General features: G+C 74.4%; 110 protein-coding genes and 1 riboswitch (1 of these 111 cut by a window edge). Of the genes, 54 read left to right on the top strand and 56 right to left on the bottom strand.

Features of this window, described 5'->3' with window-relative positions; translation table 11 throughout:
- Positions 1–338: the 5' end (the start) of an ATP-dependent zinc metalloprotease FtsH gene (gene ftsH, locus LWC33_RS14530; RefSeq protein ID WP_233304900.1), read on the bottom strand. 2,128 nt of this gene lie to the left of the window's left edge; only the first 338 of its 2,466 coding nucleotides appear in the window; it begins with the start codon at positions 336–338; its stop codon lies beyond the left edge, outside the window.
- A gap of 469 nt (positions 339–807) precedes the next feature.
- On the opposite strand from ftsH, the gene LWC33_RS14525 reads away from it, so the two are divergent.
- On the top strand, positions 808–1,764 hold the full coding sequence (locus tag LWC33_RS14525) for a serine protease (protein ID WP_233304899.1): 957 nt from the start codon (positions 808–810) through the stop codon (positions 1,762–1,764).
- Positions 1,765–1,787: 23 nt separating this feature from the next.
- Here LWC33_RS14525 and hpt read toward each other — a convergent pair whose 3' ends face one another.
- From hpt to dacB, 4 genes are all read right to left on the bottom strand, one after another.
- Positions 1,788–2,351, bottom strand: coding sequence for a hypoxanthine phosphoribosyltransferase (hpt, locus tag LWC33_RS14520; RefSeq protein WP_233304898.1), 564 nt, complete (start codon positions 2,349–2,351; stop codon positions 1,788–1,790).
- 49 nt (positions 2,352–2,400) lie between these two features.
- Positions 2,401–3,351, bottom strand: a complete 951-nt coding sequence (gene tilS, locus LWC33_RS14515) for a tRNA lysidine(34) synthetase TilS (protein WP_372476610.1) — start codon at positions 3,349–3,351, stop codon at positions 2,401–2,403.
- Between the two features lie 99 nt (positions 3,352–3,450).
- Entirely contained in the window at positions 3,451–4,512 is a 1,062-nt protein-coding gene (locus LWC33_RS14510) for an Rv3626c family coenzyme F420 biosynthesis-associated protein (protein WP_233304897.1), read from the bottom strand.
- 21 nt (positions 4,513–4,533) lie between these two features.
- Positions 4,534–5,973, bottom strand: coding sequence for a D-alanyl-D-alanine carboxypeptidase/D-alanyl-D-alanine endopeptidase (dacB, locus tag LWC33_RS14505; RefSeq protein ID WP_233304896.1), 1,440 nt, complete (start codon positions 5,971–5,973; stop codon positions 4,534–4,536).
- Between the two features lie 174 nt (positions 5,974–6,147).
- Between dacB and LWC33_RS14500 the strand changes: the two genes are divergently transcribed.
- On the top strand, positions 6,148–6,669 hold the full coding sequence (locus LWC33_RS14500; RefSeq protein ID WP_233304895.1) for an inorganic diphosphatase: 522 nt from the start codon (positions 6,148–6,150) through the stop codon (positions 6,667–6,669).
- A 41-nt stretch (positions 6,670–6,710) separates the two neighbouring features.
- Here LWC33_RS14500 and LWC33_RS14495 read toward each other — a convergent pair whose 3' ends face one another.
- From LWC33_RS14495 to LWC33_RS14480, 4 genes are all read right to left on the bottom strand, one after another.
- Complete coding sequence (locus LWC33_RS14495) at positions 6,711–7,190, bottom strand: MarR family winged helix-turn-helix transcriptional regulator (protein ID WP_233304894.1); 480 nt, start codon at positions 7,188–7,190, stop codon at positions 6,711–6,713.
- Between the two features lie 7 nt (positions 7,191–7,197).
- Positions 7,198–8,409, bottom strand: coding sequence for an acetyl-CoA C-acetyltransferase (locus LWC33_RS14490; protein WP_233304893.1), 1,212 nt, complete (start codon positions 8,407–8,409; stop codon positions 7,198–7,200).
- Between the two features lie 70 nt (positions 8,410–8,479).
- Positions 8,480–8,935, bottom strand: coding sequence for a MaoC family dehydratase (locus LWC33_RS14485; RefSeq protein ID WP_233304892.1), 456 nt, complete (start codon positions 8,933–8,935; stop codon positions 8,480–8,482).
- 162 nt (positions 8,936–9,097) lie between these two features.
- Complete coding sequence (locus LWC33_RS14480) at positions 9,098–9,646, bottom strand: hypothetical protein (RefSeq protein ID WP_233304891.1); 549 nt, start codon at positions 9,644–9,646, stop codon at positions 9,098–9,100.
- Positions 9,647–10,160: 514 nt separating this feature from the next.
- Between LWC33_RS14480 and LWC33_RS14475 the strand changes: the two genes are divergently transcribed.
- From LWC33_RS14475 to LWC33_RS14460, 4 genes are all read left to right on the top strand, one after another.
- Positions 10,161–11,120, top strand: a complete 960-nt coding sequence (locus LWC33_RS14475) for an ATP-binding protein (protein ID WP_233304890.1) — start codon at positions 10,161–10,163, stop codon at positions 11,118–11,120.
- 3 nt (positions 11,121–11,123) lie between these two features.
- Entirely contained in the window at positions 11,124–11,906 is a 783-nt protein-coding gene (locus LWC33_RS14470; protein WP_233304889.1) for a transglutaminase family protein, read from the top strand.
- A 104-nt stretch (positions 11,907–12,010) separates the two neighbouring features.
- Positions 12,011–12,778 carry a 5'/3'-nucleotidase SurE gene (gene surE / locus LWC33_RS14465; RefSeq protein ID WP_233304888.1) on the top strand — a complete coding sequence of 256 codons (768 nt, stop codon included), beginning with the start codon at positions 12,011–12,013 and terminating at the stop codon, positions 12,776–12,778.
- Positions 12,779–12,927: 149 nt separating this feature from the next.
- Positions 12,928–13,101, top strand: coding sequence for a hypothetical protein (locus LWC33_RS14460; RefSeq protein WP_233304887.1), 174 nt, complete (start codon positions 12,928–12,930; stop codon positions 13,099–13,101).
- A gap of 15 nt (positions 13,102–13,116) precedes the next feature.
- Here the strand turns inward: LWC33_RS14460 and LWC33_RS14455 are convergent, their stop codons facing one another.
- The 4 genes from LWC33_RS14455 to LWC33_RS14440 all read right to left on the bottom strand — a co-directional run bounded on the left by LWC33_RS14455 (position 13,117) and on the right by LWC33_RS14440 (position 18,395).
- Positions 13,117–13,506: a hypothetical protein gene (locus LWC33_RS14455; RefSeq protein WP_233304886.1), complete on the bottom strand. Its 390-nt coding sequence runs from the start codon at positions 13,504–13,506 to the stop codon at positions 13,117–13,119.
- 77 nt (positions 13,507–13,583) lie between these two features.
- The gene (locus LWC33_RS14450) at positions 13,584–14,729 is read right to left on the bottom strand and encodes an acyl-CoA dehydrogenase family protein (RefSeq protein WP_233304885.1); all 1,146 of its coding nucleotides are present in this window, start codon (positions 14,727–14,729) and stop codon (positions 13,584–13,586) included.
- Positions 14,719–16,749 carry an acetyl/propionyl/methylcrotonyl-CoA carboxylase subunit alpha gene (locus LWC33_RS14445; RefSeq protein WP_233304884.1) on the bottom strand — a complete coding sequence of 677 codons (2,031 nt, stop codon included), beginning with the start codon at positions 16,747–16,749 and terminating at the stop codon, positions 14,719–14,721. The genes LWC33_RS14450 and LWC33_RS14445 overlap by 11 nt, the downstream gene beginning before the upstream one ends.
- 5 nt (positions 16,750–16,754) lie before the next feature.
- Positions 16,755–18,395, bottom strand: coding sequence for a carboxyl transferase domain-containing protein (locus LWC33_RS14440; RefSeq protein WP_233304883.1), 1,641 nt, complete (start codon positions 18,393–18,395; stop codon positions 16,755–16,757).
- 138 nt (positions 18,396–18,533) lie between these two features.
- On the opposite strand from LWC33_RS14440, the gene LWC33_RS14435 reads away from it, so the two are divergent.
- Positions 18,534–19,208: a response regulator transcription factor gene (locus tag LWC33_RS14435; protein WP_233304882.1), complete on the top strand. Its 675-nt coding sequence runs from the start codon at positions 18,534–18,536 to the stop codon at positions 19,206–19,208.
- On the opposite strand, the gene LWC33_RS14430 is transcribed toward LWC33_RS14435, so the two are convergent.
- Positions 19,209–21,167: a sensor histidine kinase gene (locus tag LWC33_RS14430; protein WP_233304881.1), complete on the bottom strand. Its 1,959-nt coding sequence runs from the start codon at positions 21,165–21,167 to the stop codon at positions 19,209–19,211. It abuts the gene before it with no gap.
- A 115-nt stretch (positions 21,168–21,282) separates the two neighbouring features.
- On the opposite strand from LWC33_RS14430, the gene LWC33_RS14425 reads away from it, so the two are divergent.
- The gene (locus LWC33_RS14425) at positions 21,283–21,855 is read left to right on the top strand and encodes an SACE_7040 family transcriptional regulator (RefSeq protein ID WP_233304880.1); all 573 of its coding nucleotides are present in this window, start codon (positions 21,283–21,285) and stop codon (positions 21,853–21,855) included.
- On the opposite strand, the gene LWC33_RS14420 is transcribed toward LWC33_RS14425, so the two are convergent.
- The gene (locus LWC33_RS14420) at positions 21,784–23,961 is read right to left on the bottom strand and encodes an HAD-IC family P-type ATPase (RefSeq protein WP_233304879.1); all 2,178 of its coding nucleotides are present in this window, start codon (positions 23,959–23,961) and stop codon (positions 21,784–21,786) included. The genes LWC33_RS14425 and LWC33_RS14420 overlap by 72 nt on opposite strands.
- A gap of 98 nt (positions 23,962–24,059) precedes the next feature.
- On the opposite strand from LWC33_RS14420, the gene LWC33_RS14415 reads away from it, so the two are divergent.
- Positions 24,060–24,377 carry an ArsR/SmtB family transcription factor gene (locus LWC33_RS14415; protein ID WP_233304878.1) on the top strand — a complete coding sequence of 106 codons (318 nt, stop codon included), beginning with the start codon at positions 24,060–24,062 and terminating at the stop codon, positions 24,375–24,377.
- 724 nt (positions 24,378–25,101) lie between these two features.
- On the opposite strand, the gene LWC33_RS14410 is transcribed toward LWC33_RS14415, so the two are convergent.
- Positions 25,102–25,938, bottom strand: a complete 837-nt coding sequence (locus LWC33_RS14410; protein ID WP_233304877.1) for an SDR family NAD(P)-dependent oxidoreductase — start codon at positions 25,936–25,938, stop codon at positions 25,102–25,104.
- A gap of 780 nt (positions 25,939–26,718) precedes the next feature.
- Here LWC33_RS14410 and LWC33_RS14405 point away from each other — a divergent pair.
- Positions 26,719–27,024, top strand: coding sequence for a WhiB family transcriptional regulator (locus tag LWC33_RS14405; RefSeq protein WP_372476609.1), 306 nt, complete (start codon positions 26,719–26,721; stop codon positions 27,022–27,024).
- A 22-nt stretch (positions 27,025–27,046) separates the two neighbouring features.
- Here the strand turns inward: LWC33_RS14405 and ptsP are convergent, their stop codons facing one another.
- Positions 27,047–28,684 (bottom strand): phosphoenolpyruvate--protein phosphotransferase, encoded by a 1,638-nt coding sequence (ptsP, locus tag LWC33_RS14400; protein WP_233304876.1) that lies wholly within the window; start codon positions 28,682–28,684, stop codon positions 27,047–27,049.
- 119 nt (positions 28,685–28,803) lie between these two features.
- Between ptsP and LWC33_RS14395 the strand changes: the two genes are divergently transcribed.
- The 6 genes from LWC33_RS14395 to ppc all read left to right on the top strand — a co-directional run bounded on the left by LWC33_RS14395 (position 28,804) and on the right by ppc (position 35,734).
- The gene (locus tag LWC33_RS14395) at positions 28,804–29,565 is read left to right on the top strand and encodes a DeoR/GlpR family DNA-binding transcription regulator (protein WP_233304875.1); all 762 of its coding nucleotides are present in this window, start codon (positions 28,804–28,806) and stop codon (positions 29,563–29,565) included.
- Between the two features lie 37 nt (positions 29,566–29,602).
- On the top strand, positions 29,603–30,538 hold the full coding sequence (pfkB, locus tag LWC33_RS14390) for a 1-phosphofructokinase (RefSeq protein WP_233304874.1): 936 nt from the start codon (positions 29,603–29,605) through the stop codon (positions 30,536–30,538).
- Positions 30,535–30,996, top strand: a complete 462-nt coding sequence (locus LWC33_RS14385; RefSeq protein ID WP_233304873.1) for a PTS sugar transporter subunit IIA — start codon at positions 30,535–30,537, stop codon at positions 30,994–30,996. Before pfkB ends, LWC33_RS14385 begins: the two co-directional genes overlap by 4 nt.
- The gene (locus LWC33_RS14380) at positions 30,993–32,465 is read left to right on the top strand and encodes a PTS fructose transporter subunit IIC (protein ID WP_233304872.1); all 1,473 of its coding nucleotides are present in this window, start codon (positions 30,993–30,995) and stop codon (positions 32,463–32,465) included. Before LWC33_RS14385 ends, LWC33_RS14380 begins: the two co-directional genes overlap by 4 nt.
- An 18-nt stretch (positions 32,466–32,483) precedes the next feature.
- Positions 32,484–32,762, top strand: coding sequence for an HPr family phosphocarrier protein (locus tag LWC33_RS14375; protein ID WP_233304871.1), 279 nt, complete (start codon positions 32,484–32,486; stop codon positions 32,760–32,762).
- Between the two features lie 188 nt (positions 32,763–32,950).
- Positions 32,951–35,734: a phosphoenolpyruvate carboxylase gene (ppc, locus tag LWC33_RS14370; protein WP_233304870.1), complete on the top strand. Its 2,784-nt coding sequence runs from the start codon at positions 32,951–32,953 to the stop codon at positions 35,732–35,734.
- A 53-nt stretch (positions 35,735–35,787) separates the two neighbouring features.
- On the opposite strand, the gene LWC33_RS14365 is transcribed toward ppc, so the two are convergent.
- Genes LWC33_RS14365 through LWC33_RS14350 form a run of 4 tightly spaced genes read right to left on the bottom strand, consistent with a single transcriptional unit; the run spans position 35,788 to position 40,835 of the window.
- Complete coding sequence (locus tag LWC33_RS14365) at positions 35,788–37,317, bottom strand: adenylate/guanylate cyclase domain-containing protein (protein WP_233304869.1); 1,530 nt, start codon at positions 37,315–37,317, stop codon at positions 35,788–35,790.
- A 31-nt stretch (positions 37,318–37,348) separates the two neighbouring features.
- Positions 37,349–38,167: a MaoC/PaaZ C-terminal domain-containing protein gene (locus LWC33_RS14360; protein WP_233304913.1), complete on the bottom strand. Its 819-nt coding sequence runs from the start codon at positions 38,165–38,167 to the stop codon at positions 37,349–37,351.
- Entirely contained in the window at positions 38,167–39,531 is a 1,365-nt protein-coding gene (locus tag LWC33_RS14355; protein ID WP_233304868.1) for a 3-oxoacyl-ACP reductase, read from the bottom strand. The genes LWC33_RS14360 and LWC33_RS14355 overlap by 1 nt, the downstream gene beginning before the upstream one ends.
- Entirely contained in the window at positions 39,528–40,835 is a 1,308-nt protein-coding gene (locus tag LWC33_RS14350; protein ID WP_233304867.1) for an acetyl-CoA C-acetyltransferase, read from the bottom strand. Before LWC33_RS14350 ends, LWC33_RS14355 begins: the two co-directional genes overlap by 4 nt.
- Positions 40,836–40,925: 90 nt before the next feature.
- Between LWC33_RS14350 and LWC33_RS14345 the strand changes: the two genes are divergently transcribed.
- The 4 genes from LWC33_RS14345 to LWC33_RS14330 all read left to right on the top strand — a co-directional run bounded on the left by LWC33_RS14345 (position 40,926) and on the right by LWC33_RS14330 (position 45,829).
- Complete coding sequence (locus LWC33_RS14345) at positions 40,926–41,663, top strand: TetR/AcrR family transcriptional regulator (protein WP_233304866.1); 738 nt, start codon at positions 40,926–40,928, stop codon at positions 41,661–41,663.
- A complete protein-coding gene (locus tag LWC33_RS14340; protein ID WP_233304865.1) occupies positions 41,660–43,675 on the top strand; it encodes an acyl-CoA dehydrogenase family protein in 2,016 nt (671 codons plus the stop codon). The genes LWC33_RS14345 and LWC33_RS14340 overlap by 4 nt, the downstream gene beginning before the upstream one ends.
- 172 nt (positions 43,676–43,847) lie before the next feature.
- The gene (locus LWC33_RS14335; protein ID WP_233304864.1) at positions 43,848–44,822 is read left to right on the top strand and encodes a glycoside hydrolase family 18 protein; all 975 of its coding nucleotides are present in this window, start codon (positions 43,848–43,850) and stop codon (positions 44,820–44,822) included.
- Complete coding sequence (locus LWC33_RS14330; RefSeq protein WP_233304863.1) at positions 44,819–45,829, top strand: hypothetical protein; 1,011 nt, start codon at positions 44,819–44,821, stop codon at positions 45,827–45,829. The genes LWC33_RS14335 and LWC33_RS14330 overlap by 4 nt, the downstream gene beginning before the upstream one ends.
- A gap of 94 nt (positions 45,830–45,923) precedes the next feature.
- Here the strand turns inward: LWC33_RS14330 and LWC33_RS14325 are convergent, their stop codons facing one another.
- Complete coding sequence (locus LWC33_RS14325; protein ID WP_233304862.1) at positions 45,924–46,277, bottom strand: tetratricopeptide repeat protein; 354 nt, start codon at positions 46,275–46,277, stop codon at positions 45,924–45,926.
- A 788-nt stretch (positions 46,278–47,065) separates the two neighbouring features.
- Between LWC33_RS14325 and LWC33_RS14320 the strand changes: the two genes are divergently transcribed.
- On the top strand, positions 47,066–47,701 hold the full coding sequence (locus tag LWC33_RS14320) for an HAD-IA family hydrolase (protein ID WP_233304861.1): 636 nt from the start codon (positions 47,066–47,068) through the stop codon (positions 47,699–47,701).
- Between the two features lie 6 nt (positions 47,702–47,707).
- Here LWC33_RS14320 and LWC33_RS14315 read toward each other — a convergent pair whose 3' ends face one another.
- The 3 genes from LWC33_RS14315 to LWC33_RS14305 form a co-directional block, all read right to left on the bottom strand.
- Positions 47,708–49,246, bottom strand: a complete 1,539-nt coding sequence (locus LWC33_RS14315; protein WP_233304860.1) for an acyl-CoA synthetase — start codon at positions 49,244–49,246, stop codon at positions 47,708–47,710.
- Positions 49,247–49,307: 61 nt separating this feature from the next.
- The gene (locus tag LWC33_RS14310; protein ID WP_233304859.1) at positions 49,308–50,915 is read right to left on the bottom strand and encodes an acyl-CoA synthetase; all 1,608 of its coding nucleotides are present in this window, start codon (positions 50,913–50,915) and stop codon (positions 49,308–49,310) included.
- A gap of 208 nt (positions 50,916–51,123) precedes the next feature.
- Entirely contained in the window at positions 51,124–51,768 is a 645-nt protein-coding gene (locus tag LWC33_RS14305) for a TetR/AcrR family transcriptional regulator (RefSeq protein ID WP_233304858.1), read from the bottom strand.
- A gap of 58 nt (positions 51,769–51,826) precedes the next feature.
- Here LWC33_RS14305 and LWC33_RS14300 point away from each other — a divergent pair, with 58 nt between their 5' ends.
- A complete protein-coding gene (locus LWC33_RS14300; RefSeq protein ID WP_233304857.1) occupies positions 51,827–52,243 on the top strand; it encodes a hypothetical protein in 417 nt (138 codons plus the stop codon).
- A gap of 88 nt (positions 52,244–52,331) precedes the next feature.
- On the opposite strand, the gene map is transcribed toward LWC33_RS14300, so the two are convergent.
- On the bottom strand, positions 52,332–53,105 hold the full coding sequence (map, locus tag LWC33_RS14295; protein ID WP_233304856.1) for a type I methionyl aminopeptidase: 774 nt from the start codon (positions 53,103–53,105) through the stop codon (positions 52,332–52,334).
- Between the two features lie 33 nt (positions 53,106–53,138).
- On the opposite strand from map, the gene LWC33_RS14290 reads away from it, so the two are divergent.
- The 3 genes from LWC33_RS14290 to LWC33_RS14280 all read left to right on the top strand — a co-directional run bounded on the left by LWC33_RS14290 (position 53,139) and on the right by LWC33_RS14280 (position 56,285).
- Entirely contained in the window at positions 53,139–53,405 is a 267-nt protein-coding gene (locus tag LWC33_RS14290; RefSeq protein WP_233304855.1) for a helix-turn-helix domain-containing protein, read from the top strand.
- A gap of 16 nt (positions 53,406–53,421) precedes the next feature.
- Positions 53,422–53,886, top strand: coding sequence for a hypothetical protein (locus tag LWC33_RS14285; RefSeq protein ID WP_233304854.1), 465 nt, complete (start codon positions 53,422–53,424; stop codon positions 53,884–53,886).
- Between the two features lie 125 nt (positions 53,887–54,011).
- Positions 54,012–56,285, top strand: a complete 2,274-nt coding sequence (locus LWC33_RS14280) for an FdhF/YdeP family oxidoreductase (RefSeq protein WP_233304912.1) — start codon at positions 54,012–54,014, stop codon at positions 56,283–56,285.
- A 63-nt stretch (positions 56,286–56,348) separates the two neighbouring features.
- Here LWC33_RS14280 and LWC33_RS14275 read toward each other — a convergent pair whose 3' ends face one another.
- From LWC33_RS14275 to LWC33_RS14265, 3 genes are all read right to left on the bottom strand, one after another.
- Complete coding sequence (locus LWC33_RS14275) at positions 56,349–57,494, bottom strand: pyridoxal phosphate-dependent aminotransferase (protein ID WP_233304853.1); 1,146 nt, start codon at positions 57,492–57,494, stop codon at positions 56,349–56,351.
- 2 nt (positions 57,495–57,496) lie between these two features.
- On the bottom strand, positions 57,497–58,492 hold the full coding sequence (locus tag LWC33_RS14270; protein ID WP_233304852.1) for an alanine racemase: 996 nt from the start codon (positions 58,490–58,492) through the stop codon (positions 57,497–57,499).
- Between the two features lie 129 nt (positions 58,493–58,621).
- Positions 58,622–60,280, bottom strand: coding sequence for an SDR family oxidoreductase (locus LWC33_RS14265; protein ID WP_233304851.1), 1,659 nt, complete (start codon positions 60,278–60,280; stop codon positions 58,622–58,624).
- Positions 60,281–60,457: 177 nt separating this feature from the next.
- On the opposite strand from LWC33_RS14265, the gene LWC33_RS14260 reads away from it, so the two are divergent.
- Entirely contained in the window at positions 60,458–61,756 is a 1,299-nt protein-coding gene (locus LWC33_RS14260) for a multidrug effflux MFS transporter (protein WP_233304850.1), read from the top strand.
- Between the two features lie 62 nt (positions 61,757–61,818).
- Here the strand turns inward: LWC33_RS14260 and LWC33_RS14255 are convergent, their stop codons facing one another.
- Positions 61,819–62,352: a PadR family transcriptional regulator gene (locus LWC33_RS14255; protein ID WP_233304849.1), complete on the bottom strand. Its 534-nt coding sequence runs from the start codon at positions 62,350–62,352 to the stop codon at positions 61,819–61,821.
- A 73-nt stretch (positions 62,353–62,425) separates the two neighbouring features.
- Here LWC33_RS14255 and LWC33_RS14250 point away from each other — a divergent pair, with 73 nt between their 5' ends.
- Both LWC33_RS14250 and LWC33_RS14245 read left to right on the top strand, forming a co-directional pair.
- Entirely contained in the window at positions 62,426–63,787 is a 1,362-nt protein-coding gene (locus tag LWC33_RS14250) for a carotenoid oxygenase family protein (RefSeq protein WP_233304848.1), read from the top strand.
- Complete coding sequence (locus tag LWC33_RS14245) at positions 63,784–64,458, top strand: VC0807 family protein (protein ID WP_233304847.1); 675 nt, start codon at positions 63,784–63,786, stop codon at positions 64,456–64,458. Before LWC33_RS14250 ends, LWC33_RS14245 begins: the two co-directional genes overlap by 4 nt.
- Here the strand turns inward: LWC33_RS14245 and yczE are convergent.
- Positions 64,373–65,026 carry a membrane protein YczE gene (gene yczE / locus LWC33_RS14240; protein WP_233304846.1) on the bottom strand — a complete coding sequence of 218 codons (654 nt, stop codon included), beginning with the start codon at positions 65,024–65,026 and terminating at the stop codon, positions 64,373–64,375. The genes LWC33_RS14245 and yczE overlap by 86 nt on opposite strands.
- A 98-nt stretch (positions 65,027–65,124) precedes the next feature.
- Positions 65,125–65,211, top strand: a riboswitch (ZMP/ZTP riboswitch).
- A gap of 14 nt (positions 65,212–65,225) precedes the next feature.
- Here yczE and LWC33_RS14235 point away from each other — a divergent pair.
- On the top strand, positions 65,226–66,092 hold the full coding sequence (locus LWC33_RS14235; RefSeq protein WP_233304845.1) for a bifunctional 5,10-methylenetetrahydrofolate dehydrogenase/5,10-methenyltetrahydrofolate cyclohydrolase: 867 nt from the start codon (positions 65,226–65,228) through the stop codon (positions 66,090–66,092).
- Positions 66,093–66,225: 133 nt separating this feature from the next.
- Here LWC33_RS14235 and LWC33_RS14230 read toward each other — a convergent pair whose 3' ends face one another.
- Positions 66,226–67,122, bottom strand: coding sequence for an alpha/beta hydrolase (locus tag LWC33_RS14230; protein WP_233304844.1), 897 nt, complete (start codon positions 67,120–67,122; stop codon positions 66,226–66,228).
- A 95-nt stretch (positions 67,123–67,217) separates the two neighbouring features.
- On the opposite strand from LWC33_RS14230, the gene LWC33_RS14225 reads away from it, so the two are divergent.
- Positions 67,218–69,089 carry an ABC transporter ATP-binding protein gene (locus tag LWC33_RS14225; RefSeq protein ID WP_233304843.1) on the top strand — a complete coding sequence of 624 codons (1,872 nt, stop codon included), beginning with the start codon at positions 67,218–67,220 and terminating at the stop codon, positions 69,087–69,089.
- Positions 69,090–69,095: 6 nt separating this feature from the next.
- Here the strand turns inward: LWC33_RS14225 and LWC33_RS36000 are convergent, their stop codons facing one another.
- The 4 genes from LWC33_RS36000 to LWC33_RS14205 form a co-directional block, all read right to left on the bottom strand.
- Positions 69,096–71,078, bottom strand: a complete 1,983-nt coding sequence (locus tag LWC33_RS36000; RefSeq protein WP_233304842.1) for a glycosyl hydrolase — start codon at positions 71,076–71,078, stop codon at positions 69,096–69,098.
- Positions 71,075–71,845: an efflux RND transporter periplasmic adaptor subunit gene (locus LWC33_RS14215; protein ID WP_233304841.1), complete on the bottom strand. Its 771-nt coding sequence runs from the start codon at positions 71,843–71,845 to the stop codon at positions 71,075–71,077. The genes LWC33_RS36000 and LWC33_RS14215 overlap by 4 nt, the downstream gene beginning before the upstream one ends.
- Positions 71,842–73,602: a glycosyltransferase family 2 protein gene (locus LWC33_RS14210; protein WP_233304840.1), complete on the bottom strand. Its 1,761-nt coding sequence runs from the start codon at positions 73,600–73,602 to the stop codon at positions 71,842–71,844. Before LWC33_RS14210 ends, LWC33_RS14215 begins: the two co-directional genes overlap by 4 nt.
- A gap of 277 nt (positions 73,603–73,879) precedes the next feature.
- Entirely contained in the window at positions 73,880–74,767 is an 888-nt protein-coding gene (locus LWC33_RS14205) for a TetR/AcrR family transcriptional regulator C-terminal domain-containing protein (RefSeq protein WP_233304839.1), read from the bottom strand.
- A gap of 148 nt (positions 74,768–74,915) precedes the next feature.
- Between LWC33_RS14205 and LWC33_RS14200 the strand changes: the two genes are divergently transcribed.
- On the top strand, positions 74,916–76,190 hold the full coding sequence (locus tag LWC33_RS14200; protein ID WP_233304838.1) for an FAD-dependent monooxygenase: 1,275 nt from the start codon (positions 74,916–74,918) through the stop codon (positions 76,188–76,190).
- Here LWC33_RS14200 and LWC33_RS14195 read toward each other — a convergent pair.
- Positions 76,165–76,677: a bifunctional nuclease family protein gene (locus tag LWC33_RS14195; protein WP_233304837.1), complete on the bottom strand. Its 513-nt coding sequence runs from the start codon at positions 76,675–76,677 to the stop codon at positions 76,165–76,167. The genes LWC33_RS14200 and LWC33_RS14195 overlap by 26 nt on opposite strands.
- A gap of 98 nt (positions 76,678–76,775) precedes the next feature.
- On the opposite strand from LWC33_RS14195, the gene LWC33_RS14190 reads away from it, so the two are divergent.
- Positions 76,776–77,897, top strand: coding sequence for a DUF2332 domain-containing protein (locus LWC33_RS14190; RefSeq protein ID WP_233304836.1), 1,122 nt, complete (start codon positions 76,776–76,778; stop codon positions 77,895–77,897).
- A 64-nt stretch (positions 77,898–77,961) separates the two neighbouring features.
- Positions 77,962–79,236, top strand: a complete 1,275-nt coding sequence (locus LWC33_RS14185; RefSeq protein ID WP_233304835.1) for an MFS transporter — start codon at positions 77,962–77,964, stop codon at positions 79,234–79,236.
- Here the strand turns inward: LWC33_RS14185 and LWC33_RS14180 are convergent.
- Positions 79,148–80,122, bottom strand: coding sequence for an AraC family transcriptional regulator (locus tag LWC33_RS14180; RefSeq protein ID WP_233304834.1), 975 nt, complete (start codon positions 80,120–80,122; stop codon positions 79,148–79,150). The genes LWC33_RS14185 and LWC33_RS14180 overlap by 89 nt on opposite strands.
- On the opposite strand from LWC33_RS14180, the gene LWC33_RS14175 reads away from it, so the two are divergent.
- The 4 genes from LWC33_RS14175 to LWC33_RS14160 all read left to right on the top strand — a co-directional run bounded on the left by LWC33_RS14175 (position 80,121) and on the right by LWC33_RS14160 (position 81,924).
- The gene (locus tag LWC33_RS14175; RefSeq protein ID WP_308190945.1) at positions 80,121–80,564 is read left to right on the top strand and encodes an SDR family oxidoreductase; all 444 of its coding nucleotides are present in this window, start codon (positions 80,121–80,123) and stop codon (positions 80,562–80,564) included. The two genes, LWC33_RS14180 and LWC33_RS14175, sit on opposite strands and share 2 nt — an antisense overlap.
- Positions 80,504–81,112, top strand: coding sequence for a Rossmann-fold NAD(P)-binding domain-containing protein (locus tag LWC33_RS14170; protein ID WP_233304832.1), 609 nt, complete (start codon positions 80,504–80,506; stop codon positions 81,110–81,112). The genes LWC33_RS14175 and LWC33_RS14170 overlap by 61 nt, the downstream gene beginning before the upstream one ends.
- Complete coding sequence (locus tag LWC33_RS14165; RefSeq protein ID WP_233304831.1) at positions 81,109–81,546, top strand: anthrone oxygenase family protein; 438 nt, start codon at positions 81,109–81,111, stop codon at positions 81,544–81,546. Before LWC33_RS14170 ends, LWC33_RS14165 begins: the two co-directional genes overlap by 4 nt.
- 102 nt (positions 81,547–81,648) lie before the next feature.
- A complete protein-coding gene (locus tag LWC33_RS14160) occupies positions 81,649–81,924 on the top strand; it encodes a hypothetical protein (RefSeq protein WP_233304830.1) in 276 nt (91 codons plus the stop codon).
- An 80-nt stretch (positions 81,925–82,004) separates the two neighbouring features.
- On the opposite strand, the gene LWC33_RS35995 is transcribed toward LWC33_RS14160, so the two are convergent.
- The 3 genes from LWC33_RS35995 to LWC33_RS14145 are packed head-to-tail and all read right to left on the bottom strand — an operon-like array spanning position 82,005 to position 84,975.
- On the bottom strand, positions 82,005–83,000 hold the full coding sequence (locus tag LWC33_RS35995; protein ID WP_233304829.1) for a Gfo/Idh/MocA family protein: 996 nt from the start codon (positions 82,998–83,000) through the stop codon (positions 82,005–82,007).
- Entirely contained in the window at positions 82,997–84,463 is a 1,467-nt protein-coding gene (locus LWC33_RS14150; RefSeq protein WP_233304828.1) for a peptide MFS transporter, read from the bottom strand. Before LWC33_RS14150 ends, LWC33_RS35995 begins: the two co-directional genes overlap by 4 nt.
- Positions 84,464–84,513: 50 nt before the next feature.
- Entirely contained in the window at positions 84,514–84,975 is a 462-nt protein-coding gene (locus LWC33_RS14145) for a MarR family winged helix-turn-helix transcriptional regulator (protein ID WP_233304827.1), read from the bottom strand.
- Positions 84,976–85,050: 75 nt separating this feature from the next.
- On the opposite strand from LWC33_RS14145, the gene LWC33_RS14140 reads away from it, so the two are divergent.
- Complete coding sequence (locus LWC33_RS14140; RefSeq protein WP_233304826.1) at positions 85,051–85,797, top strand: DUF4386 domain-containing protein; 747 nt, start codon at positions 85,051–85,053, stop codon at positions 85,795–85,797.
- A complete protein-coding gene (locus LWC33_RS14135) occupies positions 85,794–86,624 on the top strand; it encodes an LLM class flavin-dependent oxidoreductase (protein WP_233304825.1) in 831 nt (276 codons plus the stop codon). Before LWC33_RS14140 ends, LWC33_RS14135 begins: the two co-directional genes overlap by 4 nt.
- On the opposite strand, the gene thpR is transcribed toward LWC33_RS14135, so the two are convergent.
- Entirely contained in the window at positions 86,611–87,159 is a 549-nt protein-coding gene (gene thpR, locus LWC33_RS14130; protein ID WP_233304824.1) for an RNA 2',3'-cyclic phosphodiesterase, read from the bottom strand. The two genes, LWC33_RS14135 and thpR, sit on opposite strands and share 14 nt — an antisense overlap.
- A gap of 97 nt (positions 87,160–87,256) precedes the next feature.
- On the opposite strand from thpR, the gene LWC33_RS14125 reads away from it, so the two are divergent.
- A complete protein-coding gene (locus LWC33_RS14125; protein WP_308190946.1) occupies positions 87,257–87,625 on the top strand; it encodes an MOSC N-terminal beta barrel domain-containing protein in 369 nt (122 codons plus the stop codon).
- An 88-nt stretch (positions 87,626–87,713) separates the two neighbouring features.
- Positions 87,714–89,381: an alkaline phosphatase family protein gene (locus LWC33_RS14120; RefSeq protein WP_233304823.1), complete on the top strand. Its 1,668-nt coding sequence runs from the start codon at positions 87,714–87,716 to the stop codon at positions 89,379–89,381.
- Here LWC33_RS14120 and LWC33_RS14115 read toward each other — a convergent pair.
- A complete protein-coding gene (locus LWC33_RS14115; RefSeq protein WP_233304822.1) occupies positions 89,374–90,171 on the bottom strand; it encodes a class I SAM-dependent methyltransferase in 798 nt (265 codons plus the stop codon). The genes LWC33_RS14120 and LWC33_RS14115 overlap by 8 nt on opposite strands.
- 46 nt (positions 90,172–90,217) lie before the next feature.
- Between LWC33_RS14115 and LWC33_RS14110 the strand changes: the two genes are divergently transcribed.
- The gene (locus tag LWC33_RS14110; protein WP_233304821.1) at positions 90,218–90,955 is read left to right on the top strand and encodes a CDP-alcohol phosphatidyltransferase family protein; all 738 of its coding nucleotides are present in this window, start codon (positions 90,218–90,220) and stop codon (positions 90,953–90,955) included.
- Here the strand turns inward: LWC33_RS14110 and LWC33_RS14105 are convergent.
- A complete protein-coding gene (locus LWC33_RS14105; RefSeq protein ID WP_233304820.1) occupies positions 90,952–91,962 on the bottom strand; it encodes a phosphotransferase family protein in 1,011 nt (336 codons plus the stop codon). The two genes, LWC33_RS14110 and LWC33_RS14105, sit on opposite strands and share 4 nt — an antisense overlap.
- Before the next feature lie 104 nt (positions 91,963–92,066).
- Between LWC33_RS14105 and LWC33_RS14100 the strand changes: the two genes are divergently transcribed.
- Positions 92,067–92,669 carry a TetR/AcrR family transcriptional regulator gene (locus LWC33_RS14100; protein ID WP_233304819.1) on the top strand — a complete coding sequence of 201 codons (603 nt, stop codon included), beginning with the start codon at positions 92,067–92,069 and terminating at the stop codon, positions 92,667–92,669.
- A 103-nt stretch (positions 92,670–92,772) separates the two neighbouring features.
- Positions 92,773–93,492, top strand: coding sequence for a type 1 glutamine amidotransferase (locus tag LWC33_RS14095; RefSeq protein ID WP_233304818.1), 720 nt, complete (start codon positions 92,773–92,775; stop codon positions 93,490–93,492).
- A 43-nt stretch (positions 93,493–93,535) separates the two neighbouring features.
- Here the strand turns inward: LWC33_RS14095 and LWC33_RS14090 are convergent, their stop codons facing one another.
- Positions 93,536–94,789, bottom strand: a complete 1,254-nt coding sequence (locus LWC33_RS14090) for a cytochrome P450 (protein ID WP_372476608.1) — start codon at positions 94,787–94,789, stop codon at positions 93,536–93,538.
- 234 nt (positions 94,790–95,023) lie between these two features.
- Here LWC33_RS14090 and LWC33_RS14085 point away from each other — a divergent pair, with 234 nt between their 5' ends.
- Entirely contained in the window at positions 95,024–95,680 is a 657-nt protein-coding gene (locus tag LWC33_RS14085) for a TetR/AcrR family transcriptional regulator (protein WP_233304817.1), read from the top strand.
- Here the strand turns inward: LWC33_RS14085 and LWC33_RS14080 are convergent.
- Both LWC33_RS14080 and LWC33_RS14075 read right to left on the bottom strand, forming a co-directional pair.
- Positions 95,590–96,471, bottom strand: coding sequence for a winged helix-turn-helix domain-containing protein (locus LWC33_RS14080; RefSeq protein WP_233304816.1), 882 nt, complete (start codon positions 96,469–96,471; stop codon positions 95,590–95,592). The genes LWC33_RS14085 and LWC33_RS14080 overlap by 91 nt on opposite strands.
- Positions 96,472–96,480: 9 nt before the next feature.
- Positions 96,481–97,170 carry a hypothetical protein gene (locus tag LWC33_RS14075; RefSeq protein WP_233304815.1) on the bottom strand — a complete coding sequence of 230 codons (690 nt, stop codon included), beginning with the start codon at positions 97,168–97,170 and terminating at the stop codon, positions 96,481–96,483.
- A gap of 104 nt (positions 97,171–97,274) precedes the next feature.
- Between LWC33_RS14075 and LWC33_RS14070 the strand changes: the two genes are divergently transcribed.
- Complete coding sequence (locus LWC33_RS14070; protein WP_233304814.1) at positions 97,275–97,736, top strand: MarR family winged helix-turn-helix transcriptional regulator; 462 nt, start codon at positions 97,275–97,277, stop codon at positions 97,734–97,736.
- A complete protein-coding gene (locus tag LWC33_RS14065) occupies positions 97,733–98,908 on the top strand; it encodes a PP2C family protein-serine/threonine phosphatase (protein ID WP_233304813.1) in 1,176 nt (391 codons plus the stop codon). Before LWC33_RS14070 ends, LWC33_RS14065 begins: the two co-directional genes overlap by 4 nt.
- Before the next feature lie 25 nt (positions 98,909–98,933).
- On the opposite strand, the gene LWC33_RS14060 is transcribed toward LWC33_RS14065, so the two are convergent.
- Genes LWC33_RS14060 through LWC33_RS14040 form a run of 5 tightly spaced genes read right to left on the bottom strand, consistent with a single transcriptional unit; the run spans position 98,934 to position 103,315 of the window.
- Positions 98,934–99,722 carry a putative hydro-lyase gene (locus LWC33_RS14060; protein WP_233304910.1) on the bottom strand — a complete coding sequence of 263 codons (789 nt, stop codon included), beginning with the start codon at positions 99,720–99,722 and terminating at the stop codon, positions 98,934–98,936.
- On the bottom strand, positions 99,719–100,588 hold the full coding sequence (locus LWC33_RS14055) for a 5-oxoprolinase subunit C family protein (protein WP_233304812.1): 870 nt from the start codon (positions 100,586–100,588) through the stop codon (positions 99,719–99,721). Before LWC33_RS14055 ends, LWC33_RS14060 begins: the two co-directional genes overlap by 4 nt.
- The gene (locus LWC33_RS14050) at positions 100,585–101,211 is read right to left on the bottom strand and encodes a 5-oxoprolinase subunit B family protein (RefSeq protein ID WP_233304811.1); all 627 of its coding nucleotides are present in this window, start codon (positions 101,209–101,211) and stop codon (positions 100,585–100,587) included. The genes LWC33_RS14055 and LWC33_RS14050 overlap by 4 nt, the downstream gene beginning before the upstream one ends.
- Positions 101,208–101,963, bottom strand: coding sequence for a LamB/YcsF family protein (locus LWC33_RS14045; RefSeq protein WP_233304810.1), 756 nt, complete (start codon positions 101,961–101,963; stop codon positions 101,208–101,210). Before LWC33_RS14045 ends, LWC33_RS14050 begins: the two co-directional genes overlap by 4 nt.
- Positions 101,960–103,315, bottom strand: a complete 1,356-nt coding sequence (locus LWC33_RS14040) for an NRAMP family divalent metal transporter (protein WP_233304809.1) — start codon at positions 103,313–103,315, stop codon at positions 101,960–101,962. The genes LWC33_RS14045 and LWC33_RS14040 overlap by 4 nt, the downstream gene beginning before the upstream one ends.
- Before the next feature lie 17 nt (positions 103,316–103,332).
- On the opposite strand from LWC33_RS14040, the gene LWC33_RS14035 reads away from it, so the two are divergent.
- From LWC33_RS14035 to LWC33_RS14020, 4 genes are all read left to right on the top strand, one after another.
- Positions 103,333–103,548: a GntR family transcriptional regulator gene (locus LWC33_RS14035; protein WP_233304808.1), complete on the top strand. Its 216-nt coding sequence runs from the start codon at positions 103,333–103,335 to the stop codon at positions 103,546–103,548.
- 164 nt (positions 103,549–103,712) lie between these two features.
- The gene (locus LWC33_RS14030; RefSeq protein ID WP_233304807.1) at positions 103,713–104,486 is read left to right on the top strand and encodes a sulfite exporter TauE/SafE family protein; all 774 of its coding nucleotides are present in this window, start codon (positions 103,713–103,715) and stop codon (positions 104,484–104,486) included.
- A gap of 37 nt (positions 104,487–104,523) precedes the next feature.
- The gene (locus LWC33_RS14025; protein WP_233304806.1) at positions 104,524–104,889 is read left to right on the top strand and encodes a VOC family protein; all 366 of its coding nucleotides are present in this window, start codon (positions 104,524–104,526) and stop codon (positions 104,887–104,889) included.
- A gap of 53 nt (positions 104,890–104,942) precedes the next feature.
- On the top strand, positions 104,943–105,362 hold the full coding sequence (locus LWC33_RS14020) for a hypothetical protein (protein ID WP_233304805.1): 420 nt from the start codon (positions 104,943–104,945) through the stop codon (positions 105,360–105,362).
- Between the two features lie 9 nt (positions 105,363–105,371).
- Here the strand turns inward: LWC33_RS14020 and LWC33_RS14015 are convergent, their stop codons facing one another.
- Both LWC33_RS14015 and LWC33_RS14010 read right to left on the bottom strand, forming a co-directional pair.
- Positions 105,372–106,241 (bottom strand): EamA family transporter, encoded by an 870-nt coding sequence (locus LWC33_RS14015; protein ID WP_233304804.1) that lies wholly within the window; start codon positions 106,239–106,241, stop codon positions 105,372–105,374.
- A 3-nt stretch (positions 106,242–106,244) separates the two neighbouring features.
- Complete coding sequence (locus LWC33_RS14010) at positions 106,245–106,763, bottom strand: MarR family winged helix-turn-helix transcriptional regulator (RefSeq protein WP_233304803.1); 519 nt, start codon at positions 106,761–106,763, stop codon at positions 106,245–106,247.
- Positions 106,764–106,843: 80 nt separating this feature from the next.
- Here LWC33_RS14010 and LWC33_RS14005 point away from each other — a divergent pair, with 80 nt between their 5' ends.
- On the top strand, positions 106,844–107,623 hold the full coding sequence (locus tag LWC33_RS14005; RefSeq protein WP_233304802.1) for an SDR family NAD(P)-dependent oxidoreductase: 780 nt from the start codon (positions 106,844–106,846) through the stop codon (positions 107,621–107,623).
- Here the strand turns inward: LWC33_RS14005 and LWC33_RS14000 are convergent.
- The gene (locus LWC33_RS14000) at positions 107,620–109,038 is read right to left on the bottom strand and encodes a pyridoxal phosphate-dependent decarboxylase family protein (RefSeq protein ID WP_233304801.1); all 1,419 of its coding nucleotides are present in this window, start codon (positions 109,036–109,038) and stop codon (positions 107,620–107,622) included. The two genes, LWC33_RS14005 and LWC33_RS14000, sit on opposite strands and share 4 nt — an antisense overlap.
- 215 nt (positions 109,039–109,253) lie before the next feature.
- On the opposite strand from LWC33_RS14000, the gene LWC33_RS13995 reads away from it, so the two are divergent.
- Positions 109,254–109,823, top strand: a complete 570-nt coding sequence (locus tag LWC33_RS13995; RefSeq protein ID WP_233304800.1) for a hypothetical protein — start codon at positions 109,254–109,256, stop codon at positions 109,821–109,823.
- 1 nt (position 109,824) lies between these two features.
- Here the strand turns inward: LWC33_RS13995 and LWC33_RS13990 are convergent, their stop codons facing one another.
- Positions 109,825–110,886: a PIN domain-containing protein gene (locus tag LWC33_RS13990; RefSeq protein ID WP_233304799.1), complete on the bottom strand. Its 1,062-nt coding sequence runs from the start codon at positions 110,884–110,886 to the stop codon at positions 109,825–109,827.
- A gap of 276 nt (positions 110,887–111,162) precedes the next feature.
- Between LWC33_RS13990 and LWC33_RS13985 the strand changes: the two genes are divergently transcribed.
- Positions 111,163–111,349: hypothetical protein (locus LWC33_RS13985; protein ID WP_233304798.1), on the top strand; the 187-nt coding region annotated here is incomplete at its 3' end.

The following is a 111,349-nucleotide window of genomic DNA, read 5'->3' as shown; positions in this document are numbered from 1 at the left end:
GTGGTCAGGAACGAGTCCTGCCGCACGATCGTGTTGTAGTTCGCGACCCCGGCGTCCTGGAGCTTCGTGAACACCGAGTTCGACGACGCCGCGGGGTACTGCGTGATGATCTTCGTGCTGCCGTCGACCGGGTTGTTCAGGTCGAGGCGGAGCCGCTGCTCCTTGTCCTCGATCGTGGCGTCCGCCACGTTCTTGGCGTCGATCTGCTGCAGGGCCGTGGAGGTCGGGACCTGCGTGTAGCCGCGGGTGTCGTCGAAGAGCACGGAGAACGCGAAATAGACCAGGACCACGACGAGGATCCAGATCAAGGGATTGCGGAGCAGGCGCTTGCGGTCCATGCAGCTTCGGCCCTGGTGGCCTTCACCTTCCCGAGTGTGCTTTCCGGTCCCGCGCTGGCGGCGACGCGCCGACCGGCCTGATCCGCCAGGATAGCTTCCGCCGGCCGAGGACGCGCCACCGCTCCGGGCGCGGGCCGGCGGGGTGATCGTGCCAGGTCAACGATCGACGCCCGGGTGGTGTTCCCGCCCGTCGGCGCAGGACCCGGGCCCTCGGCGGCCGGTACGTCCGAGCCCCGGGCCCCGCGGCGTCCTCCGTGCCGGTCCCGGGATCGGTCTCGGAGCCGTATCGGGAGCGCACCGAACCGGCCACCCGCCTCGCGACGGACCTTCACGTGATGGTGGGGTATCCGTGCGCCCGAGGTGTCGTTGGACCCTGGCGGCGGGTACTCGCGGGGCCGAATCGTGGCGGGCGGTCGTCACGGCGTCGGGGAACAAGGGGTGGCGGATGCGTTTGCGGTCGGGTCGTGCGGTGCGGGGACCGGGCTCGTGGGCCCGGCGGGCGGCGATCGCCGGGGCGGCGGCCGGGGTGGCCGCCGCGGCCGTGCTCCTGCCCTCGACCGCGAGCGCGCGCCCGGCGCTGGCGGCCCCCACGGCCCTTACGGCCGCGCCGGCGCCGGCCTGGGCGTCCCGGGACGGCGCGGCGCTGCACCCCGGCGTGAGCACCACCACGCAGGGCGGCGGCACCTGCACCAGCAACTTCCTCTTCCGCGGCGGCGACGGCTCGGTCTACATCGGACAGGCCGCGCACTGCGCCGGCACCGGCGAGTCCACCGAGACGGACGGGTGCACCTCGGCCACGATGCCCGTCGGCACGTCGGTGACCGTCCGCGGCGACCGCGGCTTCACCGCGACCGGCACGATGGTCTACAGCTCCTGGGCCACCATGCAGCGCCAGGGCGAGACCGACCCGAACACCTGCGCGTACAACGACTTCGCGCTGGTCAAGCTGCCGCAGGAGGCCGTCGCCGTCGCGAACCCGACCGTGCCGTGGTTCGGCGGCCCCACCGGCGTCTCGACCGGTGGGCTGCCGGCCGGCGCGCAGACGTTCAGCTACGGCAACTCGCCGGTCCGCGGTGGCCTGAGCGCGCTGAGCCCCAAGGCGGGGGTCAGCGCCGGCGACGTCGGCGGGGGCTGGGGCCACACGGTCTACACGGTCAGCCCGGGCGTCCCGGGCGACTCCGGCAGCGCGTTCCTCGACTCCTCCGGCCGCGCGATCGGCCTGCTCTCCACGCTGAACCTGGCCCCGCTGCCGGTCAGCAACGGCGTGTCCGACCTGTCCCTGGCATTGGCCTACGCCAACACCCACGGGGAGCTCGGCGACGTCTCGCTGGTCGACGGCACCGCGCCGTTCACGTCGACCCCGCCCGGGGTGGCCCCGCAGGACCTCGCCCCGCCGGCGGGGCCGCCGGTGGGTGCCACCTCCTGAGCGACCTCCCGGGCGACGTCCCCTCAGGCGTAGACGGACGGGTCGAGCGTGCCGATGTAGGGCAGGTCCCGGTAGCGCTCGCCGTAGTCCAGCCCGTACCCGACGACGAACTCGTTGGGGATGTCGAAGCCCACGTACCGCACGGGCACCTCGACCTTCACCGCGTCGGGCTTGCGCAGCAGCGTGACGACCTCGAGCGAGGCGGGCTGGCGGGACTCCAGGTTCTTCAGCAGCCACGACAGCGTGAGCCCGGAGTCGATGATGTCCTCGACGATCAGCACGTGCCGGCCCGCGATGTCGCGGTCGAGGTCCTTGAGGATCCGCACCACGCCCGACGACGAGGTCGACGAGCCGTACGAGCTGACCGCCATGAACTCCAGCTGCACCGGCAGCGGCATGGCCCGGGCGAAGTCGGTCATGAACATCACGGCGCCCTTCAGGACGCCCACGAGCAGGAGGTCCGAGTCGCGGCCGCCGGAGCCGGTGACGTCGGCGTAGTCCTTGCCGATCTGCTCGGCGAGCTCGGCCGTCTTCTCGGCGATCTGCTGCTCGGTGACCAGGACGGACGCGATGTCTCCGTCGTACACGGGGTGTGGCCCTCTCGCTCGGCGGTCGTTCTGCGGGCGCGGGCCGAACTCAGCCCGGCCGTGCGGGTACGAGCCTTCCATGCTCGCGGACGACGTCCAACCCGCCGGGCAACCGCGGACCGCCCTGTCCCCGCCACGCGCCGACGAGGGCGTCGGCGGCGCGCAGGTGCGCGTCGGTGACCGCGGTCGCGCCACGCTCGAGGAGCCACTCGCGCAGCACCCGCCTGCGGACCGCGGCGGGCACCCCGAGCAGGACGTCGACCCTGAGGGTGTTCCCGTCCCGCGCCTCCTCATGCACCCGGAGCGCCCATTCCGCGAGGGCCTCGTCGTCCTCGCGGAGCTGGGCCGCCGTGCGGGCCAGCGCCTCGGCGACGCCGCCGGCCAGCACGTCGTCGAGCAGCGGGAGGACCTCGGCGCGCAGCCGGGCGCGGCGGAACCGCGGATCGGTGTTGTGCGGGTCCTCCCAGGGCACGGGGCCGCCCGCGCAGGCCGCCCGGACCCGGTCCCGGCGCAGGCCGAGCAGCGGTCGCAGCCAGGGCTCGTCCCACTCCCGCATACCGGCGAGCGAGCGCGCCCCCGAGCCGCGGCCCAGCCCGAGCAGCACGGTCTCGGCCTGGTCGTCGAGGGTGTGCCCGAGCAGGACGGGCGAGCAGGGGTGCGGGCGCGCGGCCGCCAGCGCGGCGTAGCGGGCCCGGCGGGCGGCGGCCTCGGTTCCGCCCGGACCGTCGACGGTCACGGGGTGCACCCGGGCCTCGATCCCCCGCGCACGCAGCGACTCGGCGAGGGCGTGCGAACGCTTCCCGGACCCCTCCTGCAGCCGGTGGTCCACGATCGCGGCCCGGACCTCGCCGGGCCGCTCGGCATGCGCGGCGAGGAGCAGGGCCAGCGAGTCCGCCCCGCCGGAGCACCCGACGACGAGCGGAGCGCGGCGGACGTCGTCGGGCAGCCGTCCGAGCGCCTCCCGCACCGCCCGCCGGACCTCGTTCACCGCGCGCACCATGGCTTCACAACGCGCCGAACGATCCCAAGAATTCGCATTGTGGTTCCATAACGGCCGAAAGAGAGTTCGAATCGAGCGTTATGGCTCCATAGTGCGGTTTCACGCCACGCGGGCGAGCCACTGCTCCGGGGCGGCGAGCTCCGCACGGGTGGGCAGTGTGTTCGGCGAGTTCCAGACCTTGTTGAAGCCCGCCATGCCCGCCTCCCGCACCACGTGCTTGGTGAAGGCCGAGCCCACGGCGTACTGCTTGACCTTGGCCTCCACCCCGAGCAACGCGCGCAGCACCCGGTCGACGACCCCGCCGCCGCGGCGGCGCACCGTGAAGCGGGCGCGGATCGTCTCGACGCTGGGGACGACCTCGGGGCCGGCCGCGTCCATCACGTGGTCCGCGTGCCCCTCCAGCACTGTGGTGAGCGCGATCAGCCGGTCCAGCACCGCACGCTGCTCGGGCCCCTGCAGCAGCTCGACCAGCGCCAGCGAGTCCCCCCTGGCCTCCTTGAAGGCCCGGATCGCCTCCGGGAGGCGCTCGATCATCGCGCTGCCGTTACCCGTGCTGATCGAGAGGAACCGGCCGACCTCGGCGGCGAAGTGCTCGCGCAGCCAGGGCACGGCGGTGAACTGCAGCCGGTGGGTCGCCTCGTGCAGGCAGACCCACAGTCCGAAGTCCTCGGACGGGACGTCGAGGGCCTGCTGCGCGGCGTAGACGTTGGGCGCCACGAGCAGCAGCCTGCCGTCCTTCGCCGGCCCGCCGAACGGGTCGTACTGACCGAGCACGCGGGCGCCGACGAAGGCGAGCACGCCGCCGATCTGCAGGCCGGACGTCGTGGCGGTGACCGCCCGGGCGGCCCGGGCGGTGCGCGGCAGCCGGGCGCCCGCGGTGAGCTCGGCCATCCCGTCGACGGCCGCGGCCGCCCACGCCGGCCGGTCGACGACGTCGGCGGGCAGCAGGGGCAGACCCTCGCCCAGCCCGGTCACGCCCCGGACGTGTCCCTCCGCCACCGCCGCGTCCTTGCGCAGCCGCTCGACCAGCTCGGTCGCGACGGCGGCACTCACGGGCGGACCGGCGGGCACCAGTCGGGCGGCCGTGCGGCGGGCCAGGCCCCAGTTGACAGGCAGGCCGGGCACGGTGTCGCGGTCGGTGACGTCGGTGGGGGCGCTCACCCCCGCCACGCTACGCGGGAGTCAGCGGCAGCCGCAGCGGCTCAGCGTGGCCGCGATGGTGTCGAGCCGCGGCCGCACGGTGGCCGGGGACCGACCGTTGGACATCAACGCGAAGACCAGCAGCCGGCCGTCGACGTCCGTGACCACCCCGGCCAGCGCGCTCACCCCGGTGAGCGTGCCGGTCTTGGCGCGCACCACGCCGCGTCCCGCGGAGGCGGTGCCGGTGTCGAAGCGGTCCTCCAGCGTGCCGTCGCCGCCCGCGACCGGCAGCCCGGAGACGATCGGGCGCAGGAACTCCGGGCCCTGGCCGGGGCTGGTCGGCGCGGCCGCGGCGGCCAGCAGCGTGCCGAGCAGCCGAGGCGGCACCCGGTCCTCCGTGGAGAGCCCGCTGCCGTCGACCATGTGGGCGCCGGTGACGTCGAACCCGGCCTGCGACAGCGCGGCCAGGACCTGCTCCGAGGCCCCCGCGAAGGACGGATCGCCGTCGCGTGTCAGCGCGACGGCCCGGGCCAGGCTCTCGGCGAGGACGTTGTCCGAGGTGGTCATCAGCGTCTCGACCAGCGACGACATCGGGGCCGAGTAGACCTGGCCGAGCTGCTTCGCGTTCGCCGGGGCCTTCCCCTCGCTGACAGCGGAGGCCGCCAGGCCCAGCTTCCTCGCGAACGCCTGGCCCGCGTCGACCGCCGGGGTGGTCGTGCGGGCCCCGTCCAGCTGCGCGGGGTCGAGCCGGCCGCCGTCGAGCGTCAGGGGCACGATCGGCGCGACGTTGCCGCCCGGGATGTCCGCCGGGTCCCAGCCGGGCGCGAGCACCGGCCCCGTCCAGAGGCTCGTGTCGACGACGACCGAGGTGACCTTCTGCCCGTTCATCGCCTTCTGCACGGCGGCGACCAGGTCGTCGAGCCGGGCGGGCTCGGGGTAGATGCCGGTGCGCCCCTGCGGCAGCGCGGTGAGGGTGGGGTCGCCGCCGCCGACGAGGACGACCTGGCCCGGCTCGGCGCCCGCGACCACGCGGGTGGCGAACCGGTCGGTCGCGTTGAGCGTGAGGAGGGCCGCCGACGCCGTCAGCAGCTTGCCGGTACTGCCCGGAACGAGAGGCTCGGCCGGTGATTGCTGCCACAGGGGCGCGGCGCCGGCCTGCGCCGCAGGGTCGACGACGACGCCCGCGAAGGTGCCGAGCGCGCTCGACGAGGCGAGCGGGCCGAGCACCGTGCCGAGTCCCGCGGAGCTCGGGACGGGCGCGTCGCCGTGCAGCGCGGTGAGCTGGGGGACCGGCGCGGGGAGATCCTTCTCGGCGCGCGCCGCGCTGGTGAGCCCCAGGTCGGACAGCACATTCGGGGCCTGGACGGCCACCGCGCCACCCGCTCCGGCGGCGAGCGCCAGGACGACGAGCACGACGAGGACGATGCGTCCCGGCTTCGTCGGCAGCCTCAGGGTGTCGCCGATCCGGCGGCCCAGTCCCACCTGCCCACCGCTCCCTCCGACCACTGACACCGGCGGCGCCCACGCCTGTCCCGGCCCCGGCCGGTCACGACCGGCGCGACGCGGTCCCCCACACTAGAGGTAGGCGCCGCGCCGTCGATCGTCGCGGCCTGCACCCTCACGACCGAGAAGCACGACCGACCACAAGGAGCATCCGTGGACTTCGACGTTCTCATCGAGATCCCCAAGGGCGGCCGGAACAAGTACGAGGTGGACCACAAGACCGGCCGGCTCCGCCTCGACCGGACGCTGTTCACCGCCACCCAGTACCCGGCGGACTACGGCTTCATCGAGGACACCCTCGGCGAGGACGGGGACCCGCTCGACGCGCTGGTCCTCGTGCAGGAGCCGACCTTCCCGGGCTGCCTCATCCGGTCGCGGGCGATCGGCATGTTCCGGATGAAGGACGAGAAGGGCGGCGACGACAAGGTCCTCTGCGTCCCGGCCGACGACCCCCGCCAGGAGCACCTGCGCGACATCCACCACCTGCCCGAGTTCGACCGGGCGGAGATCCAGCACTTCTTCGAGATCTACAAGACCCTCGAGCCGGGCAAGAGCGTCGAGGGCGCCTCGTGGGTCGGCCGCGCCGACGCGGAGCGCGAGATCAAGGCCTCGTGGGAGCGCGCGCGCCGGGCCGCGGAGGCCGAGGAGGCCGAGGGCGGGTCCGCCGAGCACTGAGCCCGACGGCGCTCCGTCGGCGGGAGTGGGGGGTCGTGGCCTCAGGGCCGCGACCACTGCTCCTCCATGCCGGTCGTGAAGCGGCCGAGCAGCCGGGTGAGCGTCGACCGCTCCTCCGGCGACCAGTCGGCCATGATGGCGGCGAACCGCTCGTTGCGCAGCCGCCGGTTCTCCGCGAACACCCGTTTCCCCTCGTCCGTGGCCGCGACGAGGAAGGCCCGCCCGTCCTCCGGGTCCGGGGTGCGCGCCACGTAGCCCAGCCGCACCAGCTGCGCGACCTGCCGGCTGACCGTCGAGGGGTCGGAGTGCACCACCTCCGCCAGCGCGCCCGTGCGCCGCGGCCCGCCCATCACCAGGTGCACCAGCAGCAGGTACACCGCCCGGTCCACGGCATCGGCGTTCGCCGCCTGGTACTGCGCCTGGGCGCGGTCGACCAGCCGGATGAGGCGGACGAGCTGGGTCGCCAGCTCGTCCGCCTCGTCGCCCCCGGACGCGCCGGGGTCGTGGGGGTCGAGACCCACCGACACCTCAGACGCGTTCGAAGAGCGCGGCGAGGCCCTGCCCGCCGCCGATGCACATCGTCTCCAGGCCGAAGCGGGCGTCCCGGCGCACCATCTCCCGGGCCAGGGTAGCCAGGATCCGGCCGCCGGTCGCGCCGACCGGGTGGCCCAGCGAGATCCCGGAGCCGTTGACGTTCATCCGGTCGAAGTCGGACGGGGTGAAGCCCCACTCGCGGGTGCAGGCCAGCACCTGCGCGGCGAACGCCTCGTTCAGCTCGATCAGGTCGACGTCCTTGAGCGCCACCTCGGCCTGATCGAGGGCCTTCGCCACGGCCGGGACCGGGCCGATACCCATGGTCTTGGGCTGCACACCACCCACACCCCAGGACACCAGCTTGACCAGCGGGCGCAGGCCCAGCTCGGCCGCCTTCTCCGGGCTGGTGACCACACAGATCGCGGCGCCGTCGTTCTGCCCCGACGCGTTGCCCGCGGTCACCGTGGCCTCGGCGTCCTGCTTGCCCATGATCGGGCGCAGCTTCGCCAGCGTCTCCACCGAGGAGTCCGGCCGGATGTGCTCGTCGCGCTCGACGACGGTGTCGCCCTTGCGGCCCTTCACCGTGACCGGGACGATCTCCTCGGCGAACCGGCCCTCGGCCTGCGCCGCCGCCGCCCGCTGGTGCGAGCGCACCGAGAGCTCGTCCTGCTCCTCGCGCGGGATCGAGTACTCCTTGCGCAGGTTCTCCGCGGTCTCGATCATGCCGCCGGGCACCGGGTAGTGGTCCCCGCCCGCCGTCACGCGCCCGCGCGCCAGCGAGTCGTGCAGCATCACGCCCGGCCCGCCCTTGGCGCCCCACCGCATCGCGGTGGAGTAGAAGGCGGCGTTGGACATCGACTCCGCGCCACCGGCGAGCACCACCTCGCTGGCCCCGGTCTGCACCTGCATCGCGGCGTAGAGCACCGCCTGCAGCCCCGACCCGCAGCGCCGGTCGATCTGCAGTCCCGACGCCGTGACCGGCAGCCCCGCGTCCAGCGCGGCGACCCGGCCCAGGGCCGGGGAGTCCATCGTCGGATAGCAGTTGCCCAGCAGCACGTCGTCCACCGACTCCGGCGGCAGGCCCGTGCGCTCCATCAGCGCCGCGATCACGGTCGACGCCAGCGTCTTCACCGGCACGTCCCGCAGCGACCCGCCGAAACCCCCGACCGGGGTCCTCAACGGCTCGCAGATCACCGCGTCGCGCATGATGTCCCTCCTTCTCCGGCCGCTCCGCTCAGCGCCCGATGTTCGCTCCGCACGCGCCGCCCTGTGCGGCTCAGACGTACTGGCGGGTCAGCCATTCGGCGACGACCGCGGGCCGCTCCGACCCCTCCAGCTCCACCGTGACCTTGGTGGTCAGCTGCACGGCGCCGTCCTTGGTGTCCTCGACGTCGACGAGCTCGACGACCCCGCGGACCTTGCTGTCCACGGGCACCGGCGCGGTGAACCGCACCTTGTTCAGGCCGTAGTTGATGCCCATGCGGACGCCCTCGATCGAGTAGACGTCCTTCACCAGCACCGGCAGCAGCGACAGGCTGAGGAAGCCGTGCGCGATGGTCTTGCCGAACGGGCCCTCGGCGGCCTTCTTCGCGTCGACATGGATCCACTGGTGGTCGCCCGTGGCCTCGGCGAACTGGTCGATGTGCTTCTGCTCGACCGTGACCCACTCGGACTCGCCGAGCCGGGTGCCCTTGGCCTCGCGGACCTCGTCCACACCGTTGAAGACGCGCATCGAACCACCTCGTGAAGTGCGTGCTGTACCTGCCTGGTCTACGGCGCAACCCTGCCACATCGGAGGGGGCGTGGAGGGGGTCCGTGGCCGACCCCACGACGGGCCCGGCCGCGTTCGGCACGACGGTCCCGGTCGCGTTCGGCACCACGGGCCCGGCCGCGTTCAGCGCGCGAACGTGCCGCGCAGCTCGAGGCGCGGCGGCGCGCCCGCCCCGGGCTCGACCCCGCCCGCCGGGGCGAGGGCGGCGGCCAGCCGGATCTCGATCTTCCGGCCGGGCAGCGGCCGCATGCGGAACACGCCCTGCACCCGGTGCGCCGCGCCCTCGGGAGGCGGTGGCACCTCGGCCGGGGCCGCCAGCGCGGGGCCGGCGCGCAACAGCCCACGCACCGCGACGACGTCGTGCCGCACGCGCCGGAGGTCGGCGCAGGCGAGCCAGCGGGGGCCGGCCGGGGCCTCGTCCCGCGGTCCCGCGTCGGGCCCGGTGCCGGCCGCAAGATCGGCGTCGGAGTCGGGCTCGTCGGTGAACTCGACGCTCAGCTCCGGATCCGCCCCGAACACCGGCAGCACGAGCACGCCCCACCCGACGGCGGCGGGCAGGTCCGCCCCGCCCGGGCGGCGGATCAGCGCGGAGGCGGAGACGACGTCGAGCAGGTGCACGGCCGAGGCGCCGGGGTCGGGCGAGCGCGCGGGATCGGTGAGCTCGGCCGTCATGCCGCGCACCTCCTCGCCACCCGCGGATCGAGGCTCCCCGCCGGGCGACGGGCCGATCACACTCCGGCCGGACAACGACGACAGGCGTCGGAGGTTTTTCCCCGGAATCGACGGAAAAGCAGCGACGATCGCATTCCGTGACGGTTCGACGCGGGAATCGCACTCGATCGTGCAGAGCGACCCGGGGGCACCACCCTCCTCGTCACCTGCGGCTGCGTCGGCCTCGTCACATACCCACCCGTCCGAGCCATCGTCGGGCCGCTTTAGGGTCACGTCCGCCGGACCATTTCGCGGCCGGCCTCCGGGGTGGCCGACCGGCGGTGGGGAATACCGGGAGCGTCTCGATTCCGTACCGTTTCCGCGCGCCGGCCCCGTGGACGGCGGCCGCCGCTCCCGACCGGGCGCGCGGTGTTCGTCCCCACACGCTCCGCACCGGGTACTGCTCCGTTCGGCGTGCCGGGGTCCTGCGCACTACTCTGCGCTGTCGAACCGTCGACCGGGGGTGGGGCAGGGCATGGACCAGGGGGCGGTCCAGGGGGCGGCCCGGCCGCGGCCCGACGGGATGGTCCACGAGGGCGTTCCCTACCGGGAGCCCGCGCTCCTGGCCCGCGAGCTACAGGTACCCGTCGACGAGGCGCTGCGCGACGGGGGCCGGGTCGTCGCCGTCCTCGACGGGCCGAACCGCGCCGCCCTCGAGTCCGTCCTCGGGCCCGCCGCGGCCGACGTCGAGTGGTGCGACCCCACCGAGGTGCACCGGGTCCCGGCCTTCACCGTCGCCAGCCGCTGGGCGCGGCTGACCCGCCGCAACCCGCGCCCCGAGGCGCGCACCACCGTGATCGCCCAGCACCTCGAGCTGCCCGGCGTCGGCCAGGCCCATTGGATCCGGCTCGACGCGGCCCTGAACGTGGCGCTCGCGGACCTTCCGGTGACCATGCTCTGTCCGTGCCGGGACGACGACCTGGACCTCCTCCTCCGGGCCTCGCACCCCGCGCTGCGGGTCGACGGGCGGAGCCTGCCGACCGGTCCCCAGCGCGACCCGGGGGAGCTCGTCGCCGCGTACCCGCCGCCCCCGCCCCCCGACCTCGGGCCGCCCCTCGCCGAGCTGACGGTCACGCTCGACACGCTCCCGGCGGCCCGACGGCTGGTGGCCGAGACCGCGCCGGTGGCCGGCCTGGACCGCGAGCGCACGGCGGACCTCGTCCTCGCGGTCAACGAGATCGCCACGAACAGCGTCGAGCACGGCCCGGGCCACGGACGGCTGCGGCTCTGGGCCCGGGACGGGCTGGTGGCCGAGGTCCACGACGTCGGCCGGATGGCGGTGCCGTTCCCCGGCATCGTCGCCCCGCCCGCGGAGGGCGCCCGGGGGCGCGGGCTGTGGCTCGCCTCCGAGCTCAGCGACGTCCTGCAGGTGTGGAGTGACGACTCCGGCACCACGGTCCGGCTGCTGGTCGAGCCGGGTCGAGGGGCGGGCTGACCCGTGGAGCAGGCGGGGCCGGTGGCCCGGTTCGTCGCGCTCGTCACGCGGCCGGAACCGGCGCTCGACGAGGCGGCCCTGGCCCTGGCGGCGGGGGCCGACCCGGACCTCGACCCGGCCCCGTGGCTCGCCGAGCTGGACCGGCTGGCCGAGGGCGTCGGCTCCGTGCCGGACCTGGTGCGCCGGTTGTTCGTCGAGGAGGGCTTCACCGGCAACAGCACCGACTACACCGACCCGCGCAACTCCCTGCTGCCGCAGGTGCTCACCCGCCGCACCGGCATCCCGATCACGCTGGCCGTGGTCACGATCGAGGTCGCCCGCCGGGCCGGGATCCGGCTCGAGGGCATCGGGATGCCGGGCCACTTCCTGGTCCGGGTGGCCGACACGGAGCAGTACCTCGACGTGTTCGACGGCGGCCGGCGGCTGGACCGCGCCGGCTGCGAGGAGCGGTTCCGGGCCGTGACGGGCTCGGCCGCGCCCTTCGGCTCCGACCTGCTCCCGCGCACGTCCACCCGGGACATCCTGGTGCGCATGCTGGAGAACCTGCGGGCGGTGTACCGGACCCGCGGCGGCCCCGCGGACCGCGAGTGGGTGCTGCGGATGCGGCTGGCCGTGCGGCCGGACGAGGACCGGCTCGTCGAGCTCGGCGAGGTGCTCGGCGCGCAGGCCCGCTGGGACGAGGGCGCCCGGCTGGTCACCGCCTACCTGGCCGGCGGCACAGCTCCGCCCGAGCGGGAGGAACGCCTGCGCCGCATCGCGCGCTCGCTGCTCGCGCACCTGAACTGAGCGACCGGCGGCAACGCCGTCGGCGCGATGCAGTACGACGCCGCCGCCGAACGGGACCGGGCGCGCGGCGCCGCCGGAGAGGCGGCTGAATTAAGGTCGGCGGAGTGCGCGCCCTGATCACGAACGACGACGGCATCGCCTCACCCGGGCTCCACGCCCTCGCCCGCGGCGCGCTGGAGGCGGGCCTCGACGTCACCGTCGCCGCACCGCACGTCGACTCGACGGGAGTCGGCGCCTCGGTGTTCGCCGTGGCCGAGGGCCGCCGGGTGAAGGTGCACCCGCAGGTCCTGCCCGGGCTCGAGCAGGTCCCGGCGTTCTCGGTGGAGGCGCACCCCGCGTTCATCGTGCACGCGGCCGGCGACGGCTGGTTCGACCCCCGGCCCGACATCGTGCTGTCGGGGATCAACGTCGGCGCCAACGTCGGGCACGCGGTCATCCACTCCGGGACGGTCGGGGCGGTGCTCACCGGCGCGCTCAAGGGCTGGTCGGGGCTGGCGACGTCGCTGGACTGCGGCCTGCGCGGCCGCGACGGCGCGCACTGGGACTCGGTGGTCGAGCTCCTGCCGGAGGTGCTCGAGCTGCTGCTCGGCCGGCCGCGGGGCACCGTGCTCTCGCTCAACGTCCCGGACCGTCCAGCTGCCGAACTGGGCCCGCTGCGTGAGGCCGCGCTGGCCCACTTCGGCTCCGTGCAGGTCCGCGTGGAGCACGAGTCCGGGGTCGACGGCGGTCCGGGCACGCTCCTGACCACGATCTCCGAGCCGGACGAGGTCCCCGCCGAGGGCACGGACGTCGCGTTGCTCGCCCAGGGTCATCCCACGCTGAGCGAGCTGCGCTCGGTCTCCTCGATCCCCGGCCTGCTGGACGGGCGCTGACCACCCTGCGTCACCACGGCGCCGCCGAGGCGCCCGTTCCGCGGCACCGCGCGTTCACCTGGGCGTCGCCGACGAGGCTCGTGATGACTCGTGGGACACGGGTGACCCCCGGACCGGGGGTGACGAGTGGCACAGAGCACACTGTTCCGATGACGGACGGTCTGCAGCGGCACGAGTGGTCGACCCGCTTCGCGCAGGCCGTGGCCGAGGAGATCCGCGGTGGCGTCGCCACCGGGGCCCTCACCTGGGCCGAGGCCGATCAGCTGCTGGCCCGGCTCCGCACCGTGGTCGAGCAGGCGCTGGAGCCGCTGCCCGTGGGCTGACCGCCCCGGTCCGCGTCAGTTCTCGTCGCGCCCGGTCAGCAGCTCCTCGAGCTGGTCGGCGACCTTGACGACGAGCTGGAAGGGCCGGTCGAAGGCCGTCACCTCGCCCTCGTGCAGCGGGATGGAGTGGCGGAACACCACCACCCCGTCCTGCGAGGCCACACCGCCGACCACCGACTCGCCGGCCTTCGCCAGCAGCGTGGACAGGTCGAGGTCGCCGAGCTTGCCGACGGGCGAGGCGATCTGCGCCCACGGGAGGTCGTCCTCGCCCGTGACGCTGCGGACGACGACCAGCTGGGTGCGGTCCTCCGTGGTCGGCAGGTTGAACCACAGCTCGGTGTCGGTCGAGCGCATCACCTCGTACCGCACCCGCACGTAGGACACCAGATCGGTCCAGCTGGCCACGTCGGCTCCTCCCCCGGTCCGCCGGCCCCTGCTGCAGGCCCGGCGCGAGGGCAACCTACCGCGTCCCGGACGCGCTCCTACAGGCCCAGGTGCCGGGCGATCAACATGCGCTGGACCTCGGAGGTCCCCTCGCCGATCTCCAGGATCTTCGCGTCCCGGTAGAAGCGGCCGACCGGGTACTCGTTCATGAAGCCGTAGCCGCCGAAGATCTGCGTGGCGTCCCGGGCGTTGTCCATCGCGGCGTTGGAGGACACCAGCTTCGCGATGGCGGCCTCCTTCTTGAACGGCTCGCCCTTGAGCATCTTCGCCGCCGCCGCGTAGTAGGCGAGCCGCGCGGTGTGCGCCCGCACCTCCATGTCGGCGATCTTGAACTGGATCGCCTGGTAGTGGCCGATCGGGTGGCCGAAGGCCTCGCGCTCGTGGGCGTAGCGCAGCGACTCGTCGACGCAGCCCTGTGCCAGCCCGACCGACAGCGCGGCGATCGCGATGCGCCCCTCGTCCAGGATGGACAGGAACTGGGCGTAGCCGCGGCCGCGCTCGCCGAGCAGGTTCTCCGCCGGCACCCGGACGTCGTCGAAGAACAGCTCCCGCGTGTCCGACGCCGACCAGCCGACCTTGGAGTACTTCTCGCTCACCGTGAACCCGGGCGTCCCGGACGGGACGACGATCGCGGAGATCTCCTTCTTGCCGTCCCGCTCGCCGGTCACCGCGGTGACCGTCACGATCTCGGTGATGTCGGTGCCGGAGTTGGTGATGAAGCACTTCGACCCGTTGATCACCCACTCGTCGCCGTCGAGCTTGGCGGTGGTGCGGGTGGCGCCGGCGTCGGAGCCGCCGCCGGGCTCGGTCAGCCCGAACGCGCCGAGCTTCTCGCCCGCGGCGAGCTGCGGCAGCCACTTCGCCTTCTGCTCGTCGCTGCCGAACCGGGTGATCGGCATCGCCCCCAGCGAGACGCCGGCCTCGAGCGTGATCGCCACGGAGGAGTCGACCCTCGCCAGCTCCTCGAGGGCCAGGCAGAGGGCGAAGTAGTCGCCGCCCATGCCGCCGTGCTCCTCCGCGACGGGCAGGCCGAACAGGCCCATCGCGCCCATCTTGCGCACGAGGGCGTACGGGAACTCGCCGCGCTCGTAGAACTCCCCGATGACCGGGGCGACCTCCTTCTGCGCGAAGTCCTCGACGGTCGCCCGCAGTGCCGCGTGCTCCTCGGACAGCTCAAGATCCATCTGTGTCTCCTTCTGCCTCCGCCTCGACGACGAGGAGGACGGCGTCCTTGGCGACCGTCCCGCCGGTGCGGGCCCGCAGCTCGCGGACCGTGCCGTCGACGGGGGCGGTGAGCACGTGTTCCATCTTCATGGCCTCGACCACGACGAGCGTCTGCCCGGCCGTGACCTGCTGGCCCTCGGTGACCTCGACGACGGCCACGGTGCCGGGCATCGGGGAGAGCACGGGCCCGCCCGCCCCGGCGGCGGCCTGCTCGGCCGCGGCCTCGAGGGCCTCCTGTTCGCGCACGGCCCAGGCCAGGCCGTCGCGTCCGATCCAGTGCACCGCCGCCGCGTCCCGGGCGACGGCGTAGGCCCTGGTCACCCCGCCCTGGGAGTGCGTGACGCCGGTGCCCGCGAGCCCGGTGACGGCCCGGGTGGTGGTGCGGAAGGGCTCGCCGCCGTCGACCGAGAGCTCGGCGTCGCCGGCCCGGCCGCGGGTGCGGACCTCGACCGGGTCGTGCCCGGCCACGACCAGCCGCCGGGTGGTCCAGGCCGGCCCGCCGATCCGCCAACCTCCGGGCACGTCGAACGGGTCGACGATCTCCCCGGCGCCCGGGGCGGGGGGCTCCAGGTCGAGCAGGGCCAGCCCGGTGGCCACCCCGACGACGTCGGCCGGCAGGTCCTGGCTGCTCAGCGCGTCGATCCGGCGCCCGACCAGGCCGGTGTCCAGATCGCCGGCGCGCACGTCCGGGTCGGCCAGCAGCGCGCGCAGGAACCCGATGTTGGTGCCCAGCCCGAGCAGCACCGTCTCGCCCAGCGCGGCGTCGAGCCGGCGCAGCGCCTCGGCCCGGTCCGCCCCGTACGCGATGATCTTCGACAGCATCGGGTCGTAGTCCGAGCCGACCAGCCCGCCCGCGGCGATCCCGGAGTCCACCCGCACCCCGGGCAACCCGGCCGGCTCGCGCAGCGCCAGGATCCGCCCGCCGGTGGGCAAAAAGCCCGCGGCCGGGTCCTCGGCGTAGACCCGGACCTCGATCGCGTGCCCGCGCGGGACCAGTTCGCCCGGCCACGGCGCCCGCTCGCCCGCGGCCACCCGCAGCTGCGCCTCGACCAGGTCGACCCCGTAGACCTGTTCGGTCACCGGGTGCTCGACCTGCAGCCGGGTGTTCATCTCCATGAAGAAGAACTCACCCGGGCGGTCGCCCCCGACGATGAACTCCACGGTGCCCGCGCCGACGTACCCGCAGGCGCGGGCGGCCTCGCAGGCCGCGCGGCCCATCGCCTCGCGCTGCGCCGGGGTCAGCAGCGGCGAGGGCGCCTCCTCGACGATCTTCTGGTGGCGGCGCTGTAGCGAGCACTCCCGCTCGCCCAGGTGCACCACGTTGCCGTGCGTGTCGGCCAGCACCTGGATCTCGATGTGGCGCGGGGTGGTGATCAGCCGCTCGACCAGCAGGGTGTCGTCGCCGAACGAGCCGCGCGCCTCCCGGCGCGCGCTCGCGATCGCGTCGGCCAGGTCCTCGGCCCGATGCACCTCGCGCATGCCCTTCCCGCCGCCCCCGGCGGAGGGCTTGAGCAGCACCGGGAACCCCACCTGCTCCACGGCCAGGGCCAGATCCGCATCCGAGAGCCCGACGCCGTCGGAGCCCGGGACCACCGGCACCCCGGCCTTGGCCACGGTCTGCTTGGCACGGATCTTGTCGCCCATCGCCTCGATCGCCGACGACGGCGGGCCGACGAACACGATCCCCGCCGCCTCGCACGCCGCGGCGAACGCGGTGTTCTCGGAGAGGAAGCCGTAGCCGGGGTGGATGGCCTGCGCCCCGGTGGCCTTCGCCGCCTCGATCACAGTGTCGATCGCCAGATAGGACTCCGACGCCGCCGCCGGGCCCAGCCGCACCGCCACGTCCGCCGCGGCGACGTGCGGGGCCCCCGCGTCCGCGTCGGAGTACACGGCCACCGACCGGATGCCGAGGCTGCGCAGGGTGCGGATGACGCGGACCGCGATCTCCCCGCGGTTGGCGACCAGAACTGTCGAGAACATGGCACTCACATCCGGAAGACGCCGAAGGCCGGCTCGCCCAGCGGGGCGTTCGCGGCCACGGACAGCGACAGGCCCAGGACCGTGCGGGTGTCGGCGGGGTCGATCACGCCGTCGTCCCAGATCCGGGCGGTGGAGTAGTAGGGATGACCCTGCGTCTCGTACTGGGCTCGGATCCGCTCCTTGAGCTCCTCCCGCGCCGCCGCGTCAGAGCCGTTCCCAGAACCGTTGCCCGCGCCGGACCCGACCGTGCCGAGCACGGTGGCGGCCTGCTCGCCGCCCATGACCGAGATCCGGGCGTTGGGCCACATGAACAAGAACCGCGGCGAGTAGGCCCGCCCGCACATCGCGTAGTTCCCCGCCCCGAAGGACCCGCCGATCACCACGGTCAGCTTCGGCACCCGGGTCGAGGCCACCGCGGTGACCAGCTTGGCGCCGTTGCGGGCGATCCCGCCGGCCTCGTACTCCCGCCCGACCATGAACCCGGTGATGTTCTGCAGGAACACCAGCGGGATCCCCCGCTGGTCGCACAGCTCGATGAAGTGCGCACCCTTCATCGCCGACTCGGAGAACAGGATCCCGTTGTTCGCGATGATCCCCACCGGGTGGCCGTGGATGTGCGCGAAGCCCGTGACCAGCGTGGTCCCGTACTCGGCCTTGAACTCGTGAAACCGCGACCCGTCCACCACCCGCGCGATCACCTCACGCACGTCGTAGGGGATCCGGGAGTCCGTCGGCACCGCCCCGTACAGCTCGCCCGGGTCCACCACCGGCGCCTCGGTCGGCTCCCGCTCCCACGGCGCCGGCACCCGCGGCCCGAGCGTCCCGACGATCGACCGGACGATCCGCAACGCGTGCGCGTCGTCGTTCGCGAGATGGTCGGTGACCCCGGAGATCTTGGAGTGCAGGTCCCCGCCGCCGAGCTCCTCGGCCGTGACGACCTCGCCGGTCGCGGCCTTCACCAGCGGCGGACCGCCCAAAAAGATCGTCCCCTGGTTGCGGACGATCACCGCCTCGTCGGACATGGCCGGCACGTACGCCCCGCCCGCGGTGCACGAGCCCAGCACCGCCGCGATCTGCGGGATCCCCAGCCCCGACATCTGCGCCTGGTTGTAGAAGATCCGCCCGAAGTGCTCCCGGTCCGGGAACACCTCGTCCTGCGCCGGCAGGTACGCCCCACCCGAGTCCACCAGGTACACGCACGGCAACCGGTTGTGCAGCGCCACCTCCTGCGCCCGCAGGTGCTTCTTCACCGTCATCGGGTAGTAGGTGCCGCCCTTGACCGTGGCGTCGTTGGCCACGATCACGCACTCCCGGCCCGCGACCCGCCCGACCCCGGTGATCATTCCCGCGGCCGGCGCGTCCCCGTCGTAGAGCCCGTGCGCCGCCAGCGGCGAGAGCTCCAGGAACGGCGAGCCCGGATCCACCAGCGAGTCCACCCGGTCCCGCGGCAACAACTTGCCCCGCTCCACGTGCCGCGCCCGCGACCGCTCCGGGCCACCCAACCGCGCCACCGCCAGCTGCGCGTTCAGGTCCGCCACCAGCGACCGGTGCGACTCCGCGTTCCGCGCGAACTGCTCGGCACCCGGATCGACCCTGCTGCCCAGCACCGGGGCTGCCGCCCCGGCCCGCCTCGCCACTTCCTGCATCTGCCGTCCCTCGTCGGATCGGTTAGCGATCGTTAACTAGGTTAGCGCTCGTTAACACCGAGCGCCAGTCCCCGCCGCCGATGTGACTGTGCCGGTCCGCTCAGGAACGTCACAGCCGCGGCCCCTACGGTGCTCCTCGTGCGCCTGCTGCTGGTGGAGGACGAACGCCCGCTGGCCGAGATGGTCCGCCGCGGGCTGGCCCGCGAGGGCCACGCGGTCGAGGTCCGGCACGACGGCCCCACGGGCCTGGACGCCGCGGTCCAGGGGGGATACGACGTCGTCATCCTCGACATCATGCTCCCCGGACTGTCCGGGTACCGGATCCTGCAACAGCTGCGGGCCGCGGGCGTGTGGACCCCGGTGCTGATGCTCACCGCCAAGGACGGCGAGTACGACGAGGCCGACGCGTTCGACCTGGGCGCCGACGACTACCTCACCAAGCCCTTCTCGTTCGTCGTGCTGCTGGCCCGGCTGCGCGCCCTGCAGCGCCGCGCCGGCGACGCCCGGCCGACCGTGCTGTCCGTCGGCGATCTGACGCTGGACCCGGCCCGGCACCGGGTGCACCGCGGCGCCACCGAGATCACCCTGACCCCGCGCGAGTTCGGGGTGCTCGAGCACCTCATGCGGCACGCGGGCGAGGTCGTGACCAAGACCGACATCCTGCGCTCGGTGTGGGACGCCCACTACGAGGGCGAGGTCAACGTCGTCGAGGTCTACGTGGGGTACGTCCGCAAGAAGATCGACGCCCCCTTCGGCACCCAGACGATCGAGACGCTGCGCGGCGTGGGCTACCGGATGGCGGAGCCCGCCTGATCAGCGCGCCGGCGGCCGGACGACCGGGATCGGCGTCGTCGGGTTGACGTCGGCCGGCGAGAGCGCGTCGCCGAGCCGGATCGGGACCGAGGCCACGGGCCGGAGCCGCTCGTCCTCCTCGCGACCTCGCGGGACCGGCGACGGCCGGGGCACCGGCGCGGTCTCCTGCTCCCGCGACACCGGCGTGGCCTCGTGCTCCCGCCGCACCGGCGCGGTCTCCCGCTCCCGCGGGCCGGGGGACGGGCGCGGGCCGGGGGACGGGCGCGGGCCGGTGGGGACCGGCCGCGTGTCCGGCTCGCTCGGCACCGGTGCGGTCTCCTGCTCACCGACCGGCGACGTCTCCCGCTCGCCGGTCGGCGGGGCGAGGAGGGGCAACGGGCCGGTCGGGCGGTCGTCCTTCAGCTCACCGGCCTCGGGTAGCTCGGACGTGTCGGGCATGTCCTCCGGGCCGGGCTCGGCCGGGGTCTCGGTACGGGGCAGGCGCAGCCGGAACAGCGCCCCCCCGAGCGGCGAGTCCAGCACCTCGACGCTGCCGTGGTGCACCGCGACGATCTCCCGGACGATCGCGAGCCCGAGCCCCGCACCGCCGTCGGACCGGGCACGGGCCTCGTCGAGCCGCACGAACCGCTCGAAGACCCGGTCGCGCTCCTCGGGCGGGACGCCGGGGCCGTCGTCGGCCACCTCGACCACCGCGTCGGGACCCTCGGCCCGCAGCGTGACCAGTACCCGCGAGCCGGCGTGCCGGCGCGCGTTGTCGACCAGGTTCCGCACCGCGCGGACCAGCTGCGCCCGGTCCCCGGAGACCCGGACGGGCTCGGCGCGCACCTCGGGGGCGACCCCGCCGACGTCGGACGGGCGGCCGCGCTCGGCCTCCACGATCTCGTCGAGGTCGACGTCCTCCCGCTTCGGCTGCAGCCCGCGCTCGTCGGAACGGGCGAGCAGGAGCAGCCCGTCGACCAGCCGGTTCAGGCGGCCGGCCTCGCCGCGCAGGGTCGTGACGGTCGACGCGTCGGACTCGTCCACGGTCCCGGCCAGCAGCTCCAGCCCGGATGCGATCGTGGCGAGCGGGCTGCGCAGCTCGTGGCTCGCGTCGGCGACGAACCGGCGCTGGTTCTTCTGCGCGCTCTCCAGTCGGCCGAGCATCTGGTTCATCGTCTCGGCGAGGCGCCCGACCTCGTCGCGCGCCGGCGGGACGGGCACGCGGGTACCGAGGTCCCGGTCGGTCATGCGCGCCACCCGCGCCCGCATCGCCTCGACGGGACGCAGGGCACGGCCGGCGAAGAAGTAGGTGAAGCCGCCGACCAGCACCACCAGCACCGGGATGCCGACCAGCACCATCGCCAGCACCGTGTTGACGGCCCGGTGCAGGAAGTCCAGGGGCTGGGCGGCGAGGACCCAGAAGGGCTGGCCGGTGGGCGGGAACTCGTAGCCCTTCGCGACGACGAGCACCTCCTCCTGCTTGCCGTCGTTCAGCGTGATCCAGGTGGAGTCGACGACCTCGACGTCGTCGGGCGCCGCCTGCGCGTCGGCCATCAGCGGGTACTGCGGCAACGGGTCGGAGGAGCCGATGTTCTGGACGTCCGGCGGCTGGTCGGGGTCGTTGTTGTAGTCGGTGACCACCTCGACCAGGTCGGTGCGCTTGCCGGTGGCCTGGACGGCGTTGCGCTTGACGTCGTGGGTGTCGGCGAAGTTCGCGGCGACCCGTTCGCCGAGCTGGGTCGCCTGCTGGGTGGCGGTGTCGACCAGCTGCATCCGCAGCAGCGCGTTCAGCCCGAGCACCAGGATCGCCCCGGCCACCAGCAGCACGACCCCGACGGTGAGCGCCGCGGCCAGTGCCGTGGTCGTCCGGACGCCGAGCCGCGCGCGCAGGCGGTCCCGCAGCCCCGGGAACGGTCCCGACGACCGCTCCCGAGCAGCACCGGACCCCGCGTCGGGGTCCGGGTCCGGGTCGCGGGCCATGCGAACCAGGGTAGGTGGGGCGTCCTGTGCCGAGGCTGAGACATGCACCGTCGGGACATGGCCTTTCGGCCCGAGTGGTTAGCGGACGTTAACCCGGAGGCGCTACGCTGGCCCGATGGCGGCGCCGCGGGTCGACAACGCACCCTCCCGGCGGGAGCAGATCCTGCGCACCGCCGCCGTCCTCTTCGCCCGGCACGGCTTCCACGGGGTGAGCATCGCCGAGCTGGGTGCCGCCGTCGGGATCAGCGGGCCGGCGCTCTACCGGCACTTCCCGGGCAAGGAGGCGCTCCTCGCCGAACTGCTCGTGGACATCAGCGAGCGGCTGCTCGCCGGCGGGCGGGAACGGTCGACGGGCGAGCCGCAGGAGGTGCTGGCCGCGCTCGTCGACTTCCAGCTGGACTTCGCGCTGCGCGAGCCGGAGCTGATCGTGGTGCAGGACCGCGACCTCGACAACCTGCCCGAGGGCGACCGGCGCCGGGTGCGCCGGCTGCAGCGCACCTACGTCGAGATCTGGGTCGACACGCTGCGCCGGCTGCACCCCGGGCTCGACCCCGACGCCGCCCGGGTGGCCGCGCACGGCACGTTCGGCCTGCTCAACTCGACCCCGCACAGCGGCTCACGCGCGGCTCCCGACGAGGTCGCCGGGCTGCTCCGCCGCATGGCGCTCACGGCGCTCACCGCGCTCTGACGCCGGCCAGCCCGGCCGGAGCAGCAGGCGCAGGCCGTTCAGGCACACGAGCACCGTGGAGAGCTCGTGGCCGGCCACGCCGAGGGCCAGCGGCAGCGTGCCGACCAGGTCCCAGGTCACCAGCCCGGCGATGACGACCGCGGCGAAGGCCAGATTGGCCCGCGCGACCCGGCGGGCCCGACGGGCCAGCGCGGCCAGCGGGGCGAGGGCGCCGAGCGGGTCGCGCAGCAGGACGCCGTCGGCCGCCTCGACCGACAGCGTGCCGGCGCCCTCGCCGACGGCCAGCCCGACGTGCGCGGTCGCCAGCAATGGGGCGTCGTTGAGGCCGTCGCCGGCGGCGAGCACGCGCCGGCCGCCGCGCTCGAGCTCCTCGACGGCCACGGCCTTGTCGGCGGGCAGCAGCCCGGCCCGGACCTCGCCGACCCCGATCCGCTCGCCGACCCGTCGGGCCGGCCCGACGGCGTCGCCGGTGAGCAGGACGGGCGGGGCGACGGCCCGGCCGACGGCCGCGACCGCCTCGGCAGCGCCGGGGCGGACCTCGTCGGCGAGCACGAGCAGGCCGACCGGGACGTCGTCGACGCGGACCACGACTGCGGTGTGTCCCTCGCGCTCCGCCGCGGCGACCCGCTCCCGCACCTCGTCCCCGGCGGGCCGCCCGACCGTGACGACCGCCGCCCGCTCCCTGTGATCAAGAGCGGAACGGGGCGCAGCGTGATCCCGGACGGACCTCATCTCCCCGTGATCAAGGGCAGACCGGGGCCCGCCCGTGTCCTCGGGGCCCGCTTTCCCCTTGATCACGGCGGGAGCGAACCTGCCGTGCTCACGAGCCGATCCGGGCCCTGCGTGCTCCCGGGCGGACCCCATCGCACCGTGATCAAGGGCAGATCGGGCCGTGGAGCGCCCGTCGGGGCCCGCTTTCCCCTTGATCACGGCGGGAGCCAGCACCGCTCGCACACCCTCGCCGGGCAGCGCGGCGAAGGCGCGGACCTCGGGGAGGCGCAGGTTGCAGCGGCGCGCCTCGGCGACGACCGCGCGCCCCAGCACGTGCTCCGAGCCCTGCTCCACCGCGGCGGCGAGGGCGAGCAGGTCGTCGGCGGAGCGGCCGTCGAGGGGCTCGACGGCGCGGACCTCGGGGCGCCCGCGGGTCACGGTGCCGGTCTTGTCCAGGGCGACCGCGTCGACCTCGGCCAGCGCCTCGACCACGCCGGCGTCCTTGAGCAGCACCCCCCGCCGGCCCGCCACGGCGACCGCGGCGAGGAGCGGCGGCATGGTCGCGAGCACCACCGCGCACGGCGACGCGACGATCATGAAGGTCATGGCGCGGAGCAGGGTGTCGCGGAAGTCGGCGCCGGCGAGCAGCGGCACGACGAGCAGCGCGAGCGCGGCCACCACGACCACCACCGAGTAGCGCTGCTCGACCCGCTCGACGAACAGCTGCCGGCGCGACTTCGTCTCGGCCGCGCGTTCGACCTGCGCGGCGATCCCGGCCACCACCGTCTCCGCCGGGTCCCGGTCGACCCGCACGCGCACCGTCCCGGTGCCGTTGAGCGTGCCCGCGAACACCTGGTCGCCGCGGCCGCGGCGGACCGGCAGCGGCTCGCCGGTGAGGGTGGAGGCGTCGACCTCGGTGGCCCCGTCGAGGACCGTGCCGTCGGCGGGGATCTTCTCCCCCGGCCGCACGACGACCTCGTCGCCGACCTCGAGGTCCGCCGCCCGGACCTGCTGCTCCCCGCCGTCGGCGATCCGGTGGGCGGTCTCCGGCGCGAGGTCGAGGAGTCCGGTGATGCTCGCGCGGGTACGCGCCGTCATCACCGCCTCCAGCGCGCCCGAGCTCGCGAAGATCACGATCAGCAGCGCGCCGTCGAGGTGCTGGCCGATCGCGGCGGCACCGAGCGCCGCGACGATCATCAGCAGGTCGACGTCGAGGGTCCGCTCGCGCAGCGCCTGCAGCCCGGACCACGCCGGCTCCCAGCCGCCCGTGACGTAGCAGGCGGCGTAGAGCAGGGCGACGAGCGGCCACGGTGCGCCGAGCAGGTCGGCGGGCACGGCGGCGGCGAAGAAGAGCAGGGCCAGCGCGGCGCTCCGCACCTCGGGCAGGGACAGCATGCCTGAGAACATACCTGCGCATGCACGAAGATACGCACGCAGATGGGAAGTGAGCCGGACACCTGCACGGCCGCTCAGATGTTCGCTAGACTCGCGGCGTGCACGAGGGCATCCCCGACTTCGCGATGCCGTCCGAGCAGGAGGTGCGCCGGGCGGCCGACTCGCTGCGACTGCTCGCCGACCCCACCCGCATCAAGATCCTCTGGGCCCTGCTGCAGGGTGAGACCTCGGTGGCCTGCCTCGCGGAGCTGGTCGGGGCGGCCCCCACGGCGGTCAGTCAGCACCTGGCCAAGCTGCGGCTCGCCGGGCTCGTCGAGGGCCGGCGCGAGGGCACGTTCATCTACTACACCGCCGAGAGCGCACACGTCCGCGCGCTGCTCACCGAGGCGCTGGGACAGGCGGCGGTCACCGCCTGAGCGCCTTCGACGCGCTCGCCCCCACCTCCGGCACCTCGCACGCCGGCTCGAGCTGATGTGCCGCGCACTGCTCCCTGTGCTGCCGACCGACGACCATGATCACCGATCCGCTGCGCTCACGGCGCTCCACGGAACCGTCAGTGCACGAGAACAACGACCCCATGCCGACCGACGAACCATGACCGCCGATCCGCTGCACCCACGGCCTCCCACGGAACCGTCGGCGCACAACGACAGCAATCACGCCGCAGCGGCTCTCACCGCTCGACACCGCGCCGCTCACACATGGCCCCGGCACCTCGTACACCCGCCCGAGCTGATGTGCCGCGCTCCGACGCCGGTGTGCCGCCGAGCGCCCAATCATGATCATCGAACCCCTGCCCTCACGGCGCTCCACGGAACCGTCAGTGCACGAGAACAACGACCCCATGCCGACCGACGAACCATGATCGCCGAACCGCTGCACCCACGGCCTCCCACGGAACCGTGAGCGCACGGAGACAGCGATCATGCCCGACGCGCAGCGGAAGCCCTATCCGGCGGCCTCGGCGAAGAATGCACTCACGGCTCCTCGAGGCACCGCCGGTGCAGCCGAACAGCGATCTCGGCGCGCGGACGCCAGCGGGCCGTGATCAGCGTTCCGGACACCTCACCGCCACTCACGGCCGGGAGCGGTCCGAACCGGTGATCATCGGGCTGCTCCTGGGGACCAGGTCGCCGACCGTCAGCGGCCCGAGCGGATGGTCGGGGGTTCGCCCGTCGTCCCGCGGTTCACGCCGGTGAGCCCCCGGGTGCGGGGGTCGCCGCCGTAGGCCGCGTGGATGCGGGGGCCGGCGGCGGTGAGCCCGCCGTCGACCGTGATCTCCTCGCCGGTCACGAACCGCGCGCCCCCGCCGCACAGGAACGCGATCACCTCGGCGACGTCCTCGGGTCGCCCCACCTCCGGCCACGGCTGCACCCCGTCGAGGGCGCGCGCCGGATCCCGCCCGACCAGCGGCGTCGCGATCACGCCCGGACACACGGCGTTGACGCGGATCCGGTCCTCCGCCAGCTCGACGGCCGCAACCCGGGTCAGGTTCAGCACCGCCGCCTTGGCCGCGGAGTAGGCCTGCGGGCCGGCCCCGCCGCCGTACGCCGCGATCGACGCGACGTTGACGATCGCCCCGCCGCCCCCGGCTGCCCGCATCGCCCGCGCGCCGTGCTTGACGCCGAGGAAGACGCCGCGGGCCAGTACCGCGAAGGTGTAGTCCCAGTCGGCGACGTCGATGTCGGTGAGCGCACCGAACGCCCCGCCCACGCCGGCGTTGTTGACCACGGCGTCGATCCGGCCGTACTCGGCGACACAGCGCGCGACCGCGGCCTCGACCTGCGCCTCCTCCGCCACGTCGACCCGCTCGAAGGCCGTGCCGAGCTCGGTGGCCGCGCGCGGGCCGGTCTCCGCGTTGAGGTCGGCGAGCAGCACCGACCAGCCCGCGGCGCGCAGCCGGGAGACGGTGGCGCGGCCGATACCGCTGCCCCCGCCGGTGACGAGGGCAGCGGGCGAAGCGTCGTGATCGACCATGCCGTCGACGCTATCGCCCGCGCCGCTCTCCGACGACCTCATGGACGGCCGACGGTGTGGTGATCAGAGCAGCCCGAGCCGAACGGTCCGAAAGGGACGCGGATCGCGTGGGGCCGCAAGCCCGGCCAGACCTAGCCGGGATCTTCCGCCCGTGATCGCCTGCCGGAGCCGTTCGAGCAGTGCCCGTGATCACCGTTCGGGACCGTTGACGGCCACATCCGGCCGTGAAGGGTCCGAAACGGCGATCATGCCCAGCAGCGGCCCTCCCGGGCGCCCGTGCCCGGAGCGCCATCCCCGAAACTCAGCGTGACCCTGGCGTGCCCGTGATCGCCGACCAGTGCCGATGACGGCCACACCCGGCCGCGAACGGTCCCGGTCGGTGATCATGGACCGGCCGTCGGCACCGGCGACCGACGCCGCACCCGCGATCGCCGGCCGGCCCGGGCGACGACTTTTTCGGCCAGGACCGTCACATTCGACCGCCGGACGGAGTCAGAGAGAGGTGGGTACGCTACACAACCGGGATCCGCAGCCGGGACCCCTAGGGGTTCCGGCGAGCCGGATGGGGACTTTCTCCGGATCCGCGCACACGCAGCAGGCGGCAGGGTGGTTCCCGTGCTGCTGCGCCCCTCGTCACCGATCGCGGTGGCCGGTGGGCCGTTCGGGAGGCGTCGCTCGACCGGTGCGCGCCCGGGCCCACCGGCCGGGGGGAGGACGGCGGGCGCAGTGGCAGCTCCGGCCGGGGGGCCGGAGGGCCGGCGATCGTGGGGGTGCACGCAGGTGAGGACGATCGCGGGCGTACTCGCGGGGCCGGCTGCCGAGGGGAGGGCAGCCGGGCCCGCGGATCTCGTCGCCGCCGAGCTGCCGTGCCACGGACCCGGCGCCGGGCTCTGGTTCGCCGACGACCCCGCCGACCTCGACCGCGCCAAGGTCGCCTGCCGCGGCTGCCCCATGCGGGCCGAGTGCCTGGCCGGGGCCCTGCGCCGGCGCGAGCCGTGGGGCGTGTGGGGCGGCGAGATCTTCCAGGAGGGCGTGGTCGTGCCCGTGAAGCGCCGCCCCGGCCGTCCACGCAAGCACCCGCGCTGACCGGCGAGCAGGGACCGCGCTGCTAGGCGCGCACGGCCCGACGCGCGGCCGTCGGGTCGGGCGCGGCGCAGGCGGCCGCGGCCATCGCCCGGCACTCCTCCAGGGTGAGGCCCGCGAGCGAGGCACCGACGGCGGCGAGTGCGCCGGCGCCCATCGAGAGCGTCGCGACGCCGAGGCCCACCAGCACCGGCGCGAGCGCGGGATCGGCCGCGGCCTCGCCGCACACCCCGACCGGCACGCCCGTCTGCGCGGAGGCCTCGCCGAGCATCCGGATCAGCCGGAGCAGCGCGGGCTGCCACGGGTCGTTGAGCGCGGCGACCGGGCCGGACTGGCGGTCCGCGGCGAACAGGTACTGGGCCAGGTCGTTGGTGCCCACGGACACGAAGTCCACCTCGGCCATGATCTCCCGCGCGACCAGCACCGCCGCCGGGATCTCGATCATCACGCCCGCGCTGGTGATCCCGTGCGCCCGGCAGCGCTGCACGAAGAAGCGCGCCTCCTCCGCGGTGGCGACCATGGGCGCCATCACCTTCAGCTCCGCGCCGGTCTCCTTCGCCGCCGCGGCCAGCCCGGCGAGCTGGCGCTCCAGGACGTCGGCGCCGACCCCGGCCACCCGCGCGATCCGCAGGCCGCGCACCCCGAGGGCCGGGTTGGGCTCGCCCTCCAGGGTCAGGAAGGGCAACGGCTTGTCGGCCCCGGCGTCGAGCGTCCGGGCGGTCACGGGCCTGCCGGCGAAGGCGCCCAGCACGCCGTCGTAGACCTCGCGCTGGCGCTTCTCCGAGGGCTCCTCGGTCGCGGAGAGGAACGCGAGCTCGGTCCGGAACAGGCCCACCCCCTGCGCCTTCCGCTCCACCGCCGCGGTCGCGCCGGGCGCGTCGCCGACGTTGGCCAGCAGCGGGACGAGGTGCCCGTCGGCGGTGCGGCCGACGCCGTCCCACTCGACCGCGGCGACCGCCTCCGCGGCGACGGCCGCCTCCGCGGCCGAGCCGACCTCGTCGACGGAGCCGGCGCCGCCGTCGACCACGACGAACCCGCCGTCGGCGAGCTGCCGCGCCCCCGCGCAGCCGACGACGGCGGGGATGCCGAGCGAGCGGGCGAGGATCGCGGTGTGGCTGGTCGGCCCGCCCTGCTCGGTCACCAGCGCGAGCGCGATGCCCGGGCGCAGGCCGGCGGTGTCGGCGGGGGCGAGGTCGGCGGCGACGAGGACCGCGGGCTCGGCCAGGTCGGCCACGCCCGGCGCGGGCAGGCCCTGCAGCTCGGCGACGATGCGGTCCCGGACGTCGCGGACGTCGGTCGCCCGCTCGCCCATGTAGCCGCCCATGGCGGCGAGCATGTCGGCGAAGGTATTCGCGGCCTCCCAGACCGCGCGCGGCGCGGGCCGGCCGCCCTCGCGCACCAGGTTCTCGGCGTTCTCCAGGAGCGCGGGGTCGCCGACCATCGTGATCGTCGCCTCGAGGACGTCCCTCGCGTCGCCCGTCGCGACGTCGGCCCGCGCCTGCAGGCGGGCGGAGACGAGCTCCATCGCGGGTCCGATCCTGCCCGCTTCGATGTCCGGATCGGTGGGAACGGGCCCGACCGGGGGCTCGCCGGGGGCGTCGGCGACGCGCACGACGCGCCCTCCCGCACGTCCGGGACTGGCAGGGATGCCGTTCAGCTGCATTGCGAACTCCCTCGATCCGTTCGGATGACTTCGGCGTGACCCGTTGACGAACACCAGTAAAACCCACATACTCGGAAACAAGCAAGCAGATACGGGCACCGACTCGGGAGCGAACGAAGATGTACGCAGCGGAGCGTCAGCAGTGGTTGCTCACCCGAACCCGCGACGCGGGACGGGTCGACGTCGGTGCCGTGGCCGAGGAGCTGCAGGTCACGCCGGAGACGATCCGCCGGGACCTCGGCACCCTGGAGCGCCAGGGCCTCGTCCGCCGGGTGCACGGCGGCGCCATCCCCGCCGACCGCCTCGACTTCGAGCCCGCCATCGGCCTGCGCGACACCGTGGCCGGCCCGGAGAAGGAGCGCATCGCCAAGGCCGCGCTCGCCGAGCTCGAGGGCTGCCTGACCGTGCTGCTCGACGCGGGCACCACCACCGCCCGCCTCGCCTCGGTGCTGCCGACCGACCGCGAGCTGACCGTCGTCACCAACTCGCTGCCGATCGCCTCGATGCTCGCCACCCGGCCCAATGTCGTGCTCCGGCTGCTCGGCGGGCGCGTCCGCGGCACCACCATGGCGGCGGTCGACGACTGGATGACCGACACCCTCGCCACCCTCACCGTCGACGTCGCGTTCGTCGGCACCAACGGCTTCTCCGCCGAGCGCGGGCTCACCACGCCCGACCCGGCCGAGGCCGCCGCCAAGCGCGCCATGATCGCCGCCGCCCGCCGCGCCGTCGTGGTGGCCGACGCCGCGAAGTACGGCACCGACCAGTTCGTCCGCTTCGCGCGGCTGGACCAGGTCGACGCCGTGGTCACCGACACCGGGCTCGACGACGCCGCCACCGCGGCCATCGAGGCCGCCGGCCCCCGCGTCGTGCGGGCCTGACCCCACCCGTCCACCGACTTCACGAGGAGGTGAAGCCGTGATCGTCACCGTCACCCCCAACCCCAGCCTCGACCGGACCGTCGAACTGACCGGGCTGGTCCGCGGCGAGGTGCACCGCGCCCTGTCCGGGCGGCTGGACCCGGGCGGCAAGGGCGTGAACGTCGCCCGCGCCCTCACCCGCGCCGGCGTCGACGCGCTCGCGGTGCTGCCCTCGGGCCGTGCCCCGGGCGGTCGGCTCAACGGCCTGCTCGACGCCCTGGGCGTCCCGGCCCTCACCGTGCCCATCCACGGCGCCACCCGCTCCAACATCACGCTCGTGGAGCCCGACGGCACCACGACGAAGATCAACGAGAGCGGGCCGGTGCTCACGCCCGAGGAGGTCGAGGAGCTCACCGAGCAGGCCGTGGCCCGCGCCCGCGGCGCCGACTGGCTGGTGACCTGCGGATCGCTGCCCGAGGGCATGCCCGCCGACTTCCACGCCACCCTCGTCCGGCGCGCGGGCACCCGCACCGCCGTGGACACCAGCGGGGCCCCGCTCGCCGCCGCCGTCGCGGCGCGGCCGGACCTGGTCAAGCCCAACCACGAGGAGCTGGCCGAGCTGGTCGGCCGGCCCCTCGCCAGCCTCGGCGACGTCCTCGCCGCGGCCCGTGAGCTCCGCGCCGCCGGTGTCGGCGCGGTCCTGGTCAGCCTAGGCGCGGGCGGCGCCGTGCTGGTCGAGGAGTCCGGCGAGTACCACGCCGCCACCCCGCCCGTGACCGTGCGCAGCACGGTCGGCGCCGGCGACGCCACCCTGGCCGGGTTCCTGGCCGCGGGGGGCGTCGGGCCGGACGCCCTCGCCCGTGCCGTGGCCTACGGAGCCGCGGCCTGTCGCCTGCCGGGCAGCGAGATGCCCGGCCCCCACGAGCTCCCGCTCGCCGACGTCCGCGTCGGAGTCCCGCACGCCGACCTCGTCCTCATCGGAGATGCCGCATGACCGAGCCGCAGTCCGCCCTGATCACCGCCGATCTCGTCGACCTCGACCTCCCGTCCGCGAACCGCCGTGCCGCGGTGGGGGCGCTGGCCGAGCGGCTGCAGAAGGCGGGCCGGGTCACCGACCTGACGCAGTTCCTCGCCGACATCGAGGCCCGTGAGCAGCAGATGCCGACCGGACTGGAGGGCGGGATCGGCATCCCGCACTGCCGGTCCGCCGCCGTGACCGCGCCGAGCCTCGCGTTCGGGCGCAGCACCGCGGGCGTCGACTTCGGCGCCGAGGACGGGCCCGCCCGGCTCGTCTTCATGATCGCCGCCCCCGAGGGCGGCGACACCGACCACATGACGGTGCTGGCCGCGCTGGCCCGCCGGCTGGTCCGCAAGGCGTTCAAGGACGAGCTCCTCGGCGCGACCGACGCCGGGCACGTCGCCGACTACATCCGGAAGGAGGTCGGCGCGTGAAGCTGCTGGCCGTCACCGCGTGCCCGACGGGCATCGCGCACACCTACATGGCCGCCGAGGCCCTCGAGGTCGCGGCGGAGGAGGCCGGGCACGAGATCGTCGTCGAGACGCAGGGCTCGGCCGGCTCCACCCCGTTCACCCCGGAGCAGCTCGCGGAGGCCGACGCGATCATCCTCGCGGCCGACGTCGAGGTCCGGGACAAGGACCGCTTCGCCCACCTGCCCACGGTGACCGCCGGGGTGAAGAAGGCGATCGGCGGGGCCGCGGGGCTGATCGAGCAGGCCGTCGCCGCCGCGGAGGCGGCGCCGAAGGGCGCCACCGGGTCCGCCGCACCGGCCGAGCCGCAGCTCGCGGTCAAGCAGAGCGGCCCCGGGGCCGGGTCGAAGGTCCGCGGCTGGCTGATGACCGGCGTCTCGTACGTCATCCCGTTCGTCGCCGCCGGCGGCCTGCTCATCGCCCTGGGCTTCGCCCTCGGCGGCTACCAGATCTCCGACGCACCCTCGGTCACCCAGAGCTTCTCCTGGACCTCGCACCTCAGCTGGGCGGCGCTGCTGTTCCAGCTCGGGTCGCTGGCGTTCGGCCTGCTCGTGCCGGTCCTGTCCGGCTTCATCGCCTACGCGATCGCCGACCGGCCCGCGCTCGTGCCCGGCTTCGTCGGCGGCCTGGTCGCCGTGCAGACCCACGCCGGGTTCCTGGGCGGCCTGGTCTCCGGCCTGCTGGCCGGCGGGCTGATCTTCTGGATGAAGAAGTGGCGGGCGCCCAAGGCGCTGGCCGGGATCATGCCGGTGCTGGTGCTGCCGCTGGTCGGCACGGCGGTCATCGGCGGGATCATGTTCGTGGTGATCGGGCAGCCGCTGGCCGCCGTCACCACCGGGCTGACCGACTGGTTGAACAGCCTCTCCGGCAGCAACGCGGTCCTGCTCGGGGCCCTGCTCGGCGCGATGATGGCCTTCGACATGGGCGGCCCGGTCAACAAGGCCGCGTACGCCTTCGCCGTCGCCGGGCTGTCGACCAACTCGCAGACCGCGCTGCTGATCATGGCCGCGGTCATGGCCGCGGGCATGACCCCGCCGCTGGCCCTCGCCCTCGCCTCCACCGTGCGCAAGAAGCTGTTCACCGAGGCCGAGCGGGAGAACGGCCGGGCCGCCTGGCTGCTCGGGATCTCCTTCATCACCGAGGGTGCCATCCCGTTCGCCGCGGCCGACCCGTTCCGCGTCATCCCGTCGATCATGGCCGGGTCCGCGGTCACCGGTGCCCTGTCGATGGCCTTCGGGTCCACGCTGCGGGCCCCGCACGGCGGCATCTTCGTGGTCCCGCTGATCGGCAACCCGATCGGCTACCTGATCGCGATCGTGGCCGGGACGCTCGTCTCGGCGGCCCTCGTGATCCTCCTGAAGTCGGCGGGCCAGCGGAGATCCGCCACCACCACCGAGTCCGCGCCGGCGCCCCGCGCCGCCGCCCACGCCTGAGAGTCGAAGGAGACCACCATGGCCGAGCGCCGCGTCACCGTCGGATCGTCCGTGGGGCTGCACGCCCGCCCCGCCAACCTGTTCTGCAAGGCCGCCGGGCAGCAGCCCGCGAAGGTCACCATCGCCGCGGGGGACCGCGGCCCGGTCGACGCCCGCAGCATCCTCTCGGTGCTGGGGCTCGGCGTGGCCTCCGGTGAGGAGGTCGTCCTGACCAGCTCCGACGACGCCCAGGGCGAGACCTCGCTCGACGCCCTGGCCGACCTGCTGGCCACGGACCTCGACGCCGTTCCCAGCTGATCCACTCCGCCGACCGTGCGCGGTGAGTGGTGCCGGAGCACCACTCACCGCGCACAGCCGTGTCAACGCCGGGTTACGGGCCTCCCCCAGCGATGGCCCCGCCGGCGCGCGAGGACGACGATGGCGGCCAGTCCCGCCGTTCCCGCTGCCGCGAGCGGCCCGAACCCTGTGAACGGAGCCCCAGCACGGTGACCGCGCGCGCCCACCGCACCGAACTCCACGCCCCGGACTCCCTGGCCGCCCACTCCGGCGTCGTCTCCGAGACCGAGCACAGCGCCCTGCGCGCCGACATCCGCCGGCTCTCGACGATGCTCGGCCGGACCGTCGCGCTGCAGGCCGGCGACGAGGTGCTGGAGCTGGTGGAGGAGGTCCGCAAGCTCGCCCGGGAAGCGGGCGGGGAGGGCGGCGACCCGGACGCCGTCACCCGCCGGCTGTCCGGCCTCGACACCGGCACCGCCGTCGTCCTGGCCCGGGCCTTCTCGCAGTACTTCCAGCTGGCCAACGTGGCCGAGCAGCTGCACCGCTCCCGCGAGCTGCGCAGCCTGCGCCCGACCGACCGCCGCCCGCTGCACACCGTCCTGGAGCGGCTGGCGGCCGAGGCGGATCGCGGCGCGGTGCAGGAGGTGCTGGCCCGGGCCCAGCTGCGGCCGGTGTTCACCGCGCACCCCACCGAGTCCTCGCGGCAGTCCGTGCTCGCCGTCCTCCGGCGGGTGGCCGAGGGCCTCGACCACGGCGCGTCCGACGACGAGCTGGGCGCCCTCGTCGACCTGCTCTGGCAGACCGATGAGATCCGGCCCGGCAAGCCCACCGTGACCGACGAGGCCCGCGGCGTCGCCTGGTTCATGGAGCAGCTCGGCACCCGCACCGTGCCGGACCTGGTCGGTGAGTTCGAGTCCGAGGTGCGCGCGCACGGCTTCGAGGTCCCGCCGGACCCGCGGCCGTTGAGCCTGGGGTGCTGGGTCGGCGGCGACCGGGACGGCAACCCGAACGTCACGCCCGAGGTGACCCGCGAGGTCCTGGAGCTGTACTCGGACCGCGCGCTGCGGATCCACGGCTCGCTCGTGGAGCGGCTGATCCAGGAGCTGTCGATCTCGACCCGGGTGATGGGGGTGTCCGAGGAGCTGCGCGGCACGCTGGCCCGCGACCGGCGCGCGCTCCCCGAGGTCCACGACCGGTTCATCCGGCTCAACGCCCACGAGCCGTACCGGCTGCACCTGAGCTACGTCAAGGCCCGGCTGGAGAACACCCGTGCCCGGATCGCGGACCGGGGCACCCACGTCGCCGGGCGGGACTACCTGGGCGTGGCGGACTACGTCGCCGACCTGGGCGTGCTGGACCGCTCGCTGCGCGGGCACCTCGGCGGCCGGATCGCCGACGGCACGCTCGCCCGCGCGCTGCGGGCCGCCCGGGCGCTCGGCCTGCACCTGGCCGAGCTCGACATCCGCGAGCACAGCCAGAAGCACCACGACGCCCTCGGCGCGATCTACGACGAGCTGGGCGAGCTGGACAAGCCGTACGCCGAGCTGACCCGCGAGGAGCGCCGCGCCCTCCTGTCCACGGAGCTGCAGGGGCACCGGCCGCTGATCCGCCGGCACTACGGCGTGCCCGAGGCGGCCGCCCCGGTGATCGCGACCTTCGACATGCTGCACGAGGTCCAACACGACTTCGGTCCGGAGGTGGCCCGGACGTACATCGTGTCGATGGCGCAGGACGTCGACGACCTGCTCGCCGTCGCCGTCCTCGCCCGCGAGTCGTACATGGTGGAGCTGCGCACCGACCCGCGCTCCTCGGTGGACCTGGTGCCGCTGTTCGAGACGGTCGAGGAGCTGTCCCGGGCGGGCCCGCTGCTCGAGGGGCTGCTGTCCGACCCGGGCTACCGGCGGCAGGTACGCAACCGCGGTGACCTGCAGGAGATCATGCTGGGCTACTCGGACTCCAACAAGGGCGCCGGCATCACCAGCTCGCAGTGGGAGATCCACCGGGCTCAGCGGCAGCTGCGCGACGTCGCCGCGAAGCACGGCGTGCGGCTGCGGCTCTTCCACGGCCGCGGCGGGTCGGTCGGGCGCGGCGGCGGGCCGGCGGGCGAGGCGATCGCGTCGGCGCCCTACGGCTCGGTCGACGCCACGATGAAGCTCACCGAGCAGGGCGAGGTCATCTCCGACAAGTACTCGCTGCCGACGCTGGCCCACGACAACCTGGAGATCCTGCTCGCCTCGATGCTCGACGCGAGCGTGCTGCACAAGGCCTCGCGGTGGCCGGACGAGACCCTGGCCCGCTGGGACGAGGTCATGACGTGCGTGTCCGAGGCCGGCAAGAAGGCCTACCGCGAGCTGGTCGGCGACCCGGCGCTGCCGGAGTTCTTCACCGCGGCCACCCCGGTCGACGAGCTGGGCCGGCTCAACGTCGGGTCGCGGCCGTCGAAGCGCCCGGGCAAGGGCACCCCCTCCCTCGACGATCTGCGGGCGATCCCGTGGGTCTTCGGCTGGACGCAGACCCGGATGGTCGTGCCCGGGTGGTACGGCCTGGGCAGCGGGCTGAAGGCGGCGCGCGACGCGGGCCACGGCGAGGTCCTCGACGAGATGCGCGAGTGGGCCTTCTTCTCGAACCTGCTCGGCAACGTCGAGATGACGCTGGCCAAGACGGACCTGCGGATCGCCTCCTACTACGTCTCGACGCTCGTCGATCCCGCGCAGCAGGGGCTGTTCGAGCTGATCCGGGCCGAGCACGCGCGCACGCTGCGTGAGGTGCTGGCGCTGACGGGCGGCCCGGTGCTGCTCGACCGGCACCCGGTGCTGCGCAACACCCTCGCCGTGCGCAACGGCTACCTCGAGCCGCTGCACCACCTGCAGGTCGAGCTGCTCGACCAGCGCCGCCGCCGGGGCGGTGCCGACGGTGGAGACGATCCCGACCTCGAACGCGCCCTGCTGCTCACCATCAACGGCATCGCGGCGGGGATGAAGAACACCGGCTGACGCCCGTGCGGCGGAGCGTGCGTCGCACGGGCGTGGCGTGGGGTGCCGTGAGGTCAGTCGGCGCTGACGACCGGCTCGGAGCTGCGTGGCACCGCGATGTCCGTGGCCATCCCGCGCCCGCGGAGCACGACGGGCTCGCCGATCTCCCAGCGGCGCGCCTCCTCGGGCTCCGCGAGGGAGACGGCGGCGCCGGAGGCGGCGATCCCGCCGTGCGACTTGGCCAGGTCGGTGAGCCGGGCGGCCTCGTTCACCGGATCGCCGATCACGGTGTACTCGTAGCGCCGCGGGTCGCCGACGTTGCCGGCCACGGCGTCGCCCGCGGACACGCCGATCCCCGCGGCCAGCTCCGGCATCTCCTCGGCGAGCCGTCCGGCCAACGCCCGGGCGGCGGCCAGGGCGCAGCCGGCCGGGTCGTCGAGGGAGACCGGCGCGCCGAACACGGCGAGCGCGGCGTCGCCCTCGAACTTGTTGATCCAGCCGCCGTGCTCCTCCACCACGCCGACGACGACCGCGAAGAACGCGTTGAGCACCTCGACGACCTCGGAGGGTGGGCGCTCGGTGGCCATCGCGGTGGAGCCGACGAGGTCGACGAACAGCACGGCGACGCACCGGACCTCGCCGCCGAGCTCGACGTCGTCCGACGCGGCGGCGGCCCGCGCGACCTCCTCGCCGACGTGGCGGCCGAACAGGTCCCGGATCCGCTCCCGCTCGCGCAGCCCCTCGACCATCGTGTTGAACCCGGCCTGCAGCCGGCCGAGCTCGGTGTGGTCGTAGACGGGAACGGAGACGTCGAGCTCGCCCTTCTCCACCCGCTGCATCGCGCGCCGCACCGCGATGACGGGATCGGCGGTCGAGCGGGCGGAGCCGATGGTGGTGAGCAGGCCGGCGAAGAGGGCGGCGGCGCCGATCCCGAGGATCATCACGGCCAGCCGGTCGACGGTGACGTCCTGGAACATCAACGCGGTCGTGCCCGCGAGCAGCAGGCCGAACACCGGCACCGCCGTGCCCAGGGCCCAGAACAGCACCGGGCGCAGCAGCACCCCGGGCAGCGCCCGGCTGCGCGGGGGCACCCCGGCCAGGACGACCGACGCCGGCCCGCGCAGGATCCGCTCGCCGAGCAGGTAGGACAACGAGCAGGTGGCGATCCCGCCGATCGTGATCGTGGCCGCGACCGAGAAGGCGAGCCGGGCGGAGAACTGCAGGTTGAGCAGCACGAACAGCACGACGGCGCCGGCCCAGAAGAAGGCGAGCACCACGACGAGCCGCAGCGGCCCGTAGAGCACCAGGCGCCGCGCGCGCCGGGCCGGGTCGACCCGCGCGCTGCGCCCCCCGAGCCGGAACAGCGCCCGCCCGACCGCCAGGCCCAGCGGGGTGACGACGACCAGGTACCCCGCGAACACGGCGATGTTGACCAGGCGGACCTGTCCGGGGTCGGCGACCCGCCCGTCCGGCACCACCCACGCGGCCAGCACGAACACCACGGCCGCCCCGCCGAAGTTCGCGAGGACGACCGCGACGCTGAGCAGCAGCCGGAGGGGCAGCCCCAGCACGAAGCCGCCGGGCCGCAGCTGACGGTCCGTCATGGGTGGAGTCTAGGCCGAACGGAGGAGCGGCTCAGGCGCGGCGGACCGTCCCGGTCAGGTGCACCGCGCCCTTCCGGTTGCGGACGGCCAGGTCCCAGCCCTCCTTCGCCTGCTCGGTCACCAGCTCCGCGGTGGACGGGAGCAGCAGCGGCTTGCGGAAGCCGACCTCGTAGGTCGCGGCCTCGGGTACCCGGCCCTGCAGCGCGGCGAGGGCCCGGGCGGCCGTCCACATCCCGTGGGCGATGGCCCGCGGGAACCCGAAGGCCTTGGCGGTCACGGGGTTCAGGTGGATCGGGTTGACGTCGCCGCTGACCGCGGCGTAGCGCCGCCCGGTGTCCGCCGGCACCCGCCAGACCGCGGCGGCCGGCCCGTCGACCTCCGGCAGGTCGGGCAGCTCACCCGCGAGCCCGGTGGGCGCCTGTGCCCCGCGGGCCAGGTAGGTGCTGCGCCCGTCCCACACCCGGGTGCCGTCGACCGACACCTCGGCCACCAGGTCCACCTGCGCCCCGCGCGGGTGCGCGGCGAACCGCTCGGCCCGCACCCGGACGTCGAGCCGCTCGCCGAGCCCGATCGCCCGGTGCGCCGTGATCCGGTTCGCGACGTGCACGAGCCCCGGAAGCGGCAGCGGGAAGGAGCGCGCCGCCATCAGCTCGACCTGCAGCGGGAAGGCCAGGACGTGCGGGAACGTGAGCGGCAGCGCGTCGGCGAGCGGGAACCCGCACACCCGCCCGTAGTCCGCGAGGTGCCCGACCTCGGGCGTGACCGACCGCTCGAGGACCGTGCCCGGCAACGACCGCGCGCGGCCCGGCAGGACCGCGCCGACGGCGGCCTTCGCGTAGAGAGCGATCATCACGCCCCCAGCATCGACTGGCCACAGACCCGCACGACCTGCCCGTTCACCCCGCCGGAGTCGGCCTGGCCGAGCCATCCGATCGTCTCGGCGACGTCGACCGGGAGCCCGCCCTGGCGCAGCGAGTTGACCCGGCGGCCGGCCTCGCGGGTGCCAAGCGGCATCTTCGCGGTCATCTCGGTCTCGATGAAGCCGGGCGCGACCGCGTTGATCGTCACCCCCTTCTCGGCGACGACGGGGGCGAGTGCCCGGACCATGCCGATGATCCCGGCCTTGGACGCGACGTAGTTCGCCTGCCCGCGGTTGCCACCGATACCGCTCTGCGAGGACACGCAGACGATCCGCGAGCCGTCCTGCAGCAGCGTGCCCTCGCCGAGCAGCGCCTCGGTGATCCGCAGCTGCGCCCGCAGGTTGACGTCGAGCACGGCCTTCCAGCGGTCCGGGTCCATGTTGGCCAGCAGCTTGTCCCGGGTGATGCCGGCGTTGTGCACCAGCAGGTCCAGGCGGCCGTGGCGCTGCGTCAGGTGCGCGATCAGCCGCTCGGGGGCGTCGACCGCGGTGATGTCGAGTTGCAGCGCCGTGCCGCCGGTCCGGTTGGCCACCTTCGCCAGGTTCTCCCCGGCCGCCGGGATGTCGACGACGACGAGCGTGGCGCCGTCGCGCGCGAGGGTGTCGGCGATCGCCGCGCCGATCCCCCGGGCCGCGCCCGTGACCACCGCGACCCGCCCGGAGAGCGGCTTCTCCGGCAGCGTCGGGCTGTCCATCGCGGCCGGGTCCTGCGGGGACCCCACGGGCACCCCGATCCGGACGACCTGCCCGTCGACGTAGGCCGAGCGGGCGGAGAGGAAGAACCGGACCGCGCTGTCGACGGCCGCGGGCGGCGCCTGGGCCGCCACGACCAGCAGGTTCGCGGTCGCCCCGGCCCGCAGCTCCTTGGCGATGGTACGGACCAGCCCGTCGAGCGCCTGGGCGGTGGCGGCGGCCTCGACGCCGGCACCGGCCGACGCCTCCGCCGGTTCCGGGCCGAGCAGCAGCAGCCGCCCGGATGGAGCCAGCTTCCGCACGGCCGGGGTGAGGATCGCGCGGGCCGCGGCGAGGTCGTCGAGCGTGGTGGCCGCGGTCAGGTCGACGACGACGGCGGCGAGCTTCTGGTCCCCCACCGCGTCGAGCACCTGCTGGCCGGACTCCTCGACCAGCGCGGCGATCGGCTTCGCGAAGCGGCCGGCACCGACCGAGGTGACGAGCGCGGGACCGGGCAGGAGCGGTTGGCCGGGCTCGTAGCGGCGCAGCAGCGGCACCCGCGGCACGCCGAGCCGGCCGGCGAGCGCGGTGTTGGAGAGGTCCCGGAAGCGGTCGGTGCTCACGCTGCCTCCAGGATTGCGACGACGCCCTGCCCACCGGCGGCGCAGATCGAGATCAGGCCGCGGGCCTTCCGCCCGCCCTCGCCGGTGCCCTTCTCGTGCACCAGCTTCGCCAGGGTGGCGACGATCCGGCCGCCCGTCGCGGCGAACGGGTGCCCGGCGGCGAGCGACGAGCCCGTGACGTTGAGCCTCGACCGGTCGATCGACCCGAGCGGGGCGTCCAGGCCGAGCCGGTCCTTGGCGAACTCGACGTCCTCCCACGCCTTGAGCGTGGCCAGCACGGTCGAGGCGAAGGCCTCGTGGATCTCGTAGAAGTCGAAGTCCTGCAGGGTGAGCCCGCTGCGTTCCAGCAGCCGCGGCACGGCGTAGACCGGGGCGGTGAGCAGCCCGTCGCGCCCGTGCACGTAGTCCACGGCCGCCGTCTCGGCGTCGACGAGGTGGGCCAGCACCGGCAGCTTGTGCGCGGCCGCCCACTCGTCCGACCCCAGCAGGGCCAGCGCGGCGCCGTCGGTCAGCGGGGTCGAGTTGCCCGCGGTCATCGTGGCGTCGTCGCCGAACTGCGTGCCGAACACCGGCCTGAGCGTCGCCAGCTTCTCGACCGACGAGTCCGGGCGCAGGTTGTCGTCGCGGGTCAGGCCCAGGTAGGGGGTGACCAGGTCGTCGAGGAACCCCCGCTCGTAGGCGGCGGCGAGGTTGCGGTGGCTGACGGCGGCCAGCTCGTCCTGCGCCTCGCGGGAGACGCCCCACTCCTTCGCCGTGATCGCCGCGTGCTCGCCCATGGACAGGCCCGTGCGCGGCTCGGAGTTGCGCGGGATGTCCGGCACGATCTGCCCCGGCCGCAGCTTGGCCAGCAGCTTCACCCGCTGCTGCACCGTCCGCGCGCCGTTGATCGCGACGAGCACCTTGCGCAGGTCCTCGTTCACGGCGATCGGGGCGTCGCTCGCGGTGTCGACCCCGCCGGCGACACCGCTCTCGATCTGCCCCAGGGCGATCTTGTTCGCCACGAGGATCGCGGCCTCGAGCCCCGTGCCGCAGGCCTGCTGGACGTCGTAGGCCGGGGTCGACGGCGCCAGCCGCGAGCCGAGCACCGCCTCGCGGGTGAGGTTGAAGTCGCGGGAGTGCTTCAGCACGGCGCCCGCGACCACCTCGCCCAGCCGCTCGCCGGCCAGCCCGTAACGGGCCACCAGGCCGTCGAGCGTGGTGGTGAGCATGTCCAGGTTCGACGCACGGGCGTAGCGCCCGTTGGCGCGCGCGAACGGGATCCGGTTGCCCCCGATGACGGCGGCGCGCCGCGGTGTGGACGGCATGGCGTTCCCTCCTGTGCGGATGAGCCCTGCGGTGCTCGCGGTATTACCCACGAGTAGCCAGAACCCACAGTACCGGGTACCGTCGGTTCCATGAAGTCGAAGGCGAAGCTCGCGCAGCCGACCGTCGACGTGGCCCGTGACCGGCGCGACTCCCGCTGGGACGCCCACCGCGAGCAGCGCCGTGCCGAGCTCGTCGGTACCACCGTCGCGGCGATCCGGCAGCACGGGGCCGGCGTCGGGATGGACGAGATCGCGACCGCCGCGGGCACCTCGAAGACCGCCGTCTACCGGCACTTCCGGGACCGGGCGGGGCTGTACACGGCGGTCTGCCACGCGGTGGCGCGCGTGCTCACCGGGCAGATCCGGCGCGCGACGGACCGGGCGCTGGCCGAGGGTGCGGGCCCGCACGCCGCGGTCGCCGCGGGCATCGACGCCTACCTCCGGCTGATCGAGTCCGACCGTGAGGTGTACCGGTTCGTGGTACAGCGCCCGCTCCTGGGCGCCGCGGTCGCCGGCACCGACCCCGTCACCGACCTGGTGACGGTGATCGGCGACCAGGTCGCCGAGGCCATGGAGTCCCACCTGCCCGGCGCACCCGCCGCGCGCACGTGGGGACACGCCCTCGTCGGGATGGTCCGCGGGGCCGCGGACGACTGGCTCGCCCGCCCCACCGGCACCACCCGCGACGAGCTCACCGCCCGTCTCACCGATCTCGCCTGGACCGGGCTCGCCGGCCTGGCGACCTCACCTCGCGCCGCTCGCGGAGCGAGCATCGACCCGAGCGGAGCTCGCGACGCGAGCACCGGCACCGCAGGAGGCACCGCATGACCCCGACCGTGGACGCGCTCCGCTCCACCCTCGACGGCCGTTGGGCCGACGTCCGGAGCTCGGTCCGGGAGCAGATGTCCCGGTTCCGGCCGGTCGACCCCGACCTGTCGCGCGAGGAGTACCGGGCGAAGGTCCTCGAGCTCGTGCACGAGCTCGCCGCGACCGGCCAGCCGCACACCGGGTTCTCGCCCGACCACGGCGGCAAGGGCGACGTCGGCGGCGTGGTCACCGCGTTCCAGGCGCTCGGCTACGGCGACCTGTCGCTGCTGGTCAAGGCCGGCGTGCAGTGGGGCCTGTTCGGCGGCGCGGTACAGGTCCTCGGCACAGAGCGGCACCACGGGCGCTACCTGCGGCAGATCATGGACGGCGAGCTGCTCGGCTGCTTCGCGATGACCGAGACCGGCCACGGCTCCGACGTCCAGCACCTGCGCACCACGGCCACCTACGACCCGGCCACCGAGGAGTTCGTGATCGACACCCCGGAGCCGGGGGCGCGCAAGGACTACATCGGCAACGCGGCCCGCGACGGCCGGATGGCGGTCGTGTTCGCCCAGCTCGTCACGCGCGTGGAGGCCCATGGCGCCGATGCGCGCTCCGCCGGCGCTTCGCACGGCGTCGATGCGCGCTCCGCCGGCGCTTCGCACGGCGTGCACGCCTTCCTGGTCCCGATCCGCGACGACGCCGGTGCCGCGATGCCCGGTATCGAGATCGGCGACTGCGGGCACAAGGCCGGGCTCAACGGCGTCGACAACGGGCGGCTCACCTTCCGCTCGGTGCGCGTGCCGCGTGAGGCCCTGCTCAACCGGTTCGCCGACGTCTCGGCGGACGGCACCTACTCCAGCTCGATCGAGAACGAGGGCCGCCGCTTCTTCACCATGCTGGGCACGCTGGTGCGCGGCCGGATCAGCGTGGCGGGCGGCGCCGGCAGCGCGGCCCAGAAGGCACTGGCGCTGGCGGTCCGCTACGGCGAGCGCCGCCGGCAGTTCGCCGACCCGGGCACCGGGCAGGAGACCGCGATCCTCGACTACCGCGCCCACCAGCGGAAGCTGCTCCCCGCCCTGGCCACCACCTACGCGCTGCAGTTCGCCCAGGACGACCTGGTCGCCGAGATGCACCGGCTCCAAGCACCCCAGGCCGATCAGCAGGGCGCCCGGCCGGACGAGCGGGCGCAGCGCGACCTGGAGAGCCGCGCCGCGGGCGTCAAGGCGATCGGCACCTGGCACGCCACGCACACCATCCAGACCTGCCGCGAGGCGTGCGGCGGCGCCGGGTACCTGTCGGAGAACCTGCTCCCGCAGCTCAAGGCGGACACGGACGTCTTCACCACGTTCGAGGGCGACAACACCGTCCTGCTCCAGCTGCTCGCCAAGAACCTGCTGTCGAACTACGGCAAGGGCGTCCAGAAGCTCTCGCCGCTCGGGCTGGCCCGGTTCCTCGGCGGCCAGGCGCTCGACGCCGCTGCCGAGCGGACCGGCGTCAACAAGCTGCCCCGACGGATCCCCGGCCGCGGGTTCCGCCCGCGCGACCGCGCCGAGCAGCGCAGGCTCCTCGCGGACCGGGCCGAGCACCTGCTCGCGGGCGTCGCGCGGCGGCTGCGGCCGGCGCTGAAGAAGGGCGCGGACCAGTTCGGCATCTTCAACGCCGCGCAGGACCACCTGCTCGACGCCGCCCGCGCGCACGTCGACGTCCTGGTGTTCGACGCGTTCGTCGCCGGGATCGGGCGGGCCGCCGACCCGGCGGTGAAGGCCCTGCTGGAGACGGTGTGCGACCTGCACGCGCTCGCGACGATCGAGCGGGACCGCGCCTGGTACCTCGAGCACGGCCGGCTGACCGCGGCCGAGACCCGTTCCGTGGTCGCCGCGGTCAACGCGCTGTGCGCCGAGCTGCGCCCGCACGCGCGGCTCCTGGTCGACGGCTTCGGCATCCCGGAGGGCTGGATCGCCTGCCCGCTGCTGGAGGACCCGGCGGCGGAGAGCGGCGCCACGACATCGGTGCCGGAGATGGTGGGCTGAGCCCGGAAGGTTGCCTCCGAGGGCTGAGCGTCACACGTCGTTCGATGTCGTAACGGTCTTCGTCACTCTTTCGATGGACGAAGAGCACGGCGGTTGCGCCCGTGCGGCTCCCCGAAGCCGCGTGGAGTAGCCGTCGTCCGCTCCCTGTTGGTCCATCCGGTGGAGGACGCCGATGCGGCGATCCCGCGTGCGCCGGCGGTCGGTCGCGCTGTTCGCGCTGCCGCTCGCCCTCGGCGCCGTGCTGCTCGCATGCGCCGGCCCCACCGCCGACCTGGCCCCGTCGGCGCAGAAGATGACGCCCGAGGTGCTGCCGTACGTCGACGTCTCGCTGCGGCCCTCCCCGCTGCCCGACATGGTCGCGCAGACCGGTGTCCGGTCGGCCGTCCTGGCCTTCGCGCTGTCCGCCGACGGCAGCTGCACGCCCTCCTGGGGTGGCGAGACCCCGATCAGCGACCCCGTCGTCGTCGAGGCGGCGCGCTCGCTCCAGCAGGTCACCGTGGCGACCGGTGGGGCGACCGGCACGTACCTCGAGAACACGTGCAGGACCGCCGAGTCGCTGGCGGGCGCCTACCGCGCCGCGCTCGCGTCCGTCGGTGCCACGCGGCTCGACGTCGACGTGGAGACCGGGATCGACGCCGAGAAGGTCGCGAGCGCGCTCGCGCTGCTGAAGGGCGTCGACGTCACGCTGACCCTGCCCGTGCAGGACGCCACGCACGGCCTCACCGCCGCCGCGCTCGACCTGGTCGACACGGTCCAGGCACACGGGGTCGACGCCCGGGTCAACGCGATGGTCATGAACTTCCCCGACGAGGGCGACTGGTCGGGGGCGATGCTCCGGGCCACGGACACGATCGTCGGGCAGCTGGGCCGCGACCCGTCGCGGATCGGCATCACCCTCATGCTCGGTCGGACCGACCAGGGTCCGGTCACCAGCCTCGCCGACGCCGCGGGCGTCGCCGGGGCCGCGCGGGACCGCGGCATCGGCGCCGTCGGCCTGTGGTCCGTGGGACGCGACAACGGCGACTGCCCCGGCAACGCCACCGCGTCCTACGCGTGCAGCGGGATCCCGCAGACCCGCTTCGCCTTCACCCGGACGGTCCGCGACGTGAGCGCGGGCCTCGCTCCCCCGGAGGACGTCACCCCATGATCGACGACGAGACCCGCGCCCTGCGGTCCGTCCCGGTTCCCCGCCGGCCGCTCGACGACCAGGACGACGTGCCGCTGGGCTCCCCGGCCGCGCCGCTGGGTACGCCGGTGTGGCCGGGCGGGTTCGCCCGGTCGCCGCGGTCCGCCGAGCCGGCATGGGACGCCGACGCCACCCGGGTCGGGCAGGCCCCGACGTGGGACGCCGATGCGACCCGCGTCGGCGGGTGGGACGACGACGCGACCCGGGTCGGTGCGGCGCAGGGCTGCGACGCGACCGCCGTCGCCGGGCCCGTCGACCCCGACGCCACCTCCCTCGCCGGTGCACCCGCGGTCGAGGCGACCACGGCGATCTCGGCGCGGCGCCGGGCCGAGCTGGCGGCCGAGTCCCCGGTCGACGCCACCACGGCCATCGCCTCGGTGCGCCCCGTGTTCGTCGACGAGCGCGGGCGCCGCACCCGCGGCATCAAGTTCGGCGTCTACAGCGTGGTCGCGGTGTGCGTGGTGTTCCTCGCGGTCGTCGGCATCAGCCTCGCCGCCGGCAACCGGGGACCGCTGATGGAGATCCCGCTGCTCGGCGGCGCCAGCCCCGCCGAGGCGAGCGACACCGTCGACACGAACGAGATCGCCCCGCCGCCGGAGCCGGTCGCCGAGGCCGCACCCGAGACCACCACCAAGGCTCCCGTCGCCACGGCCACCCGCGCCCCGGCGACCCGGGTCGTCGTCCCCGTCGCCCCGGTGGAGCCGGTCGTCAGCAGCGTCGCCCCGGCCCCCACCACCGCGGTCGCCCCGGCCCCGACGACCACCACGACTCCTAGGCGGGGTAGCCAGGGCTCCGGAACGGGCAGCGGCAACGGGACTAGCAACGGCAGCGGCAGTGGCACGAGCAATGGAGGACCGGGCGCAGGCACCGGCACCGGCACCGGCACCGGCGGGTCGAGCAACGGTGGCACCGGCACTGGCGGCACCGACTCCGGCGGCACGGGCACCGGCACCAACGCTGGGAACTGATCGGTCCCCGCGACCCCGGCCACTCCCGAGAACACGAACGGCGCTCCCGCTCACGAATGGTGAGCGGGAGCGCCGTTCGTTCGCTACCGGACGATCAGCCCGCCAGGCGCGCCGCGCAGGCGTCGCGGTCCTCGGCGTAGGCCGGGTCCTGCGCCGCGGCCAGCCGCAGGTGCGGCAGGGCGTCGGCGTGCCGGCTCTGCCGCTGGAGCGTCCGCCCCAGCAGGTACCGGGCGTACGGGTCGCTCGGCGCGAGCTCGACGGCCTTGGTCAGCGTCTCCTCGGCCCGGCGCAGCTGCGCGGACCGGTAGTACGCCCGCCCGAGCAGCAGGGCACCGGCCGCGGTGTCGCGCAGCTCGTCGACCAGCGGCGCCAGCAGCTCGAGGGCCTCCAGCGGCCGGCCGGCCTCCAGGCTCCCCTCCGCCAGGCGGTAGATCAGTGCGTTCTCCATCGCAGCCTCCCTTCGCCGCCCGCAACCGCATACCCCCTCCCCCTATTCCGCCGGCCTCTGCGGGCGCTCACGCATCCACTCCGACCGCCCACAACCGACCCGGCGCACCTCGTCCGACACGCCACACCCGGAGCCGCGCCGCACCACCACCCGAACCCGCTCCCACACCCACTCACCCCGCCCCACACCCTGTCGACGGCGAGCGCGACGCCCCTCCGGGTGTGCACTCGGAGGCGGCGAACGTTGCGCCCGGCGGCGGGTGCGAGCGGTCGATCGGGCGACCCGGGCGCGCGCCCGACTCGCGACGCTTCTCGCGAGCATGCCCGGCCGATCTGCCCGGCCCCACCTCCCACACCCGAAGCGACGCCACGCAACCCGTCGACAGGGTGTGCGGCGAACCTCCCGGGTGCGAGAGCAGGTCACGCCGGGTGTGCCGCGCTCGGCCAGGTGTGCCGCGCCCCTCGGATGCGCCCTGCCGTCTGATGCGCCCCGCCGTCTGATGCGCCCCGCCACCTGATGCGCCCCGCCGTCTGATGCGCCGCGCCCCTCGAAGGCCCCGGGCCCACGTGGACGTGTCGCGCCCCCTCGGGCACCCGCGCCCCGGACCTGCCCCGGGTCGTCGGGCCTCCCGCGCGCCAGACCAGCCCGCACGCACATCGACAGCCGGCAGCCTGATGATCACCAGGAGCTGAGGGCTCGTCGCGTGGACGGATCCGACCCCAGCGCCTTGTCGACGCCACCAACCGGATGCAGCGCACCCGCATGTCCACCCCGGATACCGTGCGGGCATGGACCTGGACGATCTGCGTGCGGTGCTGTTCGACATGGACGGCACGCTCGTCGACTCCGACGGCGCGGTGGAGCGGGCGTGGCGGACCTGGTCGGCGGAGTACGGCGCGGACCCGGAGGCCGTGCTCGCGGTGGCGCACGGCCGTCCGTCGACCCCGACGGTGCGCGAGGCCCGGCCCGACCTGGACGAGGCGGGTGTCGCCGCGGCGGCCGCCCGCCAGCTCGAACTCCAGTACACCGACCTCGACGACGTCCGCGAGATCCCCGGCGCCCGCCGCCTGCTCGGCCTGCTCGACGTCGTCGGACTGCCGTGGGCCGTCGTCACCAGCGCCGACCGGCGACTGACGGACGTCCGGCTGCGCGCCGCCGGCATCACCCCGCCCGAGGTGCTCGTGACCAGTGAGGACATCGCCGCCGGCAAGCCCGACCCGGAGGGCTACCTCCGCGCCGCGAAGGCGCTCGGCGTGGACCCCGCGGCGTGCCTGGTCGTCGAGGACACCGAGCCCGGGCTCGCGGCGGGACGGGCCGCCGGCGCCCGCACCGCCGCCTTGCGGGGCCTGCGCGGCGACCTCTCCCTCACCGGGCTCGACGACCTCGCCGACCTCCTCAGCGAGTGGGCGCCACCCCTGCCGTGAGCGCGGTCAGCGGTACCGCTCCACGATCCGTCGCTTGACGAGCTTGCCGGTGGGCGTGCGGGGCAGGGAGTCGGTGAAGTCGACCGTGCGCGGGCACTTGTAGTGCGCGATCCGGCCCCGGACGAACTCGAGGATCTCCTTCTCGAGCTCCGGGCCGGGCACCGCACCCTCGGCGGTCTCGACGACGGCCTTGACCTGCTCGCCCATCTCCTCGTCCGGGATCCCGATCACACCGACGTCCCGCACCGCGGGGTGCAGGGCCAGCGCGTCCTCGATCTCCTGCGGGTAGATGTTCACCCCGCCGGAGATGATCATGAAGGCCTTGCGGTCGGTGAGGTAGAGCCAGCCGTCCTCGTCGACGTACCCGAGGTCACCGGTCGTGGCCCAGGTCGGGTGGTCCGGGTGCCGCGAGTCCGCGGTCTTGTCCTGGTCGTGGTGGTAGACGAACAGCGGCCGGTCGGTCTCGAAATAGACGGTGCCGACCTCACCCGCGCCGACCTCCTTGCCGTCCTCCCCGCAGATGTGCAGGATCCCGACGGTCGCGCGCCCGACCGAGCCGGGGTGCTCCAGCCACTCCTCGGACGTGATCCGGGTCTGCCCGGGGGACTCGGTGGAGCTGTAGTACTCCTGGAGCACCGGGCCCCACCACTCGATCATCCTGCGCTTGACCTCGACCGGGCACGGCGCCGCCGCGTGCACCGCGACCTTCAGCGAGGACAGGTCGTAGCGGGCGCGGACCTCGTCGTCGAGCTTCAGCATCCGGACGAACATCGTGGGCACCCACTGGCTGTGCGTGACCCGGTACTTCTCGATGTCCGCGAGCGCCTGCTCCGGCCGGAACCGCTCCGCGACCACCAGCGTGCCGCCGACCGCGTGGGTCATCGCGCCGAACCGGAGCGGCGCGGAATGGTACTGCGGCGCGGGTGAGTAGTAGACGGTGTCCCGGTCGAAGCCGTAGACGGGGGCGAAGATCTCCAGCATCGCGTCGCCGGGCTCGTTCACCCGGCGCTCCGGCAGCTCGCGGGTGATCCCCTTCGGACGCCCGGTGGTGCCGGAGGAGTAGAGCATGTCCATGCCGACCGGCTCGTCGTCGAGCGGGTCGGCGGACACCGCGGCCAGCGCCGCCTCGTAGTCGTCGTGGCCGGGGACCGTGCCGCCGACGGCGAGCCGCCTGCGCACCCTGGGCGTGTCCGCGACGACGCCCTCGGCGATCCCCGGCAGGTTCGCGGAGACCACGAGCACCTGGGCCTCGCAGTCGTCGACGATGTACGCGACCTCGGCCGGGGTGAGGTGGCTGTTCACGGCGGTGATGATCAGGCCGGACCGCACCGCCGCCCAGTACGCCTCGAAGACCTCCGGCCGGTTCTCCAGCACGACGGCGACGTGGTCGCCCCGGGTCAGCCCGGCCTCGGCGAAGACCCGGGCCAGCCGGATGGAGCGCTCGTCGAGCTCGCCGTAGGTCTGCACCCGGCCGTCCAGCGGACCGCCGGTCATGATCGTGGCCGGGTGCTCCGGCCGTTCCTTCGCCCACGTCCCCGGGTACACGTCACATCACCGTCGCCGCGCTGCGCATGGCTCCGTTTCTAGCTTGCTGAACGATCGTTCGCTAGCCCTCGTTTCCCAGATCGGCGTGCTGTACCCTCAGGTCCTTCTTGAGGATCTTGCCGCTGGGGTTCTTCGGCAGGGCCTCGGCGAACACCACGTACTTGGGCCGCTTGTACCCGGCGAGAACCTCGCGGGCGTGCGCGTCGACCTGCTCCTTCGTGAGCGTCACGCCCTGCTTCGGCACGACGACCGCGGTCACGGCCTCGATCCAGTGCGGGTGCGAGATGCCGAACACCGCCACCTCGGCGACGCCCTCGAGCAGGTAGAGGGCCTCCTCGACCTCGCGGGAGGCGACGTTCTCCCCGCCGGTCTTGATCATGTCCTTCTTCCGGTCGACGACGGCGAGGTAGCCGTTCTCGTCGACAACGCCCAGGTCACCGGAGTGGAACCAGCCGCCCGAGAACGCGGCGGCGGTCTTCTCCTCGTCGTTGTAGTAGCCCAGCGCGGCGTGCGGGGACCGGTGCACGATCTCGCCGACCTCGCCCGGCGGGACCTCGTTGTCCTCGTCGTCGACCACGCGGGTCTCGACGTTGAGCGACGCCCGGCCGGCCGAGCCGGCGTGCGGCAGCTGCTCGTGCGGGCGCAGGATCGTGGCCAGCGGCGACATCTCGGTCTGCCCGTAGAAGTTCCAGAACTGCACGTCGGGCAGCCGCCGCGACAGCTCCTTGAGCACCTCCACCGGCATCGCCGAGGCGCCGTAGTAGCCCTTGCGCAGCGACGACAGGTCGCGGGTGTCGAAGTCGGGGTGGCGCAGCAGCGAGATCCACACCGTCGGCGGGCAGAACAGCTTGGTGACCTTCTCGCGCTCGATCGTCTCGAGCAGCCGCGCCGGGTCCGGGCCGGGCAGGATGATGCTGGTCGCGCCGAGGTACACGTCGACGGAGAAGAAGCAGTCCAGCTGCGCGCAGTGGTACATCGGCAGGGTGTGGACCTCGACGTCGTCCACGCTCATCCCGCCGTCCACCACGCACGACACGTACTGGCTGATCAGCGACTTCGACGACAGCATCACGCCCTTGGGCCGCGACTCGGTGCCGGAGGTGTACATCAGCCGCAGCGGGTCGTCGTCGGCCACCAGGACCTCGGGCGGGGTGTCCGGGCCGGAGTCGATCCAGGTGTCGACGTCCTCCCACTCCCCGGTCGGAGCCGCACCCGAGAGCGAGATCCACCCGCGCACGCCGCCGGCGAGCCCGGCCGAGGCGAGAGCCTTCTCCGCGGTCGGGGCCAGCGCGTCCTCGGTGACCATGCCCTTCGCGCCGGAGTGGCCGAGGATGAACGCGATCTCCTCGGCGTTCAACATGAAGTTGACCGGCACCAGCACCACGCCGAGCCGGGCGGTGGCGAAGGCGAGCACGGCGAACTGCCAGGAGTTGTGCGACAGCAGCGCCAGCCGGTCGCCCTTCGCCAGGCCCTTGGCAGCCATGTTGTTCGCGCAGCGGTTCACGGCGGCGTCGAACTCGGCGAAGCTCGCCCGGCGCCCGCCCGCGACCACCGCGAGCTTGTCCGGGTAGCGCAACGCGGTGCGGCGCAACAGGTCGCCGAGCGAGTGCTGGCGGGCCCGGGCGATCGCCTCGGTGGTCTGCGGGGTGAACTGCACGACGTCGGACACGCACGCATCCTGCACGAACGGCCACCCGCCGGACCAGAGCGGGACCGGCCGAGAGGTCAGGTCGCGAGGCCGAACCGTTCCGCCGGCGCCGCGGCCACCTCTCGTCTCGCCGCTCGGTCAGGCCGGCGAAGATCCGGGGCGGGCAGAGCGTGCCGGGCACGGCGAGCAGGGCCGGGCCCCGCGCCGTCGGACAGCGGGAGCAGCGCGGTCATTCCACGCACCCGAGGCGCGCCGCACCCGCGCGCATGGACTGCGCCAGGGCCTCCCGGGACGGGCCGGGCGGAGCCGGGGCCGAGGCGGCGGGGACGCGCAGCCCGTCGAGCACGAAGGCGGCGAACCGCTCCCACGCGTGCGGGGCCGCCTCGGCGGTGCGGTGGACCAGGCCGGCGTTGGCCATGAGGAGCAACGGCAGGTCCTCGGGCGTGACGTCGGCGCGCAGGTCGCCCGAGCGCTGCGCCCGGTCCACCAGCTCGGCCAGCCCCGCCTCGACCCGGGCGCGCAGGGCCTCCAGCTCCGGTTCGGCGGGCACGCTCAGCGTGAGCAGGTCGGCGAGACCCCGGTCGGCGGCCTGCATGCGCAGCACCGTGAGCACGTAGGTCCGGAACCCGGTCCAGGGGGCGGGATCGGCGAGCGCCTCCTCGGCGGCCCGCGCGAAGTCCGCCATGCGCTCCGCGAACACCGCCGCCACCAGAGCGCGACGGGTGGGGAAGCGGCGGTAGAGCGTGGCGTTGCCGACCCCGGCGCGGCGGGCGATCTCGTCGAACGGCGCCTGCAGCCCCTGTTCCCCGAACACGGCGCGGGCCGCCGCGACGAGGGCGCGGCGGTTGCGCTCGGCGTCGGCGCGCAGTGTCACACCGCGCACCCTAACCGATGAAATGGGGAGTGGTCCCCACTTGTGTTAGCGTCCCGGCATGGCGTTGGCGAAGCTCCGGGAGCTGCCCGGACGGATCAGCAGCGGCGGTTTCGTGCTCCACTCCGGACTGGAGAAGTGGAAGGCCGGGCCGGAGCAGGCCGCGGGCGTGTACGGCATGGCGACCACCGCCTACCCGTTCCTCAAGCGGGTCCCGCAGGAGCAGTTCATGAAGGCGCTCGCCGCCGGCGAGATCGCCACCGGCGTCGCGCTGCTCACCCCGTTCATCCCCGCGGCGGTCGGCGGGGCGCTGCTCACCGCGTTCGCGGGCGGCCTGCTCGGCCTCTACTTCCGGGTCCCGGGCATGCGCCGGCCGGGCAGCATCCGGCCGAGCCAGCAGGGGCTGGGGATCGCGAAGGACGTCTGGCTCGCCGGGATCGGCGTGGGCCTGCTCGCCGACGGCATCACCCGGGACTGACCCCCGTCGACACCTTCGCTCCACCGAATCCCACATCCCGGGACGTCCCGGGTGTGGGGTTCGGTCGTACGGGACCGCCGACCCGCACTCAGGGGAGCGTGAGGATCCGGGGGCCGTTCTCGGTGATCGCGATGGTGTGCTCGGCATGCGCCGCACGACTGCCGTCGGCGGTGCGGATCGTCCAGCCGTCACGGTCGTGGCGGTAGGAGTCCCTGCCGCCGGCGTGCAGCATCGGCTCGATCGCGATCACCAGGCCCGGGCGCAGGCGCACGCCGCGGCGAGGCTTGGCCTCGTTGGGCACGTGCGGCTCCTCGTGCATCGAGCGGCCGACGCCGTGGCCGCCGTGGTCGGCGAGCATCCCGTAGCCCGCACCGCGCGCGACCTGCCCGATCGCGTGTCCGACGTCGCCCATCTGCGCGCCCGGCTGCGCCGCGTCGATACCGGCCTGCAGCGCCGCCTCCGTGGTGGCGATCAGCTTCTCGTCGCCGGCGGCGGAGCTCGCGGACCCGACGACCATGCTGAAGGCGGCGTCGGCGCACCAGCCGTCGAGATGGACGGCGAAGTCGACGCTGAGCAGGTCCCCGTCGCGGAGCTTCGTGCGCGACGGGATCCCGTGGACGACCGCGTCGTTCACACTCACGCAGAGCACCCCCGGGTAGGGCCCGGGCGCCCAGCGCGGGTGGTAGCCGCGGAAGCTCGACACGGCCCCGGCCTCGGCGATCATGTCGGCGGCCAGCGCGTCCAGCTCGCTCGGCCGGACACCGGGCGCCGCCCGCTCGCGGACCGCGGCGAGGATGCGGGCGACCACGGACCCGGCGGCGTCGATCGCGTCGATCTCCCCGGGCGTCTTCAGCTCGATCACGCTCGATAACTATACCGGTATTAGTATGACGGCATGGTGCGCGTCCCCCTGACCCCCGAGGACCGCGAGCGTGGCGAGCGGCTGGGCGCCCTGCTGCGCGCCGCCCGGGGCGACCGCAGCATCGGCGACGTCGCGGCGGCCGCGGACATCTCGCCGGAGACGCTGCGCAAGATCGAGACCGGCCGGATCCCCACACCCGCGTTCTTCACCGTCGCAGCGCTGGCCACGGAGCTCGGGCTCGGGCTCGACGCGCTCGCGGCGTGCGGCCGGACCGGGGTCGACGCGTCCCCCGCGGCCTGACGGGCGGGGCCGGACGATGGCGCACGACCCCGACGCCCTTCTCGCCCGCGTCCGCAAGGCGGCGAAGGGCACGCCGTACACGGTCACCGGCACGCCCGACGGGTTCGAGATGGTCGCCGAGGTCCTGAGCCCGCCCGGGGCGCGGGGCCGGCGCCGTCCGGAGACCCTGACCCACCGGGTCGTGCTCGACGCGGCCACCGGCACCTACCGGGTCACCGACACCCGGGTCGCGGTGCCCGGCGCGGCGGAGGAGCCCGGCGAGCGGCGCACGCTGCTCACCGGCTTCGGCCGCCGCCCCGAGGCGGCCGGGGCGTCGGGCGGAGCGGCCGGCGCCGACGGCCCGCGGATCGTCGACGACGCCGCCGCGGGCCTGGGCTGGACCCGGCTGCGGTCCCCGCTGGAGCGCCCGGGCGTGGTGCTCGCCGCGCTCCTCGGGTTCTGCGTGCTGCTGCTCGTGGTCGCGCTCGTCGTCCTGCTCTGAGGCCTCGATCTAGACTCGGGTCCGCCGGATCCCCACCGGCCCGCACGCCCGCCGGAGGTCTCCCCGTGTCCACCACCCCCGACGTCACGCCCGATGCCGGTGTCAGCGCCGATGTCAGCGCCGATGTGAACGCCCGTGTCGACGTGGAGGAGTCCCGCCTGCGGGTGGGCCGCCCGGCCACGCATGCGGCGGGGTTGAAGGCGGTGCGGGTATCGATGGCGCGGGCGCTGCGGCAGATGGGCCCGGTGAAGTCCGCGCGGAACCTGTTGACGCTCAACCAGGTCGACGGCTTCGACTGCATGTCGTGCGCCTGGCCCGACCCCACCGACCACCGGCACACCGCGGAGTTCTGCGAGAACGGCGCCAAGGCCGTGTCCTGGGAGGGCCAGCGCGCGAGCGTCGACGCGGCGTTCTTCGCCGCGCACCAGATCTCCGAGCTCGTCCGGCAGTCGGACCACTGGCTGGAGAAGCAGGGCCGGCTCACCGAGCCGATGGTCCGCCGGGGCGGCGCCGACCACTACGAGCCGATCACCTGGGATGCGGCGTTCGCGCTGGTCGCCGAGCACCTGCAGGCCCTGGACTCGCCGGACGAGGCGCTGTTCTACACCTCCGGGCGCGCCTCCAACGAGGCCGCGTTCGTCTACCAGCTCTTCGCCCGCGCCTTCGGCACCAACAACCTGCCGGACTGCTCGAACATGTGCCACGAGTCGACCTCGGTCGGGCTGGCCCGCACCATCGGCATCGGCAAGGGCTCCGTGTCGCTGCAGGACATCCACGAGGCCGATCTGATCGTGATCTCCGGGCAGAACCCGGGCACCAACCACCCGCGCATGCTCTCCGCGCTGGAGATCGCCAAGCAGAACGGCGCGAAGATCCTGGCGATCAACCCGCTGCACGAGGCCGGGCTGCTGCGCTTCGACAACCCGCAGAAGCCCACGGGCCTGGCCGGGCGCGGCACCGGGCTGGCCGACCGCTACCTGCAGATCCGCTCCAACGGCGATCTCGCCCTCTGGCAGGCCATCGGGCACCTGCTGCTGGAACGCGGCACCGTCGACCGGGACTTCGTCGCCCGGCACACCGTCGGCTTCGACGCCTGGGCCGCGCACATCCGGGACCTCGACCGCGAGGCCGTGCTCGCCGCCACCGGCCTCGAGTGGGCCGAGATCGAGGCCGCCGCGGAGCTGTTCGCGACCTCGACGAAGATCGTGAACTGCTGGGCCATGGGCATCACCCAGCACCGCAACGCCGTCGCCACCATCTGCGAGTTCGTCAACGTCGCCCTGCTGCAGGGGATGATCGGCAAGCCCGGCGCCGGGCTCTGCCCCGTCCGCGGGCACTCCAACGTCCAGGGCGACCGCACCATGGGCATCTGGGAGCGCAGCCCCGACTCCTTCCTCGACGCCCTCGGCGCCGAGTTCGGTTTCGAACCCCCACGCGAACACGGCCACGACGCCGCGGCCGCCGTCCGCGCCCTGCGCGACGGGCGGGCGAAGGTCTTCATCGGACTCGGCGGCAACTTCGCCGCCGCCATGTCCGACACCCACGTCACCGAGGCCGCGCTGCGCTCGGCCGCGCTGACCGTGCAGATCTCCACCAAGCTCAACCGCAGCCACCTCACCGCGGGCCACGACGCCCTGATCCTGCCCACGCTCGGGCGCACCGAGCAGGACCGCACCGGCGGGCTCGTCCAGCGGGTCACCGTCGAGGACTCCATGTCCGCGGTGCACGCCTCCCGCGGCCGCTCCGAGCCCGCGAGCCCGCACCTGCGCTCCGAGGTCGACATCCTCTGCGGCATCGCCGGGGCCACCCTGGGCGAGCGCCCCGGCAGCCCCGCCATCCCGTGGGCCGAGTTCGCCGTCGACTACTCCCGCATCCGGGAGCGGATCGGGCGGGTCGTGCCCGGCTGCGAGGCCTACGACGAGAAGATCAGCCGTCGCGGCGGGTTCACCCTGCCGCACCCGCCCCGCGACACGCGCACCTTCCCCACCCCCGAGGGCAAGGCCGTGTTCACCGTCAGCCCGCTCGAGGTGGCCACCGTCCCCGAGGGACGGCTCGTGCTGCAGACCATCCGCAGCCACGACCAGTTCAACACCACCGTCTACGGCCTCGACGACCGGTACCGGGGCATCCACTCCGGCCGCCGCGTCGTCTTCATCTCCCCGCAGGACCTCGCCGAACTCGGCTGTGCCGACGGCGACCACGTCCACCTCGTCTCCGAATGGGAGGACGGGATCGAGCGGCGCGCGGAGAACTTCCGGTTGGTCTCCTACGACACCCCCAAGGGTTGCGTCGCCGCCTACTACCCCGAGACCAATCCCCTCGTCCCCCTCGACTCCCAGGCCCTCGAATCCGGCACCCCCACGTCGAAATGGGTCGTCGTCCGCCTCGAACGGGTGTGAACCGGCCCGTCCACGCCTCGGTGAGGCCGCACATAGTGCATTTCTCCACCCGCTCGATGCGCGTCATGGAGCCGTGGTGCGCTGGAGGCGGGTGACCGCCTCGCGGAGCACCTCGTCCCGCTTGCAGAAGGCGAAGCGCAGCAGGGTCGGGGCGAGGGCGGGGTCGTCGCAGAACACGCTGACCGGCACCGCGGCCACGCCGAGCCGCTCGGGCATGGCGCGGGCGTAGGCGGCGGCGTCGGTCACGCCCAGCGGGGCGAGGTCGGCGACCACGAAGTACGTGCCGCTGGGCTCGAACACCCGCATCCCGGCCTCGCGCAGGCCCTCCGTCAGCAGGTCCCGCTTCGGCCGCAGCTCGCCGGAGATCGCGGCGAACACCTCCTCGGGCAGGGCCAGCGCGTTCGCGACGGCGGGTTGGAACGGGGCGCCGCCGGCGAAGGTCAGGAACTGCTTCACCGCCCGCACGGCCGCGACGAGCTCGGCCGGGCCGTGCACCCAGCCGATCTTCCAGCCCGTCACCGAGAAGGTCTTCCCCGCGCTCGAGACCGTGAGGGTGCGCTCGGCCATGCCCGGCAGCGTCGCCATCGGCACGTGCTCGGCCCCGAAGGTCATGTGCTCGTAGACCTCGTCGGTGATCACGACGGCGTCGTGCTCGATCGCGAGGTCCCCGATCGCGCGCAAGGTGTCCCGGCCGAACACCGCGCCGGTCGGGTTGTGCGGGGTGTTGACCAGCACCGCTCTCGTCCGCGGTCCGAACGCCGCGCGGAGCTCGGCCGGGTCGGGCTGGAAGTCCGGGGCCCGCAGCGGGACGGTCCGGCGGGTGGCACCGGCCATCGCGATCACCGCGGGGTACGAGTCGTAGTACGGCTCGAAGACCACGACCTCGTCGCCCGGCTCGCACAGCGCGAGCACGGCCGACGCGATCGCCTCGGTGGCGCCCATGGTGACCAGCACGTCCCCGGAGTCCACCGAGTAGAAGCGCTTCTGGTGCGCGGCCACCGCCTCGCGCAGCGCCGGCAGCCCCGGCGCCGGCGGGTACTGGTTGAACCCGCCCTCGGTGATCGCCGCGGCGGCGTCGGCCAGCAGCGAGGCCGGGCCGTCCGTGTCGGGGAAACCCTGGCCCAGGTTGATCGCGCCGGTGCGCAGGGCGAGCTGGGTGATCTCCGCGAAGATCGTGGAGGTGAACGGGCGCAACCGCGGGACGAGCACGGCTACCAGCCTCGCATGTCCACGGCCCAGCGCTCGGCGACGTGCTCGCCGTCGACCAGCCACATCGCCTCGTGCAGCGCGACGGTCGGGTCGACGTGCGCCGGCACCACCCGGATCCGGTCGCCCACCCGCAGCCGCAGGTCGCCGGGCGCGAAGGTGGTGTGCTCGTCGGAGCAGAACCAGACCTGGGCGCCGGGGATCGTCGGGTTGCCGTGGTCCATGCCCAGCGCCTTGAGCCCGACGTCGACGACCGCCCACTCGGCCGACACCGAGATGACCGTGCCCAGCACGAACAGCGCCTGTTCGAACGGGTGCCCGAGCTGGGCGTAGGCGCTGTCCATCAGCGCGTACGAGCCGGCCTGGATCTCCGTGGCCCACTCGTTGACGTCGTAGGTGCCGGTGCCGCCGGCGCTCACGAGCTCGCCGCCGACGTCGCGGGCCCCGGCCGCGAGCTTCTCCATCGCCTCGCGCACGAGCCGGCGCCGCTCCCCGGCGGGCTGGGCCATCATCAGGTGGCCCTCGTAGCCCATCACGCCGCGCACCTCGAGGCCGTTGCGCCGGGCGAGGTCGGCCAGCTCGCCGGCCCTCTCCGGCGGACAGCCGCAACGGGGCAGGCCGACGTTGACGTCGATCACCACCTCGAGGACGTTGCCGCGCAACGCCGCCGCGATCGTCTCCCGGGAGTCGACGGCCAGCGTGATCCGGGCGCCGTCACGGATCAGCTTGCCGAGCCGGGAGGCGTCGACGACCTCGTTGGCCAGCAGCAGGTCACCGCCCAGGCCGTGCTCGGCCATGACCTCGCACTCGCGGATCGTGGCGCAGGTGAAGCCCGGATGGCCGTTGTCGCGTTGCCAGCGTGCGAGCGACGTGCACTTGTGCGCCTTGACGTGCGGGCGCAGCCGGGCGCCGGGGAGCGCGGCGCTCATGGTGTCGAGGTTGCGGCGCAGGGCCCCGCGCTCGACGAGCAGCGCGGGGGTGGTGAGGTCGTCGACGCGCACGGGCAGAACTTACCTGGCGCGCATTATGGAACCATAATTGCGATTTTCGAGGCCCTTTTCAGACGTTATGGAACCATACTGCGAATTCGGGGGCGGTTTCGCGCGTTATGGAGCCACAACGCGACGTCGTCAGCTCGGGAGGGGTAGGCGGGCCAGGCGGCGGAGGGCACCGGGGGCCACCTTGGACAGTGCGTAGGCGGCGCGGCTCTCCACGGTGAGCAGCTGGATCGGGCGGTTCGCCTCCACGGCGGCGACCACCGCGTCGGCCACCTTGTCCAGGGAGTACGGGCGGCGCTTGAGCAGCCGGTCGGTGGAGCGGCGGCGCTCGGCCGCGGTCGCGGCGTCGACCCCGACGAAGCGCGCGGAGCCGCCGATGTCCGTGGGCAGGAAGCCGGGGCACAGCGCGGTGACGCCGATGTCGTCGCCCGCCAGCTCGGCGCGCAGGCACTCCGAGAGCATGAGCACCGCGGACTTCGTGGTGCAGTAGGCGGGCAGGAAGGTCGTCGGCGTGAAGGCGGCCGCGGAGGCCACGTTGACCAGGTGCCCGCCCTCGCCGCGCTCGCGCATCCGGGCGGCGAAGAGCCGGCAGCCGTGCACCACGCCCATCAGGTTGACGTCGACGATCGCCCGCCAGTCCGCGGGCTCGTGGGCGAGGAAGGGACCGGAGACGGCGATGCCGGCGTTGTTGACCACGACGTCGGGCACGCCGACCTCGGCGCACACCCGGTCGGCGAGGGTGGCCATCGCGTCGGGATCGGCGACGTCGACCTGGTAGGCGTGCCCGCCGGTCTCGAAGGCGGTCTGCCGCGCCGTCGAGAGCTCCTTGTCGGCCGCGACGACCACGGCGCCGCGCCGGGCGAAGCCGCGGGCCACCGCCCGGCCGATCCCGCTGCCCGCACCGGTCACCAGCACGACGCGGTCCGTCCACCGGCCCGGGCCCGGCCGCGGGGCCGTCCGCTGACCCGTCACGGCCTGGACCTGCTCCCGTACGCACCGCGCGACCACCTCCGGACGGCTGCGCGGCAGCCAGTGCCCGCCGGCCACGCTCCGGAACCGGAAGTCCGCGGCGAACCGCTCCGCGCTCGCCTGCAGGGCCGGGGTGACGTACCGGTCCCCCGACGGGGCCAGGACCTGGACCGGGACCTCCGTGCGGCGCTCGCCGCCGCCCCGGCCGAGGTTGGCGCGGTAGAGCTCGAGCCCTCGCACGGCGTCGCGCGCCGCCGGCCGCGGGATCCCCTCCCGGCGGGCGACGAGCCCACCCGCCAGCCCCGAGCGCCAGAGCAGCTCGGGCAGCACCGGCAGCTGGAAGAACCCGACGTACCAGGAGCGGCCCAGCTGCCGGAGCCGGTCGCGCAGCCGGGCGCTGCGCCCGAAGGCCCCGATGTGCGCCAGGCACGGGCCGGAGATCGAGGTGTAGGAGGCGAACCGTGCCCGCAGTGCCGGATCGGTGACGGCCTCCCAGCCCTGGATCGAGCCCCAGTCGTGGGCGAGCAGGTGCACCGGCCGGTCGGGGGCGACGGCGTCGAGCACCGCGACGAGGTCCGCCGTGAGCCGTTCGACCCGGTAGCCCTCGCGCTCCGCCGGGGCCTGCGACGCGCCTGCGCCGCGGACGTCGTAGGTCACCACCCGGAAGGTGTCGGCCAGCAGGGGGACGACCCCGTCCCACACGGTGTGGTCGTCGGGGTAGCCGTGCACCGCGACGACGACCGGGGCGCCCTCCTGCCCGGTGACGTGGACGGCCAGGTCCAGGCCGTCCGGGGTGCGGACGGTACGTGCCTCGCTGCGCATGGGCCGAGCCTATGCTACTCGCGAGTACGTGACCCACAGCACACTCGTTCGGGGAACCGGAACAGCACGCCGGGCATCCCACCTTGAACCAGCCGGAACACCACCGGCGGGTACGAACTTCGACCGAGCGACGACGCCGGGCGATCCGGACCCGTGAGTACGAGGAAGGCCCCGCCGTTGCCCACACCCCCAGCGACCCCTGCGCCCACCACGGCGCCCGCCACGCCGGGTCGCGCGCGCACCGCCCTGCTGCTGGGCGCGCTGATCGCGCTCGGCCCGCTCACCATCGACATGTACCTGCCCGCACTGCCGGGCATCGTGACCGAGTTCGCGACGACCTCGTCGACCGTCCAGCTCACGCTGACCGGCACGCTGATCGGCCTGGCGCTGGGCCAGCTCTTCATCGGCCCGCTGGCCGACGCCGTCGGCCGCCGCAAGCCGCTGCTGATCGGCACCGCGTTGCACGTGGTGGCCTCGCTGCTGATCGTGGTGGCCCCGACCATCGCCGTGCTCGGCGTGCTGCGCGTGCTGCAGGGCGTCGGGTCCGCCGCGGGCGCGGTCGTCGCGATGGCCGTCGTCCGTGACCTGTTCACCGGCCGCGCCGCGGCCACGCTGCTCTCGCGGCTGATGCTCGTCATGGGCGCCGCTCCGGTGCTCGCTCCGACCCTCGGGGGCGAGCTGCTGCGGGTCGCGGACTGGCGCGGCGTGTTCGTCGCGCTGGCCGTGTACGGCCTGGTCATCCTGGGCGTGCTGTTCTTCGCCCTGGGCGAGACGCTACCGCCGGAGCGCCGCCGCAGCGCCGCCGTCGGCCCCACCCTCCAGGCCTACGGCGCGCTCCTGCGCGACCGCGCCTACGTCGGTCTGATCCTGGTCGCCGGGTTCGCCATGGCCGGCATGTTCGGCTACGTCTCCGGGTCGAGCTTCGTGTTCCAGCAGGAGTTCGGGCTCGACGCCCAGCAGTTCGGCCTGCTCTTCGGCGCCGGCGCGATCTTCCTGATCGGCGCGACGCAGGCCAACGCGGCGCTGCTGCGCCGCTTCGAGCCGCGGCAGCTGCTGCTCGTGGCCAGCGTGTCCGGGACCGTCGCCGCGGCCGTGCTGGCCGTGCTCGCCGGCACCGGGACCGGCGGGCTCGTCGGCGTGCTCGTGCCGCTGTGGGCGGTGCTGGCCTCGGTCGGGCTCGCGCTGCCCAACGCCCCGGCCCTGGCGCTCTCCCGGCACGGCGAGCGCGCCGGGACCGCGGCCGCCCTGCTCGGCGCGGTGCAGTTCGGCGTCGGCGCCCTGACCTCGCCGGTCGTCGGCCTGCTCGGCAACGACGCGCTGGCCATGGGCCTGACGATCGCCGGTGCGCAGGCGCTCGCCCTGACCGTGCTGCTGGCCGTCGTCCGGCCGTGGTCGCTGGGGGACATCGACGAGGGGCCCACGCCCGTCGCCGCGGCGGAGCCGGAGCTCGTGGACGAGCGCCCCGCCGTCGCCTGACAGCCCCGACCCGCACCGCACGACACCGACGGCCCCGGCCCGCGCCGGGGCCGTCGGCGTTCTCAGGCCCCCTGTTCACGCTCCAGACGGTCGATCGCCCACCGGGCCCACTCGCCCACCGCCGCGTACTGCCGCAGCCCGAACTCCGCGGCGAGCTGGCCGAACCCCTCCGCGCCGGTCATCGGCGCCTCGCCGTGGTCCTCCCGGACCTTCCGCAGCTCGGTGACTCCCTGGTCGGTGGCCTCGGCGATCCGGTGGAGCACGACGAGCGCGTCGGCCGGCTCGAGCGCGGAGAGCAGGAACATCCGCAGCACCTGCTCGTTGCGGACCTTGGCCTGCTTCGGCGGGCTGAGCAGCCAGGTCCGCAGCTCCTCGCGCCCCGCGGGGGTGACGTCGTAGGTCCGGGCCCCGCGCGCACCCTCGTGCGTGACCTCCACCAGGCCGGCCTCGGCCATCCGGTTCAGCTCGGGGTAGATGCTCGTGTGGCCCGCCTGCCAGGCGTAACGGCCGAGGTCGCGCTCGAAGGCCTTGGTCAGCTCGTAGCCGCTCCGCGGATGGACGGAGAGCAGCCCGAGCAGTGCGTGCGGCAGCGACATGCCGATAGCTTACCTGTCGAACTCGACATGTCGCTATTGACATGTAGCGGGTAGAGGGTGCACCGTTCTCGCCATGACGACGACGGACACGCCGCTCTACCTGCAGGGCCACCTCGCCCCGGTGCCGGACGAGATCGAGGCCGTCGACCTGGCCGTCGCGGGGACGCTCCCACCGGAGCTCACCGGCCGGTACCTCCGGAACGGGCCGAACCCGCTGCCGGGCCAGGACTCCGGGCACTGGTTCGCCGGGCACGGGATGCTGCACGGCGTCCGGCTCCGGGAGGGCCGCGCCGAGTGGTACCGCAACCGCTGGGTCCGCACCGGCGCGCTGGAGGGACACCCCTTCGTGCGCCCGGACGGGACCCTCGACCGCACCGCCGTCCACGCGAACACCCACGTGATCGAGCACGGCGGGCGGATCCTGGCGCTGGTGGAGAACGGCTTCCCGTACGTCGTGACGCCGGAGCTCGACACCGTCGGGCCGGACGACTTCGCCGGCCGCCTCACCACGGCGATGACCGCGCACCCCAAGACCGACCCGGTGACCGGGGACCTGCACTTCTTCGGCTACTCGCCGCTGCCGCCGTTCCTCACCTACCACCGGCTCTCGGCGGGCGGCGAGCTCGTCGAGAGCGCCGAGGTCCCGGTCGCGGGACCGACGATGATGCACGACTTCGCCGTCACCGCCCGGCACGCCGTGTTCCTCGACCTGCCGATGACCTTCCAGCTGCGGGCCGGCCTGCCCTACGGCTGGGACGACGCGTACGGCGCCCGGCTCGGTGTCATGCCGCTGGACCGGCCCGGCGAGGTGCGGTGGTTCGAGATCGACCCCTGCTACGTCTTCCACGTCGGCAACGCGTACGAGGACGCGGCCGGCCGGATCGTGCTCGACGTCGCCCGCTACACCCGCGACGCCATCACGGCGACCTGGGACGCCATCGGGCCGAGCCCGTCCGGGCACGCGGCGGCGGCCGCGGCCGCCGGCGTCGCGACGCTGCACCGCTGGACGATCGACCCGGTCGCCGGGACCGTCGCCCAGGCGCAGCTCTCCGAGGAGGGCCTGGAGTTCCCCACCGTCGACGACGAGCGGGTCGGCCGGCCGAACCGGTACCTCTACGCCGTGTCCGACACCGACGGGATCCTCCAGCACGACGCCGAGCTCGGCACCGTCACGGCCCACGGCCTCGGGCCGGACGTCGTCGCCGGGGAGGCCGTGTTCGTCCCGTCCGGGGCGCCGGGCCGCGGCGAGGCCGACGGCTGGCTGCTCTCGATCACCACCACCCGCGACGGCAAGGCCTCCGAGCTGCTGGTGCTCGACGCCACCGACGTCGCCGGCGCACCCGTCGCGCGGGTGACGCTGCCCCGCGGGGTGCCCGCGGGCTTCCACGGCTCGTGGATCCCCGACGCCGACCTGCCCTCCCGGGAGACCCGATGACCGCCATGGCCGCCACCCCGTCCAGCCCCGAGATCCCCTCGCCGCGGGTGATGGTCCGCGGCCTGGTGTTCGACGTCGGCCTCCCGATCGCCGCCTACTACGCCCTGCACCTGCTGGGCGCCTCGGACTGGGTCGCCCTGCTGGCCGCGTCCGGGATCGCGGCCCTGCGCATCCTCTGGTCCGCCGTCCGCCAGCGCCGGTTCAACGCCTTCGCCACGGTGATGCTGCTGGTCTACGGCATCGGCTTCGCGTTGGCCTTCGCCACCGGCGACCCCCGCACGCTGCTGCTGCGGAACTCGCTGATCACCGCGTCCGTCGGGATCGTGTTCCTGGTGACCGCGATCCGCGGGCGCCGGCCGCTGACCCTCGCGGCGCTGGAGAGCTTCGCCCCGGCGAAGGCCGCGGCGGCCGCCGAGGCCTACGCGACGGACGCGCGCGTCCGGCACGGGCACCGGCTGTCCTCCACGGTGTGGGGGGTGGGCCTGATCGCCGAGTCGATCATCCGGATCCCGCTGGTCTACCAGCTGCCGGTGGACGTGTCGGTCGGCGCCACCGAGGCGCTGTGGATCGCGGCCTTCGCGGGCCTCATGGTGTGGAACGGCTGGTACGTGCGGCGGGCGCAGAAGCGGCGGGGGTCGGCGCCCGGAACAGTGGGAGGAACGCCTGCGTGAGCGGCCCGATCGCCAGCGCGTAGAGCACCGTCCCGATCCCGGCGGTGCCGCCGAGCAGCCAGCCGGTCGCGAGCACCACGACCTCGATCGCCGTCCGCACGAGCCGGATCGACCGGCCGGTGCGGGCGGCGATCCCCGTCATCAGGCCGTCGCGCGGGCCCGGGCCGAGCCGGGCGCCGATGTAGGCGGCCGACGCCACGCCGTTGAGCACGATCCCGCCGACCATCAGCCCGACCCGCGCCGGCCACGTGTGGGCCTCGGGGATCAGGGCCAGGGCGGCGTCGACGGCGAAGGCGATCACCACGACGTTGGCCACGGTCCCGACGCCGGGCCGCTGGCGCAGCGGGATCCACAGCAGCAGCACCACGACCCCGGTGATCGCCGTGATCAGCCCGAAGCTCAGCGGCAGCCGCGTCGTCAGGCCCTGGTGCAGGACGTCCCACGGGTTGAGCCCGAGCGACCCGCGGACCTGCATCGCCATCGAGGTGCCGTAGAGCGCGAGGCCGGCGAGCAGCTGCGGGAGCCGGCGGAACGGGGCGTGCGCGACGGGGAGCGGGCGGAGATCCACGACCCCAGGATCGCCGGAGGTGGCCTGTTCCCCAAGGGCCAATCCGGAAGCCGTGGCCACGAGTGGACGCCGGTCGGTGCCGGCGTGGAAGAATCACGGCGAACGCGCGACTGGCGGCATACCGAGGATGGCAACGACCATCGGGGAGCTGACGTCCGCGGGGGTCGACCGCCTGGGCCCCCGCGTCACGAGGGAACCCATGACCGCACGACTGCTGCCCGGCAAGCCCGTCGCCGAGCGGGTCCTGGCCGACGTCACCGCCCGGGCCGACGCGCTGCGCGCCCGCGGGATCACGCCCAGCCTGGCCACGATCCTCGTCGGCGACGACGACGCCTCCGCCGGCTACATCCGTATCAAGCAGAAGCAGGCCGCCGAGCTCGGCATCGACTCGCCGCACACGCACCTGCCGCAGGACACCACCCAGGAGCAGCTGGTCGCGACCATCCGCGGCTACAACGACGACCCCGCGGTGCACGGCCTGCTGATCCAGTACCCGATCCCGGGCCACCTGGACTACGACGCCGCGCTGGCCGAGCTCGACCCGGACATGGACGTCGACGGCATGCACCCCATGAACATGGGGCGCCTCGCCGTCGGCCTGCCCGGGCCGCTGCCCTGCACGCCCGCGGGGATCGAGGAGCTGCTGGCCTTCCACGGGATCCCGGTCTCCGGCCGCGAGGTCGTGATCCTCGGCCGCGGCGCCACCCTCGGCCGCCCCCTCGCGATGCTGCTCGCACAGAAGCGGCCCACGGCCAACGCCGCGGTCACCGTGGTGCACACCGGCGTCCCGGACTGGGACCGGTACACGAAGCGCGCGGAGATCCTCATCGCCGCCGCCGGCGTCCCGGGGATCATCCAGCCCGAGCACGTGAAGCACGGCGCGACCGTGATCGGCGGCGGGGTGCGGTACTCCGGCAAGAAGCTGCTCCCGGACGTCGACGAGTCCTGCGCCGAGGTCGCGGGCGCGATCACCCCGCGGGTCGGCGGGGTGGGCCCCACCACCGTCGCCATGCTCTTCCGCAACGTCATCGCCGCCGCCGAGAAGGCGGCGGACAAGAAGGGCTGAGCCCCGCTGATCGCCGGCTCCGTGCAGCTACGGCGGTTTCCACCGCCCTGCCTGCCCGGAACCGGTGATCATGTGACCTGCGGGGACGGCCGACGCCTGCGACGGTGCCGCTCCGGGGTGGTGTGCCGCCGCGTCAGGTGAGGTGGCGGACGAACCAGTCCCGCGCCACCGGGGCGGCGAGCTCGACGTCCTTCACGTAGGCGTCGAAATGCCCGCCCGGGAGGATCTCCAGCGCCTTGGGCTCGCGGGCCTTCTCGTAGGCGTCGATCGCGAGGTGGGCGGGCGTGAGGTGGTCCTCCCGCGCGACCACCATGAGCAACGGGGTCGGGCTGATCCGGGCGATGTAGGCCTCCGGCTCGTACTCGCCCAGCATCTCGACGGTCCGCAGCGTCACCTCGTTGCGCCAGGACGGGGCCCGCAGCTTGCCGGTCTCGGTGAACCACGTCCACGAGTCCGGCGTCGGCAGCGCCGAGGGCGCCAACGGGTCCTCGGCGACCACGGGCACCATGGCCGGCGGGTCGCCGGCGTACCGGGCCACGCGGTCGGCGTCGAACATCTCCCGGAACCCGGCCCGGAAGTCCGCGCGGACCAGCTCGCCGATGTTCTTCGAGCCGCTGATCAACGGGACCTGCGCGACGACGGCCTTGACCCGCCGGTCGATCGCGCCGACCACCAGCACGTGCCCGCCGGAGTAGCTCGAGCCCCAGACGCCGATGCGGGTGGCGTCGACCTCGTCGAGCGTGCCGGCGTAGGTGATGGCGTGCCGGTAGTCCCGGACCTGGGCGACCGGGTCGATCTCCTGGCGGGGCTCGCCGTCGCTGGCCCCGAAGTTGCGGTTGTCGAAGACCAGCGCGTTGAGGCCCGCCGCCGCGAAGACCTCGGCGAAGGCGTCGAGGTACATCTCCTTCACGGCCGAGAAGCCGTGGGCCATCACGATCGTCGGGGCGCGGCCGGTCGCGCCCTCCGCGCGGTAGAACCAGCCACGCAGGGTCGTGCCCTCGGCGTCGAACTCGACGTCCCGTCGCGTCATCGCGACCTCCTGGGGATCGGGTCCCCCAGTCTCGCCCGCCCCGGCCGCCCGGTCCAGCTTGACCTGTAGTTCACTTCAGGTCCTACCGTCGCCGCATGGACGTGAACACCTGGAGCGCCCTGCGCACCGCCTCCCGCGACCGGGAGGAGACGCGGGCGCCCGTGCCCGTCACCCTGCGGCGGATCGCGGGGTTCGCGCGGCCGCATCGGCGGCGGATCACCGCGTTCGTGCTGCTCAGCGTGGCGGGAGCGGTCCTGACCGTCGTCACGCCGCTGCTGGCCGGGCGGGTGATCGACGCGATCGACGCCCGGGAGGGGCTCCGGGTGATCGCCGGGCTGGCCGGGCTGATCGCCGTCGTCGCGATCGCCGAGGCCGCGCTGGGCCTGTGCACCCGCTGGTTCTCCGCGACCATCGGCGAGGGCCTGATCCTGCAGCTGCGGACCGCGGTGTTCGACCACGTGCAGCGCATGCCGGTCGCGTTCTTCACCCGCACCCGCACGGGCGCGCTGGTCAGCCGGCTGAACAACGACGTGCTGGGCGCGCAGCGGGCGTTCAGCGACACCCTGTCCGGGGTGGTCGGCAACGCCGTGACGCTGGTCCTCACGCTCGCGGTGATGCTGGGCATCTCGTGGCAGGTCACGCTGCTCGCCCTCCTCCTGCTGCCGGTGTTCGTGGTGCCGGCCCGGCGGATGGGCTCGCGGCTGGCGCGGCTGCAGCGCGAGGCCGCGGACCACAACGCCGCGATGAGCACGCAGATGACCGAGCGGTTCTCGGCGCCCGGCGCCACGCTCGTGAAGCTGTTCGGCCGGCCCGCGGAGGAGTCGGCGGAGTTCGCCGCCCGGGCCGGGCGGGTGCGCGACATCGGCGTGCGCTCGGCGATGGTGCAGTGGGTGTTCGTCACGGCGTTGACGCTGGTCTCGGCCCTGGCGCTCGCGCTGGTCTACGGCGTCGGCGGCGGGCTGGCGCTGGGCGGGATGCTCGCGCCCGGTGCCGTCGTGTCCCTCGCGATGCTGCTGACCAGGCTGTACGCCCCGCTGACCGCGCTGGCCGGCGCCCGGGTCGAGGCGATGGGCGCGGTCGTCAGCTTCGAGCGGGTGTTCGAGGTCCTGGACCTGGAGCCGGTCATCCAGGATCCCGAGGAGCCGCGCGCCCTGCCGGCGGGGGCGCTCGACGTGCGGTTCGACCACGTCGACTTCGCCTACCCGGCCGCGGCGCGGGTGTCGCTGGCCTCCCTGGAGGAGGTCGCGACGCTCGACGCCCGCGGCGGCGACACCGTGCTGCACGACGTCTCGTTCACCGTCCCCGCCGGGTCGCTGACCGCGCTCGTCGGCAGCTCCGGCGCCGGCAAGTCGACGATCGCGCAGCTGCTCGCCCGGCTCTACGACGTCGACGGCGGCGCGGTGTCGGTCGGCGGCGTCGACGTCCGGGACCTGCGGGCCGCGGACCTGCACGGGGACGTCGGGTTCGTGACCCAGGACGGGCACCTCTTCCACGACACGATCCGCGCGAACCTGCTGCTCGCGGCCCCGGGGGCGAGCGAGGACGAGCTGTGGGCGGCGCTGCGCCGGGCCCGGCTGGGCGCGCTGGTCGCCGCGCTGCCGGACGGGCTGGACACGGTGGTCGGCGAGCGGGGGTACCGGCTCTCCGGCGGAGAGCGGCAGCGGCTGACGATCGCGCGGCTGCTGCTGGCGAGGCCCCGGATCGTGGTGCTCGACGAGGCCACGGCCAGCCTCGACTCGACGTCCGAGGCCGCGGTGCAGGCCGCGCTGGCCGAGGCGCTGGACGGGCGGACCGCGCTGGTGATCGCGCACCGGCTGTCCACCGTCCGGGACGCCGACCAGATCCTCGTCGTGGAGCAGGGCCGGATCGCGGAGCGCGGCACGCACGAGCAGCTCCTGGCGAGGTCCGGCCGCTACGCCGAGCTCTACCGCACCCAGTTCGACGAGCCCGACCCCGTCGCGGCGTAGGGAGCGTCACGGCGCCCGGCGGGAGTAGATCCAGGCCAGCAGGTAGGCGCGGGAGTTGCCGGCGTCGATCGCCGACGCCGGCAGGTCCTGCGCCGCCGCGCGCGCCGCCGCCGGGTCGGCCAGGGCCAGGTACATGAGGAGGTAGTCGCCGAGCGGGACGTCGAAGCCCGCCGGCGCCGCCTCCGCGACGTCGGCGCGGATGCGCCCGGTGTCACCGGCGAGGTAGCCGGCGACGGGGGCCATGGGGATCAGCTGGATGCCCAGCACCGCGCCCGGCGCGGGGCTGAACCAGGTCGCGTAGTCGCGCTTGCCGCCCCAGTTGATCGCGACGACGCGGTGGGCGAACCCGTCGAACTCCGCGGAGCGCAGCGGGGGCGCGACGTAGTACCGGGTGGCGGCGGCCGCCTCGCGGCTCAGGAGCGCGACGGCCCGCTCCCGCGCCGGCTCGTCGCCGCGGACCTGTTCCCAGAGGGCGAGGCCGTTGTACGCGGCCACGGCCTCCGAGCTCGACTCCTGGTTGTTGCCGTCGGCGAACGGGCTGAAGCCGGACGCCCAGGAATGTCCCGCGTACTCGTCGAAGGCCCTGCTCCGTGGGAACTCCGCGCTCCTGCGGCCGGCCCCGATGTCCGCGGCCAACAGGTCCATCACCGGCGCGAGGGCGGCGGCCAGGCCCGGGTCGTCACGGGCCGCGACGGCCGCGGCGTAGAGGAAGTAGCCGTAGTGGAACTGGTGGTCGTTGAACTGCTCGGAGCCGAACGCGACCGCCAGGCCGACGACGCCGCGCAGCACCGGGTCGTAGACGAAGCAGTGCGTGTCCCGGTGCGCGCACCCGTCCGGCTCGGCCCACCGCCGCAGCTCCGCCGCGAGCGCGGCGCGCAGCCGGTCCGCGGTTCCGGCCAGGCCGAGCTGCTCGGCCAGGCGCAGCAGGTTCGCCGCCCGGGCGAGCTCCTTGCCCGCGGCGTAGGTGTCGGAGGCGGTGAAGGACGTGGTCGCCGCGTCGGCCCGCACCGCCGCGGCGACGGTGGCCCGGTCGGCGTCGGACAGCGCGGAGAGGTCGAGCCCGTCCGACGGCTCGACCAGCGGGTCCGAGACCGTGAGCGCGGTCCCGGCGCACAGCGACAGCGGCCCGTAGATGGTCGGGTAGGTGCCGGCCGTGCAGCCCGGCGCCGCGTCCTGGAGCGGCATCGCGCCGACGAGGGTGTCGCCGCCGTCGGTGCGGTAGTCGAGGGTGGTCACGACCCGGTCGCCCACGATCCGCTGCGTGACCTCGCCCCCGAGCACGGCGACGTCGGCGTGCCCGGCGAGGAGGGCGGCGTCGCCGCCGGGCGGGACCGCGAACAGCGTGACCCACCCGCCGGCGGGCAGTTGCACGCCGTCGCCGGCGGCCTCGGCGCCGTCACCGGCCACGAACCCGTAGCGCTGCCCGAGGCTCTCGACGGTCCCGCCGGCCTGCGGCGCCGGGTCGAGGGTGATCCGTTGCTCGGTCGTGGCCGTGTAGCGCACGTACGGGGAGCCGCGTGCCAGGAGCATGCGGCCGCGCTCGGCACCGCTGCCGTCCAGGAACGCGACGGTCACGGTCAGGTCGTCGTACCGCACGACCAGCATGCGCGCGGTGCCGAGGCGCATGTCGACCGCGGGGCGGTGGCTGCCGAAGATCGTCTTCGTGGTCGAGGTGACGTCCGGGAGGCCGATCGCGACGCCGTCGTCGCGGACGCCGACCGAGAGCGGCAGCGGGAAGACCGGCTGCGGGGCGGCGGGGAACACCAGTCCGGAGAACCACCGGTTCGTCGGCGGCACCAGGCCCGCGGCCAGCCGCATCGCGGGCGCGCTCCCGACGCTGCGCTGCGGCAACGCGGCCACGGCCGCGGCCAGCGCGGGGTCGCTGCGGTCCGGCTGGTCCGGCGGAGCCGGCGCGCTGCCGGTGCACCCGGCGAGCACGAGCAGCACCACCAGCAAGGGGAACGCCGGCGGCACGGAGCGCCGGCTCACGGGTCGAGGCCGATCTGGCGGAGCACCGTGGCCGCGGCGTCCGAGACACCGCCGACCTTGCGGAGCACCCAGGCGGTGGCGTCCGTGACGAGACCGTCGTTGCGCAGGTGCAGGGTCGCCGTCACCGGGGTGCCCACGGCGAACAGCCCGTCCGCGGTGGCGTCGGCCAGCTGGTCACTGTACGCCTCGACCTCGGTGCGCGCCTGACCGTCCTCGGTCTGCACCTGGATGCGGCGCACCTTCGCGTCGACGGACCGGTTCGACGGCAGGAGCACCTCGACCGTCGCGTCGGGGGCCAGGCGCGCGTAGTCCTGCGCCGTGAGCACGAACTCGCCCTCGATGTACAGGGAGCCGGCGCGCTGCACGGTCGCGATCGTGCTGTTCGCCGGCACGAAGGAGCCGAGCGGGTAGGCGAGGGAGGCCACCCGGCCGGCGTCGCTCGCGGTGAGGACCAGCGTGCCGTCGGCCCGCATCTCGTAGGGCAGGGCGCTGGTGTCGACGAGCCGCTGGGCGACGTCGCGCTGCACCGCGCCGCTGCGCAGCTCGAACATCGGCTGGCCGACCGCGACCTGGTCGCCGATGTGGACGAGCTGCGTCACCAGGGTGCCGCCGTAGTCGGTGCCCACCGGGTACGTCTCGGCGGCCAGCGCGGCCGAGCGGCTGTCGACCACTCCGTTGCGGGCGTTCAGCACCATGGTCAGCACCGCGGTGAGCACCACGACGCCGAGGAGCCCGACCCCGAGCCGGATCCGACCGCGCCAGCTCATCCCGCGTCCTCGGCCGGAGTCAGGGCGGCCGAGTGGACGGCCGCCCGCGGGAGATCGGCCTCGCCCTGCCGGGGTACGGGGACCGGTTCCTCCGAGGCCCACCCGCGCCCGCGGTCGCGGAGCTGCCGGCGCGCGGCGCGGTTGAGGGCCCGGGTCTCGCGGGCCTCGCGCATCGCGGTGACCACGAACGCGCCGAGCACGACGGTGTTCGTGACGTTCCAGACGAGGGCGAGCGTGAGCGTCCGGTCCGCGTGCGCCTGCCAGATCCCGACCGCCGAGGTGAGCAGCAGGAACACGAAGGTCAGCACCTGCGGGACGATGAAGTCGAACGGCGAGTTCCGGACGCCGGAGCGGTGGGTCACGCTCCACGTCTGCCGGCGACGCAGCAGGGCGTTGAGGAACGCCCGTGTGTAGATCGGGAAGGACGCCGTGGCCAGCATCAACGTCTCCCACCGGAACGATCCGATGGTGTACAGGGCGACCACGATCTGCATGAAGTAGAAGCCGGCGTAGTGGAAGAACCAGGTCGCGCCGGACACGTCGGCGTCGATGGGGCCGATCCCGAAGTAGATCTGCAGCGGCGGCACCAGGATCAGCAGCAGTGGCGCCACCCCGACCAGGTAGAAGGTGGACGTGCCGAAGTACTGCAGGCGCTGGTCGAGCGTCAGGGTGCGGCCGCGCCCCATCGGGTTGCTGCGGAGCAGGATCTCGAAACCGCCGGTGGCCCAGCGCAACTGCTGTTTCGTGTAGGTCTCGATGGTCTCCGGGGTCCGGCCGATCGCCAGTTCGGTGGCGATGTACACGGACCGCCAGCCGCGCTCGTGCAACTTCAGCGACGTCCACACGTCCTCGGACTGGGACTCCTGGTAGATGCCGCCGATCTCCGTCACGGCCGCGCGGCGGAACACCACGTTGGTACCCACGCAGAATGCCGCGTTGAACCGGTTCTTCCCCGGCAGCATGAAGCGGTAGAACACGGTCTGCATGTAGCCCGCCCCGCGCGAGATGAGGTTGTTCAGGTTGCCGTACACCTGCGGCGTCTGCACGAAGGCGACCGTCGGATCCGCGAAGAAGGGCACGGTCTGGCGGAGGAAATCGGGCTTCGCGACGAAATCGGCGTCGAGGATCACGAAGAACTCACCGGTCGTCAGCCCCAGGGCGTGATTGACGTTTCCGGCCTTGGCGTAGTCGTTGCCGGTGCGCGCGACGTAGACCACGCCGAGTTCCCGGGCGAGCGCGAACACCCCGGCCGTCCTGCCGTCGTCGAGCACGTAGGTCGTGTGCCGCCCCTCCATCGCGAGGGCGGCGACCACGGTGCGCCGGATGTCGCCGAGGGACTCGCCGTAGGTGGTGATGAAGACGTCGACCGTCGCCTCGGCACCGCCGAGGAACATCGGACGGTCCCGCGCCGCGACACCGTGTCCGGGCCCGCCCCCCGGGCCGTACAGCCGTCGTTGCGCGTCGTAGAAGCGGTAGTCGCGGGGGTCGTGGCCGCAGGACAGGATCGTCCACAGGGCCAGTGCGGCCTGGAGCACGATGACGGACTCGGCGACCAGCACCAGCACATAGGGAATCCAGTTCCCCCGATGGGAGAAATCGAAGAGGAAAACGGTGTAGAGCACCACCCCGATGGTCGCGACGAACACGATCGCCATGAGCGACGGCGAGTCGGCGACCTCCTGGCTCCGGGAGCGCGGCGCCGGATTGCCGTCCGCCCCCGTATCGGCGGCGGCGCTCGACGACGACTGGCTCGGCACGGTGCGGTCTCCAAGGGCGAGTGCACGACGACTTCGGGGTGAGCGAGGAAATGAGCACAAGAGCAAGAGTCCAACGAGGAGTATGATCGTGACGGCCGATCTCGCTGTCAAACCCCGATTTTGACCACTTCCCCCACTACTCCGGACGCGGGAGTCGCAGCACTCGGTCGCAGAGAACTCGAGAGCGCACAAGGCCCGAATCGCGGTGATCGAATCGTGCCGACGGCCTATTTCGCCGGCGTGCGGACCGTGCTATCGAGGGCGTCACGGAATCGGCTCATCGTTCTCCGGTGCGGCCGGTCAGGGCGGCGATGCCGTCGAGCATCCTGGCCAGGCCCGTCTCGAAGATCGTGTCGAGGTCGAAGCCCGGGCCGGCGTGCAGGAACACCCGCACCGAGTTCGGGAAGGAACCGGACTCCATGACCGCGCGGTTCTCGGTCTCGCGGGCGCGGATCCACTGCCAGAGCGTCACGCCCGTCTCCGCCTCCTCCCGCGCCTCGGACTCGAGGCTCGCGGCCGCGCCGTGCACGTAGCCGAACAGGGCCAGGTGCAGCCGGAAGATCGTCGGGTCGTCGAGGCCGAGGCCGGTGAGCGCGCGCAGGTTCCACTCCGAGTACGGCATCTGGTTCGGCCCGGCGTAGGGCCGGGTCATCGACGTCGTGCGGGCCACCCAGGGGTGCCGCCGGTACAGCGCCCACAACGACCGCGAGGAGACCTCCAGCTGCGCCCGCCAGCCGGGCGGCGGGACCGGGGGCAGCGGGAACTCGCCGAACGCCGCGTCGCGCATGAGCAGGAGCAGCTCCTCCTTGCCGGGCACGTGCCGGTACAGCGACATCGTGCCGGTGCCGAGCTCGGCGGCGACCCGGCGCATGGACAGCGCGTCGACGCCCTCGCCGTCCGCGATCCGGAGCGCGGCGCGCAGGATCCGGCCGCGGCCCAGCTCGGGCTCCGGCGCGACCGCGTCCCCCGCGACCACCGTCCCGACGCCGGGCAGCACCCGGACGAGCCCCTCCTGCCGCAGGGCCGCGATCACCTTGCTGGCCGTGGCCATCGCGACGCCGAACTCCGCCACGATCTGCCGGGTCGACGGGATCCGGTCGCCCGGGGCCAGCTCACCCGCCGCGATCCGGGCCCGGATCGCCTCGACGACGTCCGTGTAGGCCACATGCCCTCCCCGCACTAGTGCACTCCTCGTGCACCTCGATAGTGCACTAGAGCGCGTTCGGCCATCCGATCGTATCCCCAGCGGAAGACATCGAGGACACCTGCGTACGCCGTACTCTCGGTGCATCAGCACCTGGGAGGTAGGAACCATGACCCGCACCGTCCTCGTCTCCGGAGCCGGGATCGCCGGCCCCGCCCTGGCCTTCTGGCTGGAGCGGCGCGGCTTCGCCGTGACCGTCGTCGAGAGCGCTCCCGGGCCGCGGCCCGGCGGCCAGACCGTCGACCTGCGCGGGGCCGGACGCACCGTCGTCGAGCGGATGGGGCTCATGCCCGCCGTGCGGGCCGCGTGCATGGACCAGGAGGGCATCGCGTACGTCGACGCCGGTGGCCGGCACCTCGCCGAGATGCGGGTCGAGGACCTCGGCGGCGACGGCATCGTCAGCGAGTACGAGATCCTCCGCGGCGACCTGTCCCGGATCCTGCTCGAGGCGACCTCCGCGGAGTACCTGTGGGGCCTGCGCGTGACCGCGTTCGAGGACGGGCCCGCGGGCGTCGCCGTCACCTTCTCCGACGGCGGGACGCGCACCTTCGACCTGGTCGTGGGCGCGGACGGGCCGCACTCCGGGATCCGACGGCTGGCGTTCGGCCCGGAGGAGGAGTTCGTGCGCCCCGTCGGCGGTTACATGGCCTGGTTCACCGCGCCCGACCCGGTCGGTCTCGACGGGTGGTACGAGATGTACAACGAGCCGGGCCGGGTCGCGTCGGCCCGCCCGGACAGCACGCCCGGCCGCGCCAAGGCAGGGCTCGCCTTCCTCTCCGAGCCGTTGGACCACGACCGCCGCGACCTCGACGCCCAGCGGGCGATCGTCGCCGACCGGATGCGCGGCATGGGCTGGGTCGCCCCGCAGCTGGTCGCGGCCCTGCACACCGCGGACGACTTCTACCTCGACCTGGTCGCGCAGGTCCGGATGGACCGCTGGTCCACGGGCCGGATCGTCCTCGTCGGCGACGCCGGGTACGCTCCCTGCCCCCTCACCGGGATGGGCACCAGCCTGGCCCTTGTCGGGGCGTACGTGCTCGCCGGCGAGCTGGGCCGGCACGCCTCGCACGAGGCCGCCTTCGCCGCCTACGAGGAGCGGATGCGGCCGTACGTCGAGCAGGGCCAGGTGCTGCCGCCCGGCGGTATCCGCGGCTACGCGCCGCACACCCGTGCAGCGATCCGCAACCGCATCTGGACGATGAAGCTCATGGTCAGCCGGCCGCTGCGCGGGCTCGCGCGGAAGCTGTTCTTCGCGAAGGCCGAGGCGATCGACCTGCCCGACTACGACGAACGGCCGCCCGGCACGGTCGACCGCTCCGCAGGCTCGCTCACTGCCGATGATCGCTCCGCAGGCTCGCTCAGCGCCGGAAGTCGTCCGGCGTGACGTCGTCGAGGAACTCCCGGAACTCCCGCAGCTGCTCGGCGGGGGGCGCGTCGGCGCCGTCCGGGAACACCTCGGAGATGTCCTGGCCGACCTCGTCGAGGATGGCGTCCGCGACCCCGATCGCCAGCCCCTCGCGCACCGCGACGGCCAGTGCGTCGCTGGGCCGGACCTTCACCCGCACCTCGGCCGCGGCCTCGTCGCGCAGCACGAGCTCGGCGGTGTAGACGCCGTCGACCAGATCGGTGATCTCCGCACCGGTGATCCGCGCGCCGAGCGCCCCGACGAGCGGGACCAGCACGTCCTGCACGAGGGCGGTCTCGGCGGCGGCCGGGTCGCCGCCCTCGCGCCGGCCCACCGCGATCACCTCGGCCTGCTGCGGCCGCAGGAAGATCGGCACGCACCGCTCCCCGTCGACCTCGCCGAGCACCAGCACCGGCTGCCTGCTCCGCGCGTGGACGACCAGCCGGAGCACCCGCATCGCACGCATCGCGTCAGTGTGCTGGATCACAGGCGGACCCCCTGTCTCAGATCGAGACTGCTCGGTCGCCTGCTAACGGGACGGGCGACGGGCGCGAGCCCGGATGTGTGACCGACCGGACCGCGCAGGTCGCCGCCCAGGCCCGGGCGGTGGCCGACGCCTGGTCCGCGCCCGGCGCCCCGCCGAGCTGGTGGCTCACCGCCGCCCTGCTCCGCGGCATCGCCGACGACGAGGTGCTGCTCGGGATCGCCGCCGGCCTGCCGCTCGACCACCAGCCCGCCCTGCTGCTGTCCGCCGCCGTCCGCCGGCTCGCAGCGGAGCGGGGCGGCGCGCTCGCCGACTACTTCCCGGTGCCCGGAAAGGCGCAACCGGAGCAGGACGACGGGTTCGCCCCCGCGCTGGCCGCCTTCGCCCGCGCCGAGCGGGAGGGGCTGGCACGGCTGTGTGCGGGGCACCGGTACCAGATGACCGAGGTGGCCCGGAGCCTCGACGTGCTGCCCGTGCTGGCCGCGATCGCCGCCGAGGATCCCCGCCCGCTGGCGCTGGTCGACCTCGGCACGGGCGCCGGGCTGGGCCTGCGTCCCGATCGCTACGCCTACCGCTACCGGCTGCCCGACGGCACCGAGCTGCGCTGCGGATCGGGCCCGCTCGAGCTGTCCTGCGAGGTCCGCGGCGCGACGCCGCCGGTCCCGCCGCAGCCGCCGGTGATCACCGCCCGGGTGGGCGTCGACGTCGAGCCGCACGATCTGGCCGACCCCGCCACCCGCGCCTGGCTCGCCGCCTGCGTGCCGCCCGAGGCCGGCGCCGTGTCCCGGTTCGCCACCGCGACCGAGCTGGCGCTGGCCGACCCCGCGCCGATCGTGCGCGGGGACGTCGTCGACGCGCTGGTCGAGGTCGTCGCGGGGCTGCCGCCGGACGCGCTGGTGTGCCTCGTCGACACCTACGTGCACGTCTTCCTCGGCCCGGAGCGGCTCGCCGCGTTCGACGACGCGTTGGTCCGGGCCGGCCGGGACCTCGAGTGGATCTCGGTCGACCCGCTGGTCCCGCTGGGGCCGGAGGCCCGCGCCACGGTCCAGGGTCTCGACGTGTCCGAGCACTGGATCGCGGAGAACCGCGAGGGCGGGGTGTTCGGGGTGATCGGACGGGTCTCGGTGCGCGACGGCGCGCGGCACGGCACGGTCCTCGGCCGCGCGCACCCGAGCGCCGCCTGGCTGGAATGGCTCGGCTGACGCCCGATTTCCGCCCGACCGGAACGGCTCCCGGCCCGGAGCCCGGCCGGGTTACGGTGCCGGGGTGCGGGGACGAGGGCATCGCGCGGTGCCGGGGTGGGTCGCGCTGTGGATCGTGGTCTTCGCCGTCGCCTACGGCACGAACGTCCCCACCCCGCTGCTCCTGCACTACCGCGCGACGCTCGGGTTCTCACCGACCGCGCTGACCGGCGCGTTCGGGGTCTACGCCGCGGGACTCGTGCCGGCCCTGCTGCTCGCCGGGCCGCTGTCCGACGCCGTCGGCCGGCGCCGGGTCGTCGTCCCGTTCGTGGCGCTGGCCCTGGTCACCACGCTGGCCTTCCTCGCCGTGCCCGTGGCGCCCTGGGTGCTGTTCGCGGGGCGGTTCCTGCAGGGCGCAGTGTCCGGGGTCGTGTTCAGCGTGGGCACGGCGTGGCTCGGCGAGCTGATGGCCGCGACCGGCGACGGCGGGGCGCGGGCCGCGCGGCTGACCGCCGTCGCGCTGGGCGGCGGCTGGGCCCTCGGCCCGCTGGTGTCCGGGGTGCTCGGCCAGTGGGCGGCCGGGCCCGCGGTGCTGCCCTACGTCGTGCACGTCGTCCTCATGCTGCCCGCGCTCGCGCTGCTCCGTCGGGTGCCGGAGACGCTCCCGCCCGAGCGGCGGCGCACCGGCGGACCGCCGGTGAACCTCGGCGTGCCCCCGGGGGCCGGGCGCGCGTTCGGCCTGGTGGTCGTGCCGATCGCGATCGGGGTGTTCACCTTCGCCGCGACCGCGGTCACCGTGCTGCCGCTGGAGCTGGAGCCGGTCATGCCCGGGATCGGCGTGGCCGTCACCGGGCTGGTGGCGGGGCTGACGATGGGAACCGGCGTGGTCGTCCAGCCGCTCGTCCGCCGCCTGGGGACGACGTGGGCCGGCGTGATCGCCCTCGCGCTCGGCGCGGCGGGGATCGGCCTCGGGCTGCTGGCCGACATCGGCGAGGTGTGGCCGCTCGTGCTGCCCGTGTCGGTCCTGCTCGGCCTGGCCTACGGGATCTGCCTCGCGACGGGCCTGACGCTGGTCGCCCGGCTGGCCGACCCGGCCGCCCGCGGTGCCCTCACCGGCACCTTCTACGCCTGCTCCTACCTCGGGTTCTTCGTCCCGCTGCTGCTCGCGGCCGTGGGCGGGGGGCACGGCTTCGTCCCCGGCCTCGCCGGGCTCGCGCTGGTGTCCGCGCTGGCTGCGGCCTGGCTCGCTACCCCGGCCGCGCGGGCGCTCGTCACCCCGCCGCCTCCCACTGCGCCAGAGCGTCGCGTTCCGCGAGGGCCCGCCGCGCCGCGCTCGGCGGCTCCCCCACCACCCGGCTGAAGCCCCGGCTGAACGCCGCCTCGGACCGGTAGCCGAGGTCCGCCGCGATCCGGGCCACCGTGTCCCCGCCGGCGAGCCGGTCCAGCGCGACGTGCATCCGCCAGCGCGTCACGTACGCCATCGCGGGCTCACCCACCAGCGCGGTGAAGCGGGCCGCGAACGCCGACCGGGACATCGCCACTTCGCCCGCCAGCGTCGCCACCGACCAGTCCCGCGCCGGGTCCCGGTGCACCAGCGCCAGCGCCCGCCCGATCTGCGGGTCCCCGAGCGCGCAGAGCCAGCCGGTGCGGGCCGCGGCGTCGGTCTCCATCCAGGTCCGGATGGCCTGGATGACCAGCACGTCGGCGAGCCGGGTGATCACGGCCTCGCCGCCGGGACGCAGCTCCTCGACCTCCAGCGCGATGAGCCGCAGGGTGTCGCGGAGGCGGTCGGTCAGCGGCGAGACCGGCACGTGGATCAGGTCCGGCAGCAGCCCGACGAGCGTGCGCGCGGCGGGATGGTCGAAGCGGACCGCGCCGCAGACCATCGTCGCGGGCGTCCCGCCGCCGCCGTGCCGGAGCACCGCGTAGCGCGAGTCCGGCATGTCGTGCGGGATCGCGAGGATCGACGGCGTCGACGCCCGCGGGTCGCTGCGCAGCACGTGCCCCTCGCCGCGCGGGACCAGGACGAGGTCGCCCTCCCCGAGCGCGCGCACGCCGTCGCCGACCTCGAGCAGGCACCCGCCCGCGGTCACGACGTGGAACCACAGGCAGCCCGGCATCGCGGGCAGCGTGAAGCCCCACGGGGCGGTGAGCTCCGAGCGGCAGTAGAAGGTGCCGCTCATCCGCAGCACGTGCAGGGCCTCGCCGACGGCGTCGGACGGGGTCCAGGGCGGGTGCAGCGCCATGGCACCACTCTCGCGGTGGTGGGCCGGCGAGTCCAGCCGGTCTGGACGATCGAGCAAGAAACCCGGATCGTTGGCGGTTCTCCGTCCTCGTCGTCGCCGTCAGGCTGGACGCACACCACCGAGGAAGGAACACGACATGATCACCGTTCTGGGCGCGACGGGGAACACCGGCGGACGGGTCGCGGCACGGCTCGCGGAGGCCGGCGAGCAGGTCCGGGCGGTCTCCCGCTCCGGGCGCCCCGTGCCCGGCGCCGAGCCGTGGCGGGGCGACGCCACCGACCGGGACTTCCTGACCCGCGCCTTCACCGGCGCCGGCGCGGCCTACGTGCTGGGGGGCCGTTCGACCTGTTCACGCCGGACTACCACGCGACGCAGGACCGGATGGGCGAGGCGGTCACCGCGGCGCTGCGCGCGGCCCGCGTGCCGTACGTCGTGGCGCTGAGCTCCCTGGGCGCCGAGGTCGGCGGGGGCACCGGCTACCTGACCGCGCTGCACCGCCAGGAGCAGCGGCTGCGCACCCTCGACGCCGACGTCCTGTTCCTGCGTCCCGGGCTGTTCTTCGAGTCGTTCCTGTACAGCCTCGACGCCATGCGGGCGGAGGGCTTGCACGCCGACACGATCGACCCGGACGTCCGGCTGCCGATGGTGGCGACCCGCGACGTCGGCGACGCGGCCGCCGACGCCCTGCTCACGCGCTCCCGCACCGGCGTGCGCGAGCTGCTGGGCCCGGCCGACCTGACCATGCCGGAGGCGCTGGCGGAGCTCGGGCCCCGGGTCGGGCTGCCGGGCCTCGGGTACGTCCGGGCGCCGGAGGAGGCCATGGTCGGCGCGCTCCGGCAGGTCGGGATGCCGGCCGACGTGGCGGCCCTGCACGTCGAGATGAACGCCGCCTTCAACTCCGGGCTCGTCCGGTCCTCCGGCCGGACCGCCGACGCGACCACGCCCACGACCGTCGCGGCGTGGGCCGACGGACTGGGGGTGGCGGCGTGATCAGCTCAATTCTCGTCACCCTGACGGCTATCGGGACCGCGCTGCTGGGCGGGCTGTTCCTGGCCTTCTCGGTCGCGGTGATGCCCGGCCTGCACCGGCGGCCGGCCGCGAAGGCCGCGGGCGCGATGCAGGCGATCAACCGGGCGATCGTGAACCCGGTGTTCGGCACGCTGTTCGTCGGGACCGGCATGGTCGCAGTGGTCACCGCGGTCCTTGCGGCGCTCGCCGGCTCCTGGCTCGTCGTGGCCGGGGCCGCACTCGCGGTGCTCGGCGCGCACGTGGTCACCGTCGCGGTGAACATCCCGCTGAACGCCGCGCTCGACCGGTCCGCGGCCGACGCCGAGGCGTGGGAACGCTTCGAGCGGCCGTGGAACCGCGCGCACACCGTGCGGACGCTGCTCACGGTGGCCGCGGCCGTACTGCTCGTGGTGTGACCGAGCGGGGGATGGCCCGGGGCGGGCGGACGGGGCAGAGTGGTTCCCCGGTCCGCTTCCCCCGGGCCCGTCCACCGTTCGGCACGACCCTCGGGGGAACCGGTGCATCCGTACGAGCGCCGCCGTCACGCCGCCCTGCGCGCGGACCAGGAGATCATCGGCCGGGCCGCGGCCTGGCTGCGGCACGACGCCGTCCAGGCCGGCTACGCGGGCCTCACGCATCCGGAGCACGCCTTCGGCCTCGCCTCGCTGCTCGACGAGATCGCCCTGCGGGCGGCCGACGACGAGCACCTGCGCGGCCACGCGGTCCGGGTCTGCCGGACCATGCTCGGCGACCGCATGGACATGCCGGCCACCCGTCGCACCCGCCGGCGCTGACGTGCGCGGTGGGTGGCGCCGGCACCACCCACCGCGTACCGCGAAGTTGTCCACAGGTCCGTCCACACCTGTGGATCGAACTACTGTTCGAGGTCCGCGGGCCCCTCGGCGACCGCCATGCCGAGCTTGTCGGCGACGCGGCCCATGATGTCCTGCACCGCCACGGTGTCGGCCAGCGGCATGACCGCACTCTCGGCCAGGCCCGCCTTCACACCCTCGGTGACCTCGGCGATCTCGTGCGAGTAGCCGGCGCCGGTCGCGGGGAGGTGGAGCTCCTCAGGCTCGTGGCCGTTGCGGTGCACGAGCAGGCGGGAGGGGTGGTGGAAGCGGGGCGGCACCTCGATCCAGCCGCCCGTGCCCACCACCCGCGCCATTCCCGGGGACTGGCAGCGCAGCGAGGCGAAGAGGGTCGCGCTGCGGCCCTCGGGGTAGCCGAGCAGGATCGCCTCCTCGACGTCGACGCCATCGGCGACCATCTGGCCGTGCACCGTGACCGTCTCGGGGTTGCCGAGCACCATCTGCGCGAACGAGATCGGGTAGACGGACAGGTCGAACAGGGCGCCGCCGCCGAGGGCGAGATTGTAGAAGCGGTCGTCGGGACTGCTGGGCTGCTGCGCGCCGAGATCGGCCTGGACGGCCATGACGTCGCCGATCGCCCCGTCGGCGATCAGCTCCCGCATCCGGGCGATCGCCGGCTGGAAGCGCGTCCACATCGCCTCCATCACGAACGCGCCGCGCTCCGCCGCGAGGGCCGCGATCTCCCGGGTCGCCTCGGGCGTCACGGTGAAGGCCTTCTCGACCAGCAGGGCCTTCCCCGCCCGCAGCCCGGCGAGCGCCACCGCACGGTGCAGCGGGTGCGGTGTGGCGATGTAGAGGACGTCGACCTCCGGGTCCTCGACGATCGCGCGGTAGGAGTCGTGCACGGTGCGCGCGCCGACATCGGCCGCGAACGCCGCCGCCCGCTCCTTCGACCGTGACGCGACCGCCACCACCTCGGCGTCGGGGACGTGGACGAAGTCCGCCGCGACCTTCCGCGCGATGCGCCCCGGCCCGACGATTCCCCAGCGAACGGTCACCTGACCCCCTCCATGAGCCGCTTGAGCAGCGGCGTCGTCAGCGCGAGCAGCACGCCGATCGCGATCGCGACGGCCCCGAGCACCCCGAAGTAGGCCCGCTCGGACTGCTCGCTGTAGAAGCCTGCCAGGGCCCCCGAGAGGGCCGTGCCCAGGGCGATCGACAGGAAGAACAGCCCGACCATCTGGGCCCGGAAGGCCTCCGGGGCGAGCTTCGTCGACACCGACAGCCCGACGGGCGAGAGCAACAGCTCGGCGATCGTGAACACGAACAGGATGCCGATCAGGCCGAGCAGCGGCGCACTGTTGGGGCCGCCGCCGGCCATCGGCAGGAACAGCAGGAAGGCCACGCCCATGATCGCCACGCCGAGCGCGAACTTCACCGGCGTGGACGGCTGCCGCGGACCGAGCTTCGTCCACAGGGCGGCGAACGCCCCGGAGAGCACGATGATGAAGATCGGGTTGATCGACTGGACCCAGGCGACCGGGAACTCCCAGCCGAAGAGGTTCCGGTCCAGGCGCTGGTCGGAGTAGATCGTGACCACCGTGAACTGCTGCTGGTAGAGCGACCAGAAGGCCGCGCTCGCGATCCACAGCGGGACGAACGCCAGCACCCGGCGCCGCTCGACGGGGGTCACCCGCCGGCTGCCGAGCATCAGGGCGAAGTAGCCGACGGCCGCCGCGCACGTCACGACGATCACCGCGAGGTCCAGCCGGTCCGCGCTCAGCACACCGGTGAAGGCCAGCACGAGGATCACCACGACCACGACCCCCGCGACGACGGCGGCGCGGAGGCGTTCGCGGCCGCCCAGCGGCGACGGGACCTCGTGCGCCTTCGGCGGCAGGTTCTTGCGCCGGATCGCGTACTGGATCAGACCGGCGGCCATGCCGACCGCGGCGAGGCCGAAGCCGAAGTGGAAGCCCGCGGTGGACTGCAGCAGGCCGGTGAGCAGCGGGCCGACCAGCGCACCGAGGTTGATCCCCAGGTAGAACAGGGAGAACCCGGCGTCGCGGCGCTCGTCGTCGGGCGCGTAGAGGGTGCCGACGAGGGAGGTCGCGTTCCCCTTGACCCCGCCGCTGCCCAGCGCGACCAGCACGAGCCCGACGCCGACCCCGGCCAGGCCCGGGATCACCGCGAGCGCGATGTGCCCGGCCATGACGACGATCGCCGCGTAGAAGAGGGTTCGTTCCGCACCCAGTACCCGGTCGGCGAGCCAGGTGCCCACGATGGTGGAGAGGTAGACCAGGCCGCCGTACGCCCCGACGATGCCGGTGGCGGTGGCCTGCGGGATCCCCAGTCCGCCCTGCTCGACGGAGTAGTACAGGTAGATCAGCAGGATGCCCTGCATGCCGTAGAAGGAGAATCTCTCCCACATCTCCACCCCGAACAGGGCGGACAGCAGGGACGGCTGGCCGAAGAAGCCGCGATCGGCGCGCTCCTGGGCCACCGGTGGTGCGTCGCTCATGCCCGACACCCTGTCACCGCAGGTGGGCGGGGGCACGCGCGGGCGAGGAACTACAGGCGCCGGTAGCCGGGGTGGACGCCCGGGGTGAGGCCGTGGGCGTCGGTCAGCCGGGTGAGCAGGTCGCGCAGGCGGGCCCGGTCGGCGGGGTCGAGCGGTCCGCAGATCGCGTCGTCGTGCGCGCGGCCGACCTCGGCGATCCGCTGCAGCAGGGCCTCGCCCGCCCGGGTGACGTGCAGGGCGTGGAGGCGGCGGTCGTCGGGGTTGCGGTGGCGCTCGACGAGGCCGCGCTCGTCGAGCCCGTCGACCAGTGCGACGAGCCGGCTGGGCGGGGTGCCGAGCAGCCGCGCGAGGGCCTGCTGTGACTGCCCGGGCTCGGCGGCGATCGCGCGCAGCAGCCCGGTCTGCGGCGGGTTCAGGTCGAGCTCCGCGATCCGCTCGGCGAACCGACCCGCCGCGAAGGCGCCCAGCTGGGCCAGTAGGAAGGCGGAACCGGGGCCGCTCGGGTCGATCACCCGGGAACCGTATCCCTTGACAAACCGTATACACAAGTGAACGATTTTCATCTGTAACGGATCAGAGGGGGAACGATGACCACGCCCGCCCACCCGTCCACCGACCGTCCGTCCACCGGCGGCCCGTCCACCGCCGGCCCGTCCAGCGCCCGGCCGGCCGACGCGCGCTCCGACCGCCAGGGCGGGCCTCCGCTCCTCGTGCCGGCGCTCGCCTTCGCCGCACTCACCGTCGCGGGCGCCGTGCTCGGCTCCTCGGGCCCGCGACCCGACACCGACGCGGCGGCCACGCTCGCCTGGACCGCCGCCCACGGCACGCTGCTGTCCGTCGGGGCCGCGGTGCTGCTCGGCTCGACGTTCCCGCTGGTCGTCTACGCCGCGACGGCGGTGCGGCGGCTGCGGCGTCTCGGCGTCTCCGCGCCCGGCCCCTCGATGGGCTACGCGGGGGCGGTGCTGGCCGCCGGTTCACTGGCCCTCAGCGGGCTCGTCGGCTGGGTCGCCGCGCAGACCGCCGGTCTGGGCGACGCCGCGCTGGCCCGCGTCCTGGCCTGGGTCTGGTTCGCGACGGGCGGGATCGGCTTCACGGCCCCGCTCGGCCTGCTGCTGCTCGGGTTGGGGGTGCCCGCGCTGATCCGCGGGCTCGTGCCGCGGTGGCTCGCGTGGGCCACGCTCGTGATCGGCGGCCTCGCCGTACTGAGCACGATCGCGCTGGTCACGGGGGTGCTCTACCCGCTGGTCCCGGTCGGCCGGTTCGGCGGCGTCGTCGTGCTGGTGGCGTTCGCCCTGGCCCTGCCGGCGACGCGGAACGGTGAGGTGACCCGATGAGCCGGCCGTTCCGCTTCGGGATCGTCGCGGCGCCGCAGGGACCGGGCGAGGCCTGGGCCGCCCGCGCCCGACGCGTCGCCGAGCTGGGCTACTCGACCCTGCTCACCCCGGACAACCTGCACCTGCACGCCCCGCTGCCCGCGCTCGCGACGGCCGCCGCGGCCGCGCCCGACCTCCGGGTGTGCCCGTTCGTGCTGGCCGGGCCGCTGCGGACGCCGCGCACCACGGCCTGGGAGGCGCACACGATGACCGCGCTGACCGGCGGCCGGTTCGACCTGGGCATCGGCACCGGCCGGCCCGACGCCCGCGCCGAGGCCGAGGCGCTCGGCATGCCCTGGGGCACCGCGGCCGAGCGGCTCGAGCAGGTCCGGGCGGCGATCACCGCGTTGCGCGAGCTCGACGGCCGCGCCGAGACCCCGGTCCACACCCCGGTGCTGATGGCCGCGTCCGGGCCGAAGGCCCTCGGCCTGGCCGCCGAGGTGGCCGACGTCGTGACCCTCGCGGCGCGGCCCACCACCCCCCGGCCGGAGGTGCGGCGGATGGCCGCGGACCTACGGTCCCGCGCCGGCGACCGCGACCTCGAGATCGCGATGAACGTCTTCGTGGTCGGCGACGAGATCCCGGAGTGGGCGGTCCGCTGGGCGGGCCCGGGCGCGGTGGAGGCGCTGCGCGCCCCGGACACCCTCGCGGTGCTGCGCGGCACGTCCGACGAGATGGTCGCCGAGCTCGAACGCCGCCGGGCCGAGCTGGGCGTGAGCTACCTGGCCGTGAGCGAGGCGTTCGCCGAGGCGCTGGCGCCGGTGGTGGAGCGGCTCACCGGTCGGTGAGGCCGCCGGCGAGCCGCCAGGTCGCGAGGTCGTCGTAGCGCGGGCCGGGGCGGCTGCGGACCAGGTGCAGCGTCTCGGCCCGCCACCGCCGTCCGGCGAACCCGGACAATGCCCGGACGACCTGGCCGAGCCCGCTCACCCCGCCCCGGCCGCGGGCCAGCGTGAGGTGGGCACGGAAGTCCCGGTCCTCGAGCGCGACGCCGGCGGTGCGGGCGGCCGCGGCCACCCCGGCGGCGAGGGCGGCGAGCGCGTCCGTGTCGCCGGCGAACCCGGTCCACAGCACCCGCTCGCCGAACCGCCCGGCGCCGGAGAGCGCGAGCTCGACCGGCGCGGAGCGGGCGGCGACGGCGGCCAGGCCCGCCCGCACCCCGTCGAGCGTCGGCTCGTCGATCTCGCCGAGGAAGGCGAGGGTGAGGTGCCACTGCTCCGGCGGCGTCCACCGGGCCACGCGGTGGTCCCGGCGCACCGCCGCCACGGCGTCGGCCAGCTCGGCGACCGCCTCCGGCGGCGGGACCAGGGCAACGAACGCGCGCACGGCCCGATCCTGCCGCCCGAGCCGCCGCCGCGCCGGTGATCAGGCTCGGGCGGGTGACGCTCGTCGTGAGCCGGCTGGCCCGGTACCCCGTGAAGTCCTGCCGGGGCACCGACCTCACGGAGGCCCGCGTCGACCGTGGGGACTGGCCGGCGACCGCCGCTGGATGGTCACCGAGCCCGACGGCACGTTCGTCACCGCCCGCGCACTGCCCCGGCTCGTGCTGGTCCGCCCCGAACCCGACGGCGAGGGCCTCGTCCTGCGGGGTCCCGGCGTCGCACCGCTGGCCGTGCCGGTGCCCGCGGGCGGCCCGCTCGTCGACGTCGAGGTGTGGCGCGACCGGGTCAAGGCCACTCGTCGCCGGCGAGGAGGCGGCCGCGTGGCTCACCTCGTGTTCGGGACGAACCTCGTGCCGGACACCCCCGGTGTGACGATCCGCACGGGCGACGAGGCGGAGCCGCTCGGCTGACGGGTGAACCGCGGCGGGCCGCCGCCCGTGTCCTCTGGTGCCGGCGCCCGCTCGGGGTACCGGTGCACCGCGCCGAGGAGTACCACGCATGACCGTGACCGCCCCGCCCGACACCGCGCCCCCGCCGGCGCCGCGCGACCGCCCGCGCCTGGCCCGGCGGGTCGGGTCGGTGCTGCTCACGGCGCTCGCCGCGGTGTTCGTGCTGGTCGCGCTCACCACGCCGGCGGAGGTCGTGCAGCTCGAGCCGCTCGCCTTCCTGCGGCTCCCGGTCGAGGGTCTCGCCGGGGCGGCGCTGCTGCTCGTGCTGCGTGGCCGGGCCCGCCGGGTCGTCGCGCTGGTCCTCGGGGCGCTGCTCGGCGTCCTGCTCCTGCTGCGGATCACCGACCTGGGCTTCCGTGCGGTGCTGGTCCGCCCCTTCGACCCCGTGCTCGACGGCGTGCTGCTCGGCAACGCCGTCGACTTCCTGAACGAGTCGTTCGGCCGGGCCGGCGGGCTCGCGGCGCTGGTCGCGGCGGGGCTGCTCGTCGTCGCGGTGCCGGTGCTGATGGCGCTGGCGGTGCGCCGGCTGGCGCGGCTCCTGGGTGAGCGCCGCCGGGTGAGCGCCGGGGTGCTCGCGTCCCTCACCGCGGCCTGGGTGGTGTGCGCGGTGCTCGCGGCGCAGCTCGCGCCCCCGGTCCCGTTCGCCTCCCGCAGCGCCGCCTCCCTGGCGTGGGCCACGGCGAAGCAGGTCCCGGTCAGCCTCGCCGACGAGCGCGAGTTCGCGCGGCAGTCCGCCGTCGACGTCTTCGGCGACACCCCGCCCGACCAGCTGCTCACGTCGCTGAAGGGCAAGGACGTCGTGGTCGCGTACGTGGAGAGCTACGGCCGCAGCGCCGTCGAGGACCCGCAGTACGCGGCCGGCGTCGGCGCGACGCTGGCGCAGGGCGACCGGGACCTCGCGTCCGCCGGGTTCGGCTCCCGCAGCGGCTGGCTGACCTCGCCGATCGCCGGCGGCGGCAGCTGGCTCGCCCACGCGACCTTCCTGTCCGGGCTGTGGATCGACAACCAGCAGCGCTACCGGAGCCTCACCTCCAGCAACCGGCTCACGCTGACCAAGGCGTTCCAGCGCGCGGACTGGCGCACTGCCGACGTGATGCCCGGGACCAACGAGCCCTGGCCCGAGGGGGACTTCTACGGCGTCGACCAGCACTACGACGTCCACGCCCTCGGCTACCACGGCCTGAACTACAGCTGGTCCCCGATGCCGGACCAGTTCGCACTGTCGAAGTTCCAGCAGCTCGAGTACGGCGTGCCCGGCCGCGGCCCGCTGATGAGCGAGGTCACGCTGACCTCCAGCCACGTGCCCTGGACCCCGGTGCCGACGATGCGGGACTGGAACTCCCTGGGCGACGGCAGCGTGTACGACGAGGAGGTGCGCGCCGCCGACCCGCCGGACACCGTGTGGAGCGACCCGGCCCGGGTGCGCGACAGCTACCGGCGCACGATCCAGTACTCGCTCGACTCGCTGGTGTCGTGGGTGAAGAACTACGGCAACGACAACCTCGTGCTGATCGTGCTCGGCGACCACCAGGCCGCCCCGATCATCACCGGCGGCAGCCCGAACCACGACGTCCCGATCTCGGTCGTCACCAAGGACAGATCGGTGCTCGACAAGGTCGCCGGGTGGCAGTGGCAGCCGGGGCTGAAGCCCGCCCCCGAGGCGCCGGTCTGGCGGATGGACGCCTTCCGCGACCGGTTCCTCGACACGTTCAGGTGAGGGCCAGCAGGTCGACGTGCCCGACCTCGGCCCGCAGCTCGCCCGCGGCGAGGGCCATGAGTCGTCGTCGCAGGTAGGGGCCGGCCTCCCCGGCCAGGGCGGGCTCGTGCTCGCACGCGGCGGCGATCCAGCCGCGCAGCCACTCCTCGGTGAGCTCCGGGTGCGCGGGCCCGAGCCGCCAGGGGCTCGGCCGGGTCGTCACGGTGGCGCCGAGGGCATGGAACGCCTCGGCCGCCACCGCGCCGGCGTCGGGCCCGAGCAGCCGGTGGCCGGCGACGACCCGGCGCTGGTGGGCGTCGAACGCGGCGGCCAGCCGGGCGTCGAGCGGCTCGGCCGGGGTCAGGCGGGCGCCGCCCGTCACGGACAGGGTGAACAGCGCCGCGGCACCGGCCTCGACGCAGAGCCGGGCGAGCCGGTGCACCTCCTCCGCGGTGAGCAGGTCGAGCAGGGCCGAGCAGGTCACCAGCGTGGTGCCCGTGAGATCGGTGAGCGCGGCCAGGTCACCCTGCACCGGCTCGCCGGGGACGCTCTCCGCCGCGATCGCCAGCAGCCGCGGGTCGCGGTCGTGCAGGAACCACCGTTGGGGGCGGGGCAGCCGCGGGGCGAGCCAGCGACCCATCGACCCGCTGCCGCACCCGAGGTCGCGGACCACGAGCGGCGGCTCCAGGGCGCGCAGGGGCGCGACGAGGTCGGCGGCCCGGGCCTCGGCGTCGGCCGGCTCCCGCAGGGCCAGCCAGTCCGGTGCACACACCGGCGATCCCGGGGTACTCAGCTTCGCGTCCCACTCCATCCGCGCCTCCGTTGAACCGTCGCCGCCACCCGTCCGTGTAGCGAGTGTGTACCTGCAGAGCCCCCTGACGACGTCCCCCGGCACGGCCCTGCCGCTCGACCGGCAGCAGGCCGCCGCGGCCGTCCTCCAGCTCGTGCTGCTCGCCGCGCTCACGACGGCGGCCGGCCTCGGTCCCGCCGGGTGGCTGGCCGGGGTCGCCTACGCGGCCGGGCTGCACGCACTGCTCGCCGGCGCGGCCCGGCGCGCGGGCACGGGGGCCCTGGGGCCCGCCGACCTGGTCACGCTCGGCCGGGCGGTGCTGATCGGGGGCGTGACGGCCCTCGTCGTCGACGGGATCGGGTCGGCCGAGCCGGCGGTGGTCCCGCTCGTCGGACTGGCCACGGTCGCGCTGGCGCTCGACTTCGTCGACGGGCGGGTGGCCCGGCGCACCGGCACCGTGAGCGCCCTGGGCGCGCGGTTCGACATGGAGACCGACGCCTACCTGCTGCTCGTGCTGAGCGTGCAGGTCGCCGCCGTGACCGGGCCCTGGGTGCTGGCCATCGGCGGGCTGCGGTACGCGTTCGTCGCCGCCGGCTGGCTGCTGCCGTGGCTGACCGGCAGCCTCCCGGCCCGGTTCTCCGCGAAGGCCGTGGCCGCGGCGCAGGGGATCGTGCTCGTCGTCGCGGCGGCCGGCATCCTGCCGGTGGCGGTCGCCGTCGAGCTCCTGGCCGTGGCCCTCACCGCGCTGGCGTGGTCCTTCGGCCGCGACACCCTGCTGCTGTACCGGACCCGCGTGGCGAGCTAGCTCCCGAGTGCCCGGACGCCGGCGGCCGCGAGGGGCTCGACCGCGCCGCCGACCGTCTCGAAGCCCTCGCCGAGGGTCTGCCCCGCCACGAACCGGGCGTGGATGCCCTCGGCGATCACGGCCGCCTTGAAGTAGCCGAGGGCCAGGTAGAAGTGCCAGTCGGCGACGTCGCGACCGGAGGTCTTGGCGTAGCGCGCCGCCAGGTCGTCGGCCGCGGGCATGCGGGTCGAGGTGGCCGCCGCCCCGCCCGCGAGCACCGGGTCGAAGGCCGGGTCGGAGTAGGCGATGTGCAGGCCGAGGTCCGAGAGCGGGTCGCCGAGCGTGGACATCTCCCAGTCCACGAGGGCGCGCACCTCGGTGACGTCCGTGGGCCCGAGGATCGCGTTGTCGATGCGGAAGTCGCCGTGCACGATCGACGCGCCGGACTCCTCCGGAGTGATCGCGGCGAGCCGCTCGTGGAGGGTCTCGACGTCCGGGAGCGGCCGCGTCTGCACCCGCGTCCACTGGTCGTACCAGCGCCGGACCTGCCGGCCGAGGTAGCCCTGCGCCTTCCCGAACCTCTCCAGCCCGACCGAGGCCGGGTCGACGGCGTGCAGCGCGGCCAGGGCGTCGATCAGCGCGAAGGCGCAGTCGTGCACCTCGGCGTCGGTGAGGGCGTCGAGCTCGTCACGGGTGCGGACGACCCGGCCGTCCACGAACTCGACGACCGCGAACGGCGCCCCGATCACCGAGTCGTCCTCGCACTGCACGATCGGGCGCGCGACCGGCACGCCGTGCCCGTACAGCGCCGCGACCACGGTGTACTCGCGCTTCATGTCGTGCGCCGAGGGCGTGAGCCCCCCGAGCGGGGGCCGGCGCAGCACCCAGGTCGAGGTGCCGTCGGTGAGCCGGTAGGTGAGGTTGGAGCGGCCGCCGTGCAGCAGCTCGGCGGTCAGCGGGCCGGTGCCCGGGACGTGCTCCTCGACGTACGCCTGGAGCTTCGGCAGGTCGAGTCCCTGCACGGCCACGGTGCCTCCTCGGTTCGACGGCTAACGGCTGCTAGCCATCGGACCATACGACGAGGGGTACTGTCACGGTCGCGGCTATCACTCGTTAGCCGGGAGGGGGTGCCATGGGAACGGGGACCACGGCGACTGCGGGAACCACGGGGACCACGGGCCCCGCGATCCGCGCGGCCGCGCTCGGGCTGTTCGCCGCCCGCGGCTACGAGGGCACCACGATGGCCGACATCGGCGCGGCCGTGGGCATCCGCGGGCCGAGCCTCTACAAGCACGTCGCGTCGAAGCAGGACCTGCTCGTCGAGCTCATGACCGCCACCATGGACGGGCTGCTGGAGCTGCACCGCAGGGCGGTGGCCGGCACGGACGACCCGGTCGAGCGGCTGCGCCGGGCCGTCGACGCGCACATCCGCTTCCACGCCCGGCACCGGCTCGAGGCCTTCGTCGGCGCCAGCGAGATGCGCAGCCTGGACGAACCGCACCGCGGGACGGTCCTCGGCAAGCGGGCCGAGTACGAGCGCGCCTTCCGACGGTTGGTGGAGGACGGGGTCGCCGCCGGGCGGTTCCGCGTGCCCTCGGCCCGCCTGGCCTCCTACGCGATCCTCGACCTCGGCATGGGCCTCGCCACCTGGTACCGCGAGGAGGGCGAGCTCAGCGAGAACGAGGTGGTGTGGCAGCAGACGGAGTTCGCGCTCCGGCTGGTGGGGGCGGGGTAGGGGGCCCCGGCGCGGTTCGCCCGGCATCCGCTGTGCCGCGTCCCACGCCGGTCCCGGGGCCGCGGGGTGGACGCGAGGGGCGGCGAACCGGTAGCCACGGGGCATGCCCCGCGCACTCGCCCCCCGCGCACTCGTCCTCGTCCACGAGACCGACCCGGTCCGGCAGCACCGGATCCCGGGGACCGTCCTGCCCGCCCTCGCCGAGCTCGGCGTCGAGGCGGAGATCGGAACCTTCCTGGGCGGCGGGCGGGTACCGGACCCGGCCGACCGCGACCTCGTCGTGGTCATGGGCTCCGCGCACGCCGCCTACGACGACGACCTGCCCTGGCTCGCGCCCGAGCTGGCGTTCCTGCGCCGGGCCGTCGAGGTCGACACGCCCGTGCTGGGCATCTGCTTCGGTGGGCAGGCGCTCGCCCGGGCGCTGGGCGGGACCGTCGGGCGGGCGCCCGGGCCGGAGCGCGGGCTCGTCGACCTCGACACGCTCCGCCCGGACGTGCTCCTGGCCGGGCGGTGGATGGAGTTCCACTACGACGCCTTCACCCTGCCGCCCGGCGCGGAGGAGCTGTCCCGCAACGCCGTCGCCCTGCAGGCCTTCGCCTCCGGGCCCCACCTCGGCCTGCAGTTCCACCCCGAGATCACGCCCGACGTGTTCGCGGCCTGGTCCGAGTCCTGGTCACCCGAGGTGGCCGCGGCCGTCGCCGCCGAGGTGGACCTCGACGCGGTGCGGGCCGAGCTGACCACCCGCGCCGACGACCTCGCCGGCGCCTGCCGCGCCGTGGTCGCCGGCTTCCTCGCCCGGGCGGACCTGCCCTCCGCGGCGTGAGATCGGGACGGGCGCAGCGGGTCGACGACCCGGGCGCGAAGGATCAGCGCACCAGGACCGGCAGCTTCTCCACCCCGTAGACGATCGAGGCGTCCCGGAACTCCAGCTGGTCGGCCGGCACCGCCAGCCGCAGGTCGGGGAAGCGGCGGAACAGGGCCGGGTAGGCGGCGCGCAGCTCCATCCGGGCCAGCTCGGCGCCGATGCAGCGGTGGATGCCGTGGCCGAAGGCGTAGTGCGAGGCCGGCGCGCGGTGCGGGTCGAAGGCCTCCAGGTCCTCGCCGTCCCGGTCGGCCGAGAGCAGCGAGCAGATCACCCCGTCGCCCGCCTTCACCGCGACCCCACCGATCTCGACGTCGCGGGTGGCGAAACGCGGGAACGCCACCTGGACGACCGTGAGGTAGCGCAGCAGCTCCTCGACCACCGGCCCCGCGTCCCCCTCGCGGACGATCCGGGCGGCCTCCGGGTCCTCCATCAGCGCGATGCTGCCGAGCGCGAGCATCGATGCCGTGGTCTCGAACCCGCCGGTGAGGACGCCGTCGGCGAGCCCGGCGAGCTCCTCGTCGTCGACCCGGTCGCCGTGCTCCCGGATGATCATGCCGAGCAGCCCGTCGGTCGGCTCGTCGCGCTGCTTCTTGACCTGCTCGCGCAGGAAGACCAGCGAGTCCGAGATCGCGCCGAGCGAGGCGCTGGCCCCGCCGAGCAGGTCGAACCGTGCGGTGGCGACCTCCTGGAACGCCTCGCGCTCGGCGTACGGCACCCCGAGCAGCTCGCAGATCACGAGCGAGGGGATCGGCAGCGCGAACTCCTCGACGAGGTCGACCGGGCCCGGGGCGGCGTCCATCCGGTCGAGGCACTCCCCCACGATCTCCTCGATGCGCGGGGTGAGCCGGGCGAGCCGGCGCATCGTGAACTCGGGCGTGAGGACCTTGCGCAGCCGGGTGTGCACGGGCGGGTCGGAGAAGCCCAGGCCGCCGGGGTTCTCGCTCTCGGCCATCCCGACCTGCACGGCGAGGTGGTTGAAGTCGCTGGAGTAGGTGTCGACCGAGCCGAGGACGGACCGGACCTCGTCCCGCCCGGTGACCAGCCAGACGTCGATCTTCAGCGGCAGGTCGAGGCGGCTGACCGGCGCGGCCTCCCGCGACTCGGCCAGGGCCGCGATCGGGTCGAGCCCGTCGCGGCGCAGCGGCATGAGCGCGGAGTCGGGCAGCAACGACCCCAGGTCGAGTCCCTTCCGGTTCATGCGGGCCAGCTGACGGCGGACGAGCCAGGACGCGATGCGTGCTCGGAGCGTGGGCACGCGGCCGACCCTAGCGGGGGCCCGTGGACGGACCGGTGCAAGCACCGCTACGACGCTGAGACACCCCTGAGACGGCATTCAGGGGAAGCGCGGTCCCGGTCACCGGACCGGGACCACGCTCGACCGCACCACGCGACGTCCGTGCCGACCCCCCGTCGGTTCACCCACCGGCACGGCGCGTTGCTAGTACGGCTGTACCAGAACCTACCTGCCACGCCGTGGTACACAAAGCCCGTGCCCCGCCTCGCCGACCACGACGCCAGGCGGGCCGGGATCGTCGAGGCGCTCTGGCTCGTGCTGCGGCGCGACGGGATCGCCGGGGTGTCGGTGCGCACGGTCGCCGCCGAGGCGGGCCTGTCCCCCACGGCCCTGCGGTACTACTTCCCGACGCAGGACGCCCTGCTCCAGACGGCGATGGTCGAGACGGTGACGAGCGGCGCGGCCCGGGTGGTGCCGCTGCTGGTGGAGGCGGCGGACCGCAAGGGCGTGGAGCGGATGCTGCTCGCGCTGCTGCCCGTCGACGAGCGGCAGCGCGCCGACCCCGAGATCTACCTGGCCCTCGCGGCGCACGCCCGGTCGTCGCCGGCGCTGGCGGCGATCAGCGAGGAGACCGGCGCCGGGATCCGCCGGTTGGCCCGCCGGGCCGTCGGGATCCTGGAGGGCAGCGGTGAGCTGCGGGCGGACCTGGACCCCCGGACCGCCGCCTGCTGCCTCGACGCGCTGCTCCAGGGCCTGATCTTCCAGGGCTGCGCACGGCCGTGCCTCACCTCGCCGGAGGAGATCCGCCGGACGCTGACCGGCTACCTCGACCAGATCTGCGGCTGGTCACCGACCCCGACAGTGGGCGGGCGAGCCGGACCCGGAGCCGTCCCCGGCGAGGAGGAAGGCTGATCGGGCGTCGGGTTCGGCCCTGGGTGCGCGACCTTGTACCCGAGGGAGCGCACGGTCAGCACGAGAGTCGGCTCGTCCGGATTCGGCTCGATCTTGCACCGCAGCCGCCTGACGTGGACGTCGAGCAGTCGAGTGTCGCCGACATAGCGGTAGCCCCAGACCCGCCGCAACAGGTCCTCGCGGGACACGACGCGACCGCGCGCAGAGGCCAGTTGGAGGAGCAGCCGGAACTCGGTCGGGGTCAGATGGATCTCGACCGCATCCCGTCCGCTGCTGCGCCGGACCACGCGTTCGTCCGGTCGGATCTCGAGGTCCCCGACACTCAGCCGACTGGTCGCGGAGCCGTTGTGGCATCGGCGCAGCCGGGCCCGGATCCGCGCGGCCAGCACGTCGGCGAGGACGGGTCTGCTCACGTAGTCGTCCGCGCCGGCCTCGAGCCCGGCGATGACGTCCTCGCTGTCCGGGCGCCCGATGATGATGATCGGAAGATCGCCGGCGGCGCGCAGCTGCCGGCACACCGTCAGCCCGGCCATCCCGGGCAGCATCAGGTCCAGCAGGACGAGATCGACGGGGCTCCGCCCGACCGCGTCCAGGGCGTCCTCCCCGCACGCGGTGAGCACGTCGAATCCCTCGTCGGCGAGGGCCACGCCGAGGGCGCACCGAAATGGGGCGTCGTCGTCGATCAGGAGCACCGTGGTCGGCGGATCCGACGTGATCGGTGGATCCGACTCGCAGGTCGGGGCGCGCTCCGTCGACTGCGCTGGAGCGGCGATCCGTTCGGTCGACGCCATCCGGCACGCTCACCCTTCCCTGCGCCGATGCGCGGGTGCGACAACGCGGCCCCGTTCGACGTCGCCGCGTCGGTCGCGGCACCCTGACCGCTGGCTGCGCAGTTCGGTGAGCAGTGCCCCGATGGTCGTGAACCGGCACAGCTGTCCGAGGAGCTGACGCTCGAGCTGGGGAAGCTGCAGGTCCGGATCGGCGATCACGTCGACGGGAAGGTGGTGATCTCCCGCTGCCCGGCAGGCGTGACGCAACCCGGCGAGCCCGGCAGTGCTGGCGTCCTCGACAGCGGTCAGGTCGATGACGATGTGGCTGGGCCGGCAGCCGGTGGGCCGGCCGACGTCGGGCCTGCCGTCGTCCGGGCGGCCGTCGTCCGGGCGGCTGTCGTCGGAACGGAGCTGGTCGAGGCCGGCGAGCCGTGCCTCGGCGTCGACCACACTGAGCAGGCGCGCGCCCGCCTGCTGGTCGAGGACCTCGCTGACCTGGACGACGTGCACCACGGGCGCGAGCGGGGCGTCCCGTGCTGTCGGCCCGGTGGAGGCGAGCGGGCCGCCGGGGTCGGCCAGGACGTACTGGGCCACCAGTACGTTGCCGGTCACGCTCAGGACATCGGCGGTGAACGGGTCGTGAGGCTTGTGCCGCTCGTGCGCACCCGTGAACGCGGGTGCTTGCGCGTCATCGGCCCGAGGGTTCACCGCGGCGACCATGTCGCCGTTGTACCAGCGATTCGTGCAGACTGCACGACATGCACATCGCAAACGTCGGGGTGAGGAGTGCGAGGAGGGTGGCGAGGACGCAGGACACTGGTCGTGTGGCTTCACCGAGTGACGCCGGGGGTGACTACGCCGCCGAACTCGAAGTGGCCGCTCGCGGCTTGCTCGAGGTCAGCGTCGCCGCTCTCGGGCGGCTGGACGAGACGGTCGGTCCGGGGCAGCTGCGCGCGCTGCAGGCCCTCGCGCGCCTGGGCCGGGTCAACGTCAGCGCTCTCGCCGCGGATCTCGAGCTGTTGCCCTCGACCGCGAGCAGGCTCAGCGACCGGTTGACCGCAGCCGGGCTCATCAGTCGCCAGGTGTCCCCGACGAACCGGCGCGCCACCCTGCTCGAGCTCACTCCCGCCGGGCGCCGGATGCTGGACGAGTTCGCGGGCGTACGGGCGCGGGCGTTGGCCGAGGTGGCCGGGCGGATGACCGAGCAGGACCGGGCGGCGCTGCTGCGCGGTGCCCGCGCCTTCACCGTCGCCCTGGGCGAGCAGGCCGGCGGGGCGGCGCCGTGAGCGGATGGCTCGCCCGCGCCTGCGCCACGCTCGTCGAGCATGCACTGCGCGGTGCCGGTCCGCAGTTGCCCCTGACCGCGACCCGGGCGGTCCGCGCCGAGCTCGGTGCCGAGCGCATCGAACTGCGGCTGGTCGACCGCACCTTCCGCTTCCTGCATCCCGCCGGTTCGGCGCCTTCCGACGGCGCCCTGGACCGGCTGCTCGTGACCGAGACCGAGGCGGGCCGGGCGCTGACGACCGGCCGGGTTCAGCGCGTGCCCGCCGCACATGCCACCCACGTGCCCGTCGCCGTGCGCGGCCACGCCCTCGGTGTCCTGACCGTCTACGACCTCGACCCGTTGCCGGGCACCGACGCCGAGCTGACCCGCCTGGGCGAGGTCCTGGCGTTGTTGCTGTTCCAGGCCGACGCCGTGACCGACGCTCTCGAGACCCGCCGTCGCGCCTACGACTACAGCATCAACGCCGAACTGCAGTGGCAGCTGCTGCCCCCGCCCGGACTGAGCACCCCGAGCTTCGCGGTGCACGCGCTCATCGAGCCCGCCCCGCGGGTGACCACCGACCTCTACGACTGGTCCCACGACGAGGACACGGTCTGGCTGGCGGTGCTCGACGCGACCGGGCGCGGCATCGGCGCCACCCAGGTCGCCGACCTCGCGGTCGCCGCGCTGCGCAATGCCCGGCGCCTCGGCGTACCGCTGGCCGAGCAGGCCGGCCTCACCGACCAGGCCCTCTACGACCGCCACCACGGCCACGGGTCCGTGCAGGGCCTCCTGGTCCAGATCGACCTCGCCACCGGCACCGCGCTGGCCGTGCACGCCGGGTCGGCCGTGGCCCTGCGCCGTCGCGGCACCACCGTCACCGAACTCGCGCTCGAGGCGCAGTACCCGCTCGGCCTCGTCGAGCGCCCGCCCTACCGCGCTCATGCGATCGATCTGCGCGCCGGGGACGCGCTGCTCCTCGCCTCCGACGGCGCTCTGTCCGCCGCCGACGTGGTCGGCGCCCCCTACGGCCTCGGCCGCATCATCGATGAACTCGCCGCCGGCCGGCCCGACCTCGTCGACCTCCCACGCCGGCTCGCGGGCGCCCTGCGCCGCCATGTCGGGGGCGACCTGGCCGAGGACGCCACCTTCCTGCTCTTCGACTGGTTCGCTCCCTCGGCCCCGGGCGCGTAGGTCGCGACCGACGCAGCGACGAGACCTAAGAAGCCCCGACCAGGGGCTCGGGGCCGACGAGGTAGTCCGCGTCGCGGGCGTCGGTGATCAGCATGTGGCCCGGGGCGTGCGCGATCGCGAGCGAGGGCCGGGACTCGACGACGGCGGCCTGCGGCGTGACCCCGCACCCCCAGAACACCGGGACCTCGCCCTCCCGGACGGTCACGGCGTCGCCGTAGTCCGGGGCGGCCAGGTCGGCGATGCCCAGCCCGGCGGGGTCGCCGACGTGCACCGGCGCCCCGTGCACGGACGGGTAGCGGGCGGTCACGGCGATCGCCGTGTCCACCAGGTGCTCCGGGACCGGACGCATCGAGACGACCATGGGGCCGCCGAGCGCGCCGGCGCCGCGGCACCGCCGGCCCGTCCGGTACATCGGGACGTTGCGGCCCTCCTCGACGTGCCGCACCGGGACGCCCGCGGCCAGCAGCGCCCGCTCGAAGGTGAAGCTGCAGCCCACGAGGAACGCGACGAGGTCGTCGCGCCAGAACTCGCGGGCATTAGGGGTCTCGGCGACCTGCACGCCGTCGCGGTAGACGCGGTAGAGCGGGATGTCGGTGCGGACGTCGCCGTCGAGGATCGGGCCGCCGAACTCCCCGGGCTCCAGGACGTCGAGCACCGGGCAGGGCTGTGGGTTGCGCTGCGCGAACAGCAGGAAGTCCCAGGCCAGGTCGCGGGGCAGCGCGATCAGGTTGGCCTGCGTCCAGCCGGCACACCAGCCGGCGGTCGGGGTCACGAGACCGGCGCGGAAGCGGGCGCGGGCCTCGGCGGGGGTCAGGTCCTCCACGTGTTCTCCCTGCTCAGCGTGATACGGACGGGTTGGCCGGGACGGATCTGCGCAGCACGGTCGACGTCGGCGTCGCGCAGCACGGCGATCACGGGGTAGCCACCGGTCACGGGGTGGTCGGCGAGGAAGACGACGGGCTCCCCGCCGGGCGGCAGCTGGATCGCGCCGCGGGTGAGCCCCTCGCTGGGCAGCGAGCCGGCGCCCTCCGCGACCTCCAGCGCGGCGCCCTCGAGGCGCATGCCGACGCGGTCGGTGCGGCCGGAGGCGACCCAGCGGGAGGTCGCCAGCGCCCCGGGGTCCACGGCGTGCTCGGCGTGCGGCCCGGAGATCGCCCGGAGCGTCACGAGCCCCGCGGCCGGCGGCGCGACCGGCGCGTAGTCGATCACCGGGTACGCCTCGGGTTCCGGGCCGATCGGCAGCTCGGCCCCCTTCTCCAGGGGCTCGGGGCCGATGCCGGAGAGGACGTCCGTGCTGCGCGCGCCGAGCACCGGGGGCACGGCGATCCCGCCGCGCACGCACAGGTAGGTGCGCAGGCCGGCCGGCGGCGGGCCGAGCCGCAGCTCCTGCCCGCGCCGGAGCCGGACGTGCGCCTGGTGCCCGACCGGTCGGCCGTCGACGGTCGCCGGGGCGGGGGCGCCGGTGAGCGCGACCAGCAGGTCGGTGTGGGCCCGGGCGGCGAACCCGCCGAGGAGGATCTCGACGCCGGCGGCACCCTCGTCGTTGGCCAGGAGGCGGTTGCCCAGGCACAACGACGCGCGGTCGGCCGCCCCGGACCGCCCGACGCCGATCGCGGCCAGGCCGGGCCGGCCCAGGTCCTGGACCAGGGCCTGCGGGCCGGGATCGAGGACCTCGATCACGGGGCCTCCACGAACCGCACCTCGGCGCCCGGTTGCAGCAGCGCGGGCGGGTCGCGGTCGAGGTCCCAGAGCTGCGCCTCGGTGTGCCCGATCAGCTGCCACCCGCCCGGCGACGGCCGCGGGTAGACCCCGCTGAACTCCCCGGCCAGCCCCACCGCCCCGGCCGGGACCTTCGTGCGGGCCTCCTCGCGGCGCGACACGTGCAGCCGCGGGTCGCCGCCGGAGAGATAGGCGAAGCCGGGGGCGAACCCGCCGAAGGCCACCCGCCACGGCGTTCCGGTGTGCGCGGCGACGACCTCCGCGCGGTCCAGGCCGGTCAGCCGGGCGACGTCGTCGAGGTCCGGGCCGTCGTAGACCACCGGGATCTCCACGGTCCCGGCCGGCGCACCCGCCTCGGCCGGCCGGACGTCCAGCCCGTCGACGGCCGCGCGGAGCCGCCCGAGGTCGGAGCCGGGTTCAGCGACGAGCAGCACGGTCCGGGCCGCCGGGACGACGTCGAGCACCCCGGGCAGCTCGGCCGCGCGGCAGGCGTCGGCCAGGGCGACGACCGCCGAGATGATCCCGTCGCTCTCCTCCTCGGGCTCGAGCAGGAGCGCGGCGTCGCCGTAGGGCAGGGCCCTCACACGAACCCCTTCAGCTCCACACCGGCCTTCTCCAGGCCCGCCCGCACCGCGGTGGCCATGCCGACGGCACCCGGGGAGTCGCCGTGCACGCAGGCCGACTCGGCCGAGACCCGCACGTCCGAGCCGTCGACGGCCCGCACCACGCCCTCGTCGAGCATCCGCAGCAGGCGCGCGGTGACCTCCTCGGGATCGTGCAGGACGGCGCCCTCCTCGCGGCGGGAGACCAGCGCGCCCTCCGGCGTGTAGCCCCGGTCGACGAAGAACTCGGGCACTCCGCGCAGGCCGGCCTCCTCGGCCGCACGCAGCAGCTCGGAGCCGGGCAGGCCGAGGATCGGCAGCGCGGCGTCGTACTCGGCGACCGCAGCCACCACGGCCCTCGCCTGCTCCCGGTGGTGCACCGCGGCGTTGTAGAGCGCCCCGTGCGGCTTGACGTACCGGACGGCCGTCCCGGCGACCCGGCACATCGCCTCCAGCCCGCCGATCTGGAACAGCACGTCGGCGGTGAGGTCCGCGGGCGGCACGTCGATGAACCGGCGGCCGAAGCCCGCGAGGTCGCGGTAGGCGACCTGCGCGCCCACGACCACCCCGTTCGCCGCCGCGCCCGCGACGGTCCGGCGCAGCGTCGACGGATCCCCGGCGTGGAACCCGCAGGCGACGTTCGCGCTGGTCACCAGCCCGAGCATGGCCTCGTCGTCGCCGAGCTCCCAGCGGCCGAAGGACTCGCCGAGGTCGGAGTTCAGGTCGAAGCTCATGCGAACAGGCTGCCCACCGCAGCCAGCGAGGACCAGCCGAGGTAGAGCGCGATCAGCCAGGCGAGGACGCCGATGGCCAGCAGCCAGCGCGGGTACCGGTAGCCGCCGAGCAGGTCGCGGCGCCGCCAGGCCACCCACAGCACCACGGTGAAGCCGATCGGCAGGATCAGCCCGTTGAAGGCGCCCGCGAACACCAGCAGCGTGACGGGCGCGGTCCCGATCAGCAGGTAGGCCACCGCGCTCAGCGCGATGAAGGCGACGGTCAGCAGGTTCCGGGTGCGTGGCTTCGTGCGGTCGGTGGTGAGGAAGGAGACCGACGTGTACGCCGCGCCGATGACCGAGGTGATCGCGGCTGCCCAGAGGATCACGCCGAACAGGTGCAGGCCGACCTGGCCGGCCGCGGCCCGGAAGGCGCTCGCCGACGGGTTCTCCTTCGCCAGCGCGACGCCGCCCGAGACCACGCCGAGCACCGCCAGGAACAACACGATCCGCATGACCCCGGTGACGATCACGCCGAGCACGGAGCTGCGGGTGATCGGCCCGACGTTCTCCGGCCCGGTCACCCCGGAGTCCAGCATCCGGTGCGCGCCGGCGTAGGTGATGTAGCCGCCGACGGTGCCGCCGATCAACGTGGTGATCGACAGGAAGCTGACGGTGTCCGGCAGCACGAAGCTGCGCATCGCCTGGCCGAGCGGGGGGTGCGAGACGATCGCGACGTAGGCCGTCATGCCGATCATGACGACGCCGAGCAGCACCACGATCCGGTCCAGGGCGACCCCGGCCCGCTTGCTGAGGAAGATCGCGATCGCGATCGCCGCCGAGACCGCCCCGCCGATCTTCGCGTTCGCGCCCAGCATGGCGTTGAGGCCGAGGCCCGTGCCGCCGACGTTGCCGATGTTGAAGACGAACCCGCCGATCAGCACCAGCGCCGCGAGCACCCAGCCGACGCCGGGCGCCACCCGGTTGCCCAGGTCCTGGGCCCGGCGGCCGGAGACGCCGACGACCCGCCAGACGTTCAGCTGCACGGCGACGTCGATGAGGATCGACACCAGGATCGCGAAGGCGAAGGCCGCACCGAGCTGGACGGTGAAGGTCGTGGTCTGGGTGATGAAGCCTGGGCCGATGGCGCTGGTCGCCATCAGGAACATCGCGCCGAGCAGCGCGCCGCGGCGGCCCTTCGCGACGGCGGTGGCCGGGCCCGACGCCGGGGCGCGGCCCTTCCCCCCGCCCTCCGGCCGGCTGGTGCCGGAGGCGACGCCCGGGGCGTGCGGGCCCGCGTCGACCGCCGCCGGGTCCCCGCCCGCCGCCCCGCCGTGCGTCCTGCCGTGTGACTTGCCGCCGTTCGCGCTCATGTGCCCTCCCGCCGGACATGACCGGTGGCGGTTTACCCGAGCGGGCGCTCTCCCATGCGCTCGGGGTCTCCCGGAACACGGTGCGTGAGGCCCTGTCACAGCTGGTCGCCGAGCGGGTGCTGGTCCGTGTCGCCGGCGCCGACCAGCACTTCCACCGCGCGCTCGTCGGCCTGGCCGGCAGCATCCGGCTGGACCAGCAGGCGCAGATCCGGGCGGCCTTCGCGAACCGGTGACGGCTCACATTCCGTGGAGCGCTCCAGGGTGCCTGCCGCAGGATGGAGGCTCACGGAAGGGGACCGATGACGCGCGTGCTCTCGATGGGCCGGATGAAGCCCTCACCGACCCTGGAGAACCTCGACCGGTTCCTCGCCGACGGCACCCTGGTCACGCCCGTCCCGTGAGCGTCTGGCAGCTCGGTTTCCTGTTCCTCGCCGGGATCGGCGGTGGCCTCACCGGGTCCGTCGCCGGGCTGGCCTCACTGGTGTCGTATCCGGCACTGCTCGCCGTCGGGTTGCCGCCGGTGATCGCCAACGTCACCAACACCGTCGCGATGCTCGGGACGACCGTCGGCTCGGTCGCCGGGTCCCGTCCCGAGCTCGCGGGGCAGGGCCGGACGCTGGCGCGGCTGTGCCTGCTCACCGCCGTCGGCGGGGCGGCCGGGAGCGCGCTGCTGCTGGTCACGCCGCCGGACACGTTCGAGGTGATCGTGCCGTGGCTGATCCTGCTGGCCTCGGCGCTGCTCGTCGCGGCGCCGCGGCTGCGGAGGTGGGCCCAGCGCCGCGCCGAGTCCGCCCGGCCGGGGCGCGGTGCCACTCCGCTCGGCCCGCTCACCCTGGTCGCAGCGTTCGGGGTCGCGCTCTACGGCGGCTACTTCGGGGCCGCCGCCGGCGTGATGATGCTGGCCCTGTTGTCGGTGGCGTGGTCGCAGAGCCTCGCCCGCTCCAACGCCGCCAAGAACGTCGCGACCGGGGCGGCGAACCTGGTCGCGGCGGTGGTGTTCGCGATCGTCGCCCCCGTCGACTGGGCCGCCGTCGGCGTGCTGGCCGCGGGTCTGCTCCTCGGGGCCCGCGTCGGGCCCGCGATCGTGCGGCGGGTTCCGGCCACGCCGCTGCGGATCGGCATCGCCCTCGCCGGCGTCGGGCTGGCCGTGAGCCTGTGGGTGCAGGCGTGAGCGATGACTTCCGCGCGCCGGAGCGGTCCCTCCTGGCGTGACGACGATCCAGCCGATCCTCCTGACCAGCGACCTTCCCGGGATGCTCGCCTTCTACCGCGGCCTGCTCGACGCCGAGGAGACCCAGCGGTACCCGGCGGACGGCGCGCCGTTCTTCGTCGGGCTGCGCGCAGGCGCCGCCGAGTTCGGCCTGGTCAACGACGAGAAGGCGCCCACCGGACCGGGCCCCGTCCTGCTCAGCATCGACGTCGACGACGTGCGCGCCCGCCTCGAGCGGGTCGAGGCGCTGGGCGGCACCGTGCTCGGTCCGCCGAACGACATGCCGTGGGGCCAGCGGGTGGCGCACATCCAGGACCCGGACGGCAACACGGTCAACCTCACCCAACCCGTCCCGCCCGCCTAACGGTTCCCGAGATCGGGTCGAGCCTCCCCGCACACCGAGGCGAGGAGGTCGCCGTGCGCCGCCTGACCCTGCTCCTGTCGTTCGAACCCCAGGCCGCGCCCCCGGAGGGCGAGCCGCCCGTCCTCGCGGTGAAGTCCGGCAGCGGCCGGGTGACCGTGCTCGACGGCGACCCCGGCGACGCACCCGACCTCGCCAGCTACGAGACCCGGGTGCAGCTCACCGGGCAGACCACGTTCGACGAGGTGGGGACGATGAACCTCGGCGACGGCACCCTGGACCTCACGACCATCGGGCAGGGGTCGATGGAGCCCTCGGCCGAGGGCGAGCCGGTCATGCAGGGCACGGTCGCGTGGCGGGTCGCGGGCCGGGGTCGCTACGCCGGTGCGACCGGCACGATCGTCTCCAGCTTCATCGCCGACCTGTCCACCGGCGCCGCCGTCGAGCAGCAGGTCGTGCGCCTGTTCCTGCCCTGACCGGCGCGATCAGGACAGCGCGATCAGCAGGGCGGCGGCGGTCGCCGCGAACAGGCCGAGCACCTGCCCGCGGGAGAGGCGCTCGCCGAGGACGGCGACCCCGATCGCCACCGGGACGAGAGGGTAGAGCGAGGACAGCACCACCGCGACCGTCACGAACCCGCTCTGCGCCGCCACCAGGTAGGCGGTCAGCGCCACGGCGGCGAGCACGCCGGACCCGCCGGCCGCGGCCAGCTCCCGGGCCCCGGCCCGTCGCTCGCCGTCGGCGGTCCGGCCGGGCAGGCCGCGCATCAGCGTGCAGGCCAGGACCCCGACGGCGACGAGCGCGACGACCCGGCCCGCCAGTACCGGCCAGAGCCCGGCGGCAGAGGCGGACCGGGCGAGCGCGAGGTACTGGACCGCGATCCCGACCCCGGCGACCAGCCCGTCCGCCACGGAGCCGGGCGTCGGGCCGACGTCCGTCGGCCTGCTCGAGGGCCGGGAGACCAGCCAGAGCGCGGGCAGGGCCAGCCCCACCCCGACCCAGGTCGGCCAGCCCGGCCGCTCGCCGAGCAGCGTCACGCCGACCAGCACGGGGAGGGCCACGCCGCCGACGGCGCTCACCGGGACCACGACCGACATCGCGCCCCGGCCCATGCCGCGGAACAGGAACGCCATCCCGAGCCCGGTCCCGAGGCCGGAGAGCCCACCCCACAGGAGGTCGGGCATCGCCGGCCGCGCCGGCGTCAGCAGCGGAGCGGCGACCGCCATGGCCAGCAGCCCGCCGAGCTGACCCAGGAAGGCCACGTGCACGGCCCGCATCCGCCGGGCGACGATCCCTCCGACGACGTCGGACAGCCCGTAGCTCAGCGCCGAGACCAGGGCGAGTGCGGCGCCCACCGGTCACCGCCCCCGGTCCCGTTCGGCCTGTCCGACGGGGCAGACCGCGCCGTCCGTGCACCGGGCCCGGTCGCAGAGCCGGCAGAGCACATCCGCGCTGCCGACCTCGCCGTAGAGCTGCACGAGGAGCCCTTCGAGGAGGCGGGTCAGGATCCGGCGGTCGTCCTCGCCGAGGCCGGCCAGGATCTGCTCCGTACCCGCCGCGCGGCCGGTGAGGACCTCCCGGACCGTCCGTTCGCCCGCCGCCGTGAGCGCGACCGGGACCGTCCGGCCCTCGCCGGGCCCGCGCCGCGCCAGGTCCGCCGCCTCCAGCGACATCACCATCCGCGCGGTCGCCGGCTGCGAGAGCCCCACCCGCCGGCCGAGCTCCGTCACGCTCAGCCCCGGTTCGTGGGCGAGCACGACCAGTGCTGCGGCGCCGCTCACGCTCACCCCGGCCAGCTCCCGCACCCGGGCCAGCATCAGGTCGGACAGGGCCAGGGCGGCGGCGCCGAGCAGATTGCCGAGGCGCGATTCATGCATGAGTTATGCATACCCAAGTCGTATCGCCGTACTCCTGAGCGAGCGTTCAGTTCCGCGCCGATTCCTGGTAGTCCTGATCCATGCCGCGTCTCACGAAGCTCAGCCGGTCGGTCGCCGACCGGGTCGTCCTCGTCACCGGCGCCGCGAGCGGGATGGGGCGGGCGACCGCCCACCTGCTCGCCGACGAGGGCGCGAAGGTCGGGATCGTCGACCGCGACGCCGAAGGACTCAAGGCCGTGGCCGACGAGATCCGCGGCGTCGGGGCCACCGTGCACCCGGTCGTCGCCGACGTGTCCGACCCCGCCGCACCGGCCGCCGCCGTCGCCGAGGTCCGCGAGGCGCTCGGCCCGCTCGACGGGCTGGTCAACAACGCCGGTGTCAGCATCCACCTGCCGTTCGACGACGAGGGGTTCGCCGAGGCCTGGGCGACCACCCTCGCCGTGAACCTCACCGCGCAGACCCTGTTCGCCCGGGCCGCGCTGCCCGACCTGGTCCGCAACGGCGACGGCCGCATCGTCAACATCGCCTCCACCGAGGGGCTGGGCGCGACCGCCCAGATCGCCCCGTACACCAGCTCGAAGCACGGCGTGATCGGCCTGACCCGCTCGCTCGCGGTGGAGTACGGCAAGACCGGCGTGACGGTGAACTGCGTGTGCCCGGGCCCGATCCGCACGAACATGACCGCGCGGATCCCGGACTCCGACAAGGAGATCTTCGCCCTCCGCCGCACCGCGCTGCGCCGCTACGGCGACCCGGAGGAGGTCGCGCACGTCACGGTCTCGCTGCTCATGCCCGCGTCGTCGTTCATCACCGGGGCGACGATCGTCGTCGACGGCGGGCTGACGATCCGGAACGCCTAGACACGCCGCGCGACCCGCAGCACCGCCGCGGCCGACGCGTCGACGTCGGCCTCGGTGGTGGTCGCGTTGCTGACCGCGATCCGCATGTACCGGCGACCGCGCCAGGTCGTGCCCCCCATCCAGCACGTGCCCTCGCGCTGCACGCCCTCGATCACCCGGTCCGTGCGGTCGTCGTCGCCGAACCCGGCCAGGACCTGGTTGAGGACGACCGGCGCCGGGATCTCCACCCCGATCTCCGCACCGTTCTCCGCGCCGTTCTCCGCGCCGCCCTCGGCGAGCCGGTCGGCGAACCGGCGCGCCAGCCGGCAGCAGCGCCCGACCAGCTCGGCGACGCCGTCGGCGCCCAGCTCCCGCAGCGCGGCCCACACCGCGAACCCGCGGGCGCGGCGCGAGGACTCCGGCGTCAGGTCGCCGAGCTCGGGCACCGCCGCGCCCGAGCCGGTCAGGTAGCTCGCCGTGTAGCTCAGGGCCGCGGCGTGCACCGCGGGGTGGGCGCAGATCGCGAAGCCGGAGTCGTAGGGGACGTTGAGCCACTTGTGTCCGTCGACGGCCCACGAGTCGGCGAGCTCGCGGCCGTCGACGAGGTGGGCGAGACCGGGATCGGCGGCGGCCCACAGCCCGAACGCGCCGTCGACGTGCACCCACGCTCCGTGCTCGCGGGCGAGACCGGCGGCGACGCGCAGGTCGTCGCAGGCACCGGTGTTGACGTTGCCGGCCTGCAGGCAGACGACGACCGGTTCGCCCCGCACCCCGGCGAGGACCCGGCCGAGGTCGGCGACGTCGATCGCCCCGTCCGGGCGGGCCGCCACCGGCACGACGGCGCTGCGGCCGAGGCCGAGCAGCCGCGCCGCGCGGTCGATCGTCGCATGCCGTTCCGCGCTCGCGACGAGCCGGACGCGGGGAGCCCCGGCCAGCCCGTCGGCCTCGACGTCCCATCCCGCGGCAGCGAGCACGTGGTGCCGGGCCGCGGCCAGGCCGACGGTGTTCGCCGCCTGCCCTCCGGTGACGAAGCCGACCGACGCGGTGGGCGGCAGACCCAGCAGTTCCAGCACCCAGCGACCGGCCGCCCGCTCCGCCGCGGCGGCCGCCGGGGACAGGGCGGTGGTGAAGGCGCACTGGTCCCAGCCCGCGGTCAACACCTCGGCCGCGGTCGCCGCCGGCAGCGCCCCGCCGACGACGAAGCCGAAGTAGCGCGGGCCTGCGCTGGCCGTCAGGCCCGGGCCCGCCGCGGCGACCAGGGCGTCGACCACCGCGCCCGGGGCGGTTCCGGTGCGCGGGAGCGGCCCGCCGAAGGCCTCGTCGAGCTCCTCCGGTCCGGCGGACGCGGCCACCGGCCGCGCGGGGAGCGAGGCGCGGAAGGCCGCCGCGGCGTCGGCGGCGCGGTGCAGCGCGTCCGCGAGCCCGTCGTCCTCCACGGGCGGATCGTCGCACGGCCGCTCGCCCGCTCGTCGACGAACCTGAGAACGGGACCCCCTCGTCCGGCTGAGCCAGCTGCTCCCCGCGGAGCAACCCGCGCCCGCTCGCCTCGCCGTGGGCGCGGATCGGCGGCAGGGAGGCAACCTCCCCTTCAGGTCGCGCGTCCTCCGTCGTGCCGGGCCCTACCGTCTCCGCCGAGACGAGAGGAGCCCCGATGGGCCGCACGCACCTGATCCTGGTCGGCTTGGCCGCCGCCGGGACCCTCGCCCTGAGCGCCTGCGGTTCCGGGGCGCAGGACGAGCCGACCGCCCCCCAGGCGCAGAGCCAGCAGATGCCGATGCAGGGCCACGACGTGTCGTCCATGCAGGGCATGCAGGGCATGAGCGGTGACATGGCGGGCATGCACCACGGCGACGGCGGCGTCGAGCTGTGGGCCGTGCAGAGCGGGCCGCTCGGCACGGTCGTCACCGACGCGGCGGGGCACGTGATGCACCGCTTCGACGGCGACTCCGCCTCCCCGTCGGCGACGACCTGCACCGAGGACTGCGCCGCCGAGTGGCCGCCGGTCCTGCTCCCCGACGGGCAGCAGCCCGAACTGATGGGCGTCGACTCGACCAAGGTCGGCACGGTCACACGGGAGGACGGCAGCAAGCAGGTCACCCTCGCCGGCTGGCCGCTGTACCGCTACGCCGGCGACGACGGCAGCCTCACCACCACCGCGGGGCAGGGCACCGGCGGCACGTGGTTCGCCGTGGCGCCCGACGGCTCCAAGGCCGCCACCTGATCTACCGAGGCACCGAGAGGACGTAGTCGCCCAGGTCGTCGTCGCGCTCCATCTCGACGAGGCCGCGGGCGCGGGCGGCGCGGACGAAGGTCAGGAAGCCGTTGAAGCCGTAGCGCTTCTCGCTGAAGTCCGGCCGCCGCTTGCGTAGCTGGTTCTTCAGCCCGGAGAGCTGCGGCCGGCCCAGCTCGCGGACGACCTCGACGAGCAGGCCGAACGCGTCGTCGTCGGGGCGGGGTTCCGGGAAGGTCACCGTCGGGTCGCCCTGGGCGGACCCCTCGCCGAGCTCGACCGTCCTCTCCTCCTGGAGGTGGCGGAGCAACTCGCCGAAGCCGCGGTAGCCCCAGTCCGCCTCGTCGAACGTGGGGTCCTTGCGGAGGATCGCCCGCTTGAGCCGCGAGGCGAGGACCGGTCCGTCGGTGTGCCGCTGCAGGCCGGCGAGGGTGCTGGCCACGAGCTTGCCGACGTCGTCGCGCTCGTCGTCCTCGGCGGGCGCCGCCTCCTCCGGTTCCGGCTCGGGTGCCGGCGCGGGATCGGGCTCGACGACGACGGCCCGGCGGCTCGACCGGCGCGGCGCCGGCTTGGGTTCGACGCCGGGGAGCCGGTCGTAGAACAGGAACTCGTCGCAGGCGGGCGGCAGCAGCCGCGACGTCGACGACTCCACGCCGATCCCGATCACGCGCTTGTCCATCTCGCGGAGCTTGTGGACGAGCGGGGTGAAGTCGGAGTCGCCGGTGCCGATGGCGAACGTGGTGATGAAGCCGCGCTCGTAGGCCAGCTCGATCGCGTCGACGGCGAGCTTGATGTCCGCGGCGTTCTTGCGGGTCACCCCGAGCCGCTGCGGGATCTCGATCAGCTCCACCTGCTGCCGGGCGAGCAGCCTGCGGTCCTCGTCGAAGGCCGACCAGTCCGCGTACGCCCGGCGGGCCACGACCCGACCGCGCTCCGCCAGCGCGTCCGCCACCGGGCCCAGGTCGAAGGGCGCCACGCCCAGCCCGTCCCGCGCGCCGATCGCGAGGTTCTCGTAGTCGAGGAACAGCGCGATCCGCTCGTCGTCGTTCTCCACCGGGCGGAGCCTAATGAGATCGAGGGTGTGCCACGTCCTGGGCGACGCGGCGCGCCAGAGGGACGGGCCGGAGCCGTGCGGGGGGACGCACACCCTCGATCACACTCGGCCATCCAGGTGGGACGGGCACGTTCGTGGGGAGCGGTGAGTGAAGTGCGATGAACGGTCACAGGCCTTGGAGTGGGCACTGTGATGGGACGCCGACGGAGCGGCTGACGGTCGCTGACCTGCGTCGATCGACCTTCCTTCGAACTGGTGTTCGACTACGATCAGGGCATGGACGCAGGTCCGGTCGGCACCGCGCGCGAACGCCTCCAGCAGGCCATCGCGCAGCTGGTCGACGCCGCCGGACCCACCGCCGCGGCCGACGAGGTCCTCGATGGGCTGCGTGCCTTCGAAGAGGCCCGCCGGGCGCTGGACCGGGCGATGGTCGAGGCCACCGCGGATCTGCAGCGGCGCGGGG

Source organism: Pseudonocardia terrae, assembly GCF_021343995.1.
Taxonomy (GTDB): Bacteria; Actinomycetota; Actinomycetes; order Mycobacteriales; family Pseudonocardiaceae; genus Pseudonocardia; species Pseudonocardia terrae.
The sequence above is the reverse complement of the archived record's forward strand: the minus strand, read 5'-3'. Positions and strand labels throughout refer to the sequence as shown.

Excerpts from the sequence above, each read along its gene's own strand:
- LWC33_RS14460 (WP_233304887.1), top strand. The coding sequence starts at position 12,928 with ATGACGGACGGTCTGCAGCGGCACGAGTGGTCGACCCGCTTCGCGCAG.
- LWC33_RS14375 (WP_233304871.1), top strand. The coding sequence starts at position 32,484 with ATGGCCGAGCGCCGCGTCACCGTCGGATCGTCCGTGGGGCTGCACGCC.
- LWC33_RS14005 (WP_233304802.1), top strand. The coding sequence starts at position 106,844 with ATGCCGCGTCTCACGAAGCTCAGCCGGTCGGTCGCCGACCGGGTCGTC.
- LWC33_RS14095 (WP_233304818.1), top strand. The coding sequence starts at position 92,773 with ATGCCCCGCGCACTCGCCCCCCGCGCACTCGTCCTCGTCCACGAGACC.
- LWC33_RS14385 (WP_233304873.1), top strand. The coding sequence starts at position 30,535 with ATGACCGAGCCGCAGTCCGCCCTGATCACCGCCGATCTCGTCGACCTC.
- LWC33_RS14320 (WP_233304861.1), top strand. The coding sequence starts at position 47,066 with ATGGACCTGGACGATCTGCGTGCGGTGCTGTTCGACATGGACGGCACG.
- LWC33_RS14335 (WP_233304864.1), top strand. The coding sequence starts at position 43,848 with ATGCGGCGATCCCGCGTGCGCCGGCGGTCGGTCGCGCTGTTCGCGCTG.
- LWC33_RS14250 (WP_233304848.1), top strand. The coding sequence starts at position 62,426 with ATGACGACGACGGACACGCCGCTCTACCTGCAGGGCCACCTCGCCCCG.
- LWC33_RS14215 (WP_233304841.1), bottom strand. The coding sequence starts at position 71,845 with ATGAGCTGGCGCGGTCGGATCCGGCTCGGGGTCGGGCTCCTCGGCGTC.
- ptsP (WP_233304876.1), bottom strand. The coding sequence starts at position 28,684 with ATGCAGCTGAACGGCATCCCTGCCAGTCCCGGACGTGCGGGAGGGCGC.
- LWC33_RS14325 (WP_233304862.1), bottom strand. The coding sequence starts at position 46,277 with ATGGAGAACGCACTGATCTACCGCCTGGCGGAGGGGAGCCTGGAGGCC.
- LWC33_RS14395 (WP_233304875.1), top strand. The coding sequence starts at position 28,804 with ATGTACGCAGCGGAGCGTCAGCAGTGGTTGCTCACCCGAACCCGCGAC.
- LWC33_RS14245 (WP_233304847.1), top strand. The coding sequence starts at position 63,784 with ATGACCGCCATGGCCGCCACCCCGTCCAGCCCCGAGATCCCCTCGCCG.
- LWC33_RS14340 (WP_233304865.1), top strand. The coding sequence starts at position 41,660 with ATGACCCCGACCGTGGACGCGCTCCGCTCCACCCTCGACGGCCGTTGG.
- LWC33_RS14490 (WP_233304893.1), bottom strand. The coding sequence starts at position 8,409 with ATGCGCGACGCGGTGATCTGCGAGCCGTTGAGGACCCCGGTCGGGGGT.
- LWC33_RS14035 (WP_233304808.1), top strand. The coding sequence starts at position 103,333 with ATGACCGGTGGCGGTTTACCCGAGCGGGCGCTCTCCCATGCGCTCGGG.
- LWC33_RS14330 (WP_233304863.1), top strand. The coding sequence starts at position 44,819 with ATGATCGACGACGAGACCCGCGCCCTGCGGTCCGTCCCGGTTCCCCGC.
- LWC33_RS14345 (WP_233304866.1), top strand. The coding sequence starts at position 40,926 with ATGAAGTCGAAGGCGAAGCTCGCGCAGCCGACCGTCGACGTGGCCCGT.
- LWC33_RS14450 (WP_233304885.1), bottom strand. The coding sequence starts at position 14,729 with ATGGATCTTGAGCTGTCCGAGGAGCACGCGGCACTGCGGGCGACCGTC.
- LWC33_RS14430 (WP_233304881.1), bottom strand. The coding sequence starts at position 21,167 with ATGGCCCGCGACCCGGACCCGGACCCCGACGCGGGGTCCGGTGCTGCT.
- LWC33_RS14045 (WP_233304810.1), bottom strand. The coding sequence starts at position 101,963 with ATGAGCTTCGACCTGAACTCCGACCTCGGCGAGTCCTTCGGCCGCTGG.
- LWC33_RS14410 (WP_233304877.1), bottom strand. The coding sequence starts at position 25,938 with ATGGTCGATCACGACGCTTCGCCCGCTGCCCTCGTCACCGGCGGGGGC.
- LWC33_RS14195 (WP_233304837.1), bottom strand. The coding sequence starts at position 76,677 with ATGCGTGCGATGCGGGTGCTCCGGCTGGTCGTCCACGCGCGGAGCAGG.
- LWC33_RS14235 (WP_233304845.1), top strand. The coding sequence starts at position 65,226 with ATGACCGCACGACTGCTGCCCGGCAAGCCCGTCGCCGAGCGGGTCCTG.
- LWC33_RS14300 (WP_233304857.1), top strand. The coding sequence starts at position 51,827 with ATGGCGTTGGCGAAGCTCCGGGAGCTGCCCGGACGGATCAGCAGCGGC.
- LWC33_RS14040 (WP_233304809.1), bottom strand. The coding sequence starts at position 103,315 with ATGAGCGCGAACGGCGGCAAGTCACACGGCAGGACGCACGGCGGGGCG.
- LWC33_RS14100 (WP_233304819.1), top strand. The coding sequence starts at position 92,067 with ATGGGAACGGGGACCACGGCGACTGCGGGAACCACGGGGACCACGGGC.
- LWC33_RS14075 (WP_233304815.1), bottom strand. The coding sequence starts at position 97,170 with ATGGTCGCCGCGGTGAACCCTCGGGCCGATGACGCGCAAGCACCCGCG.
- LWC33_RS14010 (WP_233304803.1), bottom strand. The coding sequence starts at position 106,763 with ATGCATGAATCGCGCCTCGGCAATCTGCTCGGCGCCGCCGCCCTGGCC.
- LWC33_RS14445 (WP_233304884.1), bottom strand. The coding sequence starts at position 16,749 with ATGTTCTCGACAGTTCTGGTCGCCAACCGCGGGGAGATCGCGGTCCGC.
- LWC33_RS13995 (WP_233304800.1), top strand. The coding sequence starts at position 109,254 with ATGGGCCGCACGCACCTGATCCTGGTCGGCTTGGCCGCCGCCGGGACC.
- LWC33_RS14285 (WP_233304854.1), top strand. The coding sequence starts at position 53,422 with ATGGCGCACGACCCCGACGCCCTTCTCGCCCGCGTCCGCAAGGCGGCG.
- LWC33_RS14420 (WP_233304879.1), bottom strand. The coding sequence starts at position 23,961 with ATGCTGTCCCTGCCCGAGGTGCGGAGCGCCGCGCTGGCCCTGCTCTTC.
- LWC33_RS14485 (WP_233304892.1), bottom strand. The coding sequence starts at position 8,935 with ATGCGCGTCTTCAACGGTGTGGACGAGGTCCGCGAGGCCAAGGGCACC.
- LWC33_RS14425 (WP_233304880.1), top strand. The coding sequence starts at position 21,283 with ATGGCGGCGCCGCGGGTCGACAACGCACCCTCCCGGCGGGAGCAGATC.
- tilS (WP_372476610.1), bottom strand. The coding sequence starts at position 3,351 with ATGGTGCGCGCGGTGAACGAGGTCCGGCGGGCGGTGCGGGAGGCGCTC.
- LWC33_RS14475 (WP_233304890.1), top strand. The coding sequence starts at position 10,161 with ATGGACCAGGGGGCGGTCCAGGGGGCGGCCCGGCCGCGGCCCGACGGG.
- LWC33_RS14135 (WP_233304825.1), top strand. The coding sequence starts at position 85,794 with ATGAGCCGGCCGTTCCGCTTCGGGATCGTCGCGGCGCCGCAGGGACCG.
- LWC33_RS14175 (WP_308190945.1), top strand. The coding sequence starts at position 80,121 with ATGGCACCACTCTCGCGGTGGTGGGCCGGCGAGTCCAGCCGGTCTGGA.
- LWC33_RS14140 (WP_233304826.1), top strand. The coding sequence starts at position 85,051 with ATGACCACGCCCGCCCACCCGTCCACCGACCGTCCGTCCACCGGCGGC.
- LWC33_RS14080 (WP_233304816.1), bottom strand. The coding sequence starts at position 96,471 with ATGGCGTCGACCGAACGGATCGCCGCTCCAGCGCAGTCGACGGAGCGC.
- LWC33_RS14440 (WP_233304883.1), bottom strand. The coding sequence starts at position 18,395 with ATGCAGGAAGTGGCGAGGCGGGCCGGGGCGGCAGCCCCGGTGCTGGGC.
- LWC33_RS14365 (WP_233304869.1), bottom strand. The coding sequence starts at position 37,317 with ATGACGGACCGTCAGCTGCGGCCCGGCGGCTTCGTGCTGGGGCTGCCC.
- LWC33_RS14225 (WP_233304843.1), top strand. The coding sequence starts at position 67,218 with ATGGACGTGAACACCTGGAGCGCCCTGCGCACCGCCTCCCGCGACCGG.
- LWC33_RS14150 (WP_233304828.1), bottom strand. The coding sequence starts at position 84,463 with ATGAGCGACGCACCACCGGTGGCCCAGGAGCGCGCCGATCGCGGCTTC.
- LWC33_RS14180 (WP_233304834.1), bottom strand. The coding sequence starts at position 80,122 with ATGGCGCTGCACCCGCCCTGGACCCCGTCCGACGCCGTCGGCGAGGCC.
- LWC33_RS14200 (WP_233304838.1), top strand. The coding sequence starts at position 74,916 with ATGACCCGCACCGTCCTCGTCTCCGGAGCCGGGATCGCCGGCCCCGCC.
- LWC33_RS14170 (WP_233304832.1), top strand. The coding sequence starts at position 80,504 with ATGGGCGAGGCGGTCACCGCGGCGCTGCGCGCGGCCCGCGTGCCGTAC.
- LWC33_RS14350 (WP_233304867.1), bottom strand. The coding sequence starts at position 40,835 with ATGCCGTCCACACCGCGGCGCGCCGCCGTCATCGGGGGCAACCGGATC.
- LWC33_RS14230 (WP_233304844.1), bottom strand. The coding sequence starts at position 67,122 with ATGACGCGACGGGACGTCGAGTTCGACGCCGAGGGCACGACCCTGCGT.
- LWC33_RS14255 (WP_233304849.1), bottom strand. The coding sequence starts at position 62,352 with ATGTCGCTGCCGCACGCACTGCTCGGGCTGCTCTCCGTCCATCCGCGG.
- LWC33_RS14290 (WP_233304855.1), top strand. The coding sequence starts at position 53,139 with ATGGTGCGCGTCCCCCTGACCCCCGAGGACCGCGAGCGTGGCGAGCGG.
- LWC33_RS14120 (WP_233304823.1), top strand. The coding sequence starts at position 87,714 with ATGACCGTGACCGCCCCGCCCGACACCGCGCCCCCGCCGGCGCCGCGC.
- LWC33_RS14480 (WP_233304891.1), bottom strand. The coding sequence starts at position 9,646 with ATGACGGCCGAGCTCACCGATCCCGCGCGCTCGCCCGACCCCGGCGCC.
- LWC33_RS14360 (WP_233304913.1), bottom strand. The coding sequence starts at position 38,167 with ATGATCGCTCTCTACGCGAAGGCCGCCGTCGGCGCGGTCCTGCCGGGC.
- LWC33_RS14115 (WP_233304822.1), bottom strand. The coding sequence starts at position 90,171 with ATGGAGTGGGACGCGAAGCTGAGTACCCCGGGATCGCCGGTGTGTGCA.
- LWC33_RS14265 (WP_233304851.1), bottom strand. The coding sequence starts at position 60,280 with ATGCGCAGCGAGGCACGTACCGTCCGCACCCCGGACGGCCTGGACCTG.